The sequence below is a fragment of the Massilia jejuensis genome, from assembly GCF_042656795.1.
Lineage (GTDB): Bacteria > Pseudomonadota > Gammaproteobacteria > Burkholderiales > Burkholderiaceae_D > Telluria > Telluria jejuensis.
In genome coordinates, this window is record NZ_JBHSMS010000058.1 from 54,904 (window position 1) to 163,105 (window position 108,202).

92 protein-coding genes and 1 tRNA gene (1 of these 93 cut by a window edge) are annotated in these 108,202 nt (G+C 65.1%); 34 read left to right on the top strand and 59 right to left on the bottom strand.

The genetic code is table 11. The features are described from left to right. The 8 genes from rpsC to ACFPOU_RS17905 all read right to left on the bottom strand — a co-directional run. A protein-coding gene (gene rpsC, locus ACFPOU_RS17870) for a 30S ribosomal protein S3 (RefSeq protein WP_379724245.1) crosses the window boundary here: on the bottom strand, nt 1-395 show its beginning. 433 nt of this gene lie to the left of the window's left edge; 395 of the gene's 828 nt are visible here — the first part of the coding sequence; its start codon is at nt 393-395; its stop codon lies beyond the left edge, outside the window. An 11-nt stretch (nt 396-406) separates the two neighbouring features. Then, a complete protein-coding gene (rplV, locus tag ACFPOU_RS17875) occupies nt 407-739 on the bottom strand; it encodes a 50S ribosomal protein L22 (RefSeq protein WP_183555278.1) in 333 nt (110 codons plus the stop codon). Continuing rightward, nucleotides 736-1,011, bottom strand: a complete 276-nt coding sequence (gene rpsS, locus ACFPOU_RS17880; RefSeq protein WP_056337578.1) for a 30S ribosomal protein S19 — start codon at nt 1,009-1,011, stop codon at nt 736-738. Before rpsS ends, rplV begins: the two co-directional genes overlap by 4 nt. Before the next feature lie 10 nt (nt 1,012-1,021). After that, complete coding sequence (rplB, locus tag ACFPOU_RS17885; RefSeq protein WP_379724248.1) at nt 1,022-1,849, bottom strand: 50S ribosomal protein L2; 828 nt, start codon at nt 1,847-1,849, stop codon at nt 1,022-1,024. Further along, complete coding sequence (gene rplW, locus ACFPOU_RS17890; protein ID WP_182990702.1) at nt 1,849-2,166, bottom strand: 50S ribosomal protein L23; 318 nt, start codon at nt 2,164-2,166, stop codon at nt 1,849-1,851. The genes rplB and rplW overlap by 1 nt, the downstream gene beginning before the upstream one ends. Continuing rightward, nucleotides 2,163-2,783, bottom strand: a complete 621-nt coding sequence (gene rplD / locus ACFPOU_RS17895) for a 50S ribosomal protein L4 (protein ID WP_379724252.1) — start codon at nt 2,781-2,783, stop codon at nt 2,163-2,165. Before rplD ends, rplW begins: the two co-directional genes overlap by 4 nt. A 2-nt stretch (nt 2,784-2,785) precedes the next feature. After that, complete coding sequence (rplC, locus tag ACFPOU_RS17900) at nt 2,786-3,442, bottom strand: 50S ribosomal protein L3 (RefSeq protein WP_192056832.1); 657 nt, start codon at nt 3,440-3,442, stop codon at nt 2,786-2,788. Nucleotides 3,443-3,719: 277 nt separating this feature from the next. Next, nucleotides 3,720-3,796 (bottom strand) — tRNA-Val (locus ACFPOU_RS17905). Between the two features lie 241 nt (nt 3,797-4,037). Here ACFPOU_RS17905 and ACFPOU_RS17910 point away from each other — a divergent pair. The 7 genes from ACFPOU_RS17910 (at nt 4,038) to ACFPOU_RS17940 (ending at nt 10,859) form a co-directional block, all read left to right on the top strand. Further along, nucleotides 4,038-4,613: a TerD family protein gene (locus ACFPOU_RS17910; protein ID WP_379724256.1), complete on the top strand. Its 576-nt coding sequence runs from the start codon at nt 4,038-4,040 to the stop codon at nt 4,611-4,613. 64 nt (nt 4,614-4,677) lie between these two features. Further along, entirely contained in the window at nt 4,678-5,697 is a 1,020-nt protein-coding gene (locus tag ACFPOU_RS17915; RefSeq protein WP_379724259.1) for an ATP-grasp domain-containing protein, read from the top strand. Further along, complete coding sequence (locus ACFPOU_RS17920; protein WP_379724262.1) at nt 5,694-6,875, top strand: phosphoribosyltransferase domain-containing protein; 1,182 nt, start codon at nt 5,694-5,696, stop codon at nt 6,873-6,875. The genes ACFPOU_RS17915 and ACFPOU_RS17920 overlap by 4 nt, the downstream gene beginning before the upstream one ends. Next, on the top strand, nt 6,847-7,605 hold the full coding sequence (locus tag ACFPOU_RS17925; protein ID WP_379724265.1) for an HAD family hydrolase: 759 nt from the start codon (nt 6,847-6,849) through the stop codon (nt 7,603-7,605). Before ACFPOU_RS17920 ends, ACFPOU_RS17925 begins: the two co-directional genes overlap by 29 nt. After that, on the top strand, nt 7,602-8,684 hold the full coding sequence (locus tag ACFPOU_RS17930; protein WP_379724268.1) for a cysteine protease StiP domain-containing protein: 1,083 nt from the start codon (nt 7,602-7,604) through the stop codon (nt 8,682-8,684). Before ACFPOU_RS17925 ends, ACFPOU_RS17930 begins: the two co-directional genes overlap by 4 nt. Continuing rightward, entirely contained in the window at nt 8,677-9,585 is a 909-nt protein-coding gene (locus ACFPOU_RS17935; protein WP_379724271.1) for an HpcH/HpaI aldolase/citrate lyase family protein, read from the top strand. The genes ACFPOU_RS17930 and ACFPOU_RS17935 overlap by 8 nt, the downstream gene beginning before the upstream one ends. Further along, on the top strand, nt 9,582-10,859 hold the full coding sequence (locus tag ACFPOU_RS17940) for a TerD family protein (protein WP_379724274.1): 1,278 nt from the start codon (nt 9,582-9,584) through the stop codon (nt 10,857-10,859). The genes ACFPOU_RS17935 and ACFPOU_RS17940 overlap by 4 nt, the downstream gene beginning before the upstream one ends. Before the next feature lie 232 nt (nt 10,860-11,091). Here ACFPOU_RS17940 and ACFPOU_RS17945 read toward each other — a convergent pair whose 3' ends face one another. The 6 genes from ACFPOU_RS17945 to rpsL all read right to left on the bottom strand — a co-directional run bounded on the left by ACFPOU_RS17945 (nt 11,092) and on the right by rpsL (nt 16,528). Next, nucleotides 11,092-11,316, bottom strand: coding sequence for a hypothetical protein (locus ACFPOU_RS17945; protein WP_379724277.1), 225 nt, complete (start codon nt 11,314-11,316; stop codon nt 11,092-11,094). A 212-nt stretch (nt 11,317-11,528) separates the two neighbouring features. Next, nucleotides 11,529-11,843: a 30S ribosomal protein S10 gene (rpsJ, locus tag ACFPOU_RS17950; RefSeq protein WP_136219921.1), complete on the bottom strand. Its 315-nt coding sequence runs from the start codon at nt 11,841-11,843 to the stop codon at nt 11,529-11,531. A gap of 181 nt (nt 11,844-12,024) precedes the next feature. Continuing rightward, nucleotides 12,025-13,215 (bottom strand): elongation factor Tu, encoded by a 1,191-nt coding sequence (gene tuf, locus ACFPOU_RS17955; RefSeq protein WP_379724280.1) that lies wholly within the window; start codon nt 13,213-13,215, stop codon nt 12,025-12,027. A gap of 98 nt (nt 13,216-13,313) precedes the next feature. Further along, the gene (gene fusA / locus ACFPOU_RS17960; protein WP_379724283.1) at nt 13,314-15,419 is read right to left on the bottom strand and encodes an elongation factor G; all 2,106 of its coding nucleotides are present in this window, start codon (nt 15,417-15,419) and stop codon (nt 13,314-13,316) included. Between the two features lie 120 nt (nt 15,420-15,539). After that, entirely contained in the window at nt 15,540-16,010 is a 471-nt protein-coding gene (gene rpsG / locus ACFPOU_RS17965; protein ID WP_056336784.1) for a 30S ribosomal protein S7, read from the bottom strand. A 134-nt stretch (nt 16,011-16,144) separates the two neighbouring features. Continuing rightward, on the bottom strand, nt 16,145-16,528 hold the full coding sequence (gene rpsL, locus ACFPOU_RS17970; RefSeq protein WP_091877422.1) for a 30S ribosomal protein S12: 384 nt from the start codon (nt 16,526-16,528) through the stop codon (nt 16,145-16,147). Between the two features lie 355 nt (nt 16,529-16,883). On the opposite strand from rpsL, the gene ACFPOU_RS17975 reads away from it, so the two are divergent. Further along, nucleotides 16,884-18,692 (top strand): phosphoethanolamine transferase, encoded by a 1,809-nt coding sequence (locus ACFPOU_RS17975; protein ID WP_379724288.1) that lies wholly within the window; start codon nt 16,884-16,886, stop codon nt 18,690-18,692. Here the strand turns inward: ACFPOU_RS17975 and ACFPOU_RS17980 are convergent. After that, nucleotides 18,689-18,997 (bottom strand): hypothetical protein, encoded by a 309-nt coding sequence (locus ACFPOU_RS17980; protein ID WP_379724291.1) that lies wholly within the window; start codon nt 18,995-18,997, stop codon nt 18,689-18,691. The genes ACFPOU_RS17975 and ACFPOU_RS17980 overlap by 4 nt on opposite strands. Nucleotides 18,998-19,508: 511 nt before the next feature. On the opposite strand from ACFPOU_RS17980, the gene ACFPOU_RS17985 reads away from it, so the two are divergent. The 4 genes from ACFPOU_RS17985 to ACFPOU_RS18000 all read left to right on the top strand — a co-directional run bounded on the left by ACFPOU_RS17985 (nt 19,509) and on the right by ACFPOU_RS18000 (nt 22,910). Next, nucleotides 19,509-19,787, top strand: coding sequence for a glutathione S-transferase C-terminal domain-containing protein (locus ACFPOU_RS17985; RefSeq protein WP_379724293.1), 279 nt, complete (start codon nt 19,509-19,511; stop codon nt 19,785-19,787). Nucleotides 19,788-19,845: 58 nt separating this feature from the next. Continuing rightward, complete coding sequence (locus ACFPOU_RS17990; RefSeq protein ID WP_379724296.1) at nt 19,846-20,625, top strand: spermine/spermidine synthase domain-containing protein; 780 nt, start codon at nt 19,846-19,848, stop codon at nt 20,623-20,625. Nucleotides 20,626-20,873: 248 nt separating this feature from the next. After that, entirely contained in the window at nt 20,874-21,617 is a 744-nt protein-coding gene (locus tag ACFPOU_RS17995; RefSeq protein WP_379724299.1) for a PEP-CTERM sorting domain-containing protein, read from the top strand. A gap of 432 nt (nt 21,618-22,049) precedes the next feature. Further along, nucleotides 22,050-22,910: an oxygenase MpaB family protein gene (locus ACFPOU_RS18000; RefSeq protein ID WP_379724302.1), complete on the top strand. Its 861-nt coding sequence runs from the start codon at nt 22,050-22,052 to the stop codon at nt 22,908-22,910. Between the two features lie 197 nt (nt 22,911-23,107). Here the strand turns inward: ACFPOU_RS18000 and ACFPOU_RS18005 are convergent, their stop codons facing one another. Genes ACFPOU_RS18005 through ACFPOU_RS18050 form a run of 10 tightly spaced genes read right to left on the bottom strand, consistent with a single transcriptional unit; the run spans nt 23,108 to nt 36,172 of the window. Next, a complete protein-coding gene (locus ACFPOU_RS18005; RefSeq protein WP_379724305.1) occupies nt 23,108-24,673 on the bottom strand; it encodes a hypothetical protein in 1,566 nt (521 codons plus the stop codon). Next, on the bottom strand, nt 24,670-26,640 hold the full coding sequence (locus tag ACFPOU_RS18010) for a DUF4175 family protein (RefSeq protein ID WP_379724309.1): 1,971 nt from the start codon (nt 26,638-26,640) through the stop codon (nt 24,670-24,672). Before ACFPOU_RS18010 ends, ACFPOU_RS18005 begins: the two co-directional genes overlap by 4 nt. Beyond that, nucleotides 26,624-27,607, bottom strand: a complete 984-nt coding sequence (locus ACFPOU_RS18015; protein ID WP_379724312.1) for a BatA domain-containing protein — start codon at nt 27,605-27,607, stop codon at nt 26,624-26,626. The genes ACFPOU_RS18010 and ACFPOU_RS18015 overlap by 17 nt, the downstream gene beginning before the upstream one ends. After that, on the bottom strand, nt 27,604-28,491 hold the full coding sequence (locus ACFPOU_RS18020; RefSeq protein ID WP_379724316.1) for a DUF58 domain-containing protein: 888 nt from the start codon (nt 28,489-28,491) through the stop codon (nt 27,604-27,606). The genes ACFPOU_RS18015 and ACFPOU_RS18020 overlap by 4 nt, the downstream gene beginning before the upstream one ends. A 12-nt stretch (nt 28,492-28,503) precedes the next feature. After that, nucleotides 28,504-29,523 carry an AAA family ATPase gene (locus ACFPOU_RS18025; protein WP_379724318.1) on the bottom strand — a complete coding sequence of 340 codons (1,020 nt, stop codon included), beginning with the start codon at nt 29,521-29,523 and terminating at the stop codon, nt 28,504-28,506. Between the two features lies 1 nt (nt 29,524). Continuing rightward, nucleotides 29,525-30,145, bottom strand: a complete 621-nt coding sequence (locus tag ACFPOU_RS18030) for a DUF4159 domain-containing protein (RefSeq protein ID WP_379724321.1) — start codon at nt 30,143-30,145, stop codon at nt 29,525-29,527. Between the two features lie 14 nt (nt 30,146-30,159). Continuing rightward, complete coding sequence (locus tag ACFPOU_RS18035; protein WP_379724324.1) at nt 30,160-31,497, bottom strand: TldD/PmbA family protein; 1,338 nt, start codon at nt 31,495-31,497, stop codon at nt 30,160-30,162. A gap of 9 nt (nt 31,498-31,506) precedes the next feature. After that, nucleotides 31,507-33,144 carry a TldD/PmbA family protein gene (locus ACFPOU_RS18040; protein ID WP_379724327.1) on the bottom strand — a complete coding sequence of 546 codons (1,638 nt, stop codon included), beginning with the start codon at nt 33,142-33,144 and terminating at the stop codon, nt 31,507-31,509. 46 nt (nt 33,145-33,190) lie between these two features. Then, nucleotides 33,191-34,525 carry a TldD/PmbA family protein gene (locus ACFPOU_RS18045; protein ID WP_379724330.1) on the bottom strand — a complete coding sequence of 445 codons (1,335 nt, stop codon included), beginning with the start codon at nt 34,523-34,525 and terminating at the stop codon, nt 33,191-33,193. A gap of 9 nt (nt 34,526-34,534) precedes the next feature. Continuing rightward, entirely contained in the window at nt 34,535-36,172 is a 1,638-nt protein-coding gene (locus tag ACFPOU_RS18050) for a TldD/PmbA family protein (RefSeq protein WP_379724333.1), read from the bottom strand. Nucleotides 36,173-36,507: 335 nt separating this feature from the next. Here ACFPOU_RS18050 and ACFPOU_RS18055 point away from each other — a divergent pair, with 335 nt between their 5' ends. Then, nucleotides 36,508-37,296: a class I SAM-dependent methyltransferase gene (locus tag ACFPOU_RS18055; protein ID WP_379724336.1), complete on the top strand. Its 789-nt coding sequence runs from the start codon at nt 36,508-36,510 to the stop codon at nt 37,294-37,296. A gap of 87 nt (nt 37,297-37,383) precedes the next feature. Here ACFPOU_RS18055 and ACFPOU_RS18060 read toward each other — a convergent pair whose 3' ends face one another. The 4 genes from ACFPOU_RS18060 to ACFPOU_RS18075 form a co-directional block, all read right to left on the bottom strand. After that, nucleotides 37,384-39,021, bottom strand: coding sequence for a serine hydrolase (locus tag ACFPOU_RS18060; RefSeq protein WP_379724339.1), 1,638 nt, complete (start codon nt 39,019-39,021; stop codon nt 37,384-37,386). Between the two features lie 78 nt (nt 39,022-39,099). Beyond that, nucleotides 39,100-40,965: a M1 family metallopeptidase gene (locus ACFPOU_RS18065; protein WP_379724343.1), complete on the bottom strand. Its 1,866-nt coding sequence runs from the start codon at nt 40,963-40,965 to the stop codon at nt 39,100-39,102. Nucleotides 40,966-41,087: 122 nt separating this feature from the next. Continuing rightward, complete coding sequence (locus ACFPOU_RS18070; protein ID WP_379724346.1) at nt 41,088-42,044, bottom strand: PfkB family carbohydrate kinase; 957 nt, start codon at nt 42,042-42,044, stop codon at nt 41,088-41,090. Beyond that, the gene (locus ACFPOU_RS18075; protein WP_379724349.1) at nt 42,041-42,661 is read right to left on the bottom strand and encodes a glutathione S-transferase C-terminal domain-containing protein; all 621 of its coding nucleotides are present in this window, start codon (nt 42,659-42,661) and stop codon (nt 42,041-42,043) included. The genes ACFPOU_RS18070 and ACFPOU_RS18075 overlap by 4 nt, the downstream gene beginning before the upstream one ends. Nucleotides 42,662-42,807: 146 nt before the next feature. Between ACFPOU_RS18075 and purB the strand changes: the two genes are divergently transcribed. Further along, nucleotides 42,808-44,187 carry an adenylosuccinate lyase gene (gene purB, locus ACFPOU_RS18080; protein WP_379724352.1) on the top strand — a complete coding sequence of 460 codons (1,380 nt, stop codon included), beginning with the start codon at nt 42,808-42,810 and terminating at the stop codon, nt 44,185-44,187. 69 nt (nt 44,188-44,256) lie between these two features. Here the strand turns inward: purB and ACFPOU_RS18085 are convergent, their stop codons facing one another. Next, the gene (locus tag ACFPOU_RS18085; protein ID WP_379724355.1) at nt 44,257-46,206 is read right to left on the bottom strand and encodes a TOL_0244 family TonB-dependent receptor; all 1,950 of its coding nucleotides are present in this window, start codon (nt 46,204-46,206) and stop codon (nt 44,257-44,259) included. A 223-nt stretch (nt 46,207-46,429) separates the two neighbouring features. Between ACFPOU_RS18085 and ACFPOU_RS18090 the strand changes: the two genes are divergently transcribed. Genes ACFPOU_RS18090 through ACFPOU_RS18100 form a run of 3 tightly spaced genes read left to right on the top strand, consistent with a single transcriptional unit; the run spans nt 46,430 to nt 48,124 of the window. Continuing rightward, nucleotides 46,430-46,972 carry a cytochrome b gene (locus ACFPOU_RS18090; RefSeq protein WP_379724358.1) on the top strand — a complete coding sequence of 181 codons (543 nt, stop codon included), beginning with the start codon at nt 46,430-46,432 and terminating at the stop codon, nt 46,970-46,972. A gap of 2 nt (nt 46,973-46,974) precedes the next feature. Further along, on the top strand, nt 46,975-47,526 hold the full coding sequence (locus tag ACFPOU_RS18095) for a YceI family protein (RefSeq protein WP_379724361.1): 552 nt from the start codon (nt 46,975-46,977) through the stop codon (nt 47,524-47,526). A 25-nt stretch (nt 47,527-47,551) separates the two neighbouring features. Further along, entirely contained in the window at nt 47,552-48,124 is a 573-nt protein-coding gene (locus ACFPOU_RS18100) for a YceI family protein (protein ID WP_379724364.1), read from the top strand. A gap of 88 nt (nt 48,125-48,212) precedes the next feature. Here the strand turns inward: ACFPOU_RS18100 and ACFPOU_RS18105 are convergent, their stop codons facing one another. Continuing rightward, nucleotides 48,213-49,706, bottom strand: coding sequence for a hypothetical protein (locus ACFPOU_RS18105; protein ID WP_379724367.1), 1,494 nt, complete (start codon nt 49,704-49,706; stop codon nt 48,213-48,215). Between the two features lie 300 nt (nt 49,707-50,006). Between ACFPOU_RS18105 and ACFPOU_RS18110 the strand changes: the two genes are divergently transcribed. From ACFPOU_RS18110 to ACFPOU_RS18120, 3 genes are all read left to right on the top strand, one after another. Continuing rightward, complete coding sequence (locus tag ACFPOU_RS18110) at nt 50,007-50,276, top strand: GlsB/YeaQ/YmgE family stress response membrane protein (protein ID WP_091876165.1); 270 nt, start codon at nt 50,007-50,009, stop codon at nt 50,274-50,276. A gap of 77 nt (nt 50,277-50,353) precedes the next feature. Continuing rightward, nucleotides 50,354-51,631 (top strand): phospholipase D-like domain-containing protein, encoded by a 1,278-nt coding sequence (locus ACFPOU_RS18115; protein ID WP_379724370.1) that lies wholly within the window; start codon nt 50,354-50,356, stop codon nt 51,629-51,631. A 119-nt stretch (nt 51,632-51,750) separates the two neighbouring features. Beyond that, entirely contained in the window at nt 51,751-53,910 is a 2,160-nt protein-coding gene (locus tag ACFPOU_RS18120) for a S46 family peptidase (RefSeq protein WP_379724374.1), read from the top strand. 227 nt (nt 53,911-54,137) lie between these two features. Here the strand turns inward: ACFPOU_RS18120 and ACFPOU_RS18125 are convergent, their stop codons facing one another. Continuing rightward, complete coding sequence (locus ACFPOU_RS18125) at nt 54,138-55,604, bottom strand: APC family permease (RefSeq protein WP_379724378.1); 1,467 nt, start codon at nt 55,602-55,604, stop codon at nt 54,138-54,140. Between the two features lie 165 nt (nt 55,605-55,769). Here ACFPOU_RS18125 and ACFPOU_RS18130 point away from each other — a divergent pair, with 165 nt between their 5' ends. After that, nucleotides 55,770-56,234, top strand: coding sequence for an RrF2 family transcriptional regulator (locus ACFPOU_RS18130; protein ID WP_379724381.1), 465 nt, complete (start codon nt 55,770-55,772; stop codon nt 56,232-56,234). Between the two features lie 22 nt (nt 56,235-56,256). On the opposite strand, the gene ACFPOU_RS18135 is transcribed toward ACFPOU_RS18130, so the two are convergent. From ACFPOU_RS18135 to astC, 9 genes are all read right to left on the bottom strand, one after another. Then, the gene (locus ACFPOU_RS18135) at nt 56,257-57,123 is read right to left on the bottom strand and encodes a head GIN domain-containing protein (RefSeq protein WP_379724384.1); all 867 of its coding nucleotides are present in this window, start codon (nt 57,121-57,123) and stop codon (nt 56,257-56,259) included. 132 nt (nt 57,124-57,255) lie between these two features. After that, complete coding sequence (locus ACFPOU_RS18140; protein ID WP_379724387.1) at nt 57,256-58,368, bottom strand: NADH:flavin oxidoreductase/NADH oxidase; 1,113 nt, start codon at nt 58,366-58,368, stop codon at nt 57,256-57,258. A 166-nt stretch (nt 58,369-58,534) separates the two neighbouring features. Then, nucleotides 58,535-59,530, bottom strand: a complete 996-nt coding sequence (locus tag ACFPOU_RS18145; RefSeq protein WP_379724390.1) for a succinylglutamate desuccinylase — start codon at nt 59,528-59,530, stop codon at nt 58,535-58,537. A gap of 3 nt (nt 59,531-59,533) precedes the next feature. Next, nucleotides 59,534-64,225, bottom strand: a complete 4,692-nt coding sequence (locus tag ACFPOU_RS18150; protein WP_379724393.1) for an NAD-glutamate dehydrogenase domain-containing protein — start codon at nt 64,223-64,225, stop codon at nt 59,534-59,536. Nucleotides 64,226-64,390: 165 nt separating this feature from the next. Beyond that, entirely contained in the window at nt 64,391-65,734 is a 1,344-nt protein-coding gene (astB, locus tag ACFPOU_RS18155) for an N-succinylarginine dihydrolase (RefSeq protein ID WP_379724504.1), read from the bottom strand. A 4-nt stretch (nt 65,735-65,738) separates the two neighbouring features. After that, a complete protein-coding gene (gene astD, locus ACFPOU_RS18160; protein ID WP_379724396.1) occupies nt 65,739-67,220 on the bottom strand; it encodes a succinylglutamate-semialdehyde dehydrogenase in 1,482 nt (493 codons plus the stop codon). Further along, entirely contained in the window at nt 67,213-68,244 is a 1,032-nt protein-coding gene (astA, locus tag ACFPOU_RS18165; RefSeq protein WP_379724399.1) for an arginine N-succinyltransferase, read from the bottom strand. The genes astD and astA overlap by 8 nt, the downstream gene beginning before the upstream one ends. 10 nt (nt 68,245-68,254) lie before the next feature. Beyond that, the gene (locus tag ACFPOU_RS18170) at nt 68,255-69,277 is read right to left on the bottom strand and encodes an arginine N-succinyltransferase (protein WP_379724402.1); all 1,023 of its coding nucleotides are present in this window, start codon (nt 69,275-69,277) and stop codon (nt 68,255-68,257) included. 83 nt (nt 69,278-69,360) lie between these two features. Then, entirely contained in the window at nt 69,361-70,605 is a 1,245-nt protein-coding gene (astC, locus tag ACFPOU_RS18175) for an acetylornithine/succinylornithine family transaminase (RefSeq protein ID WP_379724405.1), read from the bottom strand. 586 nt (nt 70,606-71,191) lie between these two features. On the opposite strand from astC, the gene ACFPOU_RS18180 reads away from it, so the two are divergent. Continuing rightward, the gene (locus tag ACFPOU_RS18180) at nt 71,192-72,514 is read left to right on the top strand and encodes an amidohydrolase (protein WP_379724408.1); all 1,323 of its coding nucleotides are present in this window, start codon (nt 71,192-71,194) and stop codon (nt 72,512-72,514) included. Between the two features lie 261 nt (nt 72,515-72,775). Further along, nucleotides 72,776-73,132 (top strand): translation initiation factor Sui1, encoded by a 357-nt coding sequence (locus ACFPOU_RS18185; RefSeq protein ID WP_379724411.1) that lies wholly within the window; start codon nt 72,776-72,778, stop codon nt 73,130-73,132. Between the two features lie 66 nt (nt 73,133-73,198). Here ACFPOU_RS18185 and ACFPOU_RS18190 read toward each other — a convergent pair whose 3' ends face one another. After that, entirely contained in the window at nt 73,199-74,140 is a 942-nt protein-coding gene (locus ACFPOU_RS18190; protein ID WP_379724414.1) for a GlxA family transcriptional regulator, read from the bottom strand. A gap of 159 nt (nt 74,141-74,299) precedes the next feature. Beyond that, a complete protein-coding gene (gene hisC, locus ACFPOU_RS18195; RefSeq protein WP_379724417.1) occupies nt 74,300-75,361 on the bottom strand; it encodes a histidinol-phosphate transaminase in 1,062 nt (353 codons plus the stop codon). A 118-nt stretch (nt 75,362-75,479) separates the two neighbouring features. On the opposite strand from hisC, the gene ACFPOU_RS18200 reads away from it, so the two are divergent. The 3 genes from ACFPOU_RS18200 to ACFPOU_RS18210 all read left to right on the top strand — a co-directional run bounded on the left by ACFPOU_RS18200 (nt 75,480) and on the right by ACFPOU_RS18210 (nt 77,158). Beyond that, nucleotides 75,480-75,962: a MarR family winged helix-turn-helix transcriptional regulator gene (locus ACFPOU_RS18200; protein ID WP_379724421.1), complete on the top strand. Its 483-nt coding sequence runs from the start codon at nt 75,480-75,482 to the stop codon at nt 75,960-75,962. Next, a complete protein-coding gene (locus ACFPOU_RS18205) occupies nt 75,959-76,240 on the top strand; it encodes a hypothetical protein (protein WP_379724424.1) in 282 nt (93 codons plus the stop codon). Before ACFPOU_RS18200 ends, ACFPOU_RS18205 begins: the two co-directional genes overlap by 4 nt. Nucleotides 76,241-76,324: 84 nt before the next feature. Further along, nucleotides 76,325-77,158, top strand: coding sequence for an HDOD domain-containing protein (locus ACFPOU_RS18210; RefSeq protein WP_379724427.1), 834 nt, complete (start codon nt 76,325-76,327; stop codon nt 77,156-77,158). Nucleotides 77,159-77,545: 387 nt separating this feature from the next. On the opposite strand, the gene secF is transcribed toward ACFPOU_RS18210, so the two are convergent. From secF to queA, 5 genes are all read right to left on the bottom strand, one after another. Next, on the bottom strand, nt 77,546-78,565 hold the full coding sequence (gene secF / locus ACFPOU_RS18215; protein WP_379724430.1) for a protein translocase subunit SecF: 1,020 nt from the start codon (nt 78,563-78,565) through the stop codon (nt 77,546-77,548). 15 nt (nt 78,566-78,580) lie between these two features. Next, a complete protein-coding gene (secD, locus tag ACFPOU_RS18220) occupies nt 78,581-80,458 on the bottom strand; it encodes a protein translocase subunit SecD (protein ID WP_379724433.1) in 1,878 nt (625 codons plus the stop codon). 86 nt (nt 80,459-80,544) lie between these two features. Beyond that, the gene (gene yajC / locus ACFPOU_RS18225) at nt 80,545-80,877 is read right to left on the bottom strand and encodes a preprotein translocase subunit YajC (protein ID WP_379724436.1); all 333 of its coding nucleotides are present in this window, start codon (nt 80,875-80,877) and stop codon (nt 80,545-80,547) included. Nucleotides 80,878-81,009: 132 nt separating this feature from the next. Further along, on the bottom strand, nt 81,010-82,149 hold the full coding sequence (gene tgt, locus ACFPOU_RS18230) for a tRNA guanosine(34) transglycosylase Tgt (RefSeq protein WP_379724439.1): 1,140 nt from the start codon (nt 82,147-82,149) through the stop codon (nt 81,010-81,012). 8 nt (nt 82,150-82,157) lie between these two features. Next, nucleotides 82,158-83,180, bottom strand: coding sequence for a tRNA preQ1(34) S-adenosylmethionine ribosyltransferase-isomerase QueA (gene queA / locus ACFPOU_RS18235; RefSeq protein ID WP_379724441.1), 1,023 nt, complete (start codon nt 83,178-83,180; stop codon nt 82,158-82,160). 105 nt (nt 83,181-83,285) lie between these two features. Between queA and recG the strand changes: the two genes are divergently transcribed. Next, entirely contained in the window at nt 83,286-85,346 is a 2,061-nt protein-coding gene (gene recG, locus ACFPOU_RS18240) for an ATP-dependent DNA helicase RecG (protein WP_379724444.1), read from the top strand. Between the two features lie 307 nt (nt 85,347-85,653). On the opposite strand, the gene ACFPOU_RS18245 is transcribed toward recG, so the two are convergent. From ACFPOU_RS18245 to ACFPOU_RS18260, 4 genes are all read right to left on the bottom strand, one after another. Beyond that, the gene (locus ACFPOU_RS18245) at nt 85,654-86,643 is read right to left on the bottom strand and encodes a Gfo/Idh/MocA family protein (RefSeq protein ID WP_379724447.1); all 990 of its coding nucleotides are present in this window, start codon (nt 86,641-86,643) and stop codon (nt 85,654-85,656) included. Then, nucleotides 86,636-87,451 carry a DUF3025 domain-containing protein gene (locus ACFPOU_RS18250; RefSeq protein WP_379724450.1) on the bottom strand — a complete coding sequence of 272 codons (816 nt, stop codon included), beginning with the start codon at nt 87,449-87,451 and terminating at the stop codon, nt 86,636-86,638. The genes ACFPOU_RS18245 and ACFPOU_RS18250 overlap by 8 nt, the downstream gene beginning before the upstream one ends. Continuing rightward, nucleotides 87,452-88,501, bottom strand: a complete 1,050-nt coding sequence (pyrC, locus tag ACFPOU_RS18255) for a dihydroorotase (RefSeq protein ID WP_379724453.1) — start codon at nt 88,499-88,501, stop codon at nt 87,452-87,454. It lies immediately after the preceding gene. A 134-nt stretch (nt 88,502-88,635) separates the two neighbouring features. Continuing rightward, nucleotides 88,636-89,361 carry an amino acid ABC transporter ATP-binding protein gene (locus tag ACFPOU_RS18260; protein ID WP_379724456.1) on the bottom strand — a complete coding sequence of 242 codons (726 nt, stop codon included), beginning with the start codon at nt 89,359-89,361 and terminating at the stop codon, nt 88,636-88,638. Between the two features lie 209 nt (nt 89,362-89,570). Here ACFPOU_RS18260 and ACFPOU_RS18265 point away from each other — a divergent pair, with 209 nt between their 5' ends. Together ACFPOU_RS18265 and ACFPOU_RS18270 are read left to right on the top strand one after the other, a co-directional pair. Then, nucleotides 89,571-90,833 (top strand): dicarboxylate/amino acid:cation symporter, encoded by a 1,263-nt coding sequence (locus tag ACFPOU_RS18265; RefSeq protein WP_379724459.1) that lies wholly within the window; start codon nt 89,571-89,573, stop codon nt 90,831-90,833. Between the two features lie 72 nt (nt 90,834-90,905). Beyond that, entirely contained in the window at nt 90,906-92,189 is a 1,284-nt protein-coding gene (locus tag ACFPOU_RS18270; protein ID WP_379724462.1) for a metal-dependent hydrolase family protein, read from the top strand. 62 nt (nt 92,190-92,251) lie between these two features. Here ACFPOU_RS18270 and ACFPOU_RS18275 read toward each other — a convergent pair whose 3' ends face one another. Next, nucleotides 92,252-94,099, bottom strand: a complete 1,848-nt coding sequence (locus ACFPOU_RS18275; RefSeq protein ID WP_379724465.1) for an ABCB family ABC transporter ATP-binding protein/permease — start codon at nt 94,097-94,099, stop codon at nt 92,252-92,254. 62 nt (nt 94,100-94,161) lie between these two features. On the opposite strand from ACFPOU_RS18275, the gene ACFPOU_RS18280 reads away from it, so the two are divergent. Both ACFPOU_RS18280 and ACFPOU_RS18285 read left to right on the top strand, forming a co-directional pair. Then, nucleotides 94,162-94,605 (top strand): acyl-CoA thioesterase, encoded by a 444-nt coding sequence (locus ACFPOU_RS18280; protein WP_379724468.1) that lies wholly within the window; start codon nt 94,162-94,164, stop codon nt 94,603-94,605. A gap of 3 nt (nt 94,606-94,608) precedes the next feature. Beyond that, entirely contained in the window at nt 94,609-96,186 is a 1,578-nt protein-coding gene (locus ACFPOU_RS18285; RefSeq protein WP_379724471.1) for an alkaline phosphatase D family protein, read from the top strand. Between the two features lie 32 nt (nt 96,187-96,218). Here the strand turns inward: ACFPOU_RS18285 and ACFPOU_RS18290 are convergent, their stop codons facing one another. The 4 genes from ACFPOU_RS18290 to ACFPOU_RS18305 form a co-directional block, all read right to left on the bottom strand. Continuing rightward, nucleotides 96,219-97,901: a long-chain-fatty-acid--CoA ligase gene (locus ACFPOU_RS18290; RefSeq protein ID WP_379724473.1), complete on the bottom strand. Its 1,683-nt coding sequence runs from the start codon at nt 97,899-97,901 to the stop codon at nt 96,219-96,221. Nucleotides 97,902-98,000: 99 nt separating this feature from the next. Further along, complete coding sequence (locus ACFPOU_RS18295) at nt 98,001-99,698, bottom strand: long-chain fatty acid--CoA ligase (protein ID WP_379724476.1); 1,698 nt, start codon at nt 99,696-99,698, stop codon at nt 98,001-98,003. 168 nt (nt 99,699-99,866) lie between these two features. Continuing rightward, a complete protein-coding gene (locus ACFPOU_RS18300; protein ID WP_379724479.1) occupies nt 99,867-100,985 on the bottom strand; it encodes an aminopeptidase in 1,119 nt (372 codons plus the stop codon). Beyond that, complete coding sequence (locus tag ACFPOU_RS18305) at nt 100,969-103,074, bottom strand: molybdopterin-containing oxidoreductase family protein (protein ID WP_379724482.1); 2,106 nt, start codon at nt 103,072-103,074, stop codon at nt 100,969-100,971. The genes ACFPOU_RS18300 and ACFPOU_RS18305 overlap by 17 nt, the downstream gene beginning before the upstream one ends. 147 nt (nt 103,075-103,221) lie before the next feature. Here ACFPOU_RS18305 and ACFPOU_RS18310 point away from each other — a divergent pair, with 147 nt between their 5' ends. After that, a complete protein-coding gene (locus ACFPOU_RS18310) occupies nt 103,222-104,418 on the top strand; it encodes a M20 aminoacylase family protein (protein WP_379724485.1) in 1,197 nt (398 codons plus the stop codon). A gap of 116 nt (nt 104,419-104,534) precedes the next feature. Here ACFPOU_RS18310 and ACFPOU_RS18315 read toward each other — a convergent pair whose 3' ends face one another. Continuing rightward, a complete protein-coding gene (locus ACFPOU_RS18315) occupies nt 104,535-105,434 on the bottom strand; it encodes an NAD(P)-dependent oxidoreductase (protein ID WP_379724488.1) in 900 nt (299 codons plus the stop codon). Between the two features lie 103 nt (nt 105,435-105,537). On the opposite strand from ACFPOU_RS18315, the gene ACFPOU_RS18320 reads away from it, so the two are divergent. Both ACFPOU_RS18320 and ACFPOU_RS18325 read left to right on the top strand, forming a co-directional pair. Next, on the top strand, nt 105,538-106,095 hold the full coding sequence (locus ACFPOU_RS18320; protein ID WP_379724491.1) for an acyloxyacyl hydrolase: 558 nt from the start codon (nt 105,538-105,540) through the stop codon (nt 106,093-106,095). A 125-nt stretch (nt 106,096-106,220) separates the two neighbouring features. Further along, nucleotides 106,221-107,651 carry a DHA2 family efflux MFS transporter permease subunit gene (locus ACFPOU_RS18325; RefSeq protein WP_379724494.1) on the top strand — a complete coding sequence of 477 codons (1,431 nt, stop codon included), beginning with the start codon at nt 106,221-106,223 and terminating at the stop codon, nt 107,649-107,651. An 11-nt stretch (nt 107,652-107,662) separates the two neighbouring features. Here the strand turns inward: ACFPOU_RS18325 and ACFPOU_RS18330 are convergent, their stop codons facing one another. Then, nucleotides 107,663-107,953 (bottom strand): hypothetical protein, encoded by a 291-nt coding sequence (locus ACFPOU_RS18330; RefSeq protein WP_379724497.1) that lies wholly within the window; start codon nt 107,951-107,953, stop codon nt 107,663-107,665. Between the last annotated feature and the right edge of the window lie 249 nt (nt 107,954-108,202).

Here is a 108,202-nt window from a genome sequence, read left to right on the forward strand (position 1 = left end):
CGGCGGAACATGATGCGCTTTTCGAGCTGTTGCGAGATCGAATCGGCGATCAGCTGCGAATCGATTTCCGGCTTGCGGATCTCTTCGATATTGACGTGCACAGGCACGCCCATGATCTTCGTCAGCGCCGACTTCAGCACTTCGATGTCTTCGCCCTTCTTGCCGATCACGACACCTGGGCGCGACGAGTAGATGGTGAAGCGCGCGTTCTTGGCTGGACGCTCGATGACGATGCGGCCGACCGAAGCGTTCTTCAGCTTCTTCTTCAGGTAAGCGCGGGCCTTCAAGTCTTCGTTGAGCATTTCAGCGAAGTTGCCGTTGCCGGCGTACCAGCGCGACGCCCAGTTACGGGTGACGGACAGGCGGAAGCCTGTTGGGTGAATCTTCTGTCCCATCGTGTGACTCCTTAGTTACCGACAGTCACGTAGATGTGACAGGATTGTTTGGAAATGCGATCGCCGCGGCCTTTGGCACGTGCCGTGAAGCGCTTCAGGATCGGGCCTTTTTCAACGTAGATCTGAACGATCTTGAGTTCGTCGATGTCGGCGCCATCATTGTGTTCCGCGTTGGCGATGGCCGACTCGAGAACCTTCTTGATGATGGTGGCGCCTTTCTTCGGGCTGAACTGCAGAATGTTGAGTGCTGCGTCAACTTTCTTGCCGCGGATCAGGTCCGCCACCAGGCGGCCCTTTTGTTCCGACAGGCGCACGCCTTTGAGGATAGCTTTAGTTTCCATTATTTTTTCGCCTTCTTGTCAGCGGCGTGGCCCTTGAACGTACGGGTCAGCGCGAATTCGCCGAGCTTGTGGCCAACCATGTTCTCGGAGACGTACACCGGCACGTGCAGCTTGCCGTTGTGAACTGCAATCGTCAGACCGATGAAGTCAGGCGTGATCGTCGAACGGCGCGACCAGGTTTTGACTGGCTTTTTGTCTTTGTTCGCTTGCGCGGCTTCGACTTTTTTCACCAGGTGGGCGTCAACGAACGGCCCTTTTTTCAATGAACGAGTCATGTGTTATCCCTTATTTCTTGCCGCGGCGCGAAACGATCATCGAAGAAGTGCGCTTGTTCGAACGCGTCTTCTTACCCTTCGTCTGTTGGCCCCAAGGCGACACTGGATGGCGACCAGCTGCGGTTTTACCTTCACCACCACCGTGCGGGTGATCGACCGGGTTCATGACCACACCGCGAACGGTAGGACGAACACCGCGCCAGCGCATCGCGCCGGCCTTGCCGATCTTGCGCAGGCTGTGTTCGGCGTTGCCGACTTCGCCAACGGTAGCGCGGCACTCGATGTGCACGCGGCGCACTTCACCCGAACGCAGGCGGACCTGGGCGTAGGTGCCTTCGCGGGCCATCAGCACGACGCCGGCGCCGGCGGTACGGGCCATCTGGGCACCCTTACCTGGCAGCATTTCGACGCAGTTCATGACGGTACCGACCGGGATGTTGCGGATCGGCAGGCAGTTACCGGCCTTGATCGGCGCTTCCGAGCCGTTCATGACGCTATCGCCGACAGCCATGCCCTTGGTGGCGATGATGTACTGACGCTCGCCGTCCGCGTAGCACAGCAGTGCGATGTGCGCGGTACGGTTCGGGTCGTATTCGATACGCTCGACCTTGGCAGGAATGCCGTCCTTCTGGCGCTTGAAGTCGACCAGACGGTAGTGTTGCTTGTGACCGCCGCCGATGTGGCGGGTGGTGATGTGGCCGTTGTTGTTACGGCCAGCAGTCTTCGATTTCTTCTCAACCAGTGCTGCGAACGGACGGCCCTTGTACAGGCCTTCGGTCACAACTTTCACCATGCCGCGGCGGCCTGGGGAGGTTGGCTTCATCTTAACGAGTGCCATTATTTAGCCTCCTCGACAAAATTGATTTCCTGGCCTGGCTTCAGGCACACGAAAGCACGCTTGGTGTGGTTGCGACGACCGTTGAAACGGCCCGAACGCTTCTGTTTGCCTTCGCGGTTCACGGTCTGCACCGATTCCACTTCGACCTTGAACAGCAGCTCGACCGCCGCCTTGATTTCCGGCTTGGTCGCGTCAGGCAGGACCTTGAACACGATCTGCTCATTCTTTTCCGCGACGAAGGTGGCTTTCTCGGAAATGACCGGAGCCATCAGCACCTTCATCAGGCGCTCTTCGCTAAATTTGATTGCGGTGCTCATGCGTACATCTCCTCGATCTTGGCCAGTGCAGCTTTGGTGACCAGGACTTTCTTGTAGAACACCAGCGACATCGGGTCGGCCGCTTTTGGCTCGACAACCAGCACGTTCGGCAGGTTACGCGATGCCAGCAACAGGTTTTCTTCGATGGTGTCGGTGATCACCAGGACCGATTCCAGACCCATGCCCTGCAGCTTCTGCGACAGCAGCTTGGTCTTCGGCGCGTCGATCGACAGGTTCTCGATCACGACCAGGCGGCCTTCACGGGCCAACTGCGAGAAGATCGAGCAGATACCTGCACGGAACATCTTCTTGTTGACTTTGTGGGTGAAGTTCTCGTCGGGCGAGTTCGGGAAGATACGGCCACCGCCGCGCCACAGTGGCGACGACGACATACCAGCACGCGCGCGGCCGGTACCCTTCTGGCGCCATGGCTTCTTCGTGGTGTGGCTGACTTCTTCACGGTCTTTCTGCTTGCGGTTGCCGCTACGCGCGTTGGCAGCGTAGGCGACCACGACCTGGTGAATCAGGGCTTCGTTGTACTCGCGACCGAACACTTCGTCGGTGGCGGCAACGTTGGCACCGGCTTGGCCTTGCTCATTGAGGAGCTGAAGTTCCATGATTAAGCTCCTTTCTGTGCTTTGGTTTTGACGGCTGGCTTGACGATCACTTGACCGTTCTTCGCGCCAGGAACTGCACCCTTGACCAGCAGCAGTTGACGATCAGCGTCGATGCGGGCGATTTCCAGGTTCTGGGTGGTGACGGTGACGTCGCCCATGTGACCGGTCATGCGCTTGCCCGGGAACACGCGGCCTGGATCCTGCGCCATACCGATGGAGCCTGGAACGTTGTGCGAACGCGAGTTACCGTGGGTCTGACGACCCGATGCGAAGTTGTGGCGCTTGATGGTACCGGCATAGCCCTTACCGATCGAGGTGCCCTGCACGTCGATCTTCTGGCCCACTTCGAACAGCGAGACATTGACAGCGTCGCCGGTTTTCAGTTCGGCGGCCTTGGCGGCGTCGACGCGGAATTCGCGCAGCATGGTGCCAGCTTCGACGCCTGCTTTTGCGTGGTGACCCGCAACTGCCTTGGTCACGCGGGAAGCGCGACGTTGACCGAATGCGACCTGGACTGCGGCATAGCCGTCAGTTTCAGGAGTTTTGATTTGTGCGACACGGTTGTTCGACACGTCGAGCACGGTAACCGGGATCGAATCCCCGTCATCCGTGAAGATGCGCATCATGCCAACCTTGCGACCGAGAAGGCCCAAGCTCATTTTTTCTCCATTCCCACCTACGATTGGGCGGGGGTAGTTGAACTACTAAAAACGTACAGGTCCATAACGACAAACCCATACCGAAGCCGGCTAGTATAGCGCGCAAAAAGGCTTGACGCAACAAGAGATTCGGGGGTATGTCGACCCTGTTGCGCGTTGATCGCAGTGTCTTGGAGAGAGAAATCTGGCCTGGCTGGCCAGCACAGAAAAGGCACGCGTGCGCCTTTTCTCTGCAGAATCATGTGACCGATTCCGCGCATGGTGTGGAGTGTGTCTTTGGTGGGCGGTGCAGGATTCGAACCTGCGACCCCTTGGATGTCGACCAAGTATTCTAACCAACTGAACTAACCGCCCGGGGAGCCGCATTATGCCAAGGCTTGGCGGGGTTTGCAATAGCCCAGTTGCGCGCGCGATGGCGGGGCCCGGCGCTCGGCATGCGCGGGCGCGCCGCGCCTACCCTTCCGGGTCTCGCGTCAGCGCTTGCGGCGGCGCGACTGTGTAGAATCCGTCAATTAGCGCTATATTCACTGCGGCGCATGCGCGGGGGGCCGGCGTGCCGCGCCACATGTCCGTTTTATTTACGAAAGGAGCTGCAATGGCAATTAGTCTGCAAAAAGGTGGCAACGTCAATCTCAGCAAGGAAGCGCCGAATCTCACCAAGGTCATTGTCGGCCTCGGCTGGGACCCGCGCTCGACCGACGGCGCCGCCTTCGACCTCGACGGTTCCGCCTTTCTCCTGAAGTCCGACGCAAAGGTGCGCGCGGATACCGACTTCATCTTCTATAACAACCTGAAGTCGAGCGACGGTTCCGTCGTCCACAATGGCGACAACACCACCGGCCAGGGCGAAGGCGACGACGAAACCGTCAGCGTCGACCTCGCGCGCGTGCCGGCCGACATCGACAAGATCTCGTTCTGCGTCACCATCCACGAAGCGGAAAGCCGGCGCCAGAGTTTCGGCATGGTCGGCAAGGCCTTCATCCGCTGCCTCAATGCCGACGGCAACGCCGAACTGGCGCGCTACGACCTGTCCGAGGACAGCTCGACCGAGACGGCCATGATCTTCGGCGAACTCTACCGCGCCGGCACCGACTGGAAATTCCGCGCCGTCGGCCAGGGCTATAACGGCGGCCTCGGCCCCCTGGCCCGCTCGTTCGGCGTCAACGTCTGACCGCACCACGCCCTTCCCGCCGCCCTGCCGGCGGGATTTTCACCTCAGTAACCGAAGAATCTTCATGCGCGTCTGGTTCAACCGTAGCTTCTCCTCCGTCCACACGGCGATCGACCTGATCCGCCAGGCCGACACCGATGGGCGTTTCACCATCATCCACAGCAATCCGAATCCGGCCTCGCCGGTCGCGCGCCTGGCGCACGAATTCCAGCGCGAGCCGACCGGCCTGGCGACGCCCGACTACATCGGCTGGTGCGTCGACTTCTGCCGCGAACACAGGGTCGACATCTTCGTCCCGGGGCGCGAGGCGACCGCCATCGCCGGCTGCCACGGGCGCTTCGAGGCGATCGGCACGCGCGTCCAGAGCGCGGGGCCGGAAGCGGCCCTGCTGCTCATCCACGACAAGGCGCGCTTCTACGCCGAGACCGACCTGCCCGGCGCGCCGGTCGCCGCGTTCCGCCAGTTCGAGGACGCGGCCGGTTTCGAAGCCGCCTACGACGCCTTGCGCCGCCACCACGCCAAGCTGTGCGTGAAGCCCTCGCACTCGATCTATGGCCTCGGTTTCGCCGTGCTCGACGAAGAACGCAACAGCGCCGAGATCCTGATGGCGGGCGCCGAATACCACGTGTCCCTGGCCGACTTCCGCGCCGGCCTGGCAAAACTCGGTACCTTCCGCAGCATGCTGCTGATGGAATACCTGGAAGGACGCGAATACAGCGTCGATTGCGTGGGCGACAACGGCCGCCTGGTCACGGCCGTGGTCCGCCGCAAGTCGCGCCAGGCCGGCGCCGGCCAGCGCATCGACCAGCGCGCCGACATTCTCGAGGCCACCGCGCGGCTGTGCGCCACCCACGGCCTGAACGGCATCTTCAACGTCCAGTTCCGCGAAGCGGGCGGCAAGCCGCGCATCCTCGAGATCAACCCGCGCATGTCGGGCGGCATCGGCATGGCCTGCGTGTCCGGTCCCAACCTGCCCTACATCGCGCTGCGCGGCTTTGTCGACGGTTTCGACAAGGTGGCGATCACCCCGGTGCGCGACGGCATCCGCGTGGCCGAAGTGGCGCGCGCCGTGGAGCTGGCATGAACGCGCGCGGCGACAGCCTTCAGCTGTGCCTGAGGCGCGAACTGCCGACCGGCCTGCTGGAAGTCGAACTGCACCAGGGCGCCGACGAACTCGACGCCCTGCTCGGCTTTGCCGCCCGTGCCAACGCCAAGCGCGGCTTCCTGTTCGTCAGCAAGGTGCTCGGCAAGCACTGGCCGGTACGCCCGCAGCGCATGCTCGCCATCCACGCGCGCCTGGCTGCGAGCGTGCCCGAGGCGCCCGGTCCGGTGCTCTTCATCGCAATGGCGGAAACGGCCGTCGGCCTGGGCCAGGGCGTGTTCGAGGCCTGGCTGCGCGCCCACCCCGGCCGGGAAGCCCTGTTCCTGCAAACGACGCGCTACCGCGTCGGCACCGGCCCCATCATCGAATTCGAGGAAGCGCACAGCCACGCGCCGCGCCAGTTCCTGCACATGCCGGATGGCGCGCACGAACAGGCGCTGCTGCTGGCCGCGCGCACCATCGTGCTGGTCGACGACGAAGCCAGTACCGGCAACACGTTCATTAACCTGACCGCGGCGTGCCGGGGCCTGAATCCCGCCCTGGCGCGCGTGCACCTGGCGGTGCTGGCCAACTTCATGGGCGCGGCCGCCACGCAAGCGCTCACGGCGCGCTTCGGTCTGCCGACGACGATGGGCGCCCTGCTCGCCGGCGAATACCGGTTTGCGCCGGGCGAGTGCCCGGTCGATGCGGCGCCGGCCCAGCGCTACGACGCCCGGGCCGAGCGCGGCGCCAGCACGGCCTTCGGCCGCCTCGGCTCGACGCGTGCGCTGCGTACGCCCGAGGCGCTGGCCGATCGCCTGGCAGCGGCCATCGCGCCGCTCGACAAGGTGCTGGTGCTCGGGACCGGCGAATTCATGCACGTCTCGACGCTGCTGGGCGCGGCGCTGGAGCGGCGCGGCATCGAGGTTATGGTGCAGTCGACCACGCGCTCGCCGATCCTCATCTGGGGCGCCATCGGGCACGCCATCGGCTTTGCCGACAATTACGGCGAAGGCATCCCGAATTTTCTCTACAACGTCGCGCCCGGCCAGTACCAGCACGTGCTGGTCTGCCATGAGACGCCCGCGGGCGACGCCCTGCACGCGTTCGCGCGCGCACTGAACGCGCGCCTGTTCCACTACCATACCGAGGATGATGTTGAAGAAGTTCCTGTTCGCTGACCTGGACGACACGCTGTTCCAGACGCTTGAAAAATGCGCCGGGCGCGCGGCGCTCGAGCCGGCCGCCTATTACAGCGACGGCAGCGTCTGCTCGTACACCACCCCCGCCCAGCGCGCCTTTTTTGGTTTTATCAACGAAGGCATGACGGTCATCCCGACGACGGCGCGCAGCCTCGATTCGTTCGAGCGCGTTTCGCTGGGCTTTAACAGTTATGTCTTGCTGAACTTCGGCGGCATCATCCTGCAGCCCGACGGCGGCATCGAGCGCGACTGGCAGGGCCGCATGCACGGCCTCATGACGGCCGCCCTGCCCGGCCTGCAGGCGCTCGCCGCGCGCATCGACGCCTGGGCCGCCAGGACCGGCTACGCGGGCCGCACGCGCCTCGTGGAAGACGCCGGCACGCCGTTCTTCATCGTGGTGAAAGACCCGCGCAAGATCACCGCGAATCTCGAAACCATCGAGCGCGAGGTGGTGCTGCCCTGGATCGCAGACGGCAACGACGGCTACTGCGTGCACCGCAACGGCAACAATCTCGCCATCCTGCCGGCCAGCCTCGATAAGGCCAACGCGGTCGCGTATGTCACCGAGCGCCTGCGCCGCGAGCACGGCGAGATCATCACCTTCGGCATGGGCGACTCGCGCTCGGACGCGCGCTTCATGGCCGATTGCGATTACGCGATCATCCCGCGCCGCACCCAGCTCTCGCGCCTGACCGTGGAGACGCTGTGATCTTCGCCGGCAGCTATCTGGACACCGATGTCCACTTCCTGCTCAAGCGCCTGCCCCTGGCCGATTTCGTCGACGTGCGCGAGAAGGAAGCGCTGATCCAGTCCGGCCGGCGCCACTACAGCGAAATGCTCTCGCCGGAACGCCCGCCCTCGGCCCGCTACCTGGCCCTGTTCGACGAAGCCTGCCGCGTCAACGGCGCGCGCATGGCGCGCGACTGCCTGCGCCTGGCCGGCCTGATCGCGCAGCGCCGCGCCGGCCCGGTCACGCTCGTGTCGCTGGCGCGCGGCGGTACGCCGGTCGGCGTGGTCCTGAAGCGCCTGCTGGAAAAGGTGCACGGCCGCGCCACGGCCCATTATTCGGTCTCGATCGTGCGCGACCGCGGCATCGACGCGAATGCGCTGCGCCACATTTTGGCGCAAGGCCACGCGCCGGCATCGCTCGTCTTCGTCGACGGCTGGACCGGCAAGGGCGTCATCGCGCGCGAGCTGGCAAGTTCGATCGACCGCTTCAACGCGGACAACGGCGTGACATTGGACGGCGGCTTGCACGTGCTGTCCGACCTGGCCGGCGCCGCGGCCGTCGCCGCGTCCTGCGAGGATTACCTGATCCCGTCGAGCATCCTGAATGCGACGGTCTCGGGCCTGGTCAGCCGCTCGGTGCTGAACGACGCCATCGGCCCGGACGATTTCCACGGCTGCGTGCTCTACGACGCTCTCGCAGCCGAAGACCGCTCGCGCAGCTTTGTCGACCTGCTTGAACGGCTGGCGCTGGCGCAGGAAGGCCGGGAAGCGCCGCTGGAAGCAGCCGACACCGGCGCCGCCGGGCGCTCGCGGGCGTATATCGCGGCAGCCAGGCAGCGTTACGGCATCGCCGACGTCAACCTGGTCAAACCGGGCATCGGGGAAGCGACGCGCGTGCTGTTGCGGCGCGTGCCGCGCCTGCTGCTGCTGCGCGACCCGCACGACCCGGCGACGGCGCACCTGCGCCTGCTGGCCGAAGAAAAAGACGTGCCGGTCGAGATCGACCCGGCACTGCCCTACCAAGCTGTATCGCTGATCAGGAGTGCACTGGATGCATAAATCGATGGGCGCGTCCCTGTACGTGCCGGCCAATCATAAAGACCTGCTGCAGGTGGCCAATGGCGAGAAGCTGCCGCAGGCACGCTCGCTGATTTTTTGTACCGAGGATTCGGTCGCCGACCGCGACCTCGGCTGGGCGCTGTTCAACCTGTCGGTGGTGCTGGAGAACATGCTGCCGGAAATCGGCGCCGAGCGTTTCGTGCGCGTGCGCAGTCCCGAAGTACTGGCGCGCGTGCTCACCATGCCGGGCGCGCGCAAGCTGACCGGCTTCGTGATCCCGAAGGCGACGCGCCACAATTTCGAGGTCTACTACCGGCTCGTGCGCGACACCGACCACATGCTGATGCCGACCCTGGAAACGGCGGATGTGTTCAGCGAGCGCGAAATGGAGGCCTTCCGCGATCTGCTGCAGTCGCCGGGCGTGCGCAGCCGCATCCTGGCGCTGCGCATCGGCGGCAACGATCTGTTGGCCCTGCTCGGCCTGCGCCGCCCGCGCGGCATGACGATCTACCGCACCCCGCTCGGACCCGTGATCGCGCGCCTGGTGACGATCTTCCGTCCGCACGGCTTCATGCTCACCGCCCCCGTGTTCGAACACCTCGACCTGCCCGACTTGCTCGACCAGGAAGTGACCGAGGACATCGCCTACGGCATGGTCGGCAAGACCGCCATCCATCCGAGCCAGATCGTGCCGATTGAAGAGCACTACAAGGTCAAGCCGCAAGACCTGGCGGTGGCCCATGCCATCCTCGACGAGAACAGCCCGGCTGTCTTCAAGATGCACGAGTCGATGTGCGAAGTGGCCACCCACCGCGCCTGGGCCGAACGCCTGGTCGCGCAATCGCATATGTTCGGCGCCCACGGCGCCGCTTTGATGAACATCGAAAGGGAAAACACATGAACAATTTCGCACGCGGCCAGAAGGGCAAGCTGGCCGACCTGGGCGTCGGCAACAGCTTCGCGGTCGACCTCGACATCCAGGCGCCCGGCATGTCGGTCGACGTCTCCTGCTTTGGCCTGGATGCCGCCGACAAGCTCTCGGACGACCGCTACATGGTGTTTTATAACCAGCTCGCCAGTCCGGGCGACGCGGTGCGCCTCGAACTGCGCACCGGCGGCGCGCGTTTCAATGTGAACCTCGACGCGCTGCCGGGCACGATCGCCAAACTCGTGTTCGTGGCCGCCATCGACGGCGCGCAAACCATGCGCGCACTGGGCGCGAGCAGCCTGACCCTGGGCAGCGCGCTGCGCTTCCCCTGGTCGGGCAGCGACTTCGGCGACGAAAAGGCGGTCATCGTGGCCGAGATCTACCGCAAGGATGGCCAGTGGCGCTTCGGCGCCGTCGGCCAGGGTTTCAATGGCGGCCTGGCCAAGCTGCTGGAACACTTCGGCGGCGCCCAGGCGGCGCCCGCATCGAACACGCCGGCGGCCGCTCCCCAAGCCGCGCCGGCCCCTGCCGCCCCGAAGATCTCGCTGTCGAAAGTCACGCTCGAAAAGCGCGGCGACAAGGTCTCGCTCGACAAGCGCGGCGGGGCCGGCTTCGGCCGCATCCACGTTAACCTGAACTGGAACCAGTCTGGCCTGTCCACCGCGCCGGCGCCCGCGCCCGTACCTGAAAAGACCGGCCTGCTGGGCCGCCTGAGCGGCGCCGTCAGCGGCGCCATGGGCGGCGCGATGGGCGGGCGGCGCCGCTCCGGCGGCATCGACCTCGACCTCGGCTGCATGTTCGAGCTGGCCGACGGCCGCAAGGGCCTGGTCCAGGCGCTCGGCAACGCCTGGGGCGACTACGACGGCGCACCTTACATCAAGCTCGACGCCGACGACCGCACCGGCACCAACACCGGCGGCGAGAACCTGTACATCAACGGCGACCAGTTCGCGCAGATCAGGCGCGCAATCATTTTCACCTTCATCTACGAGGGCGTGCCGAACTGGTCGGCCACCGACGGCGTGGTCACGATCGCGGTCCCGAACCAGGCGCCGATCGAAGTGCGCCTCGACGGCGGCGGCAGCCAGATGATGTGCGCGATCGCCATGATCGACAACCAAAGCGGCCAGCTGCAAGTGACGAAGATGGCCGAATATTTCGAACAGCAGGGCCGTACCAGCGCACACGAGATGATGGACCGGCGCTTCAATTTCGGGCTGCGCTGGAAGACCGGGTCCAAGGATTGACCGGCCGCGGCGGGCACTCTATGCATGCGGCGAGATGCTCCAACGCGCCGACGATCACGCCCGCACGGCGGGGTCAAGCGCACAACCGAATACGCGACCGACCACTTACTACCGCCAGGGTGGCAACACAGGCGTATGCATGGCCGAAGACGGTCACCCAGCTGGTGTCGTTGAGTTGCCTTGCGTAGCCTGTCAGTGTCGTCCTGATCGCCGCCATATGCCGCCCGTCGCGTTATTCAAAAATGCTGCCGTCAATCTTGTCAGGATGGATGTCGGGCAGGTCTTGCGGGCTGGCGTCGGTAGCCGCCCTTGCCTGGGCTGCGTGGCCTGCCCGCATCATGGGAACGACGGCCTCGGGGGCGGATTCGGGCGCTGCCGACTCGCCTGCGCGTACGCTCTGCATGGCGAAAAGGAGAGCGATGACAGAATATTGGATACTGGCGCTGAATTTCGGCATTGGGCCAGCTGGTGCGTAAAGCGGATCACTTTAGCATTCGAGCAGCGCCCGGATTCTCACCGATTGTTACTTCCTGAATAATATTTCACTGGATGTCCTGGTACGCCGTCCCAGGGCATAAAAAATCGGGCCGGGAGAGGTTCGCCAGATGGCGGCCCTTCCCGGCCCGATTCATTGTCGGCGCGCGGATCGCTCCGCGTTCGCCCGAAAAATTACTGCAGCTTGATTTCGACGTCGACGCCGGCTGGCAGGTCCAGCTTCATCAGCGCATCGACGGTCTTGTCGGTTGGGTCCACGATGTCCATCAGACGCTGGTGCGTACGGATTTCGAACTGGTCGCGCGAAGTCTTGTTGACGTGCGGGGAACGCAGCACGTCGAAACGCTGGATGCGGGTCGGCAGTGGAACCGGGCCCTTGACGACGGCGCCGGTGCGCTTGGCGGTGTCGACGATTTCCAGTGCGGACTGGTCGATCAGCTTGTAGTCGAACGCTTTCAGGCGGATGCGGATTTTCTGGTTTGCGGACATGCTATTTCCTTGGTAAAGAGCGAACCGGTCTGATAGGCCGGCAATGATTTGTCATGTACTACGGTGCAGCAAAGGAGCGAGAGTATAACATCGTTCCCTGTCAAACAGAGGGGGCGGAACCGACATTCCGCCCCCTGCTGTTGTGCCGGCGGGACGGGCCCGCCGACGCATCAATCGCTGATTAAGCGATGATTTTCGCCACGACGCCCGCGCCGACGGTACGGCCGCCTTCGCGGATGGCGAAGCGCAGGCCTTCTTCCATCGCGATCGGGTTGATCAGCTTGACGGTGATCGACACGTTATCGCCTGGCATGACCATTTCCTTGTCCGCTGGCAGCTCGATCGAGCCGGTCACGTCGGTGGTACGGAAGTAGAACTGCGGGCGGTAGTTGTTGAAGAATGGCGTGTGACGGCCGCCTTCATCCTTCGACAGCACGTAGATCTCGCCGGTGAAGTGGTTGTGCGGCTTGATCGAGCCCGGCTTGGCCAGCACCTGGCCACGCTGGACGTCTTCACGCTTCGTGCCGCGCAGCAGCAGGCCGACGTTGTCGCCCGCCTGGCCCTGGTCGAGCAGCTTGCGGAACATTTCCACGCCGGTGCAAGTGGTCTTGACGGTGTCGATAATGCCGACGATTTCGATTTCTTCGCCGACTTTCACGATACCGCGCTCGACACGACCGGTGACGACGGTGCCGCGACCCGAGATCGAGAACACGTCTTCGACCGGCATCAGGAAGGCGCCATCGACGGCGCGCTCTGGCGTCGGGATGTAGGTGTCGAGGGCTTCAGCGAGCTTGACGATGCACTCTTCGCCCATTTCGCCTGGCTGGCCTTCGAGGGCCATGCGTGCCGAACCCTTGATGATTGGCAGGTCGTCGCCTGGGAACTCGTACTTCGACAAGAGCTCGCGCACTTCCATTTCGACCAGTTCCAGCAGTTCCGCGTCGTCGACGAGGTCGCACTTGTTCAGGAACACGATGATGTATGGAACGCCGACCTGGCGCGCCAGCAGGATGTGCTCGCGGGTCTGCGGCATCGGGCCGTCGGCGGCCGAGCACACCAGGATCGCGCCGTCCATCTGGGCGGCACCGGTGATCATGTTCTTGATGTAGTCGGCGTGGCCTGGGCAGTCGACGTGCGCGTAGTGACGGTTCGCGGTTTCGTATTCGACGTGCGCGGTGTTGATGGTGATGCCGCGTGCTTTTTCTTCCGGAGCCGCATCGATCTGGTCGTACGCTTTTGCTTCGCCGCCGAATTTCTTCGACAGAACGGTTGCGATTGCTGCGGTCAGCGTGGTCTTGCCGTGGTCAACGTGACCGATGGTGCCGACGTTGACGTGCGGCTTGGTCCGCTCGAATTTACCTTTTGCCATTTTGATCTTCCTTTAAAAGAACGATTTATTTGTGTTTTGTTTTTGAGCGCTGGAGGGGACCAGGTCCCCTCCAGCGCGAAATTACTTAATTAGCTGAATTACTTCGCCTTGGCGGTGACGATCGCGTCGATCACGTGCTTGGGCGCTTCCGAATAGTGCTTGAATTCCATCGTGTAGGTTGCACGGCCCTGGGTCGCCGAACGCAGCGAGGTCGAGTAACCGAACATTTCCGACAGAGGCACTTCGGCCTTGATGATCTTGCCGCCACCGCCAGGGATTTCGTCCATGCCCTGCACCATGCCGCGACGCGACGACAGGTCGCCCATCACGTTACCGGCGTAGTCTTCCGGCGTTTCCACTTCGACCGACATCATTGGCTCGAGGATGACTGGCGATGCTTTGCGGCAGCCATCCTTGAATGCCATCGAACCGGCCATGCGGAATGCGTTCTCGTTCGAGTCGACGTCGTGGTACGAACCGAAGGTCAGCGTGACTTTCACGTCGACGACCGGGTAACCGGCCAGCACGCCGGTGGTCAGGGTTTCGCGCACACCTTTTTCGACTGCAGGGATGTATTCGCGTGGAACCACACCGCCCTTGATGGCGTCGACGAACTCGAAGCCCTTGCCCGGCTCTTGCGGCTCGATCGTCAGCACGGCGTGACCGTATTGACCACGACCACCCGACTGCTTGACGAACTTGCCTTCGACGTCGGTGACGGCCTTGCGGATGGTCTCGCGGTAGGCAACCTGTGGCTTGCCGACGGTCGCTTCGACGCTGAATTCGCGCTTCATGCGGTCGACGATAATTTCCAGGTGCAGCTCGCCCATACCACCGATGATGGTCTGGCCCGACTCTTCGTCGGTACGCACGCGGAACGACGGATCTTCCTGCGCCAGGCGGTTCAGGGCCAGGCCCATCTTTTCCTGGTCGGCCTTGGTCTTCGGCTCGACAGCCTGCTGGATGACCGGCTCAGGGAAGACCATCTTTTCCAGGGTGATGATCGACGCTGGATCGCACAGGGTTTCGCCCGTGGTCGCATCTTTCAGGCCGACCGCGGCGGCGATGTCGCCGGCGTGGACTTCCTTGATCTCTTCGCGCTGGTTCGCGTGCATCTGCAGAATACGGCCAAGACGCTCTTTCTTGTTCTTGATCGGATTGTAGACGGTGTCGCCCGACTTGATGGTGCCCGAGTAGACGCGGAAGAAGATCAGCTGGCCGACGAACGGGTCGGTCATGATCTTGAATGCCAGCGCCGCGAACTTCTCGTCGTCGGCAGCGCGGCGGGTGACCGGCTGGTCGTCTTCGTCGGTACCGCCGACTGGCGGAATGTCGATCGGCGATGGCAGGTATTCGATCACGCCGTCGAGCATGGCTTGCACGCCCTTGTTCTTGAAGGCGGTGCCGCACATCATCGGGACGATTTCCGACGCGATGGTACGCTGGCGCAGGGCGGCCTTGATCTCTTCTTCCGAGAGGTCGCCTTCTTCCAGGTACTTGTTCATCAGTTCTTCGGTCGCTTCAGCGGCGGTCTCGACGAGCTTTTCACGCCATTCGTTGGCTTGATCGACCAGTTCGGCCGGGATGTCGCGGTAGTCGAACTTCATGCCCTGCGACGCGTCGTCCCAGAAGATGGCCTTCATCTTGACGAGGTCGACCACGCCCAGGAAGTTCTCTTCGGCGCCGATCGGGATCTGCAGCGGAATCGGGTTTGCCTTCAGGCGTGCGCGCATCTGGTCATAGACCTTGAAGAAGTTCGCACCGGTACGGTCCATCTTGTTGACGAAGGCCAGACGCGGGACTTTGTACTTGTTAGCCTGGCGCCACACGGTTTCCGACTGTGGCTGCACGCCACCGACGGCGCAGTAAACCATGCAGGCGCCGTCGAGCACGCGCATCGAGCGTTCGACTTCAATGGTGAAGTCGACGTGGCCCGGCGTGTCGATGATGTTGATGTGGTGCGGCTCGAAATTGTTGGCCATACCCTTCCAGAAGCAGGTCGTCGCTGCCGAGGTAATGGTGATGCCGCGTTCCTGCTCCTGCTCCATCCAGTCCATCGTCGCGGCGCCATCGTGCACTTCGCCGATCTTGTGGTTCACGCCGGTGTAGAACAGGACGCGTTCGGTGGTGGTGGTTTTACCAGCATCGATGTGAGCGGAAATACCGATATTGCGGTAGCGCTCAATGGGGGTCTTGCGTGCCATAATTTTTCCTAAATCTTTGAATGGACAAAACCGAGCAGCATCTTGGAGATCAAAATGTGCCCGGCCTGAACAACAGATACTGCACGGCCACGCTCCCGAAGAAATGCGGCCAATAACTGATTAGAAGCGGAAGTGCGAGAACGCCTTGTTCGCTTCAGCCATACGGTGGACTTCGTCACGACGCTTCATGGCGCCACCGCGCATTTCAGCCGCTTCCATCAGTTCACCGCCAAGGCGTTGTGGCATGGATTTTTCGCTGCGCTTGTTTGCGGCTTCGCGCAACCAACGCATGGACAGCGCCATACGACGGACCGGACGCACTTCCACTGGCACCTGGTAGTTGGCACCGCCGACACGGCGGGACTTGACCTCGACCATCGGCTTGCAGTTGTTGATCGCGGCCGCGAACACTTCCAGCGGGTCCTTGCCCGATTTGGTCTGGATATGTTCAAACGCACCGTAGATGATGTTTTCAGCGACCGACTTTTTGCCGGACAGCATCAGAACGTTGACGAACTTGGCGACATCCGTGTTGCCGAATTTTGGATCTGGCAGGATCTCGCGCTTGGGTACTTCACGACGACGTGGCATTTCAATTCCTTCCTATCTTCAGTTGAGTGCTGGTTCAGCACTCGCGAGGGCCATCATGACCACTCACTTACTCGACCTGACGGCCGGCTCAACTTAACTTTTAAATGTGACCTCGATGTGACGAGATCCCAGGATTACTTCTTCGCAGCCTTGGCACGCTTCGCGCCGTACTTCGAGCGCGCTTGCTTACGGTCCTTGACGCCCTGGGTATCGAGTGCACCGCGAACCATGTGGTAACGCACGCCCGGCAAATCCTTGACACGACCGCCGCGCAGCAGGACAACGCTGTGCTCTTGCAGGTTGTGGCCTTCACCGCCGATGTACGAAATGACTTCGAAACCGTTGGTCAGGCGAACTTTGGCGACCTTACGCAGAGCCGAGTTCGGCTTCTTCGGGGTCGTGGTGTACACACGGGTGCAGACACCGCGCTTTTGCGGGCAGTTTTCCAGTGCCGGCGACTTGCTCTTCACAACCGCGGCAACGCGCGGTTTGCGAATCAGTTGATTGATGGTTGGCATCGTTCCTAATCCAACAAAGTACTACAGTTGATAACCCGGACAAGCCTGCCCGGGGACTGAAACCTAGTCCCGGATCGTCTGACAGCGGAGGCGACGAAAGCCACTCACCGAAGGAGCGGCTGCGAATGCGTAAGCGATGTGCAGAATAAATCGAGAACTCGCGAGTATAGACTTCTCGCAAACTGCGGTCAACCGATTTGCTGATTTGATGGGCAGCCGCGCAGGCGAAGAGGCAAACGGCTGTGGTAGCCCCGACACAATCGGGGGGGCGCCCGGTGCGCTCTGCCTGGCAAGGAAATCGCGCTTTCAGCAGTAAAAGTCGGATAATAGCCGACTTTTCCCTGCCCTCTTGCCGATGCGAACCTTGCTGCGCCCTGTCCACCTTGCCCTCGTGCTCACTTACCTGGTGCTGTCGGCGTTGCCTTTCCTTCCGCTCGCGCTGGGGCTGCCCGTCGCGCGCCCGGCCCAGCTGCTTGGGATGGCCGTGTTCGCCTGGATCGCCGCCTGGGCCCTGTTCAAGCGCCCGGCCTACTTTCACTGGCTGCTGCTGCCGGCCTTCCTCGCGCTGCCGGCGGAACTGTATCTGTATCTGTATTACGGCCAGGGCATCTCGACCCACCACCTGGGCATCATGGCCGAAACCAGTCCGCTCGAAGCCATGGAATTCCTTGGCGCGCGCGCCTGGCTGCTGGTGGCGGTGCTGGCGGGCGTGCTCGCCTGGTGGGCCGCGACCTGGCGCGCCGCGCTCGCCACCCGCGAGCTCGACTGGAACGACCGCTCGCGTCCGCTGGTGCTGGGCCTGCTGGCGCTGTGCGCCGCGCTGTTCGCCTATGGCCAGGAGGCCGGGGTCGACGGCATCCCGGCCAAGCCGGCCACGGTCGACAAGTCGCGCTATGTCGCGCCCGGCGCCCCGCCACGGGCAGCGGCTTCCACCCTGCCGCGCCTGCCGCACTGGGCGCAGATGCCGTTCGAGGTGAAAGCCTTCGCCCAGTCCTGGCCCTTCGGCGTGGTGGTGCGCGGTCTGGATTTTTACAAGGAGCGCGTTTATCTCGCCGACCTGCACCGGCGCAGCGCCGCGTTCCGCTTCAATGCCGTCCAGGCCGATCCCGGCAAGGCCCCGGACGTGCTCGTGATGGTGCTGGGCGAATCGGCGCGCTTCGACCGCTGGAGCATCAACGGCTATGCCCGCCCGACCAATCCGCTCCTGTCCCAGGAACCGAACCTGGTATCGCTGCAGGATCTGATCACCTCGGTCTCGGCCACGCGCCTGTCGGTACCGGTCATCATCTCGCGCAAGCCGGCGATGCAAAGTCTGAAGGACGGCTTCACCGAAAAATCCTTCCTCACCGTCTTCAAGGAAGCCGGCTACAAAACCTTCTGGCTGTCGAACCAGATTTCGTTCGGCAAATTCGATACCCCGGTCTCGGTCTTCGCCAAGGAAGCGGACCAGGTCGAATTCCTGAACCTGGGCGGATTTACGAACACGTCGAATTACGACGAGGTGCTGTTCCAGCCCTTCGCACGCGCGCTGGGCGATCCGGCACCGAAAAAACTCATCGTCCTGCACACGCTGGGCAGCCACTGGAATTACGCGCACCGCTACCCGGCCCGCTTCGACCAGTGGCAGCCCTCGCTGGCCGGCGTGCACAAACCCGTGCTGACCGATGCCGCGATCGAACCGCAACTTAACAACAGCTACGACAATTCGATCTTGTACACGGACTGGTTCCTGGCGCAGCTGATCGGGCAACTGAAAACAGGGGACAAGGCCGCGGCGCTGATGTACGTGGCCGACCATGGACAGACCCTGTTCGACGGCGCCTGCCGCCAGGTGTTCCATGGCCACAATCACCAGTACGAATTCCACGTGCCCGCCCTGGCCTGGTATTCGGATGCGTATGGCAGGCGCTTCCCGGACAAGGTTGCCCAATTGCGCGCGCACCGGAGCGCGCCGCTGTCGACCGAAAACGTCTTCCATACCCTGGTCGACCTGGGCGACATCCGCTATCCGGGCGACACCCTGGAGCGCAGCATCGCCAGCGCCAGCTTGGCGCGCCACAAGCGCTATGTCGACAGTTATGGGTGGGCCGATTACGACAATGCGCGGATCAAGGGAGATTGCCGCGAAGTGATCGACAAGGGCACGCCGCTGCCGCGCAACTAAGTCTCGACGCAGGCGCCGGCGTCACCGTTCAAGGGCGCGCATCCGCCTGGCGCAGCGGGCGCAAGGCTTCCCTGGCCGCCACGATCCGCGCCGGCGCGGCCTGCCGCATGCATAGGCGAGCCGCCAGCGCGGCGCGCTTGCTCGTCCTGGCCGGAACGCAGGTGCCGGTACGGCGCCTGGCGGCCGGCGATGCTGACCTCGCCCGACACACTGGCCAGCCAGGGTGGCGGCAACAGATCGTTCCAGGTCTGGTCGGCGAGGGCGAAGCTGTCCGGGGCCGCGCTCACGCGCTGCAGCTGGGCCACGTCGTGTCGGCGAAGCGATAGTCGAGCGGCGTGGCGGGCGGCAGGGAGCGCCAGGCGGGGGCGGTGTCGCCGGCCTTCCTGGTTCAACAGTCATGGCATCGTTTATGCAAGCGCATGCGCCACCTGGAGATTTTTCATCCTCGGCGATGCGCGCTTCGCCAAGCGGCCGACGTCGCGCCTGGAACCTTGCCGCTGGCAGGATTTGGTCGCCCGCCTCGCCTCGCACATCCCGTTTCGCCTGGAGGGAGAGTTGCCGCCCGAGCCGGTGCTGCCGGACCAGGCCCGGTTCGAGCAAGCCCTGCCCAACCTGCTGAAGAAGGCCCACGGATCCGGTTCCGCCCCGTCGGCGTGGCCTTGCAAGTGCGGCGCGCGCAGGACTTGCTGCGCATCCTGCTGTCGAACCGCGACGGCGGCGGCCTGGCCGTGACGATGATCCTGCCGGCCCTCACCCGCACCAAAGGAAACCGATGCTGAAGATCGTCGGCAAACCGACCTCGACTTCATGGCGCTGGTGCGCGCCAGTCCGGCGCACGCCGACCCGGCGCAGATCACGTCCGGCGTCGCCACTTGGAACCGCCACGTCGGCATCCTCGACGCGCGGCTCGCCGCCACCGGTGCCTATATCGCGGGCGGACACTTTACACTGGCCGACATCGTCATCGGAATGTCGCTCAACCGCTGGTCGATGACGCCGATGGCGCGCCCCGCCTATCCGCATGTGGCGGCCTACCTGGCGCGCCTCGCCGAACGGCCGGGCTACCGCGCATGGTGCGCCGACGGCGTGCCCTGAGCGTGCCATCAGCGCGGCGCCCCTCTGGTAAGATCGCCGCTCACCTGCGCCCTACACCATGCCCGACCATTCTTCATTCGATCCCCGCTTCAGCCAGCCTGGCCACCCGCCGGCCACGACCACCGAATTCGAGGGCGTGCGCTCGCTGCACCTGGGCACTTCGTGGGAGCAAGGCGCGATGCGCCTGTCGTGCCCGGACGCGATCGAACTCGAATATGTGCAGATGATGATGGCCTGGCTGCTGTTCCAGGCCGCTTCGCCACGCCACATCGTGCAGCTCGGCCTGGGCAGCGCCGCGCTCACCAAGTTCTGCTATCGCCGCTTTCCCGACGCCCGCGTGACCGCCGTCGAACTCAATCCCAACGTGATCGCGATTTGCCGCGCCCTGTTCGCCCTGCCGCCGAACGACGCCCGCCTGGATGTGCGCGAAGCGAACGCGCTCGATTTCGTGCTGGACCGGCGCAACCACGGCACGGTCGATGTCCTGCAGGTCGACCTGTACGACGAACAGGCGCGCGGGCCGGTCCTCGACAGCGTCGAGTTCTACCAGGGTTGCCGCGACTGCCTGCGGCCGGACGGCATCATGACCGCCAACGTATTCGGGGAAGTCGGCAACTACGACAAGAATCTGGCGGCGATGACCGACGTCTTCGACGCCATCGCCTGGTTGCCCGAGGTGCACGATGCAAACATCGTCGTAATCGCTTTCAAGAACGCCCCGCAGATCGATTTTTCGCTGCTGTACGAACGCGCCGCCGGGATCAGGCGGCGCCTGAATCTGCCGGCGAAAAAGTGGGTCGAAGGTTTGAAGGAGTGGATGCGCGACCAGCAGGCGTGAAACCGGCACGCGGCCCACGCCGGGGGCGTCGGGCATGGCGCCAGTGCCAGGCGACTACGCTCTATGATTTTTTGCAATAGAAAATAGCTACTTGGAATATTTATATTAAAATAACTTTTTGTCGAAAAATATTACACCCCTGAATTCCGGCATGACAATCTTCCCGCACATGCCCCGTATTTACAACTGGCACGCGTATTGCTGCAAAGATAGCGCCAGCATTGGCATACAACTCTTGGGAGAGAATTGTGTTACAAATCAAAAAAATCGCCTTTGCAATTGCTATTGCTTCGCTTGCCGGCTCCGCGGCAGCAGTCCCGATCGTGTTGACATTCGAAGGGGTCGGCGACCAGGCTTCGATCAATGATTTCTACAATGGCGGTACCGATTCCGCAGGCAACAGGGGAAGGAATTACGGGATCAATTTTTCAAGTGCCAGCCTGGGATCGATCGACTTAAATGCTGGCGGTACGGGAAACTTTGCCAATGAGCCTAGCGCCAGCACCATTGTCGCCTTTTTGCGTGGCAGCGCGGCGACCATGAACGTGGCGGCTGGTTTCAATACGGGCTTTTCCTTCTTCTACAGCAGTAGCGAGAATGGCTTTGTCAACGTCTACGATGGCTTGAACGGGACCGGCAATCTGCTCGCGTCGCTCGAACTGCACGACAATATCGATCATTGCAGCGGCGACCCGAGCGGAGAGTATTGCCGGTTCAGCCCGATCGGTATGCGTTTCGACGGCATTGCACGGTCGGTGGACTTCGGTGGCGCCACGAACAATATCGGCTTTGACAATATAACCCTTGGAAGTTTTGTTCCTGGTACGCCTGCGCTACCCGATCTTCCGGACGACCCGGACAACCCCGACAACCCCGACAACCCAACTGGTCCCGACAGCCCGGCCGAAGTGCCGGAACCGGCCACGCTTGCCCTGACCGCGCTCGGATTGGCCGGTTTGGCAGCCTCGGGGCGGCGGCGTAAACCGGCATAGATTCCCTGCGTGCCGGATGCCCGTCGTCAACCCCGCATCCGGCCATTCGAACAAGGAATGGTACGGCTGGGGTCACGTCTGACATTTGTACACGGCCTCTGCCCTAGTTCCTGAGTTTCGCCTTCCCATCCAGCGCTCCCGCCAAACTGCGGCAGGCCGCGAGTATGCTTGAGCTTGGTCACTGCGGCTGGGGTCACGTCTAACATTTGTACACGGCCTCTGCCCTAGTTCCTGAGTTTCGCCTTCCCATCCAGCGCTCCCGCCAAACTGCGGCAGGCCGCGAGTATGCTTGAGCTTGTGTCCGAATGTCAGACCTGGCCCCAGCCTGCAGCCTGCACCCCCCCGCGGGCCGGCTACGCGTTTTAAACGGCCGTACGCCGCCGCGCTTCACCCCGTGGCAGACTGGCACCTGGAAAACCATACGGTGCGGTCATGCTGAAAATCCTGCAGGAACTGATGCGCCCTCCCCCCGGCATGGCCTTCGACTTCAGCCAGCCGCCGGGCGAGCCGGGGCTGGCGCCGGCAAACGGCGTCTCGTGGCGGGTGTTCGCCAATCCGGTTACGCTGTTCGTCGGCGGGGTGACGGCGGTGCTGCTCGAACTGGCCGAACCCTCGGTCCGCACGGGCGTATGGGAACACAGCAGTTTTGCGCGCGATCCAGGAACCCGCCTGCGGCGCACCGGCGCTGCGGCCATGATGACCGTCTACGGCCCGCGCTCGCAGGCGGAAAAGCTGATCGCGCACGTGGTGCGGGTGCACGGCCACGTGCGGGGCACCACGCCAGGCGGCGTCGCCTATTACGCCAACGATCCGCGCTTGCTCGACTGGGTCCAGGCAACCGCCGTGTTCGGGTTTAGCGAAGCTTTCCACTGCTACGCGTCGCCGCTGTCGCGGGCCGAGAAGGATGCCGCGTTCGCGGAGGGTGTGCTTTCCGCCGGACTGTATGGCGCAACCGGCCTGCCGCGCTCATGGGCCGCCTGGAAAGCACTGCTCGCCGCCACCGCGCCGGGGCTGGAGGGATCGCAGATTCTTGCCGATTTCCTGCGCATCATGGCCGAAGCGCCGATCATGCCCGCGCCGCTGCGCCCGCTCCAGCGGCTGCTGGTGCGGGCCGCCGTCGAGATCGTGCCGGAGCCGGTGCGTTCGCTGCCGCAGTTGCGCGGACAAGGCTTGCGCCTGGGCGAAGCGACGCTGGTGCGCGCAATCGCGCGAACCGCGGCACGGCTGCCACTGGGCGACACGCCGCAACGGCAGGCTGCGCGCCGGCTGGAAAAGCCCGTGGCGGATACATAAGGCAGGTCCGGGAGCCGCGGGCAGCCTGTCGACCTGCCCCATCATGGATGCGACGAATGCGGCAGTCGAAAGTAGATGCCCGTGTGCGTACATTCATGCCGGCACGGCGGCCGTTATCATTTGCGACAAGGTAGCTCCGGATTCTCGTGAAAAAATCTCGCATGCGCCTGAAGCAAGGTTGAGCTCGTGTCTGAATGTCAGACCTGACCCCGGCTGTTCTGGTCTTGTCGTTCGCGCCACCACAATCCCAGCATGGCGAGCCCGAATGCGACGGCAAACGGCCATTGCGGCCACGGGCGCTGCGTGCTCGAAGGCGCCGCCGGCGTGCGCGCCGCGTAGCGCGCGGTCGCGTCGCGCCGCTCGGCGGCTTGCCACAGCGGCCAGTCTTGCGGCGCGTGCACGTAGACCTGGCCGCTGGCCGGTTTCGTTCCCTGCGTGTCCATCCTCAGCCAGCCCGGTACGCGCGGATACACGGCGACGCAGGAGGCATCGACGCGGTCGGTGCGGCGCTGCCACGCGAGCGTCTGGCCCAGGTCCGGGAAGCGCACCTTGCCGCGCACGCCGAGCGCGCATACCTCGAGGCGTTGGCCGGGCAGCGGCATCTCGCGCGGTGCCAGCCATGCGATTTCTTCGGAACGCTCGACACGCAGCGCGTCGAGCACACCCTGCCACCACAATGCCAGCGCGCGCGGTTCGGTGATCGCGAGGCGGTGCCAGTCGGCCGCGCCCAGCCAGCCGATGCGGCCCTTGCCCCATTGGCGCGCCCAGACGCCGGCATCGTTGCCGGTCCAGGCACCGGCCTGGCGCGTGGACGGCGTCAACGGCGCCACCGGCAGCGGCAGCGGCCCGCCCGTCAGCTCGTCGGCCCCCTGGGCCTGGAGCGGCAACTGCAGGCTGCGCGACCAGATGCCGGCATCGTTGGCGTTCGCGGCCAGCACCAACAGGGAAGCGCCGCCCGTCACCTGCGCCAGCAAGGCCGCGCGCGCGGGCGCCGCGGCGCGCTCGAACCAGGCGGCATCGATCACCAGCAAATCGGGCTTGTCGATCTTCTCGCGCGCGCTTTCGGTGCGCGTGACCGTCTTGCCGAGCGTGACCTGCCAGTCCACCAGGGCGCGGCTTTGTGTCAGCACATCGTTCAGCACGCGCACGTCGAACGAGGGCGCGCTGAAGCGGCCGCGAACGGACAGCGGGCGCGTCTCGCCAACGACGACCGGCACCGGTCCCTCGGCCAGCACGGCGTCCCGCTCGTCCAGCAGGCGCGCTTTTAATACCAGCGGCTCGGCCAGCGGCGGCAGCCAGTTCACCGTCAGGTCGCCAACGCCGCGTGACTCCGCCAGCACCTGGCCATTTTCGGCCAGCAGCTGCAGGCGCGCGGATGTCTCGCCGCCGCGGCGCACGGTCAGCGCGAACAGGCGGCCCAGCGCCAGCCGGCGCGGAAATTCGAGACGAAGTGTCTCAGTTTTGGGGACGGTCCAGGCCAGCGGGCGCGCCGGCAGGTCGTGCCACTGCGCCGCGCGCAGGCCGTCGCCCTCGAGCGTCACGCTGCGCACGCCCTCGAGCGAGGCGGGCGGATAGCGCGCATCGATCGCCAGCGTCGTGCCCGACTCGCCCGGCATCCTCAAATCCGAAGCGAGCAGCGCCAGCGCCGCCGTGGCGACCAGTGCCAGCAATGCCTCGAGAAAGCGCCGCCGCCACAGGTAGAGCAGCACGCTGGGCGCGCCGACGAGGGCAATGGCGGCGATGAGGGCAACGCCGGCATTCATTTGGCCGCTCCTTCGCGCCAGGCGCGCGTGAATGGCGTGCTCGTCACCGGCTGCGCCTGCAGCAGCACCGGTGCCTGGCCGATACCGGCGCGCAGCCAGGCGCGCAGGCCTGGACGGCAGCGCTGGCAGCCGTCGGCCACGTCCTGGATCGCGCGCTGCGCCGCCAGGCGCCGGTCGTCGTCCTTCAGGCGGTCGCGCACCCAGTCGTGGGCGGTGCGCGTCCACAGGGCAGGCAGCGCGCCCTCGCCCGACAAGGCCGCCACCAGAGCGCGCAAGGAGGCGGGAATCGCCTCGCCGGCCGCGTCCTGCTCGCGCGCATAGCTGGCCGCGCCGACGACGTCGCCCGTCATGCGAATCTCTTCCTTGATGGGCGGCGGCACGAAGGCGGTCTTGTGCAGGTAGATGCGGTCGGCCTGCTGCAACTCCTTGATGGCGGCGAGCGCCTTGTACTCGGGCTGCAGCGCCGTCCTTGGCTGGATCGCGCGCAAGGCCTTTTCAGCGTCCCACATCGCGACCAGGGCGCGGCGCAGGATTTTTTTCGTGTCCTCGTCGTACAGGGTCGCATTCTCCGCTTCGTCGTGGGCGTGACCGAACTCGTGCAGCACGTCCATCTTGCCGTCCTCGCCGGCATGCTCGTCTTCCTCCTCGCCGCCGAACAGGCTCGATTCCTCGCCCAGGAACTGGCCGTAGCGGCGGCGCAGCTGGCCCTGGTCCTGCGCGATCTTCTCGCTGCGCTCGCGCACCGCGTCGGCATGCATCCGGGTCGATTTCATGTCGGCCATCAGCTGCTCGGTATCGATGATGATCTGGCGCTGGCTGCGCAGGCTCTGGGGCTTGACCAGCATCGGCATGGCCGTCGTCTCCTCGTCGTCCTCGACTTCCGGCGCCGGCAGGCGCAGCGTGTAGGTGGGCGACTGCACCGTGTGGGGACGCGCCGCGTTGTCGCTGGCGCGCACGAAGAAATAGAGCTCGTCACCCGGCTCCATGCCCAGTTCCGCCAGGCTCCAGGTTTTCGCCCAGTTGCGCACGCGCGGATTGTTCGAGGCCGGCAGCGGCATTTCGCGATCGGTGAACTTGATGTTTTCTCCGCTGCCGCGCGCCAGCGTCAGGTGCAAGGTGGCGCGCTGGACGCGGTAGTCGTCCCGCACCGAAAGCGCCATCGGGGCCGCCGTGGCGCCGCTCTTCAGTTCCTCGATCATCCGGGCCGGCTGCGAAACCGCGATGACGGGCGGCGCGTCCGGCGTCACCTTGACCGTGTAGCGCGCGCCGCGCCAGCGCCAGAACAGCGATTCGCTCGCAACCAGGGTCGCGCATTGCGCGTTCACCCTCAAGGCGCGGCCGTCGCTCAGTTCCAGGGTCGTCTCGACCGCCCCGGCATTCTTCAGGCACCACACGATGCTGCCGCCTTCCGGCAGGCTGATGTCGCGCGGCGCGCCGGTCGTGCGCGCCGCGCCGGTGTAGCCCGGTGGCGTCGCCGTCACGCTCAGCTCGGGGATGACCGGCGCCTCCACCGCCGCGCCCGGCGGCCTGGCGGCGCCGGGTGCGGCGGCCGGCTGCCTGCCGAAGAACCAGACGACGGCGGCCAGCGCCAGCCAGGGCAACAGCCAGCCCAGGCCGGTCTTGACGTGGGGGTCGATGGCGCGCCGCACGGCAGGCTGGTCCAGCGCGGCATCGAGGCGCCCCAGCAGGCGCGCGCGCTGCAGGCGCGCCAGCGGCGTGCCGGCCTCCACCAGCAGCGCGCTGCTGTCTTCCATGCCCGGCACCGCCGCGTCCAGCCAGCCGCTCCAGCCATGCCTGACCTTGCCGCGCAAGCGGGCCGCATCCCACATGCACCAGGCGACCCAGGCCAGCAGGCCGGGCAGGAGACGCAGGCTTAGCCAGGGCAAGGTTCCCAGCGCCCACAGCGGCAAGCGCCGTACCAGCGCCGCACGCCACAGGCGCCGCACGATATCAGCGTCGCCGTGCATGGGTGACGATCCTTTCGAGCGCAAACAGGCCGACCAGCGCCATCATCAACAAGTCGCGCAGCGCGCCGCTGGCGCCGCTGCGCGCGCCGGTGCCGGCGGCGGCGAAGGCCTGCGGCGGCGCCGTGTACGGGACCGGCGCATGGTGCAGCTCGCGCCAGGTCTCGAGCAGCGTGCGCGCCGCGGCCGGGTCGGCCGGCGGCCAGGCGGTCGAGGCCCACACCCGGCCCCGCGCGCCGTCGGCATGAACGATGCCGCCGATCGTCTTCGATTGCGCCAGCTCGGTGAAGGCGCCGGCATCGGTGGCCCACCACAGCGGCGCACGCATGCCGGGCGGCGGCGCGTCGGGCATGTCCCAGACGATCAGTTCGGTCTTCGGGCCGGGCACGCTGTCGATGCTGACGCGCAGCGGGCCGTCGAGCGCGGCGAACAGGCGGCGCCATTCCCCGGGTCGGGCGCTGACGATGGCGACGCGGCTGTCCGTGCGCGCCACGGGTCGAGCGAGCGACCGCAGCACCACCGGACGGCGAAATGCCGGCAGCGTAGCCGGCATCGGAATATCGCCCAGCACCAGCAGGCGCGCCTCGGGCTTGAATTCGCGCTCGTGGGCACGGATCCAGGCCAGCGCATCGCCGGCCGGCAGCGACAGGCGCGCCGCCTGCGCAAATCCGGCGGCCTGCGCCTCACGCTCGGCCCACCCTGCGTCGGTGCCCTGCGCCACGACGACCGTCGCGCCGCGCCACGGAAACACCGGATCGGCCAGCCAGGCAATCGCGCAGGCCAGCAGCAGGCAGCGCACGATCAATAGCGGTACATCCGACCAGCGCCAGACGCGCCGGTGCCGCGGTTCCGTGCGCGGCAGGAAGCGCGCGCTGGCCAGCGGCTCGGCCTTGACCTGCACGCGTTTCTTGCGGTGCCACCAGACCGGCAGCAGCAGGGTCGGCAGCGCCAGCCACCACAGGCCGTTCATCGGCGGCCTCCCTGGCGCAGCCACTGGCGCAGCACGTCGCCCGGCGCCTGTTCAATGCGGGCGGACACCTGCAGCACGTCGCTGGCACGCAGGGCGGCGCTGACGGCGCCGAAATGCGCCTCGCGATTGCGCAGGTAAGTCTCGCGCAGGTCGGCGCCGAAGCGGAACACGGCCCCCTCCCGCTCGGGGTCGCGGTAGGCCGGCCCGCTGTCGAAGCTGCCCTCCTGCTCGGCCCCGGTATGCAGGCAGGCGGCGCGCACGTCATGGCGCATGTGGCGCAGGCGCACCAGCGCGTCCGAGAGCGGCGAAGGCCAGTCGAGGAAATCGCTGGCCGCGAAGATCAGCGAAGGCGACGCCGTCAAGCGCAGGCCGCCGCGCAGCACGTCGGCATCGGGCAGGTGGCCCGCGGCCGTCACCTGCTTGAGTCTGGCCAGCACCCGCTGCAGCTGGCGCGGTCCGCGCGCGGCCGGCAGGAACTGGACGCGGCCGCTTGCCAGCACGGCGAGCCCGAAGGCGTCGCCCTGGCGCTGCGCGATCGCGGCGATGCAGGCCAGCAGCGTGCGTGCATAGCCCAGCTTGTCGAGTCCCCCGATGCTGCGGCTCGGTTCGGCCATCGATGCGCTGGCATCGAGCACCAGCCAGACGGCGACATGGCTGTCGCGTTCGGCCTCGCGCACGTAATAGCGGTCCGCGCGCGCGAGCAGCTTCCAGTCGACGCGGCGCCACTCGTCGCCCGGCGCGTAGGCCCGGTACTCGGAGAACTCGACGCCGGCGCCGCGTTCGCGGCCGGCATGCACGCCCTGCCCCAGTCCCGCCAGCACATGCCGGATGACGAGTTCGAGGTCGGTCGTGTGCGCGATCAGCGCCGAACTTGCCAATGCCATCATCGATGCCAGTCAGTCGACCCGGATTTCGGCGCGGATCGCCTGCAGGATGTCGGCCATGGCCACGCCGTCGGCTTCGGCCTCGAAATTGCGCAGCACGCGGTGCGCCAGCACCGGCAGCAGCATGGCGGCGATGTCCTCGCGCGTGACGGCCAGGCGTCCCGCCATCAGCGCACGCGCCTTGGCCGCCAGCACCAGCGCCTGGCCGGCGCGCGGTCCCGCGCCCCAGCCGACGTGTTGCTTGACTGCCGCCACCGTCGTCACCGACGGACGCGTCGCGCGCACCAGGCGCGTGGCGTAGCGCAGCAGGTGTTCGCCGATGGCGATGTCGCGCACCAGCTGCTGCAGGCGTAACAGGCTTTGCAGATCCATCGCCGGTTCGGCCTCGCCCAGGCCGGCGTGCGTGGTCTTCGAGACCATCATGACTTCTTCGTCTTCGGTCGGGTAGACGACGTCGATGCGCAGCAGGAAGCGGTCGAGCTGGGCTTCGGGCAGCGGATAGGTGCCGGCCTGCTCGATCGGGTTTTGCGTGGCCAGCACGAAGAAGGGGCGCGGCAGCATGTGGGTGTGGCCGGCGAAGGTGACGCAGCGTTCCTGCATCGCTTCGAGCAGCGCCGATTGGGTCTTCGGCGGCGCGCGGTTGATCTCGTCGGCCAGCAGCACTTGCGTGAACACGGGACCGGGCTGGAAACGGAACGAACGCCGGCGCGTGGCCGCGTCTTCTTCCAGGATCTCGGTGCCGACGATATCGGAGGGCATCAGGTCGGGCGTGAACTGCACCCTCCGGAACTGCATGTCGGTCGCCTGCGCCAGGGACTTCACCAGCAGCGTCTTGCCCAGTCCGGGCACGCCTTCCACCAGCGCGTGGCCGCCGGCCAGCAAACACGTCACCAGCAGGTCGACCACTTCTTCCTGGCCGATGATCACGCGCGCCATGCTCGCTTTCAGCGCCGCCACCTTCGCCACCAGGCTCGCGACTTCCGACTCGCTCCATGCCCCCTGATCGTACCCTGCCCCAGCCTGCTCTGCCACTTCATGCTCCCAACGCGTATTGAATGATGTTTACCGCGAAGCGGGTATTGTCGACCGCCAGAAACCGTTTATTCCGGAAGTCGTAGTCCCACTCGCAGCCGTAATCCTTGTTCGAGTACAGCACGCGCACGCGCCCGCCAATCTCGATCGCCTTTAGATATTCGTGCACCAGGTCGTCGCCCCAGCCGTTCAGTTCCACCGAGGTATTGGGCGGACCGTCGAATTTGAAGAAGCTCGAATACACCGGGTGGTTGTTCGGGATTTTTCGCAAGGCCGAGCCGCCGAAGATCTTCGCCATCTCGGCTTCGAACGATTTCGCGAACAGGCCGTCGACGTCGTGGTTGCAGTCGTCGACGAACACGAAGCCGCCGCCGCGCACGTAGCGCTCGAAGTTCTTGCGCTCGGCGGGCGTGAACTGCACCAGCTTGTGGCCGGCCAGGTAGCAGAACGGCGCTTCGAGCACCTTCGGGTCGGACAGCGCGATCATCCGCTCGGCCGGGTCCACGCGCAAGGTCGTGTACTCGACGAGCGAATTGAGCACGTTGCTGGGCATGCGGATATCCACATCCCAGTCGCCCGACTCGTACAGCAGGCGCGTGAAGTAAAAATCGTACCGGGCCATGACCAGGGAGCCGGTTACACCGCGTCGGACAGCGACGTGAAGTTGAAGTCGCGCACCTTCATCGGCGGCAGCACCATCTGGTAGGGCACTTCGTCGCCGCCGATGACGACGGGTCTTCCCAGCTCCTCGACGTTGTTCAGGATCGAGACCGGGCTCTCGTTGAAGCGGAAATTCTTGATCGGATACTTGATCTTGCCGTTCTCGACATAGAAGGTGCCGTCGCGCGTCAGGCCCGTCAGCAGAAGCGACTGCGGATCGACCATGCGGATGTACCAGGTGCGCGTGACGACCACGCCTTTTTTCGTCCCCGCGACCAGTTCATCGAGCGACCTGGTGCCGCCGGCCATGATCATGTTGCCGTGGCCGGCGGTGGCCGGCTTGCCCTGCTTGTGCGCCCAGTAGCGCGAATAATCGAGCGAGGCGATGCGGCCGTTCTTGACAATGTCGGTGCGCGCGCGCGCCTGCATGGTCTGGCCGTCCCAGGGCGCGACCGGCACGTCCGGATTCCACGGATCGGCCCAGACGTTGATCTGCTCGTCGAACAGCTTGTCGCCCAGGCGGTTCTTGCCGCCCTTCTTGGTCAGGAAGCTGCGGCCCTCGTCGGCATCGCGCGCATCGAACGCGGAGAACATATTGCCCAGCACTTCGGAAGTGGCCGCCGGTTCCAGGATGACCGTGTAGCGGCCCGGCTCGAGCGCCTTCGCCTCGACCGAGCGCAGCGCCTTGTCGATCGCCACGCCGACCGCTTCACGGGCGTCGAAGCGGCTCGCGTCCACCGCCGAACGCGTGACCCAGCCCGAACCGCGGCCGTCTTCGGTGCGCACGGTGCAGGTATAGGCCAGGTCGGTCAGTTCCTGGAAGCCGAACACGCCGTTCGAATTGGCGATCGCCTCGAAACGCTTGCCGTCGTTGAAGAAGCCGGCCGCCACCAGGCCCGCCTTCTTCGCCGCTTCGATGCTGTAGGCCGCGACCTGGGCGCGGTATTCCGGATCGATATCGGCGGTCGCGCGGACAAACGTCGGCGTGGTCCTGAAATCCTGCTTGCCGACGGCGGGCATGAATTCAGGATTTTCCGGCGCCAGGCGCGCCAGCTCTTCGGCGCGGCGCACCGCCTTTTCCAGCGACTTGTCGTCGAACTCGTTGAGTTGGGCGATGCCGGCCTTCTTGCCGAAGGCCACGCGCACCGTCAGCTCCATGTCTTCGTTCAGGCCCGCCGTCGAGATGCCGTTGCGCGCGAAGCGCACGTTGCCTTCGCGCTTGCCTTCGATCGAGACGCTGCATTCGTCGGCCTTCGAAAACTTGATGACGCGTTCGCAGATGCGTTTTGCTTCTTCCTGGTTCAATTGTTTCATCGTTTTTCCTTAACCGATCCTGCGTGCCGTGTTGATCACGTTGATGCCGTTGAAGCGCGTCGTGCTCGAACCGTGCGAGACCGCGCTGACCTGGCTCGGCTGGCCCTTGCCGTCGAAGAAGGAGCCGCCCATGCGCCAGTCGCGCTCGTCGCAGATGGCGCTGCAGGCGTTCCAGAATTCCTGGGTATTCGACTGATACGCCACATCTTCCAGGGGATTGGTGATCTTGCCGTTCTTGATTTCGTAGAACAGCGTGCCGCCGAACTGGAAGTTGTAGCGCTGCTGGTCGATCGAATACGAACCGCGGCCGACGATATAGATGCCCTTCTTGACGTCCTTGACCATCTCGTCCGGGGTCAGGCGCGCCTTGCCGGCGGCGAGCGACACGTTCGGCATGCGCTGGAACTGCACGCTGCTCCAGGAATCGGCGTACGAGCAGCCGTGCGATTCCTTTTCGCCGATGATGTGGGCCTGGTCGCGCGTGGCCTGGTAATTCACGAGCACGCCGTCCTTGATGATGTTCCACTCGCGCGCGCGCACGCCTTCGTCGTCGTAGCCGATCAGGCCGAGCGAGGTCGGCGCGGTGCGGTCGGCAATGAAATTCACGCGCTCGGCGCCGAACTTGAATTTCTTCGATTCCCACTTGTCGAGCGTGGCGAAGCTGGTGCCGGCGTAGTTGGCCTCGTAGCCGAGCACGCGGTCCAGTTCCGTCGGGTGGCCGACCGCTTCGTGGATGGTGAGGAACAGGTGTTCGGGCGCCAGCACCAGGTCGTACTTGCCCGGCTCGACCGATTTGGCGGACAGCTTTTCGCGCGCCTGCTTGCCGGCCAGGCGTGCGTCCTCGATCACGTCGTAGGATCTGGTGTAGAGCGTGGTCACGCCGCCGGCGGCGCGCACCTTGTCCTGGGCGCGTACGTCGAAGTATTCGTAGCCCATGCTCACTGGCGAGCCGAGACCGGCGCGCGAGCGGAATTTGCCGGTCGCCTTGTCGACGGCGGTGGCATTGATCGGCGCCCACAGGCGGTGGACGTCCTGGTCGATGTAGGAGCCGTCGGTGGACGCAAAATATTTTTGCTGGTTGATCTGGAAAAGGTTCGCCGTCATGAAGCTGGCGCCCGCCTCCAGCCCGGCCTTGTTGGCGGCGATCAGCATCTCGGCCTTGTCCTTGATCGGAACGGCGCGCCAATCCTTGCTGATCGGCGTGGCCCAGCTCACCTCGCCCACGCCCTTGACGGGGGCCAGCCGCACCGGCTCCGTTTGCAGGCGGGCGTTGGCTTTCGCAATCGCCACTGCCTGGCGCGCGCAAGCGGCCACGGCGTCGGGGTGCATGGTGCTGGTCGCGGCAAAGCCGTAGGCGCCGCCCGCGATCACGCGGATGCCGACGCCCGTCGATTCGGTATTCGTGATGTTCTCGACGTTCAGGTCGCGCGTCGTGATGAACTGGTTCAGGTAGCGGCCGATGCGCACGTCGCAATACGATGCGCCGGCCTTGGTGGCGGCGCCCAGCGCCGTGTCGGCCAGCGATTTCTTGAAGGCCAAGGCCATGGGGCTGAGCAGGTCTTCGGCCGCGATCGCATTGCCGCAGACCGGGATGACCATGGCGCCGGCCGTGCCGGCGCAGATGGTGAGGAAGGTACGTCGTTCCATTGTGTCTCCATGTCGTGGCCGCTGCGACCACGCTGCGTTTTTTCTCTTACACCGCGTCCGACAGCGACGTGAAATTAAAATCGCGCACCTTCATCGCCGGCACCACCATCGGGTTCGGACCCTCGTCGCCGCCCAGCACCACCGACTTGCCGATTTCTTCGATATTGTTGAGCATCGTGACCGGGCTCTCGTTGAAGCGGAAGTTCTTGATCGGGTGCTTGATCTTGCCGTTCTCGACGTAGAAGGTGCCGTCGCGCGTCAGGCCCGTCAGCGCCACCGATTGCGGATCGACCATGCGGATGTACCAGGTGCGCGTGACCAGCACGCCCTTTTTGGTGCTGGCGATCAGCGCCTCGGTGGTCTTGTCGGTGCCGGCCATGATGAAATTGCCGGCCGCGCCCACGGCGCGCTTGTTCTTCTGCTTGGCCCAGAACTGCGAGTACTCGAGGTCGGCCACGCGGCCATCCTTGATCCACTGCTGGCGTTCGCGCGGCAGCATGTTGCTGTCCCAGGGCAGGACCGGCACCAGCGGGTCCCATGGATCGGACCAGATGTTGACCTGGCTGTCGAAGAGCTTGTCGCCGACGCGGTTCAAGCCGCCCTGCTTGGAGAGAAAGCTGCGGCCTTCGTCCGAGCGGCGCCCGTCGAAACCGTTCATCATGAAGGTCATCAGGTCGCTGGTGGCGGCCGGTTCCAGGATCACGGTGTAGCGGCCCGGTTCCAGCGCCTTCGCGTCGACCGAGCGCAGCGCCTTTTCGATGGCGACGTCGGCCGCTTCGCGCGGATCGAAGCGCGCCAGGTCGCGCGCAGAGCGGCGCACCCAGCCCGAACCGCGGCCATCCTCGGTGCGGATGGTGCAGGTGAAATCGAGCGAGGTCAGGGCCTGGTGGCCGAACACGCCGTTCGAGTTGGCAACCGTCTGGAAGGAAGTGGTGTCGGTCAGGAAGCCGGCGCTCACCAGCCCTTTCTTGCGGCAGGCCTCGATCGCGTAGGCGGCTGCCTGGGCGCGGATCTCGGGATCGATGTCGGCGGTCTTCTGCACGAACGTATTCGAGGCTTTATAGGACTGCCTGGCGACGGCCGGCATGAACTCCGGGTTTTCCGGCGCCAGGCGCGCCAGGTCCTCGGCGCGGCGCACGGCCTTTTCCAGCGACTTGTCGTCGAACTCGTTGATGGTGGCCGTTCCCTGGCGCTTGCCGAAGGCGACGCGCACGGTCAAGGTGGTGTCGTCGGTCAGGCCGGCGGTGGAGACGGCGTTGCGCGCGAAGCGGATGTTGCCGTTGCGTTCGCCGGCGATGCCGACGATGCATTCGTCGGCTTTCGAGAGCGACAGCACGCGGTCGCAGATGCGTTTGGTTTGGTCCTGGGTCAGGATGGTCATGAAAATTCCTTAGCCGATCTTGCGGGCGGTGTTGATCACGTTGATGCCGTTGAAGCGCGCGGTCGAGGACCCGTGCGAGACGATGCTGATCTGCGGCGGCTGGCCCTTGCCGTCGAAGAAGGAGCCGCCCATGCGCCAGTCGCTCTCGTCGCAGATGCCGGCGCAGGCTGTCCAGAATTCCTGGGTGTTGGCCTGGTAGGCGACGTCTTCCAGCATTTGCCCGATCTTGCCGTCCTTGATTTCGTAGAACAGCTGGCCGCCGAACTGGAAGTTGTAGCGCTGCTGGTCGATCGAGAACGAACCGTCGCCGACGATGTAGATGCCCTTCTTGATGCCCTTGACCATGTCGTCCGGGCTCATTTTCTTCTTGCCCGCCGCCAGCGACACGTTCGGCATGCGCTGGAACTGCACGTTGCTCCACGAGTCGGCGTACGAGCAGCCGTGCGATTCCTTTTCGCCGATGATGTGGGCCTGGTCGCGCGTGGCCTGGTAGTTGACGAGGATGCCGTCCTTGATGATGTCCCACTGCCTGGTACGCACCCCTTCGTCGTCGTAGCCGACCGCGCCGAGCGAATTCCTGGTGACCTTGTCGGCGTACAGGTTGACGATCTCGGCGCCGTACTTGAATTTCCTGGTTTCCCATTTATCCAGGGTCGCGAAGCTGGTGCCGGCGTAGTTGGCTTCGTAGCCGAGCACGCGGTCCAGTTCCGTCGGATGGCCGACCGATTCGTGGATGGTCAGGAACAGGTGTTCCGGAGAGAGCATCAGGTCGTACTTGCCCGGCGTGACCGACCTGGCGGTGAGCTTACGCTTGGCGTCGCGGCCGGCGGCGCGCGCGTCCTCGATCATGTCGTACGAATCGGTGTACAGCGTGGCGACGCCGCCGGCGGCCTTGATCTTGTGCTCGGGACGTGCGTCGAGGTATTCGTAGCCCATGCCCACCGGCGAACCGAGGCCGTTACGCGAACGGAACTTGCCGGTTGCCTTGTCGACGGCGGTGGCGTTGAACGGCGCCCACAGGCGGTGCAGGTCCTGGTCGATGTAGGAGCCGTCGGTCGACGCGAAGTACTTCTGCTGGTTCACCTGAAACAGCATCGACTGCATGAAGTTGGCGCCGTTGTCCATGCCGGCCTTGTTGGCGGCGATGAGCAGCTCGGCCTTGTCCTTGATCGGGACCGTGCGCCAGTCCTTCTTGTACGGCGTGGCCCAGGACACTTCGCCCACGCCTTTCACGGGCGCGAGGCGCACCGGCTCGGCCTGCAGCCTGGCGTTGGCCTTGGCGATCGCCACCGCCTGGCGCGCCGCGTTGGCGACGCCGTCCGCCGTCATGTCGGAGGTGGCGGCAAAGCCGTAGGCGCCGTTGCAGATGACGCGCACGCCGACGCCGGCCGATTCGGTGTTGACGACGTTCTCGACATTCAGGTCACGGGTGGTGACGAACTGGTTCAGGTAGCGCCCGATGCGCACGTCGCAATACGATGCCCCGGCCTTGGTGGCGGCATTGAGCGCCGTGTCGGCCAGCGCTTTCTTGGCCGCGACGGCCATCGGGTTCATCAATTCCTCGGCGGCGATCGCACGTCCTGCGATCGGGATGAGCATCGAGCCGAATGCCAGCGTACCGATGTTGAGAAAACTGCGACGTTCCATTGTGTCTCCTGAATTCGACTGCGGTTCGAAACTGCGGTCCGGCGCGGCCGCATATGTACATGTCCGGTTCCCGATGCCATCGCGGGCCGGCCGAATGGCAAACCGTTAAACATTAGCAGCAACTTCGGCTTTTGAATAGCCAATCTTCATACCGGTCGCAAACCGCCCGGAGGGTGTCCGCCTGCACGCGCCGACAGCATGCGGCCTGTACATACGCGCGACAGGCACGCGGATTCGCTTGACGGGCCGGGTGGCTTGTTCGATCATCGGCGCGGCGGCCCGGGTCCATCCGGGCCACAGCATCCGACACCAACCGACAACGGAGATCCACCCTCATGAAACGACTGATCCTGGCAGCCCTGCTGGCCGCGAGCGCCGCCGGCGCCGTGCAGGCCGACGACGCCCTGAAGGCCGTCATCGGCGGCGAACACCGCGCCGCCAATGCCGCGCGCGATACCTGGCGCCATCCGTACGAGACGCTGACCTTCTTCGGCATCAAGCCGACCATGACGGTGGTGGAGCTGTTGCCCGGCGGCGGCTGGTACACCGAGATCCTCGCGCCCTACCTGCGCGAGAAGGGCAAGTACATCGGCGCCGGCCAGGCGAACGAGCCGGGCAAGAAAAGCGGCCTCGCCTTCCGTGCCAAGCTCGACGCCAACCCTGCGCTGTACGGCAAGGCCGCCATGGGCGTGTTCGAGCCGCCGAGCCGCTACGAGATCGCGCCGGCCGGCAGCGCCGACATGGTCCTCACCTTCCGCAACATCCATAACTTCATCGGCGCCGGCGACGAGGCGGTGAAAACCACGTTCAAGGAAATCCACAAGGTCTTGAAACCGGGCGGCGTGCTGGGCGTGGTCGAGCACCGCCTGCCGGCCTCGATGAAGCAGGACGAGAAAGCGTCGAGCGGCTATGTGCACGAAGCCTACGTCATCAAGATGGCCGAAAGCGCAGGCTTCAAGCTGGCGGCGAAATCGGAAGTGAACGCCAATCCGAAGGACACGGCGAATCACGAAAAGGGCGTATGGACGCTGCCGCCGGTGCTGGCCAACAAGGACAAGGACCGCGAAAAGTACCTGGCCATTGGCGAGAGCGACCGGATGACGCTCAAGTTCGTCAAGCAGTGATCGCCGGCTGAGGTATCGGCAGGGTGGACGCACCGTGTCCACCCGACAGGAAACGGGGCCGTCCGAACCGGACCGCCCCGTTTTATTTTACGGCTTCGCCTTCGGCTGCTTCACGGGCGTGAACAGCAGGTCGTGGAAGTCGTAACTGAAGTCGGTCTCGGCCGATACCGCCTTCATCTTCACGTGCTCGATGCTGCCGTCATGATCGAGCGCGAAGGTCGCGTATGCGTCGGCGTTGAAGTTGCGCTCCTTCCAGCGCACGATGAAGGTGTCGTGCTGGAAGTGCTCCATCTCGCCCGTCAGGTCGGGCGTGCGCGAGAAGGACATGACCAGCTTCTTGCCCTCGCGCCTGATGTTCATCGTGCCGTACCACGGGTCGCTGTAGTTGCCTTCGTAGGCGCCGAGCGCCAGCGCGGGCTTGGACGTCGCCACGCGCGTGTCCGCGGCCTGCTTCAGGCGCGCCAGCTCCTCGGCGTGCTTGCGCTCCTCGTCGTCGGCGACGAGCTTGATCCAGTCGGTCGGCGCGCTGCCCGTCATGAACCGGTCGAGCAGGCGGTATTGCAGTGCGTTGAGCGCGCCCCCGCTTTCGGCGTTGGTGAGAATGGCCACGCCCAGCCTCGACTCCGGCACCAGCAGTACGCGCGAATAGAAACCCTGCAGCGCGCCGCCGTGCATGGCGATCAGCTGGCCCTTGTAGTCGCGCAGCTGGAAGCCCAGGCCGTAGGCGGCGAAATTGGCCTTCGTCGCGGCCAGCGGACCTTTCGGCTGGGCGATCTTCATCGGCGTCTGCGCGGTCCACATCTCGCGCGACTGCGCCTCGGAGAACAGGCGCAGCTCCTTGCCGTCCGCGCCTTTCCTGCCCGCGACACGGCCGCCGTCGAGCAGCACCGTCATCCAGCGCGCGATGTCTTCGGCATTCGTGTTGATGCCAACCGCGCCGACCGCGTTATCGACCGGCAGTGGCTTGACGGCGGCGATCCTGCCATTGATCTTGCTGTGCGCGTGCGAGGCATTCGGGTTGGCGGCATTCTCCAGCAGGCTGGTGGTGGTCGTGTTCATGCCCAGCGGGGCCAGGATGCGCTCGCGCACCGTGTCGCCCCAGGACTTGCCGGACTTGCGCGCGATGATCTTGCCGGCCACGATGTACAGCAGGTTGTCGTAGGCATAGCCGTTGCGAAAGCTCGTCGCCGGCTTTATGTAGCGCAGGCGCTCGATGATCTCGTCGGTGGTGAACGTCGTCGTCGGCCACCAGAGCAGGTCGCCGGCGCCCAGGCCCAGGCCGCTGCGGTGGGTCAGCAGGTCGCGCACCGTCATCTCGCGCGTGACGTAGGCGTCGTACATCTGGAAGTCGGGCAGGTGCTTGACGACCGGGTCGTCCCATTGCAGCTTGCCCTCGTCGACCAGCATCGCCAGCGCGGCCGCGGTGAACGCTTTCGAATTCGAGGCGATCTCGAACAGGGTCCTGCCGTCGACCCTGGCCGGCTCGCCGAGTTTGCGCACGCCGAAGCCGCGCGCGGCGACGACCTTGCCGTCCTTGACGACGGCGATCGCGATGCCGGGCACGTCGAAGGCTTGCATGACGCGGCCGACGTCCTGCTCCAGGTCGTGGGCGGCCGCGACGGCGGGGGCCGCTGCGGGCGTGGCTACGGCCGGCGCCGCTGCCGTCCGGGCATGGGCGCCGGCGGCGCAAGACGCGATCAGGATCGCGGCGGCAATGCGTTGCATGTGGTGCACTCTTCGTTTCCTTTGCTGGTCCGGCCGTCTCCCGGCGTCTTGGCCTGCACCTGCCTGGTTTACACGTGTTTACTGCGCGGTCATCGCCTTGTCGACGCTCGCCTGCGTCTCGGGGTGATAGCGCGCGCGCGCCGCCTTGTACACGCCCTCGGCCCAGGCACGGTCCTGCGGGTGCGCGCGCAGCGCCGTGTAGAGCGGCACCACGAACTTCTTGCGGCCGACGCTATGCAGGAAAGCGTGGATCTGCGGGCGGATCTCGCGGTAGCCGGCGTGCACCGCCGCGCGGTAGAAGCGGAAGGCGACCTCGTTGTTGCGGGTCCTGGCCAGCCCGAAGGCGGCGTCGAGTTCCTTCAGGCGTGCGGCATCGGTCTTGTTGTCGATGTCGTTCAGGAACTTCATCCACTCGTTGGCGCTCCAGTGCTGCGTGTCGAGTCTTGCCGTCGGCAGCTCGCCCTTGAGCCAGGCGGCGGTCGCCGCATCGAGCGCCACCAGGCGCTGCGACTTGGCGTACCTGGCGCTGGCCGGGATGCCCGGGCCGTACAGCCATTCGTCGAGTTCGGCGTCGCCCATGACCTGCGGATGCCTGGCCAGCAGGTTGGTGCGCAGGTAGGCGATGAACTGCTCCGTGGTCACGCTCTGGAAGGCATGGTTGTCGAACCAGCCGCGCAGGAATGGATCGAACACGGCGCGGCCGGCGCGCTCTTCCAGCGTGCGCAGGAGCCAGGCGCCCTTCGGATAGGCCAGGCCTTCGTCGGTATGGGTGTCCGAACCGGTATCCGGGCCGCGCGTGAGCAGGGCCTGCTTCGCCCGCGGGATGTCCTTGAGCGACTCGATCGCTTCTTCCTGCTCGAGCTGCAGGTTCATCGTCGCCACTTCTTCGCCGTACAGCTTTTCCAGGATGCGGGTCGTCACATAGGTGGTAAAGCCTTCGTTGAGCCACCAGTGCTTCCACGAGGCGTTGGTCACCAGGTTGCCCGACCAGCTGTGCGCCAGTTCATGCGCGATCAGGTCGACCAGGCTGCGGTCGCCCGCGATCATGGTCGGCGTGAGGAAGGTCAGGCGCGGGTTTTCCATGCCGCCGATCGGGAACGAGGGCGGCAGCACCAGCATGTCGTAGCGCCCCCAGCGATACGGGCCGTAGAGCGATTCGGCGGCGGCGACCATCTTCTCGGTGTCGGCCAGCTCATAGGCGGCGGCCTCGATGCGTCCCGGCTCGGCATAGACGCCGGTGCGTCCCCCGAGCGTGCGTGCTTCCAGTTCGCCGATGCCGATCGCCAGCAGGTAGGAGGGAATCGGCTGCGGCATGTTGAATTTCCAGCCGCCCTTCCCGGTCGCGGCCGGATCGTTGTCGGCGCTCATCACCACGCGCAGGCCGGCGGGCGCGTCGATGCGCGCGGTGTAGGTGAAGCGCACCGACGGCGTGTCCTGCACCGGTGCCCAGGAGCGCGCGTTGATCGCCTGAGACTGGCTGAACATGAAGGGACGCTTGCCCGACAGGGTCTGCGCGGGGGTGAGCCACTGCAGGGCGCTGGCGGTGGGCGCGGTGCGATAGTAGATGCGCACCTTCGGCGCCTGCTTCGGCAAGTCGATGCGCAGGGCGCGGCCCTTCTCCTGGTCGAATTTGCCGAGCATGTAGCGCACGCTGGTCCAGCGTCCGCCGGCGTCCTGGGCTTCGATTTTCGCGATCGTCAGCTCGCGCGTGTCGAGGTCGAGGCGGCGCGCGTCTTTATCGAGCCAGTCGAGCGTCAGCTCGGCGTGGCCGGCCAGCGTCTTTTTCGCGAAATCGGCCTTCAGGTCGAGGTGCAGGGCGCGCGTCCTGACCTGGTCATGGTTGGCGTAGCTGAGCGGGTCGGGTGCCAGGTCGAGCGCGTGGGCGGCGCCGTGCAGGCCAAGGAGCGCGCAAGCGGTGGCACGCAGGAGGGAGCAGATAGGCATGTGATCGAAAGGCTGAGCGAAGGGCGCGAGAAGAATAGCATTGATGGGGGCGGCGCGAAAGCCGGCGCGCCGGACGACGCTGCCTGGTTCGGGGAGCCGGATCATGGGTCAGCCTGCAATGCTCACCGCCAGCGCGTCATCCACTTGTCGTAAAACCCGAGGTCGCGCGGCACGGCGCCGGGAATGGCGCAGATCGCGCCGGCGAATTCGTTGGCGCGCGCCAGTGTCAGCGCCAGCGGCCAGCCGCGCGCGCGCCCCAGCAGGAAAATGGCCGAGAACGCGTCCCCGGCGCCGACCGTGTCGATGACGAATGCCGGCGGCGGCGTGTCGCGCGTGTCGATCGTGACGCCGCCGGCGCCGAAGTACACCGAGCCGCGGTGGCCCAGGGTGACGATCAGCGCCTCCAGTCCGAACATCTGCAGCAGCGCGCCGCAGGCCGAGCGCGTTTCGCCGGCCGCCATCGGCGGGTCGTTCGGGCCGAGCTGGAAGTACCAGCCGAACAGCGCCTGCAGTTCGTCTTCGTTGACCTTGGCGATGTCGGCCGCATGCAGCGAGTCCGAGACGATGCGCTCGTCCACCTGGCCGTCGCGCATGTTCACGTCGAGAAAGCGCATCGCCTTGGTGCTCGAGAGCAGCGCCTTGAGGGTGCCGCGCGCGCGCTCGCCGCGCTGGGCCAGGGTGCCGAAATAGAAGGCGCCGGCCTCTATCGTGGCCGCTGCCGCCAGCGCTTCCTCGCGCGCGATGTAGTCATAGGCCTGGTTCGGCACGATCACGAAGCGGTGCCCTTGCGGGCCGCGTTCGACGATCACGCGGCCGGTCTCCTCGATCGTGTCGCGCTGCAGGCCGGAGCGCGCCATGGCGAAGCGCTCGAATTCGGCCGCGATGGTCGCGCCGTTGCGGTCGCTGCCCACGCGCGTGATCATCAGTTGCGGCGCCATGAAGGCGGCCAGGTGGCGCGCGACGTTGAAGGGCGCGCCGCCGACGAGCTGCTCGGTGGCGAAGTCGTCGACCAGGGCTTCCCCGAAGACGAGGGTGGCGGCCGTGCCCGTGTTGTCGAGGCAGCGGTGCGCGCCGCTCATGCTTCGATTGGCGCCGTGTCGCGGAACGATGGCCGCTCGTTGAGCTTGTCGAACAGTTTCGCCAGGTTCGGGTAATCGCCGCGCCAGCCGATCTCGGGGAAGCGGAACGACAGCCAGCCGAGCGCGCAGCCGACGGCGACGTCGGCCAGCGTGTAGGCCTTGCCCATGCAGAAAGGCTGCTCGCCGAGTTTCTCGGACATGACCGCCAGGCCCGCATGCACCTTGCCCAGCTGGCGCTCGATCCACTGCGGGCTCTGCTGCTCTTGCGGGCGCAGCGTCCTTTCCAGGCGCACCAGCACGGCCGCGTCCAGGACGCCGTCGGCCAGCGCTTCCCACACCTTCACGTCGGCGCGGTCGCGTCCGTTGCCGTTGGCGGGCAAGAGCTTGCAGACGGGCGTGAGCGTGTCGAGGTACTCGGCGATCACGCGCGAATCGTACAGGGCGCTGCCGTCTTCCATGACCAGGCAGGGTACCTTGCCCAGCGGATTTGACTGGTGGACCTGGGTCTCGGCGCTCCAGACGTTGTCGAGCGCGAACGAGTAGTCGAGCTTCTTTTCCGCCATCACGACGCGGACCTTGCGCACATAGGGACTGGTATTCGAACCGATGAGTTTCATAGATGCTCGGAAAGAGGAATTTAATGAGAGTATAACATCGGCCCGGCTGCCGAAAACGGCCATGCAGGCCCGTTTCGCTGTGCCCGCAACAAGGCCCCGGATGCGCTCCAGTGGTAAAATCCGCGTTTTTGCACGGACCGCCCGCCATGACCGCTACCGCCCCACTCTCTTCCCTGTCGGCACTGTCGCCGCTCGATGGCCGTTACGCGGCCAAGACCGACAAGCTGCGCCCGATCCTGTCCGAAGCCGGCTTCATGCACCACCGTGTCATGGTCGAGATCGCGTGGCTGCAGGCGCTGGCGCAGGCGGGCTTCGACGAGATCAAGCCGTTTTCCGGCGAAGCGCGCGCCCACCTCGACGCCATCGCCGCAGGTTTCGACGAAGCCGACGCAGCACGCATCAAGGAAATCGAAGCGGTCACCAACCATGACGTCAAGGCCGTCGAGTACTGGCTCAAGGAGCAAGTCAAGGATGTGCCGGAACTGGTCGCGGCCAGTGAATTCATCCACTTCGGCTGCACCTCGGAAGACATCAACAACACCAGCCACGGCATGATGCTCAAGGCCGCGCGCGACACCGTCATGGTCCCGGCCCTGCAGGGCATCATCGCCAAACTGACCGAGATCGCCCACGCGAATGCGGCGCTGCCGATGCTCTCGCGTACCCACGGCCAGACGGCCAGCCCGACGACCCTCGGCAAAGAATTCGCCAACGTCGTCGCACGCCTGCAACGCGCCGCCAAGCGCATCGCGGATGTGGAAATCCTGGGCAAGATGAATGGCGCGGTCGGCAACTACAACGCCCACCTGTCGGCCTATCCGGGCTTCGACTGGCCGGCCTTCTCGAAGGACGTGATCGAAGCGCGCCTCGGCTTGACCTTCAACCCGTACACGATCCAGATCGAGCCGCATGACTACATGGCCGAAATGTTCGACGCCATCGCGCGCGCCAACACCATCCTGCTCGACCTGAACCGCGACATCTGGACCTATGTGTCGCTCGGCTATTTCAAGCAGAAGTTGAAGGCGGGCGAGATCGGTTCGTCGACCATGCCGCACAAGGTGAACCCGATCGACTTCGAAAATTCCGAAGGCAACCTGGGCCTGGCCAATGCGATGCTGCGCCACATGGCGGAAAAGCTGCCGGTCTCGCGCATGCAGCGCGACCTGACCGATTCGACCGTCCTGCGCAATATCGGCGTCGCCTTCGGCTACACGCTGCTGGCCTACGACAGCTGCCTGCGCGGCTTGAACAAGCTGGAAGTCAACGCGGCCCGGCTGGAAGCCGACCTCGATGCGAACTGGGAAGTGCTGGCCGAACCGGTGCAGACCGTGATGCGCCGCTACGGCATCGAGAATCCGTACGAGCAACTGAAGGAACTCACGCGCGGCAAGGGCATCACGAAAGAAGCGCTGCGCGAATTCATCGGCACGCTGGCGGTGCCGCAGGAAGCCAAGGACTCGATGCTGGCGATGACACCGGCCAATTACACGGGCCTGGCGGCGGCCTTGGCCAAGGCAATCTGAACCGGCGTCATCCATCGAAAAAACCCGCATCGTCTCGATGCGGGTTTTTTTATGTCCCTGGGAGCCGGATCAATCCTGCCACACCAGCTTCACCCCCAGCTCGCGTCCCAGTTCGATGCGGTTGGCGATCGACCTGAATTCCGCATGGCCGCCATTCAGATTGCGCCCCACCACCGACACTTCGAGATGCGGCCGCAGGCGCCACCCGAAACGCGCGTCGAGCGCCCAATAACCCGGCACGGCCGGATGTTCGAGCGCCGCCACCTTGCGCAGCGCCACTTCGAGCTCGCGCTTGTCGTCGAGGCTGTAGTTGGAACGCAGCTGCAGCGTATGCTCCGGATTCTTGCCGCTATTGAAAGGGCCGGCCAGGTCGTTGCTGCCGGCTTTCAAGCGCAGGTTTTCATGCAAGGCCGTATAACCGGCCGACATGCGCCAGGCGCCGCTCAGCTGGTAACTGCCCCACATCTCGATACCGGTCGCCGCGCCCTCCATCAAGCTGCCGAAGGTGATGAAGGTACGGGTCGGATCGACTTCCTGGGTGCGCAGGTGGTCGTATTCGTTGTGGAACAGCGTGGCCGAAAAGGAGAGCCCGGCCAGTGGCTGGCCGCGGTAGCCGAGTTCGAACACGTTGGCCACTTCGGCGCGCACCCGCGGGCCGCCGCGCAACAGGTAGGGCGGGCGTCCCGGCACATACGCGTCGACGTCGAGCCGGGTCGGCGCGCGCACGGAGCGCGAACGCGCCGTCCACAGCGCGTGGCGCGGATGCACGCGCCACGCCAGGCGCGCCGTCGGCAGCAGTTCGTTGCCGGTGTAGTCGTTGCGCTCGATGCGGGCGCCGAGCGTGAGGCGCAGGTCGGGACGCAACGCGATTTCATCCTGGGCGAACAGGCTGGCCCAGGTCTGCTCGTCGCGCGCGGGCAGGAAGGCAATGACTTCGCTGTTGGCCACATCGTCCCAGCTATGCCGGTAGTTCAAGCCCCAGACCAGGCTGTGCGCGCCCCAGGCCGGCAACGCATGCTGGAGTTGCACGTCGACGATGTCGAGCGACTCGGAAAAGGCCGGCGGCACGTCGCGCCGCGTGTGGTCGATATAGGCTTGCACGGCGAGGCGCCCGCCGCCGGCCAGGACGCGTTCCCAGCGCCCGGCCAGGTTGGCGCCGTGGGTATCGATGTCGCCCAGGCGCAATGCGGTGCCGGTGACGACAGCGCCCGGTTCCGGCTGCTCCAGTTCGCCGCGGTAGGCATTGCCGTTGACACTGAAGACATCGCCGCCGCGCTGCCAGTCGGCGCGGAAACCGACTTGCGCCTGGTTCCAGGCATCGTTGACGCGCGTGCCCGCGGCCGTGTCGCCATGCGTGCGGGTGAGCACCTTGCCGTACACCCGCCAGCGGGCGTCGCCGCGACGCCCGCCCTGGCGAAAGGCAACGTCGCCGCCATCGCTGGCACCATGCAGCACCGCCAGGCTGCCCTGGCTTGCCTGCGCCGAGCGCGTGATGATGTTGATCACGCCATTGACGGCATTGACGCCCCACATGGTGCCGCCCGGTCCGCTGATGACCTCGATCCGTTCAACATCTTCCAGCATCACGTCCTGCATGTCCCAGAACACGCCGGAAAACAGCGGCGCGTAGACCGAGCGGCCATCTATCATGACCAGCAATTTGTTCGGAGCACTGTTACTCGAGCCATTCAAGCCGCGCGCGCTGATCGAATAAGCGTAGCTGCTGAGCTGGCCCACGTGCAGGCTGGGCGCCAGGCGCAGCGCATCGGGAATGCTGCGCGCGCCGGCCTGGCGGATGTCGTCGCCGCCGATGACGAAGACCGAGGCCGGCGCGTCCTGCAGGTGCTCCGGCTTTTTCGATACCGACGTCACCTGGATATTCGCCAGTTCCTCGATCGACAAGTCGGCGAAATCGGCAGCTTGCGGATCGCCGGCCTGCGCGTGGCTCGCCAGCGCGGCGGCGAGCGGCACGACCAGTGCGCGCAGGCGCGGCCGGCGAAGGGAAGAAAAAATGGTCATACGATTCCTCGGCAGGGATTCAGAACCTGCCCTGCCGGGACAGGTTCTTCGACCGTTTTTATGTGAATACGCGCTTACTTCGATTTTACATTCACCCCGGGCCGCTGCTGTGCACGTTTGACAATCCGTGCTAGTGTACGAAAAGAAATATCTCTATGGCGAGCACGCTTCCGCCTTTTTTGCTATAGTTTAGTTCTAGTCAGTACTAACTCTCGGCCTCCTCATGCAGCGTTATTCCCTTCCCGCGATCGTCCTGCACTGGCTGATCGCTTTCCTGATCATCGGCAACTTCACGCTGGGCCTGGTGATGACCGATATTCCGGGGCTGACGCCGGCCAAGCTGCGTTATTTTTCTTGGCATAAATGGGCGGGGGTGACGATACTGCTGTTGGCGACCTTGCGCCTGCTGTGGCGCCTGCGCTGCCGCCCGCCGGCCGATCCGGCAACCCTGCCCGCCTGGCAAATCCGCGCCGCCCACTTGCTGCACGGCGTGCTGTATGGATTGATGTTCGCCGTACCGCTGTCCGGTTATTTCTACAGCCTGGCCGCCGGCGTGCCGGTGATGTATTTCGGCCTGTTCCCGTTGCCGGTCCTGATCGGCGCCGACCCGGTACTGAAACCGGTGCTGGGCGCCCTGCACTACTGGCTCAACATGGCCTTGGCGGCATTGGTCGCCGTGCACGTGCTGGCGGCGTTCAAGCATTGGCTGATCGACCGCGACGGCATCATGGGCCGGATGCTGCCCTTTTCGACGAATAAGGAATGATCATGAACCCTGTACGCGCCCTTGCGCTTGCCTCGCTGTTCGCCAGCACCCTCGCCGGCGCCGCCGCGCTCAAGACCGACCCTGCCAACAGCCGCGTCACGGTCGTGTTCAAGCAAATGAACGTGCCGGTCGAAGCCAGCTTCAAATCCTTCACGGCCGGAATCGACTACGATGCCGCCAGGCCGGAAGCGGCGAAGGCAAGCGTCGATATCCAGACCGCCAGCATGGACCTGGGCGACGCCGACTACAATCGCGAGGTGGCCAAGAAGGAGTGGTTTAATACGGCACAGTTCCCGAAAGCGAGTTTTGTGTCGACCTCGATCAAGTCGGCCGGTCCGGGCAAGCTCAATGTGGCCGGCAAGCTGACGATCAAGGGCAAGACCGCCGACGTCAACTTTCCGCTGACGGTGAAGACCGACGGCGGAAAACACCTGTTCGAAGGACAGCTGCCGATTCGCCGGCTGGCTTTCAATATCGGCGAAGGCGAGTGGAAAGACACCAGCATGGTCGCCGACGAAGTTGTCATCAAGTTCCGCGTCAGCGCGGGAAAATAACCGATTCACCCACCAAGAGATCTCCATGAAACTCAACAAGCTCCTCATCGCCACCGTCCTTGCCACCGGCGCCGGCTTCGCCGCGGCTGCCGTCGACACCTACAAGATCGACCCGAGCCACACCTATCCGAGCTTCGAAGCCGACCACCTGGGCATCTCGGTCTGGCGCGGCAAGTTTACCAAGACCGATGGCACCATCACGCTCGACCGCGCGGCCAAGACCGGCAGCTTCGACATCACGGTCGACATGAACAGCGTCGATTTCGGCCACCAGAAGATGAACGAGCATGCGCGCAAGCCTGACATCTTCGACGTTGCTCAATACCCGACGGCAACCTTCAAGGGCAACAAGCTGCGCTTCGAGGGCGACAACCTGGTCGCCGTCGAAGGCAACTTCACCCTGCACGGCGTGACCAAGCCGCTGACCCTGAACATCGCCAAGTTCAAGTGCATCCAGCACCCGATGCTGAAACGCGAAGTCTGCGGCGCCGACGCGCACGGCATCTTCCAGCGCAGCGATTTCGGGATCAATTTCGGCTTGCCGAATTTCTCGCCGGAAGTGCGCCTGGCGATCCAGGTCGAAGCCGTCAAGCAGTAAGCAGGCCGGCCAAATGAAAAGCCCCGCTGCCTTTCGGCAGCGGGGCTTTTTACATTAGCGCAGGTATTAGCGCAGGTAATAGCCTGGATTAACGGCCGTCACGGTCGAAGTCGCCTGGAATGGCGCGCTCGACCTTGTGCCATGCGGCACGGCTGGCCGACTTGGCCTGGTCCCACGACAGGCGCGAATTGCCCTTGGTGGTGTTCCACTCGTCGGCCAGCTGCGCCTCGTTCTGGTCGTAGCTGCCTGGGTAACGGCTCTTGCCGTTGTAGCCCAGTGCGTAGGCAGGCTGGTAGTCGTCATAGGTATAGCCAGGGGTGTATTCCGGCTGGGTCTGGTAAGTATTACGCCAGTGCGCATCTTCCTGGGCTGGATTGACCAGGCCGCCGACGCCCTTGCCGGCCATGCCGCCCACCGCCGCGCCGACACCGGCACCGACCACCATGCCGATCGGGCCGCCAACGGCGCCGATGGTGGCGCCGGCCGCCGCGCCGCCGCCCGCGCCAATGCCCTTGGCCAGGTTATGCTCGCTGCGCTCGTCGTCCGGCTTCGCGTTGACGACTTCGCCGACGCCGCGGCCAGTCGCGCCACCCGCCAGGCCGCCGATCACCGCGCCTGCCGCCATGCCGACCGGGCCGCCGACGGCACCGATGGTTGCACCGGCAACCGCGCCGCTGGCGCCGCCGACGCCTTGCGCCAGGTGATGGTCGTTCAGGTCGTCGTTACCCTTCGGGTTGACGACTTCGCCAGCGCCACGGCCGGCAGCGCCGCCCGCCAGGCCGCCGACGACGGCGCCCGCTGCCATGCCGATCGGGCCGCCGACGGCGCCGAGTGCGGCGCCGGTCGCTGCACCGGCGGTGGCGCCAGCGCCCTTGGCCAGGTGGTGTTCGTTCAGGTCGTCACCGGCTTTCGGGTTGACCACTTCGCCCACGCCCTTGCCGGCCATGCCGCCGGTGATGCCACCGATGGCGGCGCCTGCGACGGTACCGATCGGACCGGCAGCCGAACCGATCGCGGCACCGGCGAGTGCACCGCCGACGGCGCCGACGCCGGTACCGATGACGTGCGAGCCGCCATGTTCGGTCCACGAACGCTCGATGTGGGCAGCGTCATCGTCCGAACGGGCATTCACGCCCATCAGGATGCCGCCCGACTTGATGCCTTCTTCATAGTGTGCTGCGCGTTCTTCCGGAATGCCGGCACCGATCAGCGCGCCGATCAGGCCGCCGGTCAGGCCACCGGCGCCGGCACCGGCCAGGGCTGCGGCCAGCGGGCCGGCCACGACCAGGCCGACGCCCGGCAGCACGAGGGTGGTACCGACGGCGGCGATGCCTGCCAGGACGGCGCCAATGGTGCCGCCGATGCCTGCGCCGATGCCGGCGCCTTCAGCGGCTTTGCTGCCCAGTTCGGTATCGGTATCGCCGAAGTGGGTCTTGCGGGTCGAATCCGACATCATCAGGTTGACGTCGTCCTTGCTGTAACCACGGTCGGAGACCGAGCTATACGCGCGCTCTGCGCTGGCGCGGTCCGGGAACAGGCCGGTGACCATGCGCGAATTCTGCTTATCGGTGTCGTAGCTCATGATGTATCCCTTTCAAAGGTGTCTGTAGTGCGGTCAGGTCTTGCAACAATGGGTTGCCAGTGGTCGAACAATAGGCCCCGCACCCGCACTCTTCTGTACGCTGACGCACTCACTTCAGGACATTCCAAATGGAAACATATCGTTAAAAAAAATCGGCTCGCGGAACACGATTTATAGATTCATCGTCTAACGTTCGTTGCCGCACCGACCCGACATCTTGTCGGTCTGTAGACTTTTTTACATGGTCAACGCAGTCAATTGGCCTCGGGTAGGTTTCTATTACTATGAGGAGGAATGAAAATGCTATTTATTATCTGGATCGTCGTCGGTGGTATCCTCGGTTGGCTGGCAAGCATGGTCATGAAGACCGATGCTGAGCAGGGCATGATCCTGAACGTTGTGGTTGGTATCATCGGCGCCTTCCTGGGCGGCTGGTTGCTTTCCCCACTGTTCGGTTCCGGGACCATCAATTCCGATGACTTCAGCGTGTCGTCGCTGCTGGTTTCGTTCCTGGGCGCTGTTATCCTGCTGGCTATCGTCAACCTGCTGCGTCGCGGCCGCGTTCGTTAATCAGTGGTTTGCCCCACATAACCAACGCTTTCACGCGTTGGTTTTTTTTCGTCTGAAATTTTTGTGAGCACTATGCTATGAGCACCAATAAAGTCGGCATCTCCGTCATCAGCTGCGTCCTGACGCTCGTTGTCGGCTTTCTGGCGCTGAATTTCATGCCAAGCGAAAAGCAGATCGAAACCCAGCTCACACGCCAGTACGATATCCACGACGCCCAGTTCCGGCGCTCGATGGGGGTGTTGCTGGGGCCTCCCATCATCGAAGGCAACAAGGTCGACACCCTCCTCAACGGCAACCAGATTTTCCCGGCCATGCTCGCGGCCATCCGCGGCGCCGAAAAGACGATTACCTTCGAAACCTATATCTATTGGTCGGAAACGATCGGCGAGGAATTTTCCGCTGCCCTGGCCGAGCGCGCGCGCGCCGGCGTCAAGGTCCATGTCATGCTCGATTTCATCGGCAGCATGAAGATGAATGACGAGGCGATGCAAAAAATGCGCGACGCCGGCGTGCAATTGCAGCGCTATCACAAGCCGGCATGGTGGAAGCTTGCCCGCTTGAACAACCGCACCCACCGCAAACTCTTGATCGTCGACGGCAAGATCGGTTTTACCGGCGGCGTCGGCATTGCCGACCAGTGGCGCGGGAACGCCGCAAACGATAAGGAATGGCGCGATACCCATTTCCGCGTCGAAGGCCCGGTCGTCGGCCAGATGCAAGCCGTGTTTACCGATAACTGGACCAAGTCCACCGGCGTCGTGCTCGACGGCGCTCCCTATTTTCCGCCCTTGAAGGCGGTCGGCTCGATGCCGGCCCAGATGTTTTCCAGCTCGCCCACCGGCGGCAGCGCCAGCATGCACCTGATGTACCTGATGGCGATCACCGCCGCGCGCACCTCGATCGACATGTCGGCCTCGTATTTCGTCCCCGACGACCTGGCCATCCGCGCCCTGGCCGCGGCCGCGAAACGCGGCGTCAAGGTGCGCATCATCGTGCCGGGCAAGGAAATCGATGCCGGCATCGTGCGTCTGGCCTCGCGCGAACGCTGGGGCGACATGCTGAAGGCCGGTGTCGAGATCGCCGAATACCAGCCGACCATGTACCATGTCAAAGCGCTGGTGGTCGACGCGCTGATGGTCTCGGTCGGTTCGACCAACTTCGACAACCGCTCGTTCAGCATCAACGACGAAGCCAACCTGAACGTGCTCGATCCCGAGTTCGCCCGTGCACAGGTGCACGTGTTCGAAAACGACTGGAAAAAGGCGCGGCGCATGACGCTGGCGGCCTGGAACAACCGCTCGTGGACGGAAAAGATCAGCGGCGAATTCGCATCGCTGTTCGGCTCGCAACTGTAAATACCGCGTGCACGCCGCCGGCGTGCCGGGGAAATATCGGTTGACGAGCTGGCGGGGGATTAACGATACTCTCGGGATGCCCTGTCAGGGTATCCGATAACCCTCCTGATCGATCGCGAATGAAAAAGACTCTCCTCTCGCTAGCCATTCTTACCACCTTCGCCGCACAAGCGGACGAAGGCATGTGGATGCCGCAGCAGCTGCCACAAGTAGCCCAGCAACTGAAAGCCGCCGGCCTCGAACTCGATCCCGCCGCGCTGACCAAACTGACCGAATTCCCGATGGGCGCGATCGTCAGCCTGGGCGGCTGCTCGGCCTCGTTCGTGTCGCCGCAGGGCCTGGTCGTCACCAACCACCATTGCGTCTACAACAGCATCGCCGTCAACTCGACGCCGCAGCGCGACTTGCTGGCCAACGGCTTCCTGGCCAGGACCCTGGCCGAAGAAGTGCCGGCATCGCCCGGCAGCCGCGTGTTCGTGACCGAGGAAGTGACCAATGTCAGCGACCGGATCATCGACGCCAGGGTCGCCAAGCTGAGCGGCAAGGCGCGTATCGACGCGATCGAAAAGAACCAAAAAGAAATGGTTGCAGCCTGCGAACAAACGCCGGGCTACCGCTGTACCGTGGCCAGCTACTACGGTGGCCTCGAGTTCTACCGCCTGAAGCAGCTGGAAATCCGCGACGTGCGCCTGGTGCATGCGCCACCGTCGGGCGTCGGCAAGTTCGGTGGCGATACCGACAACTGGATGTGGCCGCGCCACACCGGCGACTACGGTTTCTACCGCGCCTACGTCTCGAAAGACGGCAAGGCCGCCGACTATGCGACCGACAACGTTCCCTACGTGCCGAAGCACCACCTCAAGATCGCCACCGAAGGCTCGAAGGAAGGCGATTTCATCATGGTGCTGGGCTACCCGGGCCGCACCAACCGCCATCGCCTGCCGTCGGAAGTGCAGTACACCTTCGACTGGAACTACCCGGCCTTCGTGCAAGCCTCGGGTGAAGTGCTCGCCATTATCGAGCGCGAGACGAAGAACGACCCGGCCGCCAAGCTCAAGTACGCCGGCCAGGTTGCCAGCGTCAACAACTACTACAAGAACCGCAAGGGCATGCTGACCTCCTACGGCGATAGCGATTTCCTGGCGCGCAAGACTGCCGAACACGCCGCCATGAAGGCCTGGGTCAACAGCGACGCCACCCGTAAAAAGCAGTTCGGCGCCGACATCGAAACCGTCGAAAAGCTGATCGCCGAGCGCGACAGCAACACGAAGGAAGGCTTCTACCTGGGCTACGCCCAGCCGCGCTTCCTCGCGTCGGCACGCAGCCTGTACCGCCTGGCCAACGAACGCACCAAGCCGGACGCCGCACGCAAGTCGGGCTACCAGGAGCGCGACATGGCGCGCATGACCTCGGTCATCACCGGCCAGGACCGCACCTATGACGAAAAGGTCGACAAGGCGCTGGTCATGCACTTCCTGGGCAAGTACCTGGCGCAGCCGGTGAAAGAGCAGGATGCCGCCTTCAACAAGGCCCTCGGCATCCGCGCCGGCATGAGCCAGGACGAACTGAAGGCCGCCATCGACACCATGTACGCCGGCTCGAAGCTGGCCAACAAGGATGAGCGCAGCGCATGGCTGAAGAAGACCCCTGCCGAGTTCAAGGCCAGCAACGACGCCTTCATCAGGGCAGCCGTCGCCATGTATGAGTCCGACCTGAAGGACGAAGCCAAGGCCGAAGAACTCGGCGGCAAGATCCAGAAGTCGTACGCCGCCTACATGAAGGCAAAGATCGCCTACATGAACAGCCGCGGCCAGGCCGTCTATCCGGACGCTAACGGCACCCTGCGCGTGACCTTCGGCAAGATCGCCGGCCGCGCCCACGGCGCCGACGGCACTGGCGCCTGGACCGCGTTTACCACCACCAAGGGCGTGGTCGCCAAGCATACCGGCGAAGGCGAATTCAATGCCCCGACCGCGCAGCTGGCCGCCATCAAGGCCAAGGACTTCGGCAAATATGTCGACCCAGCCCTGAAGACGGTGCCGGTGAACTACCTGGCGACGCTCGACATCACTGGTGGCAACTCGGGTTCGGCGGCGCTCAACAAGCGCGGCGAACTGATCGGCCTGGCCTTCGACGGCACCCTCGATTCGATCATTTCGGACTGGGATTTCAATACCGCCAACACCCGCTCGATCCAGGTCGACTCGCGCTACATGCTGTGGAACATGAAGCATGTGGACAAGGCCGATAACCTGCTCAAGGAAATGAACGCGCTGTAATCGGACGTTCGACGGAGGCGGCGCCTCCAGTGGAAAGCCACGCGGCCGCAAGGCGCGTGGCTTTTTTATTATTCGCTGCCAGTGACCTGCCTGCCATGGCGGCGACGCAGACGCACCGTTCCGTCAACCGGTGATGCCCGGTGGCGTATCTTCAGTGCAGGCAAGAGCGCCCATGCCGGGCACCCAAAAAAAACGCCGCGTCGAACGCGGCGGGTTCAGTCAGGCGATCATGCCTTCTTGTTGAGCCGGCTATGCCGCATGCTGTACAGGAAATAAGTCGCCACCGCCGCCGCCATCCACAGGAAAAACACGCGGAAGGTCGCCGGCGGCAAATCCTTCATGATGTAGAAGCAGGCGAGGATCGACAGTCCCGGGATGACGTACGGGCCGAAGGGCACGCGGAAGCCGTGTTCGGCGTCCGGCCCCTGCTTGGCGCGGATCACCGGCACCGCGACCGAGACGACGATAAAGGCCGTCAGCGTGCCCATGCTGACCATGTCCCACAGGAAGGTCGAATCGACCAGGCCGGCGATCAGGCCGACCACCAGGCAGACGATCACGGTATTGGCGACCGGCGCGCCGCTGCGCGGGTTCACTTTCTGGAAGGTCTTCGGGATCAGGCCGTCGCGGCTGATCGCGTACAGGATGCGGGTCTGGCCGTAGAGCGTCACCAGCGTCACCGAGAATACCGAGACCACGGCGCCGGCCGACAGCACCAGCGCCGGCCATGTCTTGCCGGTGACGTTTTGCAGGATCACGGACAAGCCGGCCTCCTGGCCCTCGAACAGGTGGGCCGGCTGGGCGCCCATCGCGGCCAGGGCGACGAGCAGGTAGAACAGGGTGACGATGACGAGCGCGGCCAGGATACCGGTCGGCACGTTGCGGCGCGGGTCCTTCACTTCTTCGCCGGCGGTGGCGATGGTGTCGAGGCCGATGAAGGAAAAGAACACGGTGCCGGCGGCGGCGGTGACGCCGGCCATGCCGGCCAGGCCCTTGCTGTCGTCGGCATTGAAGAAGGGCGTGAAATTGTTCGCATCGAAACCGGTGAAGGCGATCGCGGCAAAGAAGGCAAGAATGGCCAGCTTGATGACGACCATGACGGCATTCGTGGTGGCCGATTCCCTGGTGCCGCGCACCAGCAGGATGCAGCACATCATAATCAGCAGCACCGGCGGCAAGTTGAAGTTGCCGTACTGGACGCTTAGCTTGCTGTGGTCGGAGACGAACATGGGCGAGCGCAAATGGGCCGGGATTTCCCAGCCGAACGCGTTTTGCAGGAAATTGTTCAGGTAATCGGACCAGCCGATCGCGACCGCGCTGCCCGCCAGGCCATATTCGAGCAAGAGGCAGGCGGCAACGACAAAGGCGGCAAATTCGCCGACGGTGGCGTAGGCAAAAGAATACGAGGACCCCGAGGCCGGCACGCGACCCGCCAGTTCGGCATAGCACAGCGCGGTCAGGCCGGCGGTAATGGCGGCGATCAGGAAGGAAAGAATGACAGCCGGGCCGGCTTTCGGCACCGCTTCGACCATCGTGAAGAAGATGCCGGTGCCGACCGTGGCGCCGACGCCGATCATGGTCAGCGGGAACAGGCCCAGTGTACGGTTCAGGCCGCCACCATGGGCCTGGCTGTCTTCGTGCGCGCGTTCGGCCGGCTTGGTACGAACCAGCTTCTGGCCCAGTGTCAGATTCACGGAAATTTCCTTGTCGCTAAAAAATGGCTGAGCTCGAATCGCCGCCAAAGTTCGCGATTATAGGGCCGTTCAAGGGTTGTTGAGAAAATAGTTTTCCGTTAAAACTCCATTGGCCTTGCGCACCTGACGCGCTAGAATAGGCCCATTATTTCCCACTGACATCTCATGCGCCTGACACGCTTTTCCGACATCGGTTTGCGCGTGCTCATTTACCTCGAGCGCGCCGGCGAACGTCTGCATCCGGTGACGGTCGCCGAGATCGCCGCGCAATTCACGATCCCGCAAAACCACCTGGTCAAGGTGGTGGGCCACCTGGCGCGTGCCGGCTGGGTGCACGCGCTGCGCGGACGCAATGGCGGCCTGCGCCTGGCGGCCGACCCGCAGCAGCTGACGGTGGGCCAGGTGCTGCGCGAACTCGAGGGCGACAACGAACTCGTCGATTGCGCAGCGCTGCGCTGCGCATTGAACCTCGATTGCCAGATGCGCGGCGCCCTGAACGCCGGCATGCGCGCGTTTTACCAGGAGCTGGACCGCTACACGCTGGCATCGATCACCGCCGGCAGCACTGGCAAGCGGATCGTCGAGATGCACAAGATGTTCTGGCGTGGCACGGCCGCTGGTCCGGTTTGACCCGGCGCCTGGGTACCACCCCTTACAGCATCTGCACGCCGCGCCCGGCGAGGTTGCGCTGGGCCGGCTGCCCGTAGATCCGGATCGGACCCGAGCCGCTGGCCTGCGCGAACACCGACTGGCGTACGGTGGCCGAGATGCCGCCCGAGCCGCTGCTGGTCAGCTCGCCCTGCTCGGTCGTCAAGCCCGCCAGGTCGGCGCTGCCCGAACCGCTTACGCGCACATTGAGCGTGCGCACCGCGCCGCCCGTTCGCACCGTTCCCGAACCGCTGATCTGGATGCGCGCGTTGTCGCCGCGTACCTGGCCGAGCACGAGCCCGCCCGACCCGCTGACCTCCACCTGCATGCTGCGCGCGCGCAGCTCGCCGGCTTCGATCTTGCCCGAGCCCGCCACCTTGGCATCGAGTTCCGCGACCTCGCCCGACAGGCGCGTCACGCCCGAGCCGGCCAGGCGCACCGACAGCGGTTCGCCTTTCAGGTCGCGCACCGTCACATGTCCCGACCCGCCCAGGCGCAGGTGGTTCAGGCTCGGCACGGTGTAGGTGACTTTCAGGGGGACAGTGCTGCGCAGGCGTCCTTCGGTCCCGATGTACAGGGTCGCGCCGCGCGCCTCGGTGGTGACGTGGGACAGCAGGTTGCCGTCGCCCTCGACCACCAGCGATGGCGCAGCGCCCACGCGTACGTCGACGATCATCGCACCGCCCACTTCCAGTCCGGAGAGCGCGGCCACCTTGCGCACATCGCGCGCAGGCACGCCATTGCCGTCGACGCTCTTGCCGCTGAACGGCGTATGTAGCTCGAAGTCCTTGCCACTGGTGCCGGACGGCGTGGCAATGACGACGCAGCCGCCGAGGGCGGCGACACAGGCAAGGACGGGCAGGATACGCATGGGGAGGACCTTTCTGGTTGTGGTATGGACGCGTGCGCGCCGATGTTGCCACTCTGGAGAAGGTTCTCCCCGTCGTCATCCTGGAAGCGACGAACTGCGCGATTGGCGGCTTGAACCGTCAAAACGCGGCCATTACCGCTGGCCGAGGCGCGTTTCGCCGAACAGCGCCTTGTACTGGCGCGGCTGCGAGCGCCAGTACTGCGGCGGCGCCGTCACCTGCGCGCCCAGTTCGGCGGCCGCATGCCATGGCCAGCGCGGGTCGTAGAGCATCGCGCGCGCCAGCGCCACCATGTCGGCCTGGCCCGATTGCAGGATATGTTCGGCCTGCTGCGGCTCGGTGATCAGGCCGACGCCGATGGTCGGCATGTTCGTGTCGCGCTTGATGCGTTCGGCGAAGGCGATCTGGTAGCCGGCGCCGAGTGGAATCTTTTGCTGCGGCGAAACGCCGCCGCTAGAGACGTGGATGAAATGGCAGCCGCGCCCTGCCAGCTCCCTGCCGAAGCGCACGCTCTGCTCGATGTCCCAGCCGCCCTCGACCCAGTCGGAGGCCGAAATGCGCATGCCGACGCACATGCCCGGCACCGCCGCCAGCACCGCCTCGAATACTTCCAGTGGGAAGCGCATGCGGTTTTCCAGCGTGCCGCCGTAGTCGTCCTCCCTCCGGTTCGCCAGGGGCGACAGGAATTCGTGCAGCAGGTAGCCGTGCGCGCCATGCAGCTCGATGGCGTCCAGGCCCAGGCCCTGCGCGCGCCGCGCGGCATCGACGAAGCCCTGCTTGATGCGCTCCAGCCCGGCGGCGTCGAGCGCCAGCGGCACGGTTTCGCCATCGGCGTGCGGCACGGCCGATGGCGCAACGGTCTGCCAGCCGCCCGCTTCGTCCGGCGCGACGTTGGCGCCGCCTTCCCAGGGCACGGCGCTCGAGGCCTTGCGGCCTGCATGCGACAGCTGGATCGCGACCTTGATCGGCGAATGGCGGCGCACGGCCGCAATGACCGGCCGCAGCGCCTCCTGGTGATCATCCGACCACAGGCCCAGGTCGCCGGCCGAGATGCGGCCTTCGGGCGTGACGGCGGTTGCCTCGATGGTCAGGAGCGCCGCTCCCGACAGGGCCAGCTGGCCGAGATGGATCATGTGCCAGTCGGTCGCCAGGCCATCGATGGCCGAGTACTGGCACATGGGGGCGACGGCAATGCGGTTGGACAGTTCAAGGGGACCCAGCGCATAGGGGGTGAAAAGCTTGCTCATACGGACTCCGGTGTGATCGATCCTCTCAGTCTAGCGCGCCTGAGAGGATCCTGCAGGCGCCATCGATCCGGATGGCGCCTGCAGCGGGCAATCGCCGTGGAAAAGCCGACCGCATCACCGCCGCCACCACCCCCGCCAAAGCCGCGGATTGCGCGGCTTTGGCGGTTCAATCCACGCGCACCACCATCAAGCCGGCGCGCAATCCGACCCGCACATCCGGATTCGGAAACACCACCATCTCCTCCTCGTGGAACACCGAATAGACGGTCTCCCCGTCGGTGGCGATCACGTCGCCGCGCTTGAGCGCAGCGAAGTTGGCCGTCTCGCGGCTGAAGCCCATCCTGAAGTCGTCCGACAGCTTGACGATCTCCTGCGCCACCTTGAACACATGCGGCACGCTCTTCGCCGGCGCCTGCGTTCCGCGCAGCAGCGCGTCGAGCGCGGCGGAGACGTCGGCAAACTGGGCCATGTCGTTGCGGCCCAGCGTGCCCACCCTCCCCAGTTCCACCGTGCTGCCCGCCGCGCGGTGGTGCTCGCTCGAATAATAGCTGTAGGTGCCGGCCGATTTCGGGTTCATGACGATCGCGCCGATCGCCGCCTGCCCCAGCCAGTCGACCAGCATCGCCCGGCCCTCGGCGGCGACCAGGTCCGGCACGATCGCGAACATCGGGTAGTGCGAGGCGCGGATCGCCGTGTGCAGGTCCAGGTGCCAGCGCACCGGGCCGGCGCCCGCGAAGAAGACGTCGGTGGCGGCGATCAGGTCGTCGGCCCGCGCCGCTTCCGCGGTGCCGGCCAGCGAACCCCGGTGCGCCTTGAACATGCGGTTCAAGTCGGCGTCCAGGAAACGCTTGCCGGCAGCGATCGCCTCGATGTTCCCGACGCAGAGCATCAGGTCCACCGCCAGCGCCGACGGTGCGCGCGAGAGCGCCTCGATCAGGTGCGCGACCATCTCGATCGGCCCGGTCTCGTCGCCATGCACGCCCACCGACAGCAGCACCGCCGGACGCGGCGCCGGCTGCACGCCCTTCACCGTCAGGATGCCCCTGGCGGGCTTCGCGACGACGAAGCCGGCAGCGGCGAAGCGCTGCGCGACCGTGCCGAAATCGGCTTCGGCCAGCGCACGCACCGCGTCGGGCACCATGGGTTGCTGAGGCGCGCTCATCGGTCAGGCCGCCAGGCGTTCCGGGTTCGACCCTTCCGACAGCGACCAGACGTTCAGCATTGCCTGTTCGAGGTCGGTGGCCGGCGCGTAGCCGGCCAGGCCCATGTCGCGCGTCACCGCATCGACCGCCGCCAGCGCGTCGCCGCTGCCGGCACGCTCGATCACCTGCAGCAGCAGGCGCTGCTGGGTGCGGCGCAGTGCCTGCATCGCATAGTTGCGCAGCTGTTCCTGCGACTTGGTCTGCGGCGGCAGCTTCAGGCCGCGCTCCAGCGTATCGATGCCCGCACGGGCGCGCAGCGCCATGCCCACTTGCAGGAACTGCGCCAGCGACATGGCCGCCGGACGGCGCACCGACACTGCGGCAAACAGGAAGGTGGCCAGCGACTCGATGGTCTCGACCGACTTCCAGGCCTGCACGAAGGCCGCGTTCAGGCCCGCATGGCCGTCCGCTTCCGCCTTGGCCGGCATGAGCTGGCGCACCTGGTCGCCATTGGCGAACAGTTGCGCCAGTTCCGCCATGCCGTCCGCGCCCTGCGGCAGCGACAGCACGCCTTCGATCACGGCGCGCAGCAGCGCACGGGTGCGGGCATCGACCGTCACCGACACGTCGCGCGGCACGGCGAGGGCATCGGCGTCGAGCGCATCGAAGACCGGCGCCAGGTTCAGCGCCGACCAGGCGCGGCCCCAGGCCTTCACGACTTCCGCTTCGTCGATGCGGTGTTCGGCAGCCAGGTCGCGCAGCATCAGCGGACCGCAGCGGTTGACCGCCTCGTTCGCCAGCACGGTGGCCAGGATCGCGTTGGCCAGCGGGTGGTCGAGCGGATCGCGGGTCGCGACGAGCTGCGCCGGGAAGTAAGGGCGCAGCACGGTCCGGGCCCATGGCTCGGCCGTCAATGGCAGCGCCGCCAGGATGCGCTTGAAGCGGTTCTTGACGTTGGCAACGACGACCGCCAGTTCCGGCGCGGTCAAGCCGACGCCCATTGCCTTGCGGCGCTGCAGTTCGGTGTCGGTCGGCAGCTGTTCCAGCTCGCGCGAGACGGCGCCCTCGAGTTCCAGGCTGGCGATCAGGGCCGCGTAGCTGTCCACGGTCGCGCCGTTGGCCTGGGCCTGCACTTCGCGCGTCAGCAAATGGGTCTGCTGCGTGTTGTCGCGCAGGACCAGCTTCTCGACGTCGCCGGTCATCTCGTTGAGGATGCGGTTGCGGTCGGATTCAGGCAGCTTGCCGAGGTTGACTTCGGTGTCGAGCCAGATCTTGATGTTGACTTCATGGTCCGAGCAATCCACGCCGGCCGAGTTGTCGATCGCATCGGTGAAGATGCGGCCGCCGGCCAGCGCGAACTCGATACGGCCGGCCTGGGTCGCGCCCAGGTTGCCGCCTTCCGAGACCACCTTGCAGCGCAGTTCGTTGCCATTGACGCGGATATTGTCGTTGGCGCGGTCTTTTACCTGCGCGTGGGTTTCGGTCGACGCCTTGATATAGGTACCGATGCCGCCGTTGTAGAACAGGTCCACGGGCGCGAGCAGGATGCGGTGCATCAGCTCTTCCGGAGAGAGCGCGGTCTCTTCGATGCCGAGCGCGGCACGCACTTGCGGCGTCAGGTCGATCGAACGGGCGCTGCGCGGGAAGACGCCGCCCCCGGCCGAGATCAGGCTCTTGTCGTAATCTTCCCACGACGAACGCGGCAGCGCGAACATGCGCTGGCGCTCGGCGAACGAGAGCGCAACGTCCGGGGCCGGGTCGAGGAAGATGTGGCGGTGGTCGAACGCGGCCAGCACCTTCAACTGGCGCGAAAGCAGCACGCCGTTGCCGAACACGTCGCCCGACATGTCGCCCACGCCGACCATCGTGATCGGGGTGGTGCTCATGTCATGGCCGACTTCGTAGAAATGGCGTTTCACGGCCTCGAAGGCGCCCTTCGCGGTGATGCCCATCTTCTTGTGGTCGTAGCCGTTCGAGCCGCCCGAGGCGAAGGCGTCGCCCAGCCAGAAGCCGCGCTGCACGGCGATGCTGTTGGCGATGTCCGAGAAGGTCGCGGTGCCCTTGTCGGCGGCGACGACCAGGTAAGGATCGTCCTGGTCGTAGCGCACGGTCAATTCCGGCGGCACGATCGCGCCGCGCACGCGGTTGTCGGTCACTTCCAGCAGGCTGGCGATGAACAGGCGGTAGACCGATTCGCCTTCGGCCGCCACGGTTTCGCGCACGGCGTCCTTCGGCATCTGCTTGCAGACGAAGCCGCCCTTCGAGCCGGCCGGCACGATGACGGCGTTCTTGACCATCTGCGCCTTCACCAGGCCCAGCACCTCGGTGCGGTAGTCTTCCATGCGGTCGGACCAGCGCAGGCCGCCGCGAGCGACCGGGCCGCCGCGCAGGTGCACGCCTTCGAAGCGGCGCGAGAACACGAAGATCTCGCGATACGGACGCGGTTCCGGCGCCAGCGACAGGTTGCTGGTGTCGAACTTGAAGATGATTTTTTCACCCGCGTTCTGGAAGTAGTTGGTGCGCACGGTGGCCAGCGCCAGCTCGACCAGGGCGGCCATGATTTCCTCGGTGTCGGCATGGTTCACGCTCGACAGGCCGGCCTTCAGCGAGGCCAGCTTCGCGCTGCCGGCCGCGCGTTCGGACTCGGCCAGGGACGGGTCGAAGCGCTGCAGGAAGGCGGTGACGAACTCCTTGACCAGGGCCGGCTGCGCGCGCAGCGTCTCGGCCATGTAGCGCACCGAGAACTTCGAACCGAGCTGGCGCCAGTAGCTGATATAGCCGCGCACCAGCTGCACTTCGCGCATCGACAGGCCGCCTTCGATCGACAGGCCGTTCATGCGGCCGTCTTCGGCTTCGTCGTTGAAGAGCGCGGCGAACAGCTCTTCGGCGACGTCGACGATGCCGGGCTTGGCCAGCTTGGCGGCGCTTTCGGCGTCCACGGCCAGCGCGGTCACGTAGTGGCGCGCGCCATCGGCGGTGGTGATGCGGTAGGTCTGTTCGCGGTCGATGGCCACGCCCGCGTTATGCAGGGCCGGCAGGATGCGCGACAGCGGCGGCACGGTCCCGTCCGAGTACAGGCGCACCGATGCGGTGCCGGCGTCGCTGGCTTCGATGCGCGCCGAGACGCGCTTCGCCTTGCCGTTGCGCAGGATCGCCTGCAAGTCGCGGAAGGCGACAGACGGTTCGGTGGCGGTGATGTAGTTGACCGGCAGCGTCGCGACCAGCTTGCGCAGGCTGCTGCGCAAGCTCAGGTCCTGCATGTCGTTGGTGAGCATGGCGAAGCGGTCGTGCCAGTCGTCCATCACCGACAGCAGCGGGCGCTGGATGTCGGTTTCCAGGTCGAGCGGATTGCGCGCGCCGTGGGCGATCAGGTAGACGCGTGCCAGCGGGCCGTCGGCCACCAGGGTCTGCGAGCGCACTTCATGCGCGCCCGAGCTGTCCTTGAGCGCCTGGGCCAGCGACGCCGCCACCGCTGCGCTGTAGCGTTCGCGCGGCAGGTAGACCAGCACGTTCAGGTGGCGGCCATACACGTCGCGGCGGGCGAACACTTTCGCGCGCGGCTGCTTGTACAGCGACACGACCGAGCTGCACACCTGCGCCAGCCATTCCGGCTCGGCTTCCAGCGCTTCGGTGCGCGGCAGCGACTCGAGGATCTCGAGGAATTTCTCGGCGCGGAAGCCTTCCTGGCGCACGCCGGCCAGGCTCAGGACTTTCGCCACGCGGCCGCGCGCGAACGGCAGGCGCGCCAGCGGCGTCGAGGTGGCGGCGCGGGTGAACAGGCCGACGAAGCAGTGCTCGCCCAGGATGTTGCCGTGGGCGTCGGTGTCGCGCACGCCGATGAAGTCGAGCGGCTGGTCGCGGTGCAGCGTGCCCTCGACGTCGGCCTTCACGATCGACAGGGTCTCGGCGCGGCCGGCCAGGGTGTTGAATTCGCCCGGGATGTTCGCCAGGCAGGTGCCGTAGACCGGATGCGCCGTGTCTTTCAGCACGCCGATGCGGCTCGGGATGTCGCGTGCCAGTTCGGTCTGGCCGGGCTGGACGACATAATAGGCGTAGCCGAAGGGCTCGAAGCCTTCGTTCTTGGCCCACTCCAGGAAGGCGGCCACTTCCTGGCCGGCCGGGGTGCCGTTGGCGGCAGCGGCGGCGGCCACTTCGGTCATGCGGTCGCCCATGGCGACGGCATCGCGGTGCACGACGGCGGCGTCGTTGGCCACCATGCGGATGCGCGCGGTCAGGCGGTCGAGCTCCTCGAAGGTCAGTTCGTCGTTCATCAGCACCAGCACGACCGACTCCAGCGGTGCGCCTTCGCCCACGGCGGTGACGACGCCGTTCGCATCGCGCCGCACCGGCAGCACGGCGTTCATCACGCCGGCGGCGGTCAGGCGCTCCTTGCGCATGGCCATGACGAACGAGTCGACCAGGTAAGGCATGTCTTCGTTCAGGATCAGCAAGGCCGTGTCCTTGTTACCCTTGGCATCGATGTAGCGCAGCTGCGCGATCTGGCAACCGGGACCGGTGCGCCTGGCGGCCTGCATGAAGCCGTCCCACAGGACCGGGGCCAGGGCCTGCGGCGAGGTGCCGGCCAGGTCTTCTTCGTCGAGCGCTTCGAGCCAGGCACTGATCAGGGCGCGGACCTGGCCGGTCGCGCCGGCAGCGGGCTCGCTGGCTACCAGGTTCAGGGTCTGGGTACGCAAATCTTGCGGCATGTCTTTCATTGTTGCTTCTCCAAAGCTAATGTTTGTCACCCGTGCGTGCTATGGCTTGTGGCTTTGCGCGCACCGGCGTTGGTGGACGGGGTTGTCCCGTCCAGGTCCTCGGCTTCCTTGTCCCGGAAGCGCGTAACTCGTTTTGTTTCTCACCATCCGATCATCGACGGCACATTAACTGACATCGTACAGGCCCGGCAATCCGAGAATGCGCTCCAATGCGACCAAGGCTTGCGTGCACTCGATCGCCAACTGCGGATCGGCCAGGTCCTTCGGCTCCACGCGATCGCGGTAATGCCGCTCGACCCAGGCCACCAGTTGCGCATACAGCGCTTCGGTCATGATCACGCCCTGGTGCATGCCTGCCGCCTGGTCGTCGGTCAGCGCCACGCGCAGGCGCAGGCAGGCAGGCCCGCCGCCGTTGCGCATGCTCTGGCGCAGGTCGAATTCGAGCAGCTCGTCGATCGGGCCGCCGCTACCCACCAAACCCGCCAGGTAATCGGCCACGGCCGCGTTCTCGCGGCATTCGTGCGGGACCAGCAGCGCCATCTTGCCGTCGGGCTTGGTCAGCAGCTGGCTGTTGAACAGGTAGCTCGCCACCGCATCCGTCACCGGCACCGCGCCGCTCGCGACCCGCACCGGCATGAACTCGGTACCGACGCCGGCCAGCGAACGGCGCAGCGCGTCGATCGTCGCGGCCTCGTCGGCGAAGGCCTGCTCATGATAGAACAGGACATTGGCGTTGCCGACCGCGATGACGTCGTTGTGGAACACGCCCTGGTCGATCACGTCCGGGTTTTGCGCCGCAAAGACGGTGCGCACCGGATCGAGGCCGTGCAGGCGGGCCACCGCTTGCGACGCTTCCAGCGTCTGGCGCGCCGGGTATTTTTTCGGGAACGGCGCCGACGGGTCGAACTCGACCCGTCCATACACGAAGAACTCGACGCCGGCCGCGCCGTGGTCGGCGGCAAAGCGCGTGTGGTTCGCCGCGCCCTCGTCGCCGAAGGCAGGCGTGGACGGCAGGGGATCGTGCACGATGAAGTGGTCGTGGTTGCCGAAGATCGCGCGCAGCGTGCGGGTGGCCTGCACGTGTTCTTCCGAGCGGTGCAACTTGTTGTTCAGGTTGGCCGCGGTGAAGTGCACGCGGCCGTCGCGCGTGTCGGCCGAAGGGCTGACGGTGGCCGCGTTGGCGGTCCACATCGGCGCGGCCGACCAGGCGCAGGACAGGATCACGGGCGCCTCGCGCCAGGCCTGCGCCAGCACGTCGGCGTCCGTGCCCGAAAAGCCGAGCTTGCGCAGCAGGCGGAAGTTCGGCCGCGCCTGGGGCGGCATCACCGCTTGCGCGAAGCCGCGCGCGGCCAGGTCGCGCATCTTGGCCAGGCCCTGCAAGGCCGCCAGGCGCGGGTTGGAGGCGCTGCGTACATTGCTGAACGAGGCGACGTTGCCGAACGAGAGGCCGGCATAGTTGTGCGACGGGCCGACCAGGCCGTCGAAGTTGAATTCGCGAGCGTTACGCATCATGTCAGAACACCAGTCCCGGCGACAGCTTGGCCGGCATCTCGAGTTCGGCCGTCTCGATCGAGGCGACCGGATAAGCGCAGTAATCGGCGGCATAATACGCGCTCGGGCGATGATTGCCCGACTTGCCGACGCCGCCGAACGGCGCGGAGCTGGCCGCGCCCGTGGTCGGGCGGTTCCAGTTGACGATGCCTGCACGCGCGCGCACCGCGAAGCGCTTCCACAGTTCTTCCGATGGCGACAACAGCGCCGCGGCCAGGCCGAATTCGGTGGCATTGGCCGCACGCAGCGCGTCGTCGAAGGTTTTCACGCGGATCACCTGCAGCAGCGGCCCGAACCACTCTTCGTCCGGAATGCCCTGCGCATCGGTCACGTCGACGATACCGGCGGTCACGAAACCGGCGTTCGGGTCGAGCTGGCGCATCTGCAGCAATACCTTGCCGCCCTTCGCCGCCATGCCGGCCTGGGCCTGCACCAGGCGCGCGGCGACGCCGCTCGATACCACCGGCCCCATGAACGGCTGCGGCTCGGCGTTCGAGGCGCCGACCTGCAGCTTCGCGGCGACGTCGACCAGGCGGTCGATGAAGGCCCGGCCCCGTTCGTCATCCTGCACGATCAGGCGGCGCGCGCAGGTGCAGCGCTGGCCGGCGGAGATGAAGGCGGACATCACGGCGTGGTGCACGGCGGCGTCGATCTCTTTGGCAGTCTCACCGAGACCCCAGACGACGAGCGGGTTGTTGCCGCCCATTTCCAGCGCCAGCATCTTGCCCGGCTGGCCGCCGAACTGCTTGTGCAGCGCCGCGCCGGTCTGGCTGCTGCCGGTGAAGAGCACGCCGTCGATCAGCGCGTTGCGGCCGAGGGCAATGCCGGTCTCGCGGCCGCCGTTCACCAGGTTCAGCACGCCCTTCGGCAAACCCGCCTGTTCCCACAGCTGCACGGTTTTCACCGCCGTGCGCGGCGCGTATTCGCTCGGCTTGAAGACGACCGTGTTCCCGGCGATCAGGGCCGGCACGATATGGCCGTTGGGCAGGTGGCCCGGGAAGTTATACGGGCCGAACACGCCGAACACGCCATGCGGACGGTGGCGCAGCACGGCGTTGCCATCGGCGACTTTCGCCGCCGTCTCGCCGGTGCGGGCGCCGTACGACTGGATCGAGATGTCGACCTTGTTCGCCATGGTCGCCACTTCCGTGCGCGCTTCCCACAGCGGCTTGCCGACTTCCTCGGCGATGATGGACGCCAGCGCTTCCGCGTTTTCCTTCAGCAGGTCGCGAAAACGCGTGCAGACGGCAATCCGTTCTTCCAGCGAGCGCAGGGCCCAGCTTTCGAAAGCGTCATGCGCGGCTTGCGCGGCGCGTTGCACGTCGTCCGCGGTCGATGCGTTGCTGCTCCAGGTCTGGCGGCCGCTGGACGGATCGATCGTGACCAGTTCCGCGCCGCTGCCGGCGATCCATTCGCCATTGATGTAGTTCGACAGGTTAGCCATTGTTCTTCCTTACGTTGAGTGACAGCGTGCGCACCGGCTCGCCCGCCTGGACGCGCAGCAGCGCCAGTTCCTGGGCCGAGAGCATGATTTGCGCGCCGTCGATGGAGGCCTGGGCCAGCACCATCCGGAAATCCTGGAGCTTGGTGTTCGACACCAGCAGGCATTCGGTCTCACCTTCGGCGCGTCCTTCGACTGCCACGCGAAGCACGCTGTCGCGCACCGAGCGCAGTTCCTTCACGCGGCCCTGGAGCACAGGACCGGCGTCGAAAATGTCGACATAGCCCTCGTAGTGCATGCCTTCCTGCTCCAGCAGCTTGCGCGCCGGCAGGGTCGAGCGGTGCACCTGGCCGATGACCGCGCGCGCCGACTCGGGCAGGTAGTCCACATACAAGGGCTGGCGCGGCATCAGTTCGGCGATGAAGGATTTCTTTCCCACCGCGGTCAGGCCGTCGACGTGGTTGAAATCCATCTTGAAGAAGTGGCGCCCCAGGCCCTCGTAGAACGGGCTGGTGCCGTCTTCGGTGAGGTAGCCGCGCATCTCGGCGATGATCTTTTCGGTGAACAGCTGCTGGAACTGGGCGATGAAGAGAAAGCGGCTTTTCGAGAGCCACTTGCCGTTGTAGCCCTTGCGGTAGTCCGGCTGCAGGAACAGCGAGCACAGTTCGGTCGCACCGGTGAGGTCGTTCGACAGGTACAGGGTTTCCATGCGCGTGAATACGTTCAGTTCGCGGCTGGAATGCACCAGGGTGCCGATGCGGTAGTTATAGAACGGTTCATTCAGCCCGACCGCGGCCTTGATGGCGCACACGCCGGCCATGCGGCCGGTCTCGGTGTCCTCCATCACGAACATGTAGTCGCGCTCTTCGGGCGGGATGGTTTCCTGGAACGAGGCCACGGCGCAGGCGACGCGGTCGCCCAGCATCTTGCGGTCCGGCTTCAGGGTGGTCATGCCGCCACCGACTTCGCGCGCCATGTCGATCAATGGGTCGAGGTCCGATGCGGCAATGGAGCGAATGACGAGCATGGTGCCTCTCTCAGATTCTGACGCAAACGACGCAGTCGCCCGGCGCCACGCCGAGTGCCTTCTGCGCATCGACCGGCAGGCAGACGGCGTCGGAAGTGTCGCAGGGTGGACAGGCCACGGTAATGGCGCGGAAGCGCTCGGCATTGGTCGCCACGGCATAGGTGACGAGCTTGTCGCCGGCGTTGTCCTGGGCGTTCTCGACGCGGCGGCGCTGCGAGCCGCAGAACGAGCGCAGCGACAGCCGGTGCGCGGCCAGGATCGGGCCGCCATCGAAGATGTCGACATATTCGTCCGCTTCGAAGCCCTCCTGCGTCAGCAGGTCGAAAGCGAGCTGGCCGCTCGGGTGAATCTGGCCCATGGCCGCCTGGGCGTCGCCCGGCAACAGCGGCACGTAGACCGGATAGTGCGGCATCAGCTCGACGATCATGGTGCGGTTGCGCGCGCCGCCGACGACGCGCTCTGCATCCAGGAAATCCATCTTGAAGAACTTGCGGCCCAGCGCATTCCAGAACGGCGACTCGCCGGCCGAATCGGTGACGCCGGCCAGCGGCACGAAGAAACGGTCGCCGAAGCGGTGCGGCGCCAGCACCGCATACAGCAGGCGCGCACGCGACAGCAGGGCCGCCTCGATGCCGGGTGCGTCGCGGTCGCGCAAGTGGAAACCGGACAGCTGCGAGCAGGCCGTCAGTTCGGAGCACAAGGTCAGGGCGTGCACGCTGTGGCAGATGTTCAGGTCGCGCGAGACTTGCTGGATGACGTCGTTGCGGAACGCGAAATAGGTGCCGTTCGAGCCGGCCGACGCGTGCACCGCGGCCGTGCCGACGACGTCGCCGCTGCCGTCTTCGAGCACGAACAGGTAGGACTCCTCGCTCGGGATATCGACTTGCGCGGCGAACGAGGCGGTCGAACGCTCGATGAAGGCCGCGATCGTGTCGGGCGTGCGCGGCAGCGTGTGCACGCCGGGCGTCATGACGGCGGCCAGGCGAACCAACGCGTCGACATCGGCAAGTTCTACCGGACGGACAACATACATGTGCTCTCCCTGAAGGGTCGGTGCAAACAAATCCCGGCCGCGCACGAAACGACAGGCCGGGATGGGTACTGCGGCGGCGGGCCTTACGCCGCGGCGAGGAACTCGCCGACCGCGGCGCGCAGGATGCGGTCGGCTTCCGCGATCTGGGCGTCCGACACGATCAGCGCCGGCGCCATGCGAATCACGTCGGGGCCGGCGATCAAGAGCATCAGGCCCATCTTCTCGGCGATCTTGGTGAGGTCCTTGGCCTTGCCTTTGAAGCCTTCGGACAGCGGCAGGCCGATCAACAGGCCCAGGCCGCGCGCCTTGCCGAACACGTGCGGGTAGTCGGCGGTGAGCTTGTCGAGGTTGGCGAAGATCTTGGCGCTGGCTTCCTTCACGCGCGCGAGGAAAGCAGGCTGGTTGATCATGCCGACCACGTTCAGCGCGACGGTTGCGGCCAGCGGATTGCCGCCGTAGGTGGTGCCGTGCGAGCCGACGTTGAAGTGCTGGGCGATCTCCTCGGTGGTGAGCATGGCGCCGATCGGATAGCCGTTGCCGAGTGCCTTGGCGCTGGTGAGGATGTCCGGAATGACCGGGGTGTCCATGTAGGCGTAGAAGGCGCCGGTGCGGCCCACGCCCGACTGTACTTCGTCGAAGATCAGCAGCGCGCCGGTCTGGTCGCACAGCTCGCGCAGCGCCTGCAGGTACTCGGCGTGGCCCGGAATGACGCCGCCCTCGCCCTGGATCGGCTCGACGATCACGGCCGCGACGTCGTCGAGGATGGCGGCGCGCGCCGCCTCGATGTCGTTGTACGGCACATGGTTGATTTCCTGCGGCAGCGGCTCGAACCCTTCGGTGTACTTCGGCTGGCCGCCGACCGAGACGGTAAACAGCGTGCGGCCGTGGAAGGACGACAGGCAGGAAATGATGCGCGACTTATGCGGTCCGAACTTGGTGTGCGCGTACTTGCGCGCCAGTTTCAGGGCCGCTTCGTTCGCTTCCGCGCCCGAGTTGCAGAAGAAGGCGCGGTCGGCGAAGGTCGCTTCGACCAGGGCCGTGGCCAGGCGCAGCACCGGCTCGTTGGTGTAGCCGTTCCCGAGGTGCCAGAGGGTGTTGAGCTGCTTGGTCAGCGCGTCGACCAGCACCGGATTGGCGTGGCCCAGGCTCGAGACGGCGATGCCGGAGGTGAAGTCGAGGTAATGCTTGTCTTCCTGGTCCCACACGTCCAGGCCCGCCGCGCGCACCGGCACCATCGCGGCCGGGGCATAGGTCGGGACGAGGACTTCGTCGAAGGTCTGCCGAGTGACAGGCCGCGTTGTGACACCCGAATCAAGCTTTGCGTTCATGACTTTTCCTCATCCAATGTTGGTGACTGGCGCGCCGGGACGCGGGCGCCGAACCTGGTCATTATAGGGAGAGGGTGGGGCAAGTTCTTGCAGAAGTGCGACGGGGATTTTCATTTTTGGCCGGAAGGCGAAGAAGCGCTGCCTCGGCCATTCTGGTCTCGGCCGCGCGAAGGAAATTCATGCTTGCCATATAAACAATAGGGTGCATGCGTCGTCATGCTATGCACGTCCGCAATCGTCCCAGGCTGTGTAGGAACTCGACACCGTGAACTGCAAGCCGAAGTGTGCTGGCCAGGGGCTAATTCTGGAAGACTGGTAAGCGTTCCGGATTATCTTCGGCGACGTGGTCGTCCAGGTCCCCGGGCAGCAGCGTGCACACGGGCTGGGTCGAAAACGGACGCTACAATAGGTGCGCCGTCGGCCGACAGGTCGTTGAAACCGAATGGGAGTAGGCTCAGGCGGTACCGGGCCTTGCCGTCGATCTTCGCCGGGGCGCTGCCATGGGTAGCACCGCACGATGTAGAAGGGCAAGTGGGGCAATGTCCACCACGAACACCGTTTATCCACCACCAGACTAAAGCACACCATGACCAACAAACTGCTTTCCGTCCTGCTCGCCGCGCTCCTGCTGCCAAGTGCCCTCCATGCGAATGAACTGTCCAAGGCCGTCGCGCAAGACTACGACACCCACCTTGGGCCGCTGCTGGATTATTTCCACCGCAATCCCGAGCTGTCCTTCCTGGAGGTGAAAACGGCGGCGCGTATGGCCAAGGAATTACGCGCGGCTGGCTTCACCGTCACGGAGGGCGTGGGCGGCACTGGCGTGGTAGCCATCCTCAAGAATGGACCGGGCCCGCTGGTGATGATGCGCGCTGACATGGATGGCTTACCGATGCTGGAAAAATCAGGACTGCCAAATGCCTCGACGGCGACCCAGAAGGACATGGAAGGCAACATGACGCCCGTGGCCCACTCCTGCGGCCACGACATCCACATGACAAGCCTGGTTGGGACGGCGCGGCGCATGGCGGCAGAGCGCAGCAAATGGTCTGGCACCTTGATGCTGATCGGTCAGCCCGCTGAAGAACGCACCGGCGGCGCGCTTGCAATGATGAAGGACGGCCTGTACAAGCGCTTCGGCAAGCCTGATTTCGCGCTGGGATTCCACGTCAAGGCCGACATGGCAACTGGAAAGGTGCACGCCTCGGAAGTCTCGCCGTATTCCGGCGCCGACACCGTGGAGATTTCGATCAAGGGCGTCGGTGCTCATGGGGCCTCGCCGCATCGCGGCAAGGACCCGATCGTGCTCGGCGCGATGATCGTCGTCGGCCTGCAAACCATCGTCAGTCGTGAACTCAGCCCACGTGAGCCCGGCCTGATCACGGTGGGCTCCTTCCATGGCGGCACCAAGGCCAACATCATCGGCGACAACGCCAAACTGCAACTGACCGTGCGCAGCGAAAGCGCCAAGACCCGCGATCTCCTGCTGGGCGCGATCAAGCGCATGGCCGAGAACACGGCGCGCGCCGTCGGGATGGCGGAGAACGAGTTGCCGGAGGTAAAACTGGTCGATACGCCAGCGCCGCCGGTTCTCAATAATGTCGAGCTGGTGCAGCGCCTGCGCGCTGCCTGGACCGGTAAGCTGGGTCCTGGTGCCATTGGAGAAGAAGAGTTTCGCGAAGGTATGGGCGCGGAGGACTTCCCGATGTTCGTGACCGATCCTTATGTCCCGAGCGTCTATTTCACGGTCGGTGGGACGGCACCGGAGAACATCGCCGCCGCCAAGGCAGGCAAACTGCGCCTGCCGAGCCATCACAGCCCTTTGTTCAAGGTAGAGCACGGGCCAGCGGTGAGGATGGGCGTTGAATCGACGGTAGTGGCCTTGCAGGACTTGATGCACAAGCCTTGAGTACGCCTACAGGAATATGGCCGGCGTTCACACCGGCAGCCCCTTATGCTGCCTCCTTGAAAAGGTCCGCTACCGGCCCAGGCGGCGGCTCAAAACGCTCGCTACGGCGTTTTCTCGGGGGCGGGAATGGCTACGCAGCTCGCGCGTTTTTACGCCGCCCGGGCCAGGAACGTATGCTTGCGGACTCAAGCAAGCAAATGGCATTGGACGACCGGGCGCTGCTAAACTCTTGTGCTTCACTCTAAAAATGTTGAGCAAGACATGAAGAGCAGTTCAAACACCGGCCTGGTCTATTCCACCGAGGGCGGCCGCATGTGCCCCGCATGCCGGCATCCCCTCGCCGAATGCACGTGCAAGGCCAAGACCGTGCCAACGGGCGACGGCGTCGTGCGCGTTTCACGCCAGACCAAAGGCCGGGGCGGCAAGAGTGTCACGCTCGTCAAGGGACTCGCGCTCGCCCCCGCTGCCCTGGCCCTGCTGGGCAAACAGCTGCGCACCGCATGCGGTTCGGGCGGCACCGTGAAAGAGGGCGTGATCGAAGTGCAAGGCGACCACTGCGACCTGGTCATGGAAACGCTCGTCAAGCTTGGCCATCATCCGAAGCGGACTGGCGGCTGACGTTCTGCAGGGCAGAGCTCGTGTCCAAATGTCAGACGTGACCCCAGTTGTCTGACCCCAGTTGTCCTATTCTGCCAGCCGGCGCTGGCGCTCCTCGCGCGGCGTATTGCCAAACAGCGCCCCGAACGCCGTCGAAAAATGCGATCCCGACGAGAACCCGCACATCAGGCCCACCTGCACAATCGAATTGTTCGTGTCGATCAGCAGTTGGCGCGCCCGTTGCAGTCGCAGTTCCAGGTAATAGCGCGACGGCAGGCTGCCGAGATATTGCTTGAATAAACGCTCCAGCTGGCGCCGCGACACGCCCGCCAGCTGCGCGATCTCGTCGGTCGAGAGCGGTTCTTCGATGTTTGCTTCCATCAAGGTCACCGCTTCGGTCAGCTTCGGCTGCAGCGTCCCGAAGCGCGCCTGCAAGGCCACCCGCTGGCGCTCTTCCCTGCCACGCACGCGGTCGACGCACAGCAGCTCCTTGACAGGCGCCTGCACGTTGGAACCGAAGATGATGTCGATCAGGGCCAGCGCAAAGTCGACGGAAGCGGCGCCGCCGCAGCAGGTGAGCCGGTTGCCGTCGATTTCATACAGGTGCGGCGTGAACAGGGCCTGGTCGGCGCGGCTGTCGGCGTCGGCGTACAGGGACCAGGGCAGCGCGGTTTTCACGCCGTTCAGCGCGCCCGCTTCGGCCAGCCACAACACGCCGGCACCGACGCCACCCCAGAAGGGCGCGGCGCGGCAGCGCTCGACGAGGGCGCGGAAGTTGGCGGGTTTCAGGCCGGCCTGGGCTTCGTCGGCGGCCAATAACACCAGGTGCCAGTGGCGCTGGGCGTCGCTGGTGAACTTGTCGGGGCTGCGCACGTCCACGTGCAGGCGCTCGGGGCCGAGGATTTTCGCGGCCTGGCGCAGCGGCTGGACCAGGCCGGACCAGCTCAGGGAATCCGGCTCGCCCGCGTTCACGAGCAGGATGCGCAGCGGCCTTTCCTGCGCCAGGACGGACAGTTCAGGGTGCGGCATGGGAAAAGACTGGGTGCGTCATCACTCGGGGGCAAGGGCGGCGGCGGGCCGGCGCGTGGAATTCCATTGACTGACTATCATACCGGAGATCAACAGCAAGCCGCCCAGCCAGGCGGCGTCGGTCCGTACAAGCGAACCGGGGTCCAGGTGCAGTGGCGGCTAGCCTTCGATGATGGCGGCCAGCACGGCTGCGAGTCGCGCGCACTCGTCGTCGGTGCCGATGCTGATGCGCAGATAGGTCTCGATCTCCGGGGACTTGAAATGGCGCACCAGGATTGCGCGCTCGCGCAAGGCCTGCGCCAGATCGGCTGCCCGGTGTTCCGGATGGCGTACGAACAAGAAATTCGCGGCCGACGGGAGTACCTCGAAACGCAGTCGCCGCAGTTGCCCTGCAAGCTGCTCGCGCGTGGCAATGACTTGCGCCCGGCGTCGCTGGAAATAGTCCTCGTCCTCGATCGCCGCAACGGCGCCGGCAATCTCGATACGCCCCAAGGGGTAGGAATTGAAACTGTCCTTGACCCGCTCCAGGCCTTCGATCAGGTGCGGCTGTCCGATCGCGAAACCGACGCGCAGTCCCGCCAGTGCGCGCGACTTGGAGAAAGTCTGCACCACCAGCAAGTTCGGATAGGCGCGGACCAAGGAAATGGCCGTTTCGGCGCCGAAGTCGACATACGCCTCGTCGACCAGCACGACCCGGTCCGGCTGCGCGCGCACGATCCGCTCGACCTCTTCGAGCGGCAGTGCCAGGCCGGTCGGCGCGTTCGGATTGGCGATGACCACGCCCCCGCAAGGCCTGCGGTACCGGTCGGGATCGATCCGCATGGCTTCATCGAGGGCGACCTGCACCGCCTCGATTCCATACAGGCGGCAATACACCTGATAGAAGCTGTAGCTCACCGTCGGCATCAGGATGGGCGTGTCCTGCACGAAAAAAGCGTGAAAGGCGTGGGCCAGGACTTCATCGGAGCCGTTGCCGACGAATACCTCGCCCGGCGCGACGCCGTAATACGAGGACAGCGCCTGCTTCAGTGCGCTCGATTGCGGATCGGGATACAAGCGCAGCCCGTCCCCGGCTTGCGCGGTGATGGCGGCAATGACCCTGGGCGATGGCGGATAGGGATTTTCGTTCGTGTTCAGTTTGATCAGTTGCTCGATGCGCGGCTGTTCGCCGGGAACGTAGGGCGTCAGGGTGCCGACGTGGCGGCTCCAGAATGGGTTCATGTTCGAGCAAGCGGATCGATGATGTGGGGCCGACAACTATAGCAGAGCCGCGCCGCTCGCCCGGATCGGGAGGGTTTGTCAGGCGCACTCCGCTCCAGGGCGGCTATAATTCCACGTCATGGGGGAACGATATTTAAAAAGCATCCGCTTGCTGGCCGAATGCCTGCAAGGCTTCGAGCGGTATTCGGGCGAATCGGTGCGGCAGTACGGTTTGACGCACCCGCAGTTCGACATCATCGCCACGCTGGGCAACACGGACGGGATGAGCTACAAGGAACTCGGCGAGCGCACCCTCATCACCAAGGGCACGCTGACGGGCGTCATCGAACGCCTCGAGCACAAGGGCATCGTGCTGCGCGAGCAGAGCAGCGACGACAAGCGGTCGTTCCATGTGCGCCTGACCGATGCGGGCAATGCCATGTTCCGCGAGGTATTTCCACAGGTCGTTGCCCATGGCAAGCAATTGTTTGTTGGTTACAGCGACGCCGAATTCGACGAGATCGATGGCGCGTTGGCGAAACTGCGCGAGCGCATCCACCGAGCCGGGCGCCCGTCCCCGCTTTCGTCCCCATCATTACATCAACAAAAGGAAGAATCTTGAAAACCACCCTGCTCGAAGGCATGAAGCCTGCCCATTTCGACAAGCACATCATCGGCAATATCCTGCTTGAAGTGGCGCCGGTCGAGGAAGTGCGCCAGCACAAGATGCTGATCGGCGTACGCAACGAAGCCGGCGAAATCTACCGCCTCATCGGTGCCGCCAAGATCAACAGTTTCATGAACGCCGTCGAAGAGCTGGCCGACCTGGGCCTGGTCGACGAGTTGCAAGACACCGAAGAGCCGAAGGATGGCTGCGACGCCATTTTCAGCGAGCCTTGACACGCTGCCCGGATTGGCGTTGTAAAAGTGCTCCCGGGCAAACTTTGACTGGGGAATGTCTGGCCACCGGAGTATAATTTTTCGATGGACAGACTCGACGCCCTCAAGAGTATCGCGGCCCAGGCCAGTCGCGGTGAACTCAGCTTCCCGACGAATGTCGACGCCACGCTCAGGCTGCAACAAGCCCTGAACGATCCCGAATGCCACGCCGACATGGCGGCCCGCCTGGTGCAGGCCGAACCCTTGCTGGCGGCGCGCACCGTCGCCATCGCCAATTCCGTGACCTATAACCGCTCCGGCAACGACGTCACCAACGTGCGCGCCGCCGTCCAGCGCGTGGGCTTCCGCACGCTGGGCGCGCTCGCCGCCGCCGTCATCGTGCGCCAGCTGAGCAGCGAAATCACCGACCCCGACCTGCGCCAGCGCGCCGACGCCCTGTGGCGCCACTCGGCCCACGTGGCCGCGCTGGCGCAGGTGATCGCACGGCGGGTGTCGTTCGTCGATCCGGAGACGGCGATGTTCGCCGGTATCGTGCATGAGGTGGGCGGTTTTTATATGCTCTCGCGCGCGCACGACTATCCGGGGCTGCTCGACGGCGATGCCGACGAGTGGCTGGAACATGGCGAAGTGGCGATCGGCCGCGGCGTGCTGCTGCGCCTGGGCGTGCCGACGCCGGTGATGGGGGCGATCGAGGCGATGTGGAACGGCATGCGCGCCTTGCCGCCGGAGACCCTGGGCGATACCCTGCTGCTGGCGAACGACTTGTCGCCGGTGCCTTCGCCCCTGCTCGAGCGGCCGGGGGCGACCACGTTCGCGGCGGCGGCGTCGATCGATTTCGCCGTGGGCGACGGGACGCTGGCACGCATCATGGAAGAGTCGGCGCACGAGGTGCAAAGCTTGACGGCGGCCTTGCTGTAGGCTTGCTCGGCAAAAAAAATGCCCGCTCAAGGAGCGGGCAAAGTCCAAAACTAGGGATGTCCTGAAAGAGACAGTTCCATATTAGTTCCCGGTTCCCACACACTCTGTGCGGCACTTCACACTCGTGACATATTCCGGTTTCTCGAGCCCGCTTTCGGCGCGGGCAAAAAAAAACCCGCTCCGAAAGGGAGCGGGTGAAGTCCAAAACTAGGGATGTCCTGAAAGAGACAGTTCCACTATACGTTTCGGCTCCGTCCGTTCTCTGTGCGCAAACTCACACATGGGAGCATTCTCACATCGGGAGAGTATTCACAATGAAAAATGCCGCCCGGCTGGCAAGCGGGCGGCATCGTGCTGGCGCAGCCGTCCTGGCCACGCCTTGTACTATCAGACGACGGCGCCGTCCGTTTCGTCCTTTTCCTTGACCGGCTTGATCAGGTCTTCGCGCTTCACGCCGAGCCACATGGCAATCGCCGCCGCCACGAACACCGACGAGTAGATGCCGAAGCAGATACCGATCGTCAGGGCCATCGCGAAGTGGTGCAGCGACGGACCGCCGAACAGCAGCATCGACAGCACCATCATCTGGGTCGACGCGTGCGTGATGATCGTGCGCGAAATGGTGCTGGTGATGGCGTGGTCGATGACTTCGGTCACCGTCATCTTGCGCTGCTTGCGGAAGGTTTCGCGGATGCGGTCGAAGATGACGACCGATTCGTTGACCGAGTAACCCAGCACGGCGAGCACGGCCGCCAGCACCGTCAGCGAGAATTCCCACTGGAAGAAGGCGAAGAAGCCGAGGATGATGACGACGTCGTGCAGGTTCGCCAGGATCGCGGCGACGGCGAATTTCCACTCGAAGCGAATGGCGAGGTAAGCGACGACGCCGACGATGACCATGATCAGCGCGTTCAGGCCGTCGGTGGCCAGTTCGTCGCCCACCTGCGGGCCGACGAAGTCGACCCGCTGCAGCGTGACCAGTTCGGCGCCGGCCGGGTTGGCGCAGCTGGTGCGCGCTACTTGCTGGCCCTTCTCCATGACCGTCACCTGCTTGGGCGCGCCGCCTTCGGAGGCGCAAATGGCATTGAAGGCTTCCGACGAGACGGTCGCGCCGGCCGCGGTCTTGACCGGCGGCAGGCGCAGGATGATGTCCTGGGCGGTGCCGAAGCTGGCCACCTCGGGCGCTTCATGGCCGATCGAGCGCAGCGTCGCGCGGATCTTTTCCTGGTCGGCCGCGTGCGGATAACGCAATTCCATCACGGTGCCGCCAGTGAACTCGACCGAGAAATGCAGTCCCTTGGTCACCAGGAAGAAGATGGCGGCGACGAAGGTCAGCGCCGAGATCACGTTGAAGATCAACGCGTGGCGCATGAACGGGATGTCCCGCTTGATTTTGAAAAATTCCATGACGATTCCCTAGTCTTATTTCTTTTCAGCGGGCAGGCCCGGCGTCCAGACGGTGCCCACCGACAGCTTGGTGAGCTTCTTGCCGCGGCGGCCGTACCACAGGTTGGCGATGCCGCGCGAGACGAACACTGCCGAGAACATCGAGGTCAGGATGCCCAGGGTGTGCACGACGGCAAAGCCGCGCACCGCGCCCGAACCGAAGATCAGCAGCGCCAGGCCGACGATCAGGGTGGTCACGTTGGAGTCGAAAATCGTGTCCCAGGCATGGCTGAAGCCGTTCGTGATCGCCATCTGCGGCGTGGCGCCGGCGCGCAATTCCTCGCGGATGCGCTCGTTGATGAGCACGTTGGCGTCGATCGCCATGCCGAGGGCCAGCGCGATGGCGGCGATACCGGGCAGGGTCAGGGTTGCCTGCAGCATCGACAGCAGCGCCAGCAGGAACATCACGTTGGCGGCCAGCGCCAGCGCGGAAAAGACGCCGAACATCTGGTAATAAACAATCATGAAGACCGCGATCGCCACGAAACCCCATACCGTCGAGTTCAGCCCGCGGCTGATGTTTTCGGCGCCCAGCTGCGGGCCGACCACGCGTTCCTCGATGAATTCCATCGGCGCCGACAGCGCGCCCGAGCGCAGCAGCAGCGCCAGCTCGTTGGCGTCTTCGATGCTGCCGATGCCGGTGATCTGGAAGGTCGAACCGAGTTCGCCCTGGATGGTCGGCGCCGTCGGCACGGTGTACTTGCCCTTTTCCTTGAGCAGAACGGCCATGCGCTTGCCGATGTTATCGCGGCTCATCAGGCGAATCTTGCGGCCGCCATCGCCGTTCAGGTCGAGCGAAACGGCCGGCTGCTGGTTCTGGTCGAAGGTGGCGACGGCGCTCGAAATGTAGTCGCCGGTCAGGACGATGTCTTTATAGACGACCACCGGGGCGCCGCGGCCTTCCGTAAACAGTTCCGAGTTCAGCGGGATGGCGGCCGACAGTTCGGTGCCCGGCGTGATGGTCGGATCGACCAGGCGCATTTCCAGGGTGGCGGTGCGGCCGATGATGTCTTTCGCGCGCGCCACGTCTTGCACGCCCGGCAATTGCACGACGATGCGGTCGGCACCCTGGCGCTGGATGACCGGCTCGGTCACGCCGAGTTCGTTGATGCGCTTGGACAGGGTCGTGATGTTCTGGTTCACGCCTTCCTCGACGGTGCGCTTGAGCGCTTCCGGCTTGAGGGTGACGAGCAGTTTCAGGGTGCTGCCGTCGGCGGCGTCGGCAAAGGCCAGGTCCTGCGACTGGCTCGCCAGCGCGGCACGGGCGGCGGCGCGGGTTTCGGCATCGCGGAAGCTGACTTCCACGGTATTGCCGCTGCGCTCGATGCCGCTGTGGCGCACGTTCTTGTCGCGCAGGATGCTGCGCACGCTGGCCTGGGTGCCCTTCACCTTGGTGTCGAGCACGGCTTTCGAGTCGACCTGCAGCAGGAAGTGGACGCCGCCGCGCAAGTCCAGGCCGAGGTTCATCGACTTGGCGTGCAGGGCCTGCATCCAGGGCGGGGTATTTTTCACCAGGTTGACGGTGACGATGTAATCGGGGTCGGCCGCGTCGCGGTTGAGCTGGCGCTCGAGGGCGAGCTTGGCCTTGAACTGGGCATCGGTCGTGCCGAAGCGCGCACGCACGGCGGCCGAGTTGCCCTCGCCTTCCAGGGTCACCTGGTTCGCCGGAACACCTTCCCGTTTGAGCACGTCCGTGACCCGGGCGGCCGTCTCGCTCGTGATCTTGACAGTCGTCTTGCCGGTCGTAATCTGCAACGCTGGCGATTCGCCAAAGTAATTAGGCGCCGTGTACAGCGCGCCCAGCAGGAGCGTGACAGCGATCAGTATGTATTTCCAGACGGGATAGCGATTCATAGTGTTCCAGCGTAGGGTGTTAGGCGGCACGCGGCCCTGGCGGATGACCAGTGGCGGCCCCGGGCCTTGCCCGGGCGCGCGCGGGCTTACAGGGACTTGAGCGTACCCTTCGGCAGCAGCGTGGTGACTGCATTCTTCTGCACCACCATTTCGGTGCCGGCCGCCACTTCGATGGTGACATAAGCATCTTTCACCTGCACGACACGACCCAGGATGCCGCCGGCGGTGACGACTTCGTCGCCCTTGGCCAGGGCGTCCATCATGGCCTTCATTTCCTTCTGGCGCTTCTGCTGGGGACGAATCATCAGGAAATACATGACCACGAACATGATAAGCAGCGGCGCGAAGGTCGTCAGGTTGCCCATCAGGCCGGGATCGGCAGCGGTGGTGGTTTGCGCGTAAGCGTTGGAAATGAACACGAGGACTCCGGTTGTGAGATGAAAAAAACAGCGCTGTATTCTAGCACCGGCGAACTGCCAGCGGCCATTCGCGGTAGATGGGATTGACAAGTATGAATTGCAAGGTGGAAATCTCGGGGCAGGCGCGCATTTTTAGACCCCGCGTGCCCGATCCGCCGCAAAGCTCAGCCTGAACGCTTGGAACCCATCGGCATCGATGGCGTCGCGCATTTCCTGCATCAGGTTCAGGTAATAGTGCAGGTTGTGGATCGTGTTCAGCCGCGCGCCGAGGATCTCGTTCGAGCGGTGCAGGTGATGCAAATACGCGCGCGAGAAATTCTTGCAGCAATAGCAGTCGCAGGACGCGTCCAGCGGCCCCGTGTCTTCCTTGTAGCGCGCGTTCTTGATTTTTACATCACCAAAGCGCGTAAACAGCCAGCCGTTGCGGGCGTTACGGGTCGGCATCACGCAATCGAACATGTCGACGCCGTTCGCCACGCCCTCGACCAGGTCTTCCGGCGTGCCCACGCCCATCAGGTAGTGCGGCTTGTCGGCCGGCAGGCGCGGGCCGACATGGGCCAGGATGCGCTTCATGTCTTCCTTCGGTTCGCCCACCGACAGGCCGCCGATGGCCAGGCCCGGGAAGTCGATGTCTTCCAGCCCGGCCAGCGACTCGTCGCGCAGGTGCTCGTACATGCCGCCCTGGACGATGCCGAACAGCGCGTTCGGGTTCTCGCCACCCTTGAATTCGTTCATCGAGCGCTGGGCCCAGCGCAGCGACATGCGCATCGACTTGGCCGCCTCCTCGCTCGTCGCTGCCCTGCCATCGATCTCGTAGGGCGTGCATTCGTCGAACTGCATCACGATGTCCGAATTGAGCGCGCGCTGGATCTGCATCGACACTTCGGGCGACAGGAATTTACGCGCACCGTCGATCGGCGAGGCAAAGGTGACGCCCTCTTCCGTGATCTTGCGCATCGCGCCCAGCGAAAACACCTGGAAGCCGCCCGAGTCGGTCAGGATCGGCTTGTCCCAGCCCATGAAGCCGTGCAGGCCGCCGAACTTGTTCAGCACGTCCGTGCCCGGACGCAGCCACAGGTGGAAGGTGTTGCCGAGGATGATCTGGGAACCGACCGTGGCCAGCTCGACCGGGTCCATCGCCTTGACGGAACCGTAGGTCCCGACCGGCATGAAGATCGGCGTTTCGATGGTGCCGTGGTTGACGGTCAAGCGGCCGCGGCGCGCGTGCGACAGGCCGCTGGTATCTTTTTTGAGAAGCGTAAATTCGAGCATCGGGGTTTTTAGCGTGATGTGGTTGTCAGCAGCATGGCGTCGCCGTAGCTGAAGAAGCGGTATTCGCTGGCGACTGCATGTGCGTACGCCTTGCGAATGGCGGCGTAGCCGGCAAAGGCCGACACCAGCATCAGCAACGTCGATTTCGGCAGGTGGAAGTTGGTGATCAGGCGCGTGACGGTCTTGAATGTGTAGCCGGGCGTGATGAACAGGGCCGTGTCGGCGCTGCCGGCGGCCAGCTCGCCCGTTTGCGAGGCCGATTCCAGCGCGCGCAGACTCGTGGTGCCGACGGCGATCACGTCGCGCCCGGCCGCCTTCGCGGCGCGCACCGCATCGACCGTTTCGGCCGGCACCGTATACCACTCGGTGTGCATCTGGTGCGCGGCCAGGTCTTCGACGCGCACGGGTTGAAACGTGCCGGCGCCGACGTGCAGCGTGACGTAGGCGAAGTCGACGCCCTTGGCCTTCAACTTGTCGAGCAGCGGCTGGTCGAAATGCAGGCCGGCGGTTGGCGCGGCGACCGCGCCCGGCTCTTTCGAGTACACGGTCTGGTAGCGCTGCTCGTCGAATGCGTCGGCCGTATGCTCGATGTAGGGCGGCAGCGGCAGGCGGCCGTGCGCCTCGATCAACTCGAACACGTCGCCCTCGAAAACGAGGGTGAAGAACTCGCCGGCACGCTCGCCCGTGGTGACGTCGAAGGCATCGGCCAGGCGGATGCGGGTTCCCGGCTTCGGCGACTTCGAGGCGCGTACCTGGGCCAGCACGGTGCGGTCGTCGAGCACGCGCTCGACCAGCACCTCGACCTGGCCTCCGGTTTCCTTGACGCCGAAGAAGCGCGCTTTCAATACACGGGTGTCGTTCATCACAAGCAGGTCGCCGGCTTGCAGCTGGTCGACGATGTCGGCGAAATGGCGGTCAGTGATCTGTTCGCCATCGAGCTGGAGCAGGCGCGAGGCGCTGCGGTCCGGCAGGGGCAATTGCGCGATGCGCTCGGGCGGCAAATCGAAATCGAAGTCGGAAAGCGAATACATTCTGGTCAATTCTGGGAAAATAAGTGCTGGCAGCCTTACAATATGGCCCCAAGTAGTGCGGCGAACCCTCTATTTTACGCCAGCCTTTGCCATCCTGCCGCGTTTATGCCTGCTCCGAAGCCTCCACCCGCCCCGAAAACGACACAGACCAGGCTCGCCAAGCTCGGCCTGCGCAGCGACATGGACCTGGTCCTGCACCTGCCGATGCGCTACGAGGACGAGACCAGGATCGTGCCGATCCGCGAGGCTTGCCTGCGCGGCGGCCATGTGTCGCAGGTCGAGGGGGTCGTCATCAAGAACGAGATCAGCTTGAAACCGCGGCGCCAGCTGCTGGTGACGATTGCCGACGAGAGCGGCGAACTGCTGCTGCGCTTCATGAATTTCTACGGCAGCCAGGTCAAGCAGCTGTCCGAGGGCGTGCGCGTACGCGCCCGTACCGAGATCAAGCATGGCTTTTTCGGGGCCGAGATGGTCCACCCGACCTATAAGGTGGTCAACGAGAACGCGCCGCTGCCGACCTCGCTCACGCCCGTCTATCCATCGGGCGAAGGCCTGTCGCAGCCGATCCTGCGGCGCGCGATCGCCGAAGCGATGCGGCGCGTGGACTGGACCGATACCGTGCCGCCGCTGATCCGGCGCCAGATGGACCTGATCGACTTCGAGCCGGCCGTGAAACTGCTGCACTATCCGCCGGTCGACGCCGACGAATACGCGCTGATGGAAAAAACGCATCCGGCCTGGACGCGCATGAAGTTCGACGAACTGCTGGCCCAGCAGCTGTCGCTCAAGCGCGCCCAGCGCGCGCGGCGCGACAAGGGTGCGCCGCACCTGCGCGCGATCGGCCGCATGACCGAAGGTTTATTGGGCGCCCTGCCCTTCAGCCTCACCGGCGCCCAGCAGCGCGTCCTGCAAGAGATCCGCAAGGACCTGCGCGAGAGCTATCCGATGCAGCGCCTGCTGCAAGGCGACGTCGGCAGCGGCAAGACGGTCGTGGCCGCGCTGGCCGCCGCCCAGGCCATCGACAGCGGCTACCAGGCCGCGCTGATGGCGCCGACCGAGATCCTGGCCGAGCAGCATTTCAGGAAGATCGCCGCGTGGATGGAACCGCTCGGCGTGAAAGTCGCCTGGCTCACGGGCAGCCTCAAGAAGAAGGACAAGACGGCGGCCAACGAGATGGTGGAATCGGGCCAGGCGCGCCTGGTGATCGGCACCCATGCGCTGATCCAGGACACGGTGCAGTTCGCGAACCTGGGCCTGGTCATCGTCGACGAACAGCACCGCTTCGGCGTCGGCCAGCGCCTTACCCTGCGCAACAAGGGCAGCGACGGCCTGGTGCCGCACCAGTTGATGATGTCGGCGACGCCGATCCCGCGCACGCTGGCGATGACGTATTACGCCGACCTGGAAGTGTCCGTGATCGACGAGCTGCCGCCGGGGCGCAGCCCGATCGTCACGCGCGCCATCGACCAGAACCGGAGAGATGAAGTCATCGAACGCGTGCACGCCGCCGCGCTTGAGGGCCGGCAAGTGTACTGGGTCTGTCCGCTGATCGAGGAATCCGAAGCGTTGCAGCTGCAGACCGCGACCGAAACCTACGAGACCCTGGCGCAAGCGCTGCCCGATTTGCAGGTGGGGCTGGTGCACGGGCGCATGAAGCCGGCCGAGAAGCAGGCGGTGATGGATGCCTTCACGGCGGCCGAGGTGCACGTGCTGGTCGCCACCACCGTCATCGAAGTGGGGGTGGACGTGCCGAACGCCTCGCTGATGGTGATCGAGCATGCCGAGCGCTTCGGTTTGTCGCAGCTGCACCAGCTGCGCGGACGCGTGGGCCGCGGCTCGGCGGCCAGCGTCTGCCTGCTGCTGTACCAGAGCCCGCTGGGCCAGGTGGCCAAGCAGAGATTGCTGACCATGCGCGAAACCACCGACGGTTTTGAAATTGCGCGGCGCGACCTGGAGATTCGCGGCCCCGGCGAGTTCCTGGGTGCGCGCCAGTCGGGACAGGCGATGCTGCGCTTTGCGGATCTGGAAACGGACCAGTGGCTGGTCGAGCACGCGCGCGACATCGCGGCCGGGCTGCTGGAGAACGAGACGCCGGCGAACATGGAGATCGTCGACGCGCACCTGGCGCGCTGGCTGGGCGGCCGCGAAGAGTTCCTGAAGGTATAACGCTGCACAGCTGCACAGCTGCACAGCTGGGGTCAAGCTGCACAGCTGGGGTCAGGTCTGACAAGTGAACACGGCCTCGGCATTCGCTACGCACAGCCTCCCCAATGAAGGTTGAGCTCGTGTCCGAAAACACCACAGCTGGGGTCAGGTCTGACAAGTGAACACGGCCTCGGCATTCACTACACACAGCCTCCCCAATGAAGGTTGAGCTCGTGTCCGAATGTCAGACCTGGCCCCAGCTGTTATCCGCACAGCCTCCCCAATGAAGGTTGAGCTCGTGTCCGAATGTCAGACCTGGCCCCAGCAGTTATCCGGCGCGGTCGGCCTCGTAGACCAGTCCGATCTGGCGCCGTACCTCGTCCATCACTTCCATCAGCGCCAGCGTCTCGGCATGCGGCATGACCGGGCTTTCGATCAGCCCCGCGCGCCAGCAGCGCTGGGCTTCGATCACTTCGTGCACGTAGCCGTTGCCGAGATAAGGCGTCTCGATCGTGCGGCTGCCGTCGTCGCGCGCCACCGTGATCGAACGCGCGCGGTGGAACATGGTGTTCATGCGGATGTGCCCGCGCGAACCCGACACCGTCAGTTCGCCCGGCGTGCGCGCCTGGAACGAGCAGCTGCAGACCGACATGCCGCCGTGTTCATGCGTCAAAATAAAACCGGTCTGCACGTCGACGCCGGTCGGCCCCATCTCGGCCTGCGCCCTGACCGCGGCCACCGGGCCGAGCAGACTGGCGGCGATCGAGAGCGGATAGATGCCGAGGTCGAGCAGCGCGCCGCCGCCCAGCGCCGGATTGTAGACGCGGTGCTCGGGGCCGAAATGGGCGGTGAACCCGAAGTCGGCGACAACCTGGTGCACGCTGCCGATTTCGCCAAGGGCGATGAGGCGCTTGACTTCGCCGAGGGCCGGCATGAAGCGCGTCCACATCGCTTCCATCAGGAACAGGTTATGCGCGCGCGCCAGCGCGACGACTTCCTCGGCCTCGCGCCGGTTCATCGTAAAGGGTTTCTCGCACAGCACACCCTTGCCGGCGCCCAGCGCCAGCCGCGCATTGGCGGCGTGCTGCGGATGGGGCGTGGCGATGTAGACCAGGTCGATGCCGTCGGCCGCCGCCAGCGCTTCGTACGAGCCGTAGGCGGCTCCGGCGCGGAACTCGGTGGCGAATTCGTCGGCCTTCTCCAGGCTGCGCGAAGCGACGCCCGCCAATACGGCGCCGGGCACGTCCTGCAGCGCGCTGGCGAAGGCGCGCGCGATCTTGCCCGTGCCGAGGATGCCCCAGCGAACCGCCTCAGTCATGGCTGCTCCTGTCGGGCCGCTTGGGGCGAAAAACCGTCGTGTCCAGGTAAAACGCCTGGTCCTGGCCGGGCCACCAGCCCGGCACGCCCAGCACGGGCAGCGGCGTAAAGCTCGATGTCGTCAAGCCTTCGGCCTGCAGCAAGCGGGCCACCGTCCCATCGATCCAGGCGCGCCGGGCATCGAGGTCGAGCGCGAAGAACCCGTCCGGCGCGAACACGACCCGGGTGTGGGCCGTGATCGCCTTGCGCGGCGCCACCAGCTTTTCCATCAGCGCGTGGCCGAACAGCCAGAGCTGGGCGTCGGGGCCGAACATGGCGCGCTTTTCGAACAGCGCCGCGTCCCAGCAGTGGGCACGCAGCTCGTCGGCCAGCGCGCGCCCTTCGCTCGAGGCGCGCAGCACCAGCAGCGCGGCGTTCTCGTCGAAAATGGTGGCGGCGTCGCGCGCCGGGCCGCGCGCGCGGCTGCCGGCGGCCGCGGCGATCTGCGCCGCTTGCAAGGCGTTCAGTTCGCGCTTGATCAGCGGGAAGGTTTGCCAGACGAGGCCGTTGAAGAAGTCATGCAGGTTGTCGCGCGTGGGCACCTTGCCGGTGGCGCTGATGAATTCTTCATACGCCGTTCCGTCGGGCAACGCTTCCTGCGGCACGAAGCTGACGGCCAAGTCGCGGTGGTTGCGCAAGGCGAGGCGCGCGGCTTGCCGGTTAAACGCGCCGACAAACCCGTCGCCTTCCAGACCGAGCGCATCATACGCTGGGCGCACGGCGTCGTACCACGGCCGCGACCAGTCGATCTGCGCAATCTCCGCTGCCACTTACAACATCTTCCAGTCGATGCGCTCGCCTGCATTGAGCGGCACGAGCGCTTGTTCGCCCATCGGCACGGTGGCCGGCAGGGTCCACGATTCGCGCGCCAGCGTGATGGTGCCGACGTTGCGCGGCAGGTTGTAGAAGGCCGGGCCGTTGAAGCTGGCGAAGGCTTCGAGTTTGTCGAGCGCGCCGGCGTCGGCGAAGGCCTGCGTGTACAGTTCCATCGCGTGCAGGGCCGTGTAGCAGCCGGCGCAGCCGCAGCTCGACTCCTTCGCGCCGATCGCGTGCGGGGCCGAATCGGTGCCGAGGAAGAAGCGCTCGTCGCCGCTGGTGGCGGCCGTGACCAGCGCCAGCCGGTGTTCCTCGCGCTTGAGCACCGGCAGGCAGTAATAGTGCGGCCGAATCCCGCCGCGGAAGATCTCGTTGCGGTTGTAGAGCAGGTGGTGCGCGGTGATGGTGGCGGCGATCGGGCCTTCGGCCTCGGCCACGTACTGGGCCGCGTCCTTGGTCGTGATGTGCTCGAAGACGATGGCCAGCGCCGGCAGGTCGCGGCGCAGCGGGCGCATCACGCGTTCGATAAAGACGGCTTCGCGGTCGAACAGGTCGATCTCGTTGTCGGTGACTTCACCATGCACCAGCAGCGGCATGCCGACTTCCTGCATCACTTCGAGCACCTTGTAGCAGTTGCGCAGGTCGGTCACGCCGGCATCCGAATTGGTGGTGGCGCCGGCCGGGTACAACTTGACCGCATGGATGAAACCGCTGTCCAGCGCGCGCCGGATCTCGTCCGGATCGGTATTGTCGGTCAGGTACAGCGTCATCAAAGGCTCGAACTGCATGCCCTGCGGGAGCGCGGCCAGGATGCGCTCGCGGTAGGCGGCGGCGGCGGCCGTCGTGGTGACCGGCGGTTTCAGGTTCGGCATCACGATCGCGCGCGCGAACTGGCGCGCCGTGTGCGGCAGCACGCTGGCCAGCGCCGCGCCGTCGCGCAGGTGCAGGTGCCAGTCGTCTGGACGGGTGATGGTGATGGATTGCGGGGTCTCGATGATGGACATGGCGGTTCTCGGATTGCGGGACGGCGTCATTTTACCTGCATAGGAGATGGCGCGCCGCGTAAAACCGGAATTGCGCAGCGCGGCAAGCCCGGCAGGAATTCATCGCGCACGGCGCTTTTCCTCGCAAGAAGCCGTCAGTGGATGATCTTCGCCAGGAACTCGCGCGCGCGCGCCGAGCGCGGAGCGGTGAAGAATTCCTCCTTCGGGGTGTCCTCGACGATGCGGCCGTGGTCCATGAAGACGATCCGGTCCGCCACCTTGCGGGCAAAACCCATTTCGTGGGTCACGACCATCATCGTCATGCCGTCCTGGGCCAGGCCCACCATCACCTCCAGCACTTCGCCGATCATTTCCGGGTCGAGCGCGGAGGTCGGTTCATCGAACAGCATCGCCACCGGATCCATCGCCAGCGCACGCGCGATCGCCACGCGCTGCTGCTGGCCGCCCGAGAGCTGGGCCGGAAACTTGTCCCGGTGCGCCAGCAGCCCCACCCGGTCCAGGTAGGTCAGGCCGCGCGCGACGGCCTCGCCCTTGGCGCGCCCGAGCACCCGGATCTGGGCCAGCGTCAGGTTCTCCGTGACCGAGAGGTGCGGGAACAATTCGAAGTTCTGGAACACCATGCCGATCTTGGCGCGCAGCCTGGGCAGGTCGGTCTTGCGGTCGGTGACCAGCACGCCGTCGACCCGGATCACGCCTTCCTGCACCGCCTCGAGGCCGTTGACGGTCTTGATCAGGGTCGACTTGCCCGAGCCGGACGGCCCGCAGACCACCACCACGTCGCCCCGGGCCACATGCGTACTGCAATCGGCGAGGACCTGGAACTCGCCGTACCATTTGCTGACCTTGTCAATTTCAATCATTTTTTCTTCACTTGTTTGCAAACCTCGACCACCGCTGTAAGCGTGCTTGACAGCACTAACAGCCCCAAGGATACTGCGAAACTTGCCAAGATACTCAGAGCGAATCCTCCTTCGCTCCCGGAACCACCCTACTATCCAGCCGCGGCCTGCCCAGGACCCCGTGTCCGGCCGGCCGGGTCGAACGCGCAGCCGACTACAGGAAGCAGTCCATGAACAATCGAAACCGTCTCACAATCTACATCCTGATCGGCCTCGCGCTGGGGATCGTCGTCGGCTACATCGCCAACATTAACCTGGCCGACCCCAAGGGCTTCGCCGACACGATGTCGCTGGTGACGACGCTGTTCCTGCGCCTGATTAAAATGATCATTGCGCCGCTGGTCTTCGCCACCCTGGTGGTCGGCATCGCCAAGATGGGCGACGCCAAGGAAGTCGGCCGCATCGGCGTCAAGGCGCTGGGCTGGTTCATCATCGCCTCGGTCATCTCGCTGTCGCTGGGCCTGATCCTGGTGAACCTGTTCCGCCCGGGCGACGCGATGGCCGCGCTGGGCAACCTGCCGCCGGTCGGCGCCGATTCGGGCATCGTCACCAGCGGCCTGACCCTGAAGGAATTCATCACCCACCTGGTGCCGTCCTCGATCGTCGACGGCATGGCCAAGAACGAGATCCTGCAGATCGTCGTGTTCTCGCTGTTCTTCGGCACCGCGGCCGCCGCCGTCGGCGCGCGCGCCACGCCGATGATCGACGCCATCGACGGCGTCGCCCACGTCATGCTCAAGCTCACCGGCTACGTCATGAATTTCGCGCCGATCGCCGTCTTCGCGGCGGTGGCCGGCATCATCGCGAAAAGCGGCCTGGGCGTGCTCTCGACCTACGGCATCTTCATGGGCGAGTTCTACCTCGGCATCGCGCTGCTGTGGGTGATCCTGATCCTGATCGGCATGGTCTTCCTCGGCCCGCGCGTGCTGCGCCTGATCGTCGAGCTGCGCGAACCGACCCTGCTGGCCTTCTCGACCGCCTCCTCCGAAGCGGCCTTCCCGAAAACCCTGGAAGGCCTGGAGCGCTTCGGCGTCAAGAACCGCCTGGCCGCGTTCGTGCTGCCGATCGGTTACTCGTTCAACCTCGACGGCTCGATGATGTACTGCACCTTCGCCACCGTCTTCATCGCCCAGGCCTACGGCATCGAGCTGCCGCTCTCGACCCAGCTCATGATGATGCTGGTGCTGATGCTGACCTCGAAGGGCATGGCCGGCGTGCCGCGCGCCTCGCTGGTCGTCATTGCCGCGACGCTCGGCCAGTTCAACATCCCGGAAGCGGGCCTGCTGCTCCTGCTGGGCATCGACCACTTCCTCGACATGGCGCGTTCGGCCACCAACGTGATCGGCAACGGCATCGCCACCGCCGTCGTCGCCAAGTGGGAGAACGACCTCGAGGAGCCGGTAAAGGACGTCGCCGTCTCGCCGCTGCGCTGACGGTTCGATCACGAAGCATACGAGGCCTTCCAGCGATGGGAGGCCTTTTTTCATAGAAACGGAGACAGGAAGATGAAACAGTTGGCCGCGGCAGCGATGCTGCTTGCATTGAACAGCGCCCATGGCGCCACCCGGACGGTCGATTGCGGCCGCCTGCTCGACCTGAAGAGCGGCACCTGGCGCGAGCGCGTCAGCATCGTGATCGACAACGGCAGCATCACCTCGGTCGGTCCGATGACGCCGGGCGCCGGCCACATCGACCTGTCGGACAAATACTGCCTGCCGGGCCTGATCGACATGCACGTGCACCTCACCAGCGAGACCGCGCCGGCGATCGACGCCTACCGCGACCGCCTCACGGCCGATCCAGCCGACCTGGCCTACCGTTCGGTGAAGTATGCCGAACGCACGCTGATGGCGGGATTTACCACCGTGCGCGACCTGGGCGCCCAGGACGGCCTGAACGTGTCGCTGAAACGCGCCATCGCCAGCGGCGCCGTGCCGGGTCCGCGCATGTTTACGGCCGGGAAATCGATCGCCACCACCGGCGGCCATGCCGACCCGACCAACAACCTGTCGCACTTCCTGAACGAGAAGATCGGCACGCCGGGTCCGGAGCAAGGCGTGATCGACAGTCCCGAACAGGGCCGCCAGGCCGTGCGCGCCCGCTACAAGGAAGGCGCGGACCTGATCAAGATCACCGCCACCGGCGGCGTGCTGAGCCAGGCGGCAAACGGCCAGAATTCGCAGTACACCGAGGACGAACTGCGTGCGATCGTCAGCACGGCCAAGGATTACGGCTTTCGCGTCGCGGCCCACGCGCACGGCGCCGAAGGCATGAAGCGCGCCTTGCGCGCTGGCGTCGATTCGATCGAGCACGGCACGCTGATGGACGACGAAACCATCGCCCTGTTCAAGAAGACCGGCCACTGGTACGTGCCGACCATTTCGGCAGGCCGCTATGTCGCCGACAAGGCGAAGGACGCGAACTACTATTCGGCCCTGGTGCGCCCGAAGGCGGCCGCGATCGGCCCGCAACTGCAGGCGACCTTCGCGCGCGCCCACAAGGCCGGCGTGAAAATCGCTTTCGGCACCGATGCCGGCGTGTTCCCGCACGGAGACAATGCAAAGGAGTTCGGCTACATGGTCGAAGCGGGCATGCGCCCGATCGACGCGATCCGCGCCGCGACCGTCCACGCCGCCGCCTTGCTCGACCAGCCGCAGCGCCTGGGCGCGGTGGCGCCGGGCTTCGCCGCCGACATCGTCGCCGTCGACGGCGACCCGCTGCGCGACGTCAGCGTGCTCGGACAAGTGAAATTCGTGATGAAGGACGGCGTCGTCTACAAACAACCGTAACGGCCTCGAAAAGAAGAGGTGCGGTACGTAGTGACGGGCGTGCGTCGCCCTTCACTCGTCCTTCACTCGCTCTGCAGCGCCAACGGCGGCGACGCCAGCTCCTCCTCCGGGCGCGCCTGCTGCCGCTCCCACATCTGCGCATACAGGCCCTGCGCCGCCAGCAAGCTGCCATGGGTTCCGCGCTCGACGATTTTGCCGTGATCGAGCACCATGATCTGCTGCGCGTCGGCGATCGTCGACAGGCGGTGCGCGATCACCAGCGTGGTGCGGTTGCGCGCAATCTCCTTCAACTGCGCCTGGATTGCCTGCTCGGACTTCGAGTCGAGCGCCGACGTGGCTTCGTCGAAAATCAGGATCGCCGGGTTCTTCAGCAAGGTGCGGGCAATGGCCACGCGCTGCTTCTCGCCGCCCGACAGTTTCAGGCCGCGCTCGCCGACCATGGTCGCGTACCCGTCCGGCAGGCTCTCGATGAAGTCGTGGATCGACGCCGCGCGCGCGGCGGCGACGATGTCGTCCTTGCTCGAGCCCGGCTTGCCGTAGGCGATGTTGTATTCGATGGTGTCGTTGAAGAGCACCGTATCCTGCGGCACGATGCCGATCGCCGAACGCAAGGACGCTTGCGTGACGCTGCGGATGTCCTGGCCGTCGATGCTGATCGATCCGCGGTTGACGTCGTAGAAGCGAAACAGCAGGCGCGAGAGGGTCGACTTGCCCGAGCCGCTATGGCCGACGACGGCGGTGGTGGTGCCGGCGGGAATGGCGAAGTCGACGTCGAACAGGATCTGGCGCTTCGCTTCGTAGCTGAATTCCACATGCGAGAACTCGACCCGCGCGCCCCTGGTCGCCAAAGGCTGCGCGCCCGGCGAATCGGCCACTTCGCGGTTCTGGTCCAGCAGCCCGAACAGGCGCTCCATGTCGGCCAGCGCCTGCTTGATCTCGCGGTAGATCACCCCCAGGAAATTGAGCGGGATGTAAAGCTGGATCATGAACGAGTTCACCAGCACCAGGTCGCCGAGCGACATCGTGCCGGCGATCACGCCTTCGGTGGCGCGCCACAGGATCAGGGTGACGGCGGTGGCAATGATCAGCGATTGGCCGGTATTGAGGACCGAGAGCGAGGTCTGCGAGCGCACGGCGGCATTCTCGTAGCTTTGCAGGCCCTGGTCGTAGCGCTTCGCTTCGTAATCCTCGTTGCCGAAGTATTTCACCGTTTCATAGTTGATCAGCGAGTCGATCGCCCTGGTATTGGCCTTCGAGTCGAGATCGTTCATCGTGCGCCGGAAATGGGTGCGCCATTCGGTGACCACGACGGTGAAGACGATGTAGGTGACCAGCGCCACGGCGGTGATGATCGAGAACCACTTGTCGTAGTTGAACACCAGGTAGCCCAGCACCAGCGTGATCTCGACCAGGGTCGGCAGCACGTTGAAGAGCGAGTACGAGATCAGGGAATTGACGCCGCGCGTGCCGCGTTCGATATCGCGCGTCATGCCGCCGGTCTGGCGGTTCAGGTGAAAGCGCAGCGATAACGCGTGCAGGTGGCGAAACACTTGCAGGGCGATGGTGCGCACGGCGCGCTGCGTCACGCGCGCGAACAGGAACTCGCGCAGTTCGGTAAAGATCGTGGTCGACAGGCGCAGCAGGCCATAGGCAACCAGCGCGCCCAGCGGCAGCACCAGCAGCGCCTGCGGGCTGGCCGGGTCGATCGCTAGCTGGTCGATCAACTGTTTCAGGACCAGCGGCACGCCGACGTTGGCCATCTTCGCGCCGATCAGCGCGCCGAGCGCGGCGATCACGCGCCACTTGTACACCCACAGGTAGGGAAACAGCGTTTTGAGCGTGGCCCAGTCGGTGCGCTGTCGGCCTTTCGCATCTGGCGGCGGAGGGGAACTGGTGGAATGGCGTCGCATGGCAGGGGTCCGGGATTTATGGTTCAATTCGGGACGATTGTAGCTTTTCACGAGAAAACAAGATGACCACGCCTGAAAACACCGCCCCCGCCGCGACCAACCGTCTGCCGGAAGGAAAGATGCCGCAGCTGCGGGTCATGCCGGGCCCGCCTGACGCGAACGTCTATGGCGACGTCTTCGGCGGCTGGATCATGGCACAGGTCGACATTGCCGGGTCGCTGCCGGCCACGCGCCGCGCCAACGGCCGCGTCGCCACCATCGCGGTGAACTCCTTCCTGTTCAAGAACCCGGTGTTCGTCGGCGACCTGCTGTCGTTCTACGCCGATATCGTCAAGGTCGGCAACACCTCGATCACGGTGTATGTCGAGGTCTATGCCGAGCGCAACCGCCTGCAGTCGAACATCGTCAAGGTCACCGAGGCGACGCTGACCTATGTCGCCACCGGCGAGGACCGCAAGCCGCGCCAGCTGCCGCCGATCGAATCGCTGATCTCGCATCAGCCCTAGCCGATGCGGGAGGCGCGCCGCACGTTCCTGCTCGATGCCGCGCGCCTGGCGGCGGCGGCGGCGGCCGGCACCGCCTTCAGCCAGGGCGCCGCGGCAGTCGACAAGTCCTATCCCTTCGCGCTCGGCGTCGCGTCCGGCTCGCCGCTGCCTCACGCCGTCATCCTCTGGACCCGCATCCTGCCCGATCCGTTGAACGCGGCATCGGTCTCGCCCATCGCGCTGACGGTGCGCTGGGAAGTGGCCGAGGACGAGGCCTTCCGTAAAGTCGTGGCGGCGGGCAGCGCGGTCGCCGCGCCGGAGCTCGCGCACAGCGTGCACGTCGACGCGACGGGCTTGAGGCCGGAGCGCTGGTACTGGTACCGCTTCATGCTCGGGGCGGCCGTCAGCCCGGTCGGGCGCACGCGCACGGCGCCGGCCAGCGAGGCCCTGCCTGCCAGGTTGAAAGTCGCGGTCGCGTCCTGCCAGCACTGGGAGTTCGGCCACTACGCCGCGCACCGCCACATCGCCGCCGCCGCGCCCGACCTGGTCGCCTTCCTGGGCGACTACATCTACGAATGGGGGCCCTACCATCTGCGCCACCCGCAGCGGGCGATGCGCAGCGACGAGTCGTTCACGCTGGCCCAGTACCGCGCGCGCTATGCGCAGTACAAGAGCGACCCGGATCTGCAGGCGGCGCACGGGGCGGCGCCCTGGATCGTGACCTGGGACGACCATGAAGTGGCCAACGATTATGCGGGCGACCTCGACGAGCGCCTGTCGACCGACTTCGCGGCGCGCCGCGCCGGCGCCTACCAGGCCTTCTACGAGCACATGCCGCTGCGCCTGCCGCCGGCGCAGGGCGGCCGTTTCAAGGGCGTGCGCATGTTCCAGCGTTACGACTGGGGGCGGCTGGCGCGCTTTCACGTGCTCGACGACCGCCAGTACCGCTCCCCCCTGCCCTGCTCGAAACCCGGACGCGGCGGCTCGAACGTGGTGCTGGCGCGCGCCTGCGCCGCGCTGCGCGACCCGAGCCGCACCATGCTCGGCAGCGAACAGGAAGCCTGGCTGGCGCAAGGCTTGTCGAGCTCGCGCGCGCACTGGAACATCCTGGCCCAGCAGACGCCGATGGCGCAGTCGAGCGGCGTGCCGGTGCGCTCGCCGCAAGACGGCCGCTTCTGGACCGATGGCTGGGACGGCTATCCGGTGGCGCGCCGGCGCCTGCTCGATACCCTGGCGGCGAGCGGCGCCCGCAATCCCCTGGTGCTGGCCGGCGACGTGCACACCTTCTATGCGAGCGAGCTGCGGCGCGACTTCGGCCGCCCCGTCTCGAAAGCCAATCCGGTCGTTGCCGCCGAATTATGCGGCACCTCGATCACCTCGGGTTCGCGGCCGCAGTACCGCACCCAGGAAAATGTCGAGCGCAATCCCCACATCCTGTACGGACGCAGCGACCGGCGCGGCTACATGCTGATGGACGTGACGCCGCAGTCGGCCACGACGCGCTTCATGGCGCTCGAGGACGTGCGCCATGCCGGTTCCGGACAGTCCGCGCTTGCCGCGTTTGCGATCGCCCAGGCATCTTCGCGCATCGTGCGCGCCTGAGCCGGGGTAGTGGCGCAGCCAGGCGCGGCGAGTCAGTCCGGCCGCTTCTCGTCGCGCAGCTCGCGGCGCAAAATCTTGCCGACGTTGGTCTTGGGGAGCGCCTCGCGAAATTCGATGGTGCGCGGGCGCTTGTAGCCGGTCAGCTCTTCCTTGCAGAACTCCATCAGGGTCTCGACAGACAGTGCCGGGTCCTTGCGTACCACATACAGCTTCACCGCTTCGCCCGAGTGCCGGTCCGGCACGCCGACGCAGGCCACTTCCAGCACGCCCGGGTGCGCGGCGACGACGTTCTCGACTTCGTTCGGGTAGACGTTGAATCCGGAGACGAGGATCATGTCCTTCTTGCGGTCGACGATGCGCGTGCAGCCGCGTTCGTCCATGATGCCGATGTCGCCGGTCTTCAGGTAGCCGTCCGGGGTCATCACCTTCGCCGTTTCGTCGTCGCGCTTCCAGTAGCCGGCCATGACCTGCGGACCGCGGATCGCAATCTCGCCCGACTGCCCGAACGCGACCGGCTGGCCGGCGTCGTCGACGATCAGGATTTCGGTCGACGGCAGCGGCAGGCCGATGGTGCCGGTGAAATCGCTGATGTCGCAGCGGTTCGCGGTGGCGACCGGCGAGGCTTCGGACAGGCCATATCCCTCGACGATGGGCGTGCCGGTGATTTTCAGCCACTGGTCGGCCACCGCCTGCTGCACCGCCATGCCGCCGCCCGGACAGACCAGGTAGCTCGAATGGTCGAGCTTGGCGAAGGCCGGCTGGTTGACCAGGCCGTTATACAAGGTGTTCACCGCCGGGAAGACGTTGATGCGGTACTTGCCCAGCTCCTTGATGAAACCGTCCAGGTCGCGCGGGTTCGGAATCAGGACGTTCATGGCGCCCAGGCGCATGCCGAGCAGGCCGCAGACGGTCAGCGCATAGATATGGTACAGCGGCAGCGCGCACATGAACTGCAGCTGCTCGCCGGCCTTGGCGCGGCCCAGCGAGGGCGCGAACCAGGCTTCGTTCTGCAGCACGTTGGCCAGCACGTTCCTGTGCAGCAGGACCGCGCCCTTCGACACGCCCGTGGTGCCGCCCGTGTACTGCAGGAAGGCGATGTCGTCGTGGCCGGGTTTTACCGGCTTGAACGCCAGGCGCGCGCCCTCGGCCAGCACCCGATTGAAACCGATCGCGCCCGGCAGCGACCAGCCCGGCACCATTTTCTTCACCTTGCGCACGACGAAGTTGACGACCGTGCCCTTGAGCGTGCCGAGCAGGTCGCCCATGGTGCCGACCACCACGTGCCTGACCTGGGTGTTGGCGATCACCTGCTCGACCGTGTACGCAAAATTTTCCAGCACCACCAGCGCCTCGGCACCGGAATCATTGAGCTGGTGCTGCAGTTCGCGCGGGGTGTAGAGCGGGTTGACGTTGACGATGGTGTAGCCGCCGCGCAGGGCCGCCGCCATCGCCACCGGGTATTGCAGCACGTTCGGCAGCATGATCGCCACACGCGCCCCCGGCTGCAGGCCACGGCCCTGGAACCAGGCGGCCATCTGCGCCGACATGCGGTCGAGTTCGGCGTAGGTGATGGTCTTGTCCATGCAGGCGAACGCGTTCTGGCCGGCGTACTTGCGGAAGGACTCTTCCAGCAAATGGGTCAGGGAGCGGTACTGCGTCGGATCGATCTCCGCCGGCACGCCAGCCTGGTACGACTTGAGCCAAAACTTGTCCATCTATGCCTCGCTTCTAAAAACTGTGTGTCCAATAAAATGCAAAGCCGCCCGAAGCGGGCGGCTTTGCCAGCCGGACAAGCGCTGTGTCACTGCCCAGCGTCAGGCCGCTTGCTTGTGTGTCGTTTGCTGCTCGTCGCGCAGCGCGCGCCGCAGGATCTTGCCGACATTGGTCTTCGGCAGTTCGTCGCGGAACTCGATGTACTTCGGTTTCTTGTAGCCGGTGAACTGCTGCTTGCAGTAGTCCATCAGTACGGCTTCGGTCAGGGCCGGGTCCTTGCGCACCACGAACACCTTGACGGCCTCGCCCGAGTGCTCGTCGGGCACGCCGACGACGGCGCATTCGAGCACGCCCGGGTGGCCGGCGATCACGCCTTCGAGCTCGTTCGGGTAGACGTTGAAGCCCGACACCAGGATCATGTCCTTCTTGCGGTCGACGATCTTCACGTAGCCGCGCTCGTCCATGGTGCCGATGTCGCCCGACTTGAAGAAGCCGTCGGCCGTCATGACCTTGGCCGTTTCGTCCGGACGGTTCCAGTAGCCCGCCATCACCTGCGGGCCGCGGATCGCGATCTCGCCCGGCTGGCCCAGCGGCACCGGCTTGCCGTCGTCGTCGAGAATGGCGATGTCGGTCGACGGCACCGGCAGACCGATGCTGCCCGTGAAACCGGTTTCGTCGGAACGGTTGCAGGTCGCGACCGGCGAGGTTTCCGACAAACCGTAGCCCTCGATGATGCTCTTGCCGGTGATCTGTTTCCACTTGTCGTTGACCGCCTGCTGCACGGCCATGCCGCCGCCGTTCGCCGTTTTCAGCTGCGAGAAATCGAGGCTGGCGAAATCCGGGTGGTTGACCAGCGCGTTGTAGAGCGTGTTCACGGCCGGCAGCATGTTGACCTTGTACTTGCTCAATTCCTTGATGAAGCCGGGAATGTCGCGCGGGTTCGGGATCAGGATGTTCATGGCGCCGGCGCGCATGCCCCACAGGGCGCAGGCCGTCAGTGCGAAGATGTGGTACAGCGGCAGTGCGCAGACGATGGTCTGGAATTCCACGTGCGGCGGCTGCGAGTTCGCCGGTTCGGCCCAAACTTCAACCTGCAGCACGTTGGCGATGATGTTGCGGTGCGTGAGGGTGGCGCCCTTCGACACGCCGGTGGTGCCGCCGGTATACTGGAGGAAGGCAATGTCGGACGCGGTCAAGGTCACCGGCGTGAACGGCATCTTGCCGCCCTGGGCCAGCGCATCCTTGAAGCGCACCATGTTCGGCAGGGCGAAGTCGGGCACCATCTTTTTAACGTTGCGCACGACGAAGTTGACCAGCATGCCCTTGGCGCCGCCGAGCATCTCGCCCATGCTGGCCACGACCACGTGGCGCACTTGCGTGTTCTTCAGCACCTGCTCGACCGTGTGGGCGAAGTTCTCGAGCACGATGATCGCTTCGCTGCCCGAATCCTTCAGCTGGTGTTCGAGCTCGCGCGGCGTGTAGAGCGGGTTGACGTTGACGACCGTGTAGCCGGCACGCAGGATGGCGGCGATCGCGACCGGATACTGGAGGACGTTCGGCATCATCACCGCCACGCGCGCGCCCTTGGCCATGCCGCGGCTTTGCAGCCAGCCGGCCAGGCGCTTCGAGTAGTCGTCGAGCTCGGCGTAGGTCATGAACTTGTCCATGCACACGTAGGCATTGTTCTGTGCGTACTTCTGGAATGACTCTTCCAGCAATTGCACCAGCGACGTGTACTGGTCGGGATTGATCTCGGCGGGTACGCCAGGGGGATACGACTTCAGCCAAATTTTGTCCATCAGTTGCCTCTGTCTCCAATAGGTCGTTATCGTCCATGGCGCCGCCGCATTCCGACAGCACCATGGCGTGCAGCAGGTGCGTGCTCCTGCCTTTGCTATTGCTGCATGTGATGCTATCGGGCAGCGCCCGTGGACGCAAGCGCTTTTGGCGCGATTGGAAGGGGCACTCTACGGCATGGCATTATTGGTGCGCTGCACCATGAAAGTGGCTGGCGGCGCGGCAAGCTCGTACAGCTTCAAGGCACGCTGGCGTTCGCTCTTGTCGAGCTTGGCCAGCGCATTGACCTTGCGGTAGAACGCGCGGAAATCCTTCTCGTTCCTGAGCATGGCGCGGAAGGCCGGCACGTAGTCGTTGTAGGTGGCGATCGAGGCCAGGTGGGCGTTCGAGAGCGGCTCGGCAAAGAAGCGGTCGTAGCCGGCATAGCCGCCCCAGTTCGCTTTCAGGACCTGGTATTCCTCCTTCAGCGCGATGAACAGGCGCGCCTTGGCGATGCGCTTGGTTTCGTCCGGAACGATGGACGTATAGGTGCGTTCGAGTTCCTTGCGGTACTTGAGCAGCAAGCCCAGGAAATCCTTGCGCCGCACCTTGTAGCGCGCATAGCCCTCGCGCATGGCCGGATTGCCGAAGCGTTCCAGCCAGAGTTCGACGCCGGCCTCCTCGACCGCGCTGGCGAAGGATTCGTTGAAGCGCGAATCGCCCTGGACATAGCTGACCTGGTGCGCCAGTTCGTGGAAGATCAGGCGCGCCAGTTCGGCGTCGGGATAGTTGATGAAGGTCGAGATGAGCGGGTCGCTGAACCAGCCGAGGGTCGAATAGGCGCTCACGCCGCCGACTTCGACGTCGCGCCCCTGCGCGCGCAATTGTCTGGCGTAAGCCTGGGCTTCATTCTTGCTGTAGTAGCCGCGGTAGTTCACGCAACCGGCCACCGGGAAGCACCATTGCAAGGGTTTGAGCGACAGTTCCGGCGTGGCGACGACGTTCCACAGCACGTACTGGCGCTTCAGGGCCGCATAGTTTTTATAGCTGTCGTTGTCGGGCAGGCCCATCTGCTGGACCGCGAAGCGGCGGATCTGGCGCGCCGTTTCCAAACGGTGCCGCAGCGAGGTGTTCGTGGCCGGGTCGGCCAGCCAGTCGTCGATGGGTCGTGCGTCGGAGAGGAGTGCGAGTTGGCCCTGGGCGGCCTGGGTGTAGTAATTCAGCGTAGAACAACTGGCAAGCATGCCGGCGCCGGCCCCCGCGAGGAGCACGCGCCGGAACAGACGGGAGAGGTTAAGGGATGATTTCATGTCCGGGTCGCGGTACGGCCTTGTCGACCTGCACCAGGGTGTCGTAGAAAGTGGGCGCCCGACCCATGTCTGTCAGGCGCTGGCTGGTCACTTCATTGGCGTTCTTGCCGTCCCTGGAAAGCTTCTTCCACCAGATCGACAGGCCCACCACGAGGCCCGGGCGCGCTTTGTCGGTGACGCGCACGCGGGCAAGGAACGAGCCGCGGTCATTGAAGATACGTGCCATGTCACCATGATCGAGGCCGCGCGGGGCGGCGTCGTTCGGGTGCATGTCAAGGTGCGGCTCACCCTCGGTTGCACGCAGGCTCTGTACATTGACAAAGGTCGAGTTCAGGAAGTTCCGTGCCGGTGGAGAAATCATTGCGAGCGGATATTTCTTCGCCAATGTAGGGTTCGATGCCACCGACTCGTAGGGCGCGATATAGCTTGGGACCGGGTCGAGTCCGTCGTCGGCCATCGTGGCGGAATAAAACTCGCATTTGCCGGACGGCGTCGGGAAGCCGCCCTCGGCGAACGGCGCATCCGGCATGTTCAGCTTTTGCCAGCCCTTTCGTTTCAGCGACTCCCAATCGAAGTGGATGGCGCGCGTGTGGGTCTTGTCGAAGGCTTGCGCGGCCAGCTGGTCGTCGCTCTCCTGGAAGCACGGGTCGGTCAGCCCCATGCGCGCGGCCAGCAACCTGAAAATCTCGCTGTTCGGCTTGGCTTCGCCCATGGGCGCGATCGCGGCATTGTTCGCCATCATGTACAGGTGGCCGTAAGCCAGGTGCGCATCGACATGCTCGAGCTGGGTGGTGGCCGGCAGCAGGATGTCGGCGTAGTCGGCGCTGTCGGTCTGGAACTGTTCCAGCACTACCGTAAACAAATCCTCGCGCTCGAAGCCTTGCTGGACTTTCGCGGAATCGGGCGCGATCGCCAGCGGGTTGGCGTTGTAGACGATGACCGCTTCGACCTGCGGGCCGAATGCGGGCGACGCCGGTTTCAGCAGATCGTCGCCGATGGTCGTCATGTTGATCGTGCGCGGGGCGCGTCCAGCCAGCAGATCCGGGCGTTGCAGCGCCGCGCGGTTGGCCGGGAAGGAACCCGAGGTCGACAACTGGATGCCGCCGGCCGCATGGCGCCAGGCGCCGACCAGGGCCGGCAGGCAGGCCATGTTGCGTACCGCCATGCCGCCGCCGCGCGCGCGCTGCACGCCGTAATTGCAGCGGATCGCCACCGGCTCGCCGCGCCTGGCCATGCCGCCGTACAGGCGTGCCAGGTCGACGATTTCCTCGGCCGTGATGCCGCAGGTCTCGGCGGTGCGCTCCGGCGTCCATTCGCCGGCGCGCGCTTTCAGTGCTGCGAAGCCAAGCGTGTATTTTGCAATGTAGTCGTGATCGAGCAAGTCTTCCGCAATCAGCACGTGCATCAGGCCCAATGCCAGCGCGGCATCCGTGCCGGGCAGCAGCGCAATGTGCTGGTGGCACTTTTCAGCCGTGAGCGAGCGGTAGGGATCGATCGCAACCAGTTTGGCGCCGCGGCGTTTCGCTTCCTGGGCTCGCATCCAGAAGTGCAGGTTCGAGGCGATCGGGTTGCCGCCCCAGATGACGATCAGCTTGGCATCCTGGAACTGTTCCATGTCGGTGCCGATCGAGGCGCCGACCGTGTACTTGTAGCCGGTAAAACCGGCGGTGGCGCAGATGGTGCGGTCCAGCAGAGAAGCGCCGAGCTTGTGAAAGAAGCGCATCGACATCGCTTCTCCCTGCACCAGGCCCATGGTGCCGCAATAGCTGTAGGGAAGAATGGCTTGCGGATCGCGCGCGGCGATCGGCTTCAAGCGGGCGGCGATGTCGTCCAGTGCCGCATCCCAGCTGATGCGTTCGAAACGTCCTTCTCCCTTCTTGCCGACGCGGCGCATCGGGTACAGCAGGCGTTCCGGCGAATAGGTGCGCTCGACGTAGCGCGCCACCTTCGTGCACAACACGCCGGCCGTGGTCGGATGCGCCGGATCGCCGCGCACTTCGGTCGCCACCCCGTCTTCGACGGTGACGAGCAAGGCACAGGTATCGGGGCAATCGTGGGGACAGGCGGCGCGGACTTGGGTGATGGACATCGGGTTCAATTCTCGGGAAAAACGTCGATAAACCAATACTTTAGCTGATTCAGCCAACGGTCGGGGCCGATGCTGGATTTCCCGTGTTGAGGCGGGCTACAATGGTCCGGACACTTGCATTCATGTCCATGCAAAAGGGAGAACAAGATGCGACTCGTGGAACCTATCCTGGCTTTTCAAGGCGAACTGGAACACATCCGGCGCGACCTGCACGCCCACCCGGAACTTTGCTACGAAGAACAACGCACCGCCGACGTCATCGCCGCGCGCCTGGAGGAATGGGGCATTCCGGTCGTGCGCGGACTGGGCGTGACCGGCGTGGTCGGCATCATCGAGAACGGTGCTTCAGGCCGCGCTATCGGCCTGCGCGCCGACATGGATGCGCTGCCCATGCAGGAGCTCAACACATTTGACCATGCGTCGCGCCACCCCGGCAAGATGCATGCATGCGGCCACGACGGACATACGGCGATGTTGCTGGGCGCGGCGCACTATTTGTCGCGTCATCGCAACTTCGACGGCACCGTCTACCTGATTTTCCAGCCGGCCGAAGAAGGCGGCGCGGGCGCGCGCCGCATGATCGAAGATGGCTTGTTCGACCAGTTTCCGATGGATGCGGTCTACGGCATGCATAACTGGCCGGGCCTGGCGGCGGGCAGCTTCGGCGTGGTTTCCGGGCCGATGATGGCGTCGAGTAACGAGTTTCGCGTGGTGGTGAAAGGCAGAGGCGCGCATGCGGCGCAGCCGCACCGCGGCATCGATCCGGTGATGGTGGCGGTGCAGATCGCGCAAGCCTGGCAGACGATCGTCTCGCGCGAAAAGAACCCGCTCGACACCGCCGTGCTGTCGATCACGCAAATCCACGCCGGCAGCGCGACCAACGTGATTCCCGACGAAGCCGTGATGATCGGCACCGTACGCACCTACTCGACCGCGGTGCTCGATCTGATCGAGCGCCGCATGGAGGAAATGGCGACCGCGATCGCGGCCGGTTTCAACGCCGGCATCGACTTCGGCTTCAAGCGCAATTACCCGCCGCTGATCAACCATCCGGAGCAGACCGCATTCGCCATCGAGGCCATGCGCGCGGTGGTGGGCGCGGCGAACGTGAATACCGCCGTCGAGCCGACCATGGGAGCGGAGGATTTCGCGTTCATGCTGCAGGCCAAGCCGGGCTGCTATGTCTTTATCGGCAATGGAGACGGCGATCACCGCTGCGGCGGGCATGGGCTGGGACCGTGCCAGTTGCATAACGGGAGTTATGATTTCAACGACCAGCTCTTGCCGATCGGGGCAAGTTATTGGGTCAAGCTGGTGGAGACCGGCTTGGCGGCGGCCGCGTGATGTGCATGCGTGATGTGCATGCGTGATGTGCATGCGTGATGTGCATGCGTGATGTGCATGCGCGATGTGCATGCGTGATGTGCATGTGTGATGCAGGGCGCAACGCCGCCCCGCATTCAGGGCAACCCGTCCGGTCCCGCGCCAAGCCGCTGGCCCGGATTGATGCGTTCCAGCGCCAACAGGGCCGCGGCCTGGTCGGCATGCCCCAGCTGCGCCCCGATCGATTCATAACTGCGCGTCGCCGCCGCCGTCAACGGCAGCACCAAGCCGGCCGCCCCCGCCGCGGCCAGCACGTTATGCAAATCCTTCAACTGGCTTTTCACTTGCCCACCTGGCACGAAATTGCGCTCCAGCATGCGTTGCCCATGCACTTCCAGCACCCGGCTGCCGGCAAAGCCGCCGCGGATGGCTTCGCGCACCGCGCCCGGATCCGCGCCTGCCGCCTGCGCCAGCAGCAAGGCTTCGGCCACGATGTTGATCGTCGCGCCGACGATTAATTGATTGCACAGCTTGGCGACCTGCCCGCTGCCGTTCGGCCCCACCAGCTGCGCCTTGCCAAGCACGGCGAACAGGGGCGCGGCCTCGTTGAAGTCGTGCAGGCTGCCGCCGGCCATGATTGCCAGCGTGCCCGCCTCGGCGCCCGCTTCTCCGCCCGAGACCGGCGCGTCGAGGAAACGCATGCCCTGCCCGGCCAGGCGCGCATGGAAGGCCAAGGCCTCGTCGTGGCGGGTGGAACTCATGTCGATCCACAAGGCGCCCGGCGCCATGCGCGGCAAGGCCGCCTCGATCGTCGCCCCCACCGCCGGCCCCGCTTCCAGCATCGAGACCACGATGGCGGCCCCGTCCACCGCCTCCCCGATCGCGGCACAGGGCACGGCGCCGCGCGGCGCGAGCGCTTGCGCCTTGGCCGCGGTACGGTTCCAGACCCGTGGTGCCATGCCGGCGGCGGCCAGGCGGGCAGCCATCGGGCGGCCCATCAGGCCGATACCAAGAAATGCGACAATTGGAGTAGACATACGGTTCCCTTGCACGATTTGATGAGTGACGACTTAATTTTGTTGATACTAGTACAATAATCGAATGCGCCAGCCTGGACTGGCTCTTTTTACGAAAGCAATTATGTTCTCTATCCAAAAAATGGGTGCCAGCCTTGGCGTGGCCGCTACCCTGCTGGCCGGCCAGGCCTGCGCTGCCGACAACGGCTGGGCCGATTCGGCCGCCTTCGAGTTCGGCACCGGCGCCAAAGTACGCATGGCACGCGTGGCCGTGCAAAAAAACTGGGATGTGCGCTGGTTCGCCTCGCACGGCCGCCACCTGGGCGGCTATTGGGACCTGTCGGCCGCCTATTGGCGCGGCACGGCCTACCGCAACGTGCCGGGCCAGCACCAGAACCTGGCCGTGGTCGGCATCACACCGGTGCTGCGCTACGCGCGCGACGACAAGCTTGGCTGGTATGGCGAGGCCGGCATCGGCGCGAACCTGTTTTCGGAGCTGTACAACAACGACGACAACCGGCTGTCGACCGCCTTCCAGTTCGGCGACCACGTCGGCATCGGCTATGTCTTGCCGAATAAATGGGATCTCGGCCTGAAGTTCCAGCATTATTCGAACGGCAGCATCAAGCGGCCCAACAGCGGCGCCAATTTCCTGATCCTGAGCGCGCGCTATGCGTTTTAATTAAACGTATCGCCTGCAAGCGGCTGCCGTCAAGATGGCGCCCGCTTGAATTCGGCATCCGATGATTTATGTGACAATCCAGGCAGGCATGCGCATTCGCGCGCGCCCGACTGGATGAGGCTCGCTTGGATAGTTCGACCGTCAAGACCTATTTGCCATGGTTGGTCGCCACTGCCCTGTTCATGGAGCAGCTCGACGCCACGGTCGTCAATACCGCCATTCCGAGCATCGCGCTCAGCCTCGGTGTCACGCCGCTGAGCCTGAAGTCGGTCGTCACCAGCTATATCCTGGGCCTGGCCGTCGGCATTCCCGTCAGCGGCTGGATGGCCGACCGCTACGGCACCCGCCGCGTGTTCCTGGTTGCGATCGGCATCTTCACGCTGGCCTCGGTGCTGTGCGGCCTGGCGCCGAGCGCCGAACTGATGACGGTGGCGCGCCTGCTGCAAGGCCTGGGCGGAGCGATGATGATGCCGGTCGGGCGCCTGGCCATCGTGCGCACCTTTCCAAAAGCCGAGCTGATGGGGGCGATGAACTTCGTCATCATTCCAGCCCTGATCGGCCCGCTGCTGGGCCCGACGGTCGGCGGCCTGATCGTGCACTGGACGTCGTGGCGCGCGATCTTTTTCATCAACGTACCCTTCGGCCTGATCGCCATGTATCTGGTCTGGCGCCATATGCCCGATTACCGCGGCGACGAGCCCCGTCCGCTCGACATCTTCGGCCTGATCCTGTTCAGTTGCGGCACCGCGATGTTGTCCTGGCTGCTGGAAATCTTCGGTGAACACACGCTGAGCAGTACCGCGACGGCCCTGCTGCTGGCATTCTCGATCGGCCTGCTGGCCGGCTACGCGCTGCATGCCAGCCGCATCGAATTCCCGCTGCTGCGCCTGACCCTGCTCAAGGTGCGTACCTTCCGCATTTCGGTGCTCGGCGGTTTCGTCACGCGCCTGGGCGTGGGCGGCCTGCCCTTCCTGCTGCCGCTGCTGTATCAGCTGGGCCTGGGCTTGCCGGCCTGGCAGTCGGGACTGTTGATGATGCCGTCGGCCGTGGCCGCCATGGGAATGAAGCTGGTTGCGCCGAAAGTGCTGGCGCGCTTCGGCTACCGCCAGGTGCTGGTATTCAATACCTTGTGCATCGGCGTGACGATCGCCCTGTACGGCTTCGTCGGGCGCGATACGCCGCTGGCGGCGATCGTCGTCATCAGCCTGATGCAGGGCTTTTTTAATTCGCTGCAGTTTTCCAGCATGAACACGCTGGCCTATGCCGATATCGAGCAGGGCGATACCAGCATGGCGAGCACGATCTCGAGCTCGTTCCAGCAACTGTCGATGAGTTTCGGGCTGGCGGCCGGTTCGCTGGTCGCCGCCTGGTTCCTCGGCGGCGTGCCGCAAACGAACCAGGCGCAGGTAACTGATGCGTTGCACCACGCGTTCTGGGCGCTGGCCGTGCTGACAATGCTGTCGGCGGGGATTTTCTACTGGTTGCGGCGCCAGGACGGCGACAGCATCAGCCGCGGCCGCGCCGTCGCCAAACAAGCCGAGCCGGTGGAGCAGTAGCCGTCCTAAGCTCAAGCAAGGGCGGTATCGACCGTCAGGCGCGCCAGCAGCCGCTCGCGATGGTGCATCACGAAATGGACGAAGACCTGTTCCTTGACAGCCAGGCGCACGATGCCGGGCAGCAGCGGGTAGCAGAAGACGGCGACTTTGCGTACCGCCTCGTCATTCGACAAGCTCGTCCGGGCCGCGCTGGCACTGCCGCCCAGCATCGGCATCAGCGCAGCACGGTGGCGCGAAACGATGGCGTTGAAGGGAGCGGCCAGCTTGTCGCTCAGGTCGGTTTGCTCGGGCGCGGTAGGCATGGGATTCTCCAGAGTGGTCAACTTAAAAGTTTGCCCTCTGGAAAATACTATACGCTGAGCTACAGCAATCCGGTGCGTTCTGCGCCCGCGTCGGCCTTATGAGCCGGCCGGGCGTCTCCGCGCCGCAACGCTTGGCGCCAGATGGCGATGGCCAGCACGCGCGCGCAAGCGACCTGCTTCATGCCACGGGACGAAAAAAAACCCGCTGATCTGCATCAGCGGGTTTTTTCTTTATAACTAGCCTGACGA

Coding starts and splice junctions, on each gene's coding strand:
- rpsS (WP_056337578.1), bottom strand. CDS start 1,011: ATGACTCGTTCATTGAAAAAAGGGCCGTTCGTTGACGCCCACCTGGTG.
- rplB (WP_379724248.1), bottom strand. CDS start 1,849: ATGGCACTCGTTAAGATGAAGCCAACCTCCCCAGGCCGCCGCGGCATG.
- rplW (WP_182990702.1), bottom strand. CDS start 2,166: ATGAGCACCGCAATCAAATTTAGCGAAGAGCGCCTGATGAAGGTGCTG.
- rplD (WP_379724252.1), bottom strand. CDS start 2,783: ATGGAACTTCAGCTCCTCAATGAGCAAGGCCAAGCCGGTGCCAACGTT.
- rplC (WP_192056832.1), bottom strand. CDS start 3,442: ATGAGCTTGGGCCTTCTCGGTCGCAAGGTTGGCATGATGCGCATCTTC.
- ACFPOU_RS17910 (WP_379724256.1), top strand. CDS start 4,038: ATGGCAATTAGTCTGCAAAAAGGTGGCAACGTCAATCTCAGCAAGGAA.
- ACFPOU_RS17915 (WP_379724259.1), top strand. CDS start 4,678: ATGCGCGTCTGGTTCAACCGTAGCTTCTCCTCCGTCCACACGGCGATC.
- ACFPOU_RS17920 (WP_379724262.1), top strand. CDS start 5,694: ATGAACGCGCGCGGCGACAGCCTTCAGCTGTGCCTGAGGCGCGAACTG.
- ACFPOU_RS17925 (WP_379724265.1), top strand. CDS start 6,847: ATGATGTTGAAGAAGTTCCTGTTCGCTGACCTGGACGACACGCTGTTC.
- ACFPOU_RS17935 (WP_379724271.1), top strand. CDS start 8,677: ATGCATAAATCGATGGGCGCGTCCCTGTACGTGCCGGCCAATCATAAA.
- ACFPOU_RS17940 (WP_379724274.1), top strand. CDS start 9,582: ATGAACAATTTCGCACGCGGCCAGAAGGGCAAGCTGGCCGACCTGGGC.
- ACFPOU_RS17945 (WP_379724277.1), bottom strand. CDS start 11,316: ATGCCGAAATTCAGCGCCAGTATCCAATATTCTGTCATCGCTCTCCTT.
- rpsJ (WP_136219921.1), bottom strand. CDS start 11,843: ATGTCCGCAAACCAGAAAATCCGCATCCGCCTGAAAGCGTTCGACTAC.
- tuf (WP_379724280.1), bottom strand. CDS start 13,215: ATGGCAAAAGGTAAATTCGAGCGGACCAAGCCGCACGTCAACGTCGGC.
- fusA (WP_379724283.1), bottom strand. CDS start 15,419: ATGGCACGCAAGACCCCCATTGAGCGCTACCGCAATATCGGTATTTCC.
- rpsG (WP_056336784.1), bottom strand. CDS start 16,010: ATGCCACGTCGTCGTGAAGTACCCAAGCGCGAGATCCTGCCAGATCCA.
- rpsL (WP_091877422.1), bottom strand. CDS start 16,528: ATGCCAACCATCAATCAACTGATTCGCAAACCGCGCGTTGCCGCGGTT.
- ACFPOU_RS17975 (WP_379724288.1), top strand. CDS start 16,884: ATGCGAACCTTGCTGCGCCCTGTCCACCTTGCCCTCGTGCTCACTTAC.
- ACFPOU_RS17990 (WP_379724296.1), top strand. CDS start 19,846: ATGCCCGACCATTCTTCATTCGATCCCCGCTTCAGCCAGCCTGGCCAC.
- ACFPOU_RS18000 (WP_379724302.1), top strand. CDS start 22,050: ATGCTGAAAATCCTGCAGGAACTGATGCGCCCTCCCCCCGGCATGGCC.
- ACFPOU_RS18005 (WP_379724305.1), bottom strand. CDS start 24,673: ATGAATGCCGGCGTTGCCCTCATCGCCGCCATTGCCCTCGTCGGCGCG.
- ACFPOU_RS18010 (WP_379724309.1), bottom strand. CDS start 26,640: ATGCACGGCGACGCTGATATCGTGCGGCGCCTGTGGCGTGCGGCGCTG.
- ACFPOU_RS18015 (WP_379724312.1), bottom strand. CDS start 27,607: ATGAACGGCCTGTGGTGGCTGGCGCTGCCGACCCTGCTGCTGCCGGTC.
- ACFPOU_RS18020 (WP_379724316.1), bottom strand. CDS start 28,491: ATGGCATTGGCAAGTTCGGCGCTGATCGCGCACACGACCGACCTCGAA.
- ACFPOU_RS18030 (WP_379724321.1), bottom strand. CDS start 30,145: ATGGCCCGGTACGATTTTTACTTCACGCGCCTGCTGTACGAGTCGGGC.
- ACFPOU_RS18035 (WP_379724324.1), bottom strand. CDS start 31,497: ATGAAACAATTGAACCAGGAAGAAGCAAAACGCATCTGCGAACGCGTC.
- ACFPOU_RS18040 (WP_379724327.1), bottom strand. CDS start 33,144: ATGGAACGACGTACCTTCCTCACCATCTGCGCCGGCACGGCCGGCGCC.
- ACFPOU_RS18045 (WP_379724330.1), bottom strand. CDS start 34,525: ATGACCATCCTGACCCAGGACCAAACCAAACGCATCTGCGACCGCGTG.
- ACFPOU_RS18050 (WP_379724333.1), bottom strand. CDS start 36,172: ATGGAACGTCGCAGTTTTCTCAACATCGGTACGCTGGCATTCGGCTCG.
- ACFPOU_RS18055 (WP_379724336.1), top strand. CDS start 36,508: ATGAAACGACTGATCCTGGCAGCCCTGCTGGCCGCGAGCGCCGCCGGC.
- ACFPOU_RS18060 (WP_379724339.1), bottom strand. CDS start 39,021: ATGCAACGCATTGCCGCCGCGATCCTGATCGCGTCTTGCGCCGCCGGC.
- ACFPOU_RS18065 (WP_379724343.1), bottom strand. CDS start 40,965: ATGCCTATCTGCTCCCTCCTGCGTGCCACCGCTTGCGCGCTCCTTGGC.
- ACFPOU_RS18070 (WP_379724346.1), bottom strand. CDS start 42,044: ATGAGCGGCGCGCACCGCTGCCTCGACAACACGGGCACGGCCGCCACC.
- ACFPOU_RS18075 (WP_379724349.1), bottom strand. CDS start 42,661: ATGAAACTCATCGGTTCGAATACCAGTCCCTATGTGCGCAAGGTCCGC.
- purB (WP_379724352.1), top strand. CDS start 42,808: ATGACCGCTACCGCCCCACTCTCTTCCCTGTCGGCACTGTCGCCGCTC.
- ACFPOU_RS18085 (WP_379724355.1), bottom strand. CDS start 46,206: ATGACCATTTTTTCTTCCCTTCGCCGGCCGCGCCTGCGCGCACTGGTC.
- ACFPOU_RS18090 (WP_379724358.1), top strand. CDS start 46,430: ATGCAGCGTTATTCCCTTCCCGCGATCGTCCTGCACTGGCTGATCGCT.
- ACFPOU_RS18095 (WP_379724361.1), top strand. CDS start 46,975: ATGAACCCTGTACGCGCCCTTGCGCTTGCCTCGCTGTTCGCCAGCACC.
- ACFPOU_RS18100 (WP_379724364.1), top strand. CDS start 47,552: ATGAAACTCAACAAGCTCCTCATCGCCACCGTCCTTGCCACCGGCGCC.
- ACFPOU_RS18105 (WP_379724367.1), bottom strand. CDS start 49,706: ATGAGCTACGACACCGATAAGCAGAATTCGCGCATGGTCACCGGCCTG.
- ACFPOU_RS18110 (WP_091876165.1), top strand. CDS start 50,007: ATGCTATTTATTATCTGGATCGTCGTCGGTGGTATCCTCGGTTGGCTG.
- ACFPOU_RS18115 (WP_379724370.1), top strand. CDS start 50,354: ATGAGCACCAATAAAGTCGGCATCTCCGTCATCAGCTGCGTCCTGACG.
- ACFPOU_RS18120 (WP_379724374.1), top strand. CDS start 51,751: ATGAAAAAGACTCTCCTCTCGCTAGCCATTCTTACCACCTTCGCCGCA.
- ACFPOU_RS18130 (WP_379724381.1), top strand. CDS start 55,770: ATGCGCCTGACACGCTTTTCCGACATCGGTTTGCGCGTGCTCATTTAC.
- ACFPOU_RS18135 (WP_379724384.1), bottom strand. CDS start 57,123: ATGCGTATCCTGCCCGTCCTTGCCTGTGTCGCCGCCCTCGGCGGCTGC.
- ACFPOU_RS18140 (WP_379724387.1), bottom strand. CDS start 58,368: ATGAGCAAGCTTTTCACCCCCTATGCGCTGGGTCCCCTTGAACTGTCC.
- ACFPOU_RS18145 (WP_379724390.1), bottom strand. CDS start 59,530: ATGAGCGCGCCTCAGCAACCCATGGTGCCCGACGCGGTGCGTGCGCTG.
- ACFPOU_RS18150 (WP_379724393.1), bottom strand. CDS start 64,225: ATGAAAGACATGCCGCAAGATTTGCGTACCCAGACCCTGAACCTGGTA.
- astB (WP_379724504.1), bottom strand. CDS start 65,734: ATGCGTAACGCTCGCGAATTCAACTTCGACGGCCTGGTCGGCCCGTCG.
- astD (WP_379724396.1), bottom strand. CDS start 67,220: ATGGCTAACCTGTCGAACTACATCAATGGCGAATGGATCGCCGGCAGC.
- astA (WP_379724399.1), bottom strand. CDS start 68,244: ATGCTCGTCATTCGCTCCATTGCCGCATCGGACCTCGACCCATTGATC.
- ACFPOU_RS18170 (WP_379724402.1), bottom strand. CDS start 69,277: ATGTATGTTGTCCGTCCGGTAGAACTTGCCGATGTCGACGCGTTGGTT.
- astC (WP_379724405.1), bottom strand. CDS start 70,605: ATGAACGCAAAGCTTGATTCGGGTGTCACAACGCGGCCTGTCACTCGG.
- ACFPOU_RS18180 (WP_379724408.1), top strand. CDS start 71,192: ATGACCAACAAACTGCTTTCCGTCCTGCTCGCCGCGCTCCTGCTGCCA.
- ACFPOU_RS18185 (WP_379724411.1), top strand. CDS start 72,776: ATGAAGAGCAGTTCAAACACCGGCCTGGTCTATTCCACCGAGGGCGGC.
- ACFPOU_RS18190 (WP_379724414.1), bottom strand. CDS start 74,140: ATGCCGCACCCTGAACTGTCCGTCCTGGCGCAGGAAAGGCCGCTGCGC.
- hisC (WP_379724417.1), bottom strand. CDS start 75,361: ATGAACCCATTCTGGAGCCGCCACGTCGGCACCCTGACGCCCTACGTT.
- ACFPOU_RS18200 (WP_379724421.1), top strand. CDS start 75,480: ATGGGGGAACGATATTTAAAAAGCATCCGCTTGCTGGCCGAATGCCTG.
- ACFPOU_RS18210 (WP_379724427.1), top strand. CDS start 76,325: ATGGACAGACTCGACGCCCTCAAGAGTATCGCGGCCCAGGCCAGTCGC.
- secF (WP_379724430.1), bottom strand. CDS start 78,565: ATGGAATTTTTCAAAATCAAGCGGGACATCCCGTTCATGCGCCACGCG.
- secD (WP_379724433.1), bottom strand. CDS start 80,458: ATGAATCGCTATCCCGTCTGGAAATACATACTGATCGCTGTCACGCTC.
- tgt (WP_379724439.1), bottom strand. CDS start 82,149: ATGCTCGAATTTACGCTTCTCAAAAAAGATACCAGCGGCCTGTCGCAC.
- queA (WP_379724441.1), bottom strand. CDS start 83,180: ATGTATTCGCTTTCCGACTTCGATTTCGATTTGCCGCCCGAGCGCATC.
- recG (WP_379724444.1), top strand. CDS start 83,286: ATGCCTGCTCCGAAGCCTCCACCCGCCCCGAAAACGACACAGACCAGG.
- ACFPOU_RS18245 (WP_379724447.1), bottom strand. CDS start 86,643: ATGACTGAGGCGGTTCGCTGGGGCATCCTCGGCACGGGCAAGATCGCG.
- pyrC (WP_379724453.1), bottom strand. CDS start 88,501: ATGTCCATCATCGAGACCCCGCAATCCATCACCATCACCCGTCCAGAC.
- ACFPOU_RS18260 (WP_379724456.1), bottom strand. CDS start 89,361: ATGATTGAAATTGACAAGGTCAGCAAATGGTACGGCGAGTTCCAGGTC.
- ACFPOU_RS18265 (WP_379724459.1), top strand. CDS start 89,571: ATGAACAATCGAAACCGTCTCACAATCTACATCCTGATCGGCCTCGCG.
- ACFPOU_RS18270 (WP_379724462.1), top strand. CDS start 90,906: ATGAAACAGTTGGCCGCGGCAGCGATGCTGCTTGCATTGAACAGCGCC.
- ACFPOU_RS18275 (WP_379724465.1), bottom strand. CDS start 94,099: ATGCGACGCCATTCCACCAGTTCCCCTCCGCCGCCAGATGCGAAAGGC.
- ACFPOU_RS18280 (WP_379724468.1), top strand. CDS start 94,162: ATGACCACGCCTGAAAACACCGCCCCCGCCGCGACCAACCGTCTGCCG.
- ACFPOU_RS18285 (WP_379724471.1), top strand. CDS start 94,609: ATGCGGGAGGCGCGCCGCACGTTCCTGCTCGATGCCGCGCGCCTGGCG.
- ACFPOU_RS18290 (WP_379724473.1), bottom strand. CDS start 97,901: ATGGACAAGTTTTGGCTCAAGTCGTACCAGGCTGGCGTGCCGGCGGAG.
- ACFPOU_RS18295 (WP_379724476.1), bottom strand. CDS start 99,698: ATGGACAAAATTTGGCTGAAGTCGTATCCCCCTGGCGTACCCGCCGAG.
- ACFPOU_RS18300 (WP_379724479.1), bottom strand. CDS start 100,985: ATGAAATCATCCCTTAACCTCTCCCGTCTGTTCCGGCGCGTGCTCCTC.
- ACFPOU_RS18305 (WP_379724482.1), bottom strand. CDS start 103,074: ATGTCCATCACCCAAGTCCGCGCCGCCTGTCCCCACGATTGCCCCGAT.
- ACFPOU_RS18310 (WP_379724485.1), top strand. CDS start 103,222: ATGCGACTCGTGGAACCTATCCTGGCTTTTCAAGGCGAACTGGAACAC.
- ACFPOU_RS18315 (WP_379724488.1), bottom strand. CDS start 105,434: ATGTCTACTCCAATTGTCGCATTTCTTGGTATCGGCCTGATGGGCCGC.
- ACFPOU_RS18320 (WP_379724491.1), top strand. CDS start 105,538: ATGTTCTCTATCCAAAAAATGGGTGCCAGCCTTGGCGTGGCCGCTACC.
- ACFPOU_RS18330 (WP_379724497.1), bottom strand. CDS start 107,953: ATGCCTACCGCGCCCGAGCAAACCGACCTGAGCGACAAGCTGGCCGCT.